Source organism: Oceaniferula flava, from assembly GCF_016811075.1.
Classification (GTDB): Bacteria; Verrucomicrobiota; Verrucomicrobiia; order Verrucomicrobiales; family Akkermansiaceae; genus Oceaniferula; species Oceaniferula flava.
Window position 1 is genome coordinate 1 of record NZ_JAFBGL010000004.1, and the last position, 115,343, is coordinate 115,343.

The 115,343-nt window shown below is 55.9% G+C and carries 96 protein-coding genes (1 of these 96 running past the window's edge); 50 read left to right on the forward strand and 46 right to left on the reverse strand.

The genetic code is table 11. The annotated features are described in order from the left end of the window. Positions 1-277: 277 nt before the first annotated feature. Positions 278-724: a hypothetical protein gene (locus JO972_RS07085; RefSeq protein WP_309489325.1), complete on the reverse strand. Its 447-nt coding sequence runs from the start codon at positions 722-724 to the stop codon at positions 278-280. A 209-nt stretch (positions 725-933) separates the two neighbouring features. After that, on the reverse strand, positions 934-2,268 hold the full coding sequence (locus JO972_RS07090; protein ID WP_309489326.1) for a hypothetical protein: 1,335 nt from the start codon (positions 2,266-2,268) through the stop codon (positions 934-936). Positions 2,269-2,442: 174 nt separating this feature from the next. Here JO972_RS07090 and JO972_RS07095 point away from each other — a divergent pair, with 174 nt between their 5' ends. Together JO972_RS07095 and JO972_RS07100 are read left to right on the forward strand one after the other, a co-directional pair. Beyond that, positions 2,443-4,014, forward strand: coding sequence for a c-type cytochrome domain-containing protein (locus tag JO972_RS07095; protein ID WP_309489327.1), 1,572 nt, complete (start codon positions 2,443-2,445; stop codon positions 4,012-4,014). A 93-nt stretch (positions 4,015-4,107) separates the two neighbouring features. Continuing rightward, positions 4,108-5,163 carry a metal-dependent hydrolase gene (locus tag JO972_RS07100; RefSeq protein WP_309489328.1) on the forward strand — a complete coding sequence of 352 codons (1,056 nt, stop codon included), beginning with the start codon at positions 4,108-4,110 and terminating at the stop codon, positions 5,161-5,163. 95 nt (positions 5,164-5,258) lie between these two features. Here the strand turns inward: JO972_RS07100 and JO972_RS07105 are convergent, their stop codons facing one another. Both JO972_RS07105 and JO972_RS07110 read right to left on the reverse strand, forming a co-directional pair. After that, the gene (locus tag JO972_RS07105; RefSeq protein WP_309489329.1) at positions 5,259-6,122 is read right to left on the reverse strand and encodes a helix-hairpin-helix domain-containing protein; all 864 of its coding nucleotides are present in this window, start codon (positions 6,120-6,122) and stop codon (positions 5,259-5,261) included. A gap of 131 nt (positions 6,123-6,253) precedes the next feature. Then, positions 6,254-8,146, reverse strand: a complete 1,893-nt coding sequence (locus JO972_RS07110; protein WP_309489330.1) for a 3'-5' exonuclease — start codon at positions 8,144-8,146, stop codon at positions 6,254-6,256. Positions 8,147-9,056: 910 nt separating this feature from the next. Between JO972_RS07110 and JO972_RS07115 the strand changes: the two genes are divergently transcribed. Then, positions 9,057-9,848, forward strand: a complete 792-nt coding sequence (locus JO972_RS07115) for an HNH endonuclease (protein WP_309489331.1) — start codon at positions 9,057-9,059, stop codon at positions 9,846-9,848. Positions 9,849-10,001: 153 nt separating this feature from the next. Here the strand turns inward: JO972_RS07115 and JO972_RS07120 are convergent, their stop codons facing one another. From JO972_RS07120 to JO972_RS07130, 3 genes are all read right to left on the reverse strand, one after another. Beyond that, entirely contained in the window at positions 10,002-11,207 is a 1,206-nt protein-coding gene (locus JO972_RS07120) for a hypothetical protein (protein ID WP_309489332.1), read from the reverse strand. Between the two features lie 222 nt (positions 11,208-11,429). Continuing rightward, the gene (locus tag JO972_RS07125; protein WP_309489333.1) at positions 11,430-11,876 is read right to left on the reverse strand and encodes a DUF6036 family nucleotidyltransferase; all 447 of its coding nucleotides are present in this window, start codon (positions 11,874-11,876) and stop codon (positions 11,430-11,432) included. A gap of 530 nt (positions 11,877-12,406) precedes the next feature. Beyond that, complete coding sequence (locus JO972_RS07130) at positions 12,407-13,078, reverse strand: 2OG-Fe(II) oxygenase (RefSeq protein ID WP_309489334.1); 672 nt, start codon at positions 13,076-13,078, stop codon at positions 12,407-12,409. Between the two features lie 280 nt (positions 13,079-13,358). Here JO972_RS07130 and JO972_RS07135 point away from each other — a divergent pair, with 280 nt between their 5' ends. Next, positions 13,359-15,605, forward strand: coding sequence for a sulfatase/phosphatase domain-containing protein (locus JO972_RS07135; RefSeq protein WP_309489335.1), 2,247 nt, complete (start codon positions 13,359-13,361; stop codon positions 15,603-15,605). A 271-nt stretch (positions 15,606-15,876) separates the two neighbouring features. Here JO972_RS07135 and leuB read toward each other — a convergent pair whose 3' ends face one another. The 5 genes from leuB to JO972_RS07160 all read right to left on the reverse strand — a co-directional run bounded on the left by leuB (position 15,877) and on the right by JO972_RS07160 (position 23,533). Beyond that, complete coding sequence (gene leuB, locus JO972_RS07140; RefSeq protein WP_309489336.1) at positions 15,877-16,941, reverse strand: 3-isopropylmalate dehydrogenase; 1,065 nt, start codon at positions 16,939-16,941, stop codon at positions 15,877-15,879. A 72-nt stretch (positions 16,942-17,013) separates the two neighbouring features. Continuing rightward, positions 17,014-18,528, reverse strand: a complete 1,515-nt coding sequence (locus JO972_RS07145) for an alpha-isopropylmalate synthase regulatory domain-containing protein (RefSeq protein WP_309489337.1) — start codon at positions 18,526-18,528, stop codon at positions 17,014-17,016. A 100-nt stretch (positions 18,529-18,628) separates the two neighbouring features. Beyond that, positions 18,629-19,225: a 3-isopropylmalate dehydratase small subunit gene (gene leuD / locus JO972_RS07150; protein ID WP_309489338.1), complete on the reverse strand. Its 597-nt coding sequence runs from the start codon at positions 19,223-19,225 to the stop codon at positions 18,629-18,631. Positions 19,226-19,263: 38 nt separating this feature from the next. Then, positions 19,264-20,685 carry a 3-isopropylmalate dehydratase large subunit gene (gene leuC, locus JO972_RS07155; protein ID WP_309489339.1) on the reverse strand — a complete coding sequence of 474 codons (1,422 nt, stop codon included), beginning with the start codon at positions 20,683-20,685 and terminating at the stop codon, positions 19,264-19,266. Positions 20,686-20,872: 187 nt separating this feature from the next. Beyond that, entirely contained in the window at positions 20,873-23,533 is a 2,661-nt protein-coding gene (locus JO972_RS07160; protein ID WP_309489340.1) for an MGH1-like glycoside hydrolase domain-containing protein, read from the reverse strand. Between the two features lie 240 nt (positions 23,534-23,773). Between JO972_RS07160 and JO972_RS07165 the strand changes: the two genes are divergently transcribed. Both JO972_RS07165 and JO972_RS07170 read left to right on the forward strand, forming a co-directional pair. Beyond that, positions 23,774-23,980 (forward strand): DUF6726 family protein, encoded by a 207-nt coding sequence (locus JO972_RS07165; RefSeq protein ID WP_309489341.1) that lies wholly within the window; start codon positions 23,774-23,776, stop codon positions 23,978-23,980. Positions 23,981-24,135: 155 nt separating this feature from the next. Then, positions 24,136-25,068, forward strand: a complete 933-nt coding sequence (locus tag JO972_RS07170) for a hypothetical protein (RefSeq protein ID WP_309489342.1) — start codon at positions 24,136-24,138, stop codon at positions 25,066-25,068. A gap of 298 nt (positions 25,069-25,366) precedes the next feature. Here the strand turns inward: JO972_RS07170 and JO972_RS07175 are convergent, their stop codons facing one another. Beyond that, positions 25,367-25,885 carry a type III secretion system chaperone family protein gene (locus tag JO972_RS07175; protein WP_309489343.1) on the reverse strand — a complete coding sequence of 173 codons (519 nt, stop codon included), beginning with the start codon at positions 25,883-25,885 and terminating at the stop codon, positions 25,367-25,369. Positions 25,886-26,087: 202 nt separating this feature from the next. Between JO972_RS07175 and JO972_RS07180 the strand changes: the two genes are divergently transcribed. The 3 genes from JO972_RS07180 to JO972_RS07190 all read left to right on the forward strand — a co-directional run bounded on the left by JO972_RS07180 (position 26,088) and on the right by JO972_RS07190 (position 29,175). Then, positions 26,088-26,630 carry a sigma-70 family RNA polymerase sigma factor gene (locus tag JO972_RS07180; RefSeq protein ID WP_309489344.1) on the forward strand — a complete coding sequence of 181 codons (543 nt, stop codon included), beginning with the start codon at positions 26,088-26,090 and terminating at the stop codon, positions 26,628-26,630. Next, positions 26,627-28,201, forward strand: coding sequence for a LamG-like jellyroll fold domain-containing protein (locus JO972_RS07185; protein WP_309489345.1), 1,575 nt, complete (start codon positions 26,627-26,629; stop codon positions 28,199-28,201). Before JO972_RS07180 ends, JO972_RS07185 begins: the two co-directional genes overlap by 4 nt. Positions 28,202-28,344: 143 nt before the next feature. After that, entirely contained in the window at positions 28,345-29,175 is an 831-nt protein-coding gene (locus tag JO972_RS07190; RefSeq protein WP_309489346.1) for a PEP-CTERM sorting domain-containing protein, read from the forward strand. A 56-nt stretch (positions 29,176-29,231) separates the two neighbouring features. Here the strand turns inward: JO972_RS07190 and JO972_RS07195 are convergent, their stop codons facing one another. Both JO972_RS07195 and JO972_RS07200 read right to left on the reverse strand, forming a co-directional pair. Then, positions 29,232-29,777 (reverse strand): hypothetical protein, encoded by a 546-nt coding sequence (locus tag JO972_RS07195; RefSeq protein WP_309489347.1) that lies wholly within the window; start codon positions 29,775-29,777, stop codon positions 29,232-29,234. A 265-nt stretch (positions 29,778-30,042) separates the two neighbouring features. After that, positions 30,043-30,846, reverse strand: coding sequence for a PEP-CTERM sorting domain-containing protein (locus tag JO972_RS07200; RefSeq protein WP_309489348.1), 804 nt, complete (start codon positions 30,844-30,846; stop codon positions 30,043-30,045). 363 nt (positions 30,847-31,209) lie between these two features. Here JO972_RS07200 and JO972_RS07205 point away from each other — a divergent pair, with 363 nt between their 5' ends. Further along, the gene (locus tag JO972_RS07205) at positions 31,210-33,324 is read left to right on the forward strand and encodes an excinuclease ABC subunit UvrB (protein ID WP_309489349.1); all 2,115 of its coding nucleotides are present in this window, start codon (positions 31,210-31,212) and stop codon (positions 33,322-33,324) included. A gap of 32 nt (positions 33,325-33,356) precedes the next feature. Next, complete coding sequence (locus JO972_RS07210) at positions 33,357-34,859, forward strand: hypothetical protein (RefSeq protein WP_309489350.1); 1,503 nt, start codon at positions 33,357-33,359, stop codon at positions 34,857-34,859. Positions 34,860-34,996: 137 nt separating this feature from the next. Here JO972_RS07210 and JO972_RS07215 read toward each other — a convergent pair whose 3' ends face one another. Both JO972_RS07215 and JO972_RS07220 read right to left on the reverse strand, forming a co-directional pair. Then, on the reverse strand, positions 34,997-35,596 hold the full coding sequence (locus JO972_RS07215; protein ID WP_309489351.1) for a PEP-CTERM sorting domain-containing protein: 600 nt from the start codon (positions 35,594-35,596) through the stop codon (positions 34,997-34,999). A 351-nt stretch (positions 35,597-35,947) separates the two neighbouring features. Continuing rightward, a complete protein-coding gene (locus JO972_RS07220; protein WP_309489352.1) occupies positions 35,948-36,472 on the reverse strand; it encodes a hypothetical protein in 525 nt (174 codons plus the stop codon). 233 nt (positions 36,473-36,705) lie between these two features. Here JO972_RS07220 and JO972_RS07225 point away from each other — a divergent pair, with 233 nt between their 5' ends. From JO972_RS07225 to JO972_RS07265, 9 genes are all read left to right on the forward strand, one after another. Beyond that, positions 36,706-37,359 (forward strand): hypothetical protein, encoded by a 654-nt coding sequence (locus JO972_RS07225; RefSeq protein ID WP_309489353.1) that lies wholly within the window; start codon positions 36,706-36,708, stop codon positions 37,357-37,359. Positions 37,360-37,371: 12 nt separating this feature from the next. After that, a complete protein-coding gene (locus tag JO972_RS07230) occupies positions 37,372-38,040 on the forward strand; it encodes a hypothetical protein (RefSeq protein WP_309489354.1) in 669 nt (222 codons plus the stop codon). Positions 38,041-38,145: 105 nt separating this feature from the next. After that, a complete protein-coding gene (locus tag JO972_RS07235; protein WP_309489355.1) occupies positions 38,146-38,916 on the forward strand; it encodes a haloacid dehalogenase type II in 771 nt (256 codons plus the stop codon). 132 nt (positions 38,917-39,048) lie between these two features. Further along, entirely contained in the window at positions 39,049-39,684 is a 636-nt protein-coding gene (locus JO972_RS07240; RefSeq protein WP_309489356.1) for a trimeric intracellular cation channel family protein, read from the forward strand. Then, the gene (locus JO972_RS07245; protein WP_309489357.1) at positions 39,681-40,148 is read left to right on the forward strand and encodes a GNAT family N-acetyltransferase; all 468 of its coding nucleotides are present in this window, start codon (positions 39,681-39,683) and stop codon (positions 40,146-40,148) included. Before JO972_RS07240 ends, JO972_RS07245 begins: the two co-directional genes overlap by 4 nt. Positions 40,149-40,292: 144 nt before the next feature. After that, positions 40,293-41,543: a sialate O-acetylesterase gene (locus JO972_RS07250; RefSeq protein ID WP_309489358.1), complete on the forward strand. Its 1,251-nt coding sequence runs from the start codon at positions 40,293-40,295 to the stop codon at positions 41,541-41,543. Between the two features lie 81 nt (positions 41,544-41,624). After that, positions 41,625-42,365: an SDR family oxidoreductase gene (locus JO972_RS07255; protein WP_309489359.1), complete on the forward strand. Its 741-nt coding sequence runs from the start codon at positions 41,625-41,627 to the stop codon at positions 42,363-42,365. A gap of 160 nt (positions 42,366-42,525) precedes the next feature. Further along, positions 42,526-43,206: a hypothetical protein gene (locus tag JO972_RS07260; protein ID WP_309489360.1), complete on the forward strand. Its 681-nt coding sequence runs from the start codon at positions 42,526-42,528 to the stop codon at positions 43,204-43,206. Between the two features lie 20 nt (positions 43,207-43,226). Then, a complete protein-coding gene (locus JO972_RS07265) occupies positions 43,227-44,114 on the forward strand; it encodes a hypothetical protein (protein WP_309489361.1) in 888 nt (295 codons plus the stop codon). 106 nt (positions 44,115-44,220) lie between these two features. Here JO972_RS07265 and JO972_RS07270 read toward each other — a convergent pair whose 3' ends face one another. The 3 genes from JO972_RS07270 to dprA form a co-directional block, all read right to left on the reverse strand. Beyond that, a complete protein-coding gene (locus tag JO972_RS07270) occupies positions 44,221-44,643 on the reverse strand; it encodes a hypothetical protein (RefSeq protein WP_309489362.1) in 423 nt (140 codons plus the stop codon). 96 nt (positions 44,644-44,739) lie between these two features. Then, positions 44,740-45,087, reverse strand: a complete 348-nt coding sequence (locus JO972_RS07275) for a P-II family nitrogen regulator (protein ID WP_309489363.1) — start codon at positions 45,085-45,087, stop codon at positions 44,740-44,742. Between the two features lie 89 nt (positions 45,088-45,176). Beyond that, the gene (gene dprA, locus JO972_RS07280; RefSeq protein ID WP_309489364.1) at positions 45,177-46,280 is read right to left on the reverse strand and encodes a DNA-processing protein DprA; all 1,104 of its coding nucleotides are present in this window, start codon (positions 46,278-46,280) and stop codon (positions 45,177-45,179) included. A gap of 332 nt (positions 46,281-46,612) precedes the next feature. On the opposite strand from dprA, the gene JO972_RS07285 reads away from it, so the two are divergent. The 7 genes from JO972_RS07285 to JO972_RS07315 all read left to right on the forward strand — a co-directional run bounded on the left by JO972_RS07285 (position 46,613) and on the right by JO972_RS07315 (position 51,563). Next, positions 46,613-47,122 carry a hypothetical protein gene (locus JO972_RS07285; protein ID WP_309489365.1) on the forward strand — a complete coding sequence of 170 codons (510 nt, stop codon included), beginning with the start codon at positions 46,613-46,615 and terminating at the stop codon, positions 47,120-47,122. Between the two features lie 109 nt (positions 47,123-47,231). Further along, on the forward strand, positions 47,232-47,528 hold the full coding sequence (locus tag JO972_RS07290) for a hypothetical protein (RefSeq protein ID WP_309489366.1): 297 nt from the start codon (positions 47,232-47,234) through the stop codon (positions 47,526-47,528). A gap of 218 nt (positions 47,529-47,746) precedes the next feature. Next, positions 47,747-48,853, forward strand: a complete 1,107-nt coding sequence (locus JO972_RS07295) for a GmrSD restriction endonuclease domain-containing protein (RefSeq protein ID WP_309489367.1) — start codon at positions 47,747-47,749, stop codon at positions 48,851-48,853. After that, complete coding sequence (locus JO972_RS07300) at positions 48,853-49,503, forward strand: MAE_28990/MAE_18760 family HEPN-like nuclease (protein WP_309489368.1); 651 nt, start codon at positions 48,853-48,855, stop codon at positions 49,501-49,503. Before JO972_RS07295 ends, JO972_RS07300 begins: the two co-directional genes overlap by 1 nt. A gap of 173 nt (positions 49,504-49,676) precedes the next feature. Next, the gene (locus tag JO972_RS07305) at positions 49,677-50,165 is read left to right on the forward strand and encodes an SMI1/KNR4 family protein (protein WP_309489369.1); all 489 of its coding nucleotides are present in this window, start codon (positions 49,677-49,679) and stop codon (positions 50,163-50,165) included. 30 nt (positions 50,166-50,195) lie between these two features. Next, positions 50,196-50,672 carry a YegJ family protein gene (locus JO972_RS07310; protein ID WP_309489370.1) on the forward strand — a complete coding sequence of 159 codons (477 nt, stop codon included), beginning with the start codon at positions 50,196-50,198 and terminating at the stop codon, positions 50,670-50,672. A gap of 72 nt (positions 50,673-50,744) precedes the next feature. Then, positions 50,745-51,563 (forward strand): hypothetical protein, encoded by an 819-nt coding sequence (locus JO972_RS07315; RefSeq protein WP_309489371.1) that lies wholly within the window; start codon positions 50,745-50,747, stop codon positions 51,561-51,563. A gap of 66 nt (positions 51,564-51,629) precedes the next feature. On the opposite strand, the gene JO972_RS07320 is transcribed toward JO972_RS07315, so the two are convergent. The 10 genes from JO972_RS07320 to JO972_RS07365 all read right to left on the reverse strand — a co-directional run bounded on the left by JO972_RS07320 (position 51,630) and on the right by JO972_RS07365 (position 62,035). Continuing rightward, positions 51,630-51,899 (reverse strand): type B 50S ribosomal protein L31, encoded by a 270-nt coding sequence (locus tag JO972_RS07320; RefSeq protein WP_309489372.1) that lies wholly within the window; start codon positions 51,897-51,899, stop codon positions 51,630-51,632. 118 nt (positions 51,900-52,017) lie between these two features. Further along, a complete protein-coding gene (locus JO972_RS07325; protein ID WP_309489373.1) occupies positions 52,018-54,633 on the reverse strand; it encodes a DUF6288 domain-containing protein in 2,616 nt (871 codons plus the stop codon). 128 nt (positions 54,634-54,761) lie between these two features. After that, positions 54,762-55,910, reverse strand: a complete 1,149-nt coding sequence (locus tag JO972_RS07330) for a methyltransferase domain-containing protein (protein WP_309489374.1) — start codon at positions 55,908-55,910, stop codon at positions 54,762-54,764. 18 nt (positions 55,911-55,928) lie between these two features. Beyond that, positions 55,929-56,870, reverse strand: coding sequence for a hypothetical protein (locus JO972_RS07335; protein ID WP_309489375.1), 942 nt, complete (start codon positions 56,868-56,870; stop codon positions 55,929-55,931). Further along, entirely contained in the window at positions 56,863-57,405 is a 543-nt protein-coding gene (locus JO972_RS07340) for a sigma-70 family RNA polymerase sigma factor (RefSeq protein ID WP_309489376.1), read from the reverse strand. The genes JO972_RS07335 and JO972_RS07340 overlap by 8 nt, the downstream gene beginning before the upstream one ends. 48 nt (positions 57,406-57,453) lie before the next feature. Beyond that, positions 57,454-58,317 carry a S1 family peptidase gene (locus JO972_RS07345; protein WP_309489377.1) on the reverse strand — a complete coding sequence of 288 codons (864 nt, stop codon included), beginning with the start codon at positions 58,315-58,317 and terminating at the stop codon, positions 57,454-57,456. Between the two features lie 36 nt (positions 58,318-58,353). Continuing rightward, complete coding sequence (locus tag JO972_RS07350) at positions 58,354-59,544, reverse strand: M29 family metallopeptidase (RefSeq protein WP_425498300.1); 1,191 nt, start codon at positions 59,542-59,544, stop codon at positions 58,354-58,356. 713 nt (positions 59,545-60,257) lie between these two features. Next, positions 60,258-61,115: a mechanosensitive ion channel family protein gene (locus JO972_RS07355; protein ID WP_309489379.1), complete on the reverse strand. Its 858-nt coding sequence runs from the start codon at positions 61,113-61,115 to the stop codon at positions 60,258-60,260. Positions 61,116-61,145: 30 nt separating this feature from the next. After that, positions 61,146-61,394, reverse strand: coding sequence for a hypothetical protein (locus JO972_RS07360; RefSeq protein WP_309489380.1), 249 nt, complete (start codon positions 61,392-61,394; stop codon positions 61,146-61,148). Next, positions 61,391-62,035 carry a sigma-70 family RNA polymerase sigma factor gene (locus JO972_RS07365; RefSeq protein ID WP_309489381.1) on the reverse strand — a complete coding sequence of 215 codons (645 nt, stop codon included), beginning with the start codon at positions 62,033-62,035 and terminating at the stop codon, positions 61,391-61,393. Before JO972_RS07365 ends, JO972_RS07360 begins: the two co-directional genes overlap by 4 nt. A gap of 168 nt (positions 62,036-62,203) precedes the next feature. On the opposite strand from JO972_RS07365, the gene JO972_RS07370 reads away from it, so the two are divergent. The 5 genes from JO972_RS07370 to JO972_RS07390 all read left to right on the forward strand — a co-directional run bounded on the left by JO972_RS07370 (position 62,204) and on the right by JO972_RS07390 (position 69,350). Continuing rightward, complete coding sequence (locus JO972_RS07370; RefSeq protein WP_309489382.1) at positions 62,204-62,743, forward strand: sigma-70 family RNA polymerase sigma factor; 540 nt, start codon at positions 62,204-62,206, stop codon at positions 62,741-62,743. Between the two features lie 4 nt (positions 62,744-62,747). Further along, positions 62,748-64,427 (forward strand): LamG-like jellyroll fold domain-containing protein, encoded by a 1,680-nt coding sequence (locus JO972_RS07375; RefSeq protein WP_309489383.1) that lies wholly within the window; start codon positions 62,748-62,750, stop codon positions 64,425-64,427. Positions 64,428-64,534: 107 nt separating this feature from the next. After that, complete coding sequence (locus tag JO972_RS07380; protein ID WP_309489384.1) at positions 64,535-65,266, forward strand: PEP-CTERM sorting domain-containing protein; 732 nt, start codon at positions 64,535-64,537, stop codon at positions 65,264-65,266. Positions 65,267-65,354: 88 nt separating this feature from the next. Beyond that, positions 65,355-67,901, forward strand: coding sequence for a sulfatase-like hydrolase/transferase (locus JO972_RS07385; RefSeq protein ID WP_309489385.1), 2,547 nt, complete (start codon positions 65,355-65,357; stop codon positions 67,899-67,901). A 9-nt stretch (positions 67,902-67,910) separates the two neighbouring features. Beyond that, entirely contained in the window at positions 67,911-69,350 is a 1,440-nt protein-coding gene (locus JO972_RS07390) for a sulfatase family protein (RefSeq protein WP_309489386.1), read from the forward strand. Here JO972_RS07390 and JO972_RS07395 read toward each other — a convergent pair. After that, positions 69,347-70,438, reverse strand: coding sequence for a 3'-5' exoribonuclease YhaM family protein (locus JO972_RS07395; RefSeq protein WP_309489387.1), 1,092 nt, complete (start codon positions 70,436-70,438; stop codon positions 69,347-69,349). The two genes, JO972_RS07390 and JO972_RS07395, sit on opposite strands and share 4 nt — an antisense overlap. Before the next feature lie 68 nt (positions 70,439-70,506). Beyond that, complete coding sequence (locus JO972_RS07400; protein WP_309489388.1) at positions 70,507-72,510, reverse strand: c-type cytochrome; 2,004 nt, start codon at positions 72,508-72,510, stop codon at positions 70,507-70,509. 250 nt (positions 72,511-72,760) lie between these two features. Between JO972_RS07400 and JO972_RS07405 the strand changes: the two genes are divergently transcribed. Then, entirely contained in the window at positions 72,761-74,275 is a 1,515-nt protein-coding gene (locus JO972_RS07405) for a metallophosphoesterase family protein (protein ID WP_309489389.1), read from the forward strand. A gap of 114 nt (positions 74,276-74,389) precedes the next feature. Here the strand turns inward: JO972_RS07405 and JO972_RS07410 are convergent, their stop codons facing one another. Next, positions 74,390-76,315 (reverse strand): amidophosphoribosyltransferase, encoded by a 1,926-nt coding sequence (locus JO972_RS07410; protein ID WP_309489390.1) that lies wholly within the window; start codon positions 76,313-76,315, stop codon positions 74,390-74,392. Positions 76,316-76,355: 40 nt separating this feature from the next. After that, positions 76,356-77,348, reverse strand: a complete 993-nt coding sequence (purM, locus tag JO972_RS07415; RefSeq protein ID WP_309489391.1) for a phosphoribosylformylglycinamidine cyclo-ligase — start codon at positions 77,346-77,348, stop codon at positions 76,356-76,358. A 241-nt stretch (positions 77,349-77,589) separates the two neighbouring features. On the opposite strand from purM, the gene JO972_RS07420 reads away from it, so the two are divergent. The 4 genes from JO972_RS07420 (at position 77,590) to JO972_RS07435 (ending at position 82,978) form a co-directional block, all read left to right on the forward strand. Further along, complete coding sequence (locus tag JO972_RS07420) at positions 77,590-80,121, forward strand: protein kinase domain-containing protein (protein ID WP_309489392.1); 2,532 nt, start codon at positions 77,590-77,592, stop codon at positions 80,119-80,121. 198 nt (positions 80,122-80,319) lie between these two features. Further along, a complete protein-coding gene (locus JO972_RS07425; RefSeq protein ID WP_309489393.1) occupies positions 80,320-81,033 on the forward strand; it encodes a ZIP family metal transporter in 714 nt (237 codons plus the stop codon). Positions 81,034-81,059: 26 nt separating this feature from the next. Beyond that, positions 81,060-81,509, forward strand: a complete 450-nt coding sequence (locus JO972_RS07430; RefSeq protein WP_309489394.1) for a GNAT family N-acetyltransferase — start codon at positions 81,060-81,062, stop codon at positions 81,507-81,509. A 74-nt stretch (positions 81,510-81,583) separates the two neighbouring features. Next, positions 81,584-82,978, forward strand: coding sequence for a sulfatase (locus tag JO972_RS07435; protein WP_309489395.1), 1,395 nt, complete (start codon positions 81,584-81,586; stop codon positions 82,976-82,978). Between the two features lie 23 nt (positions 82,979-83,001). Here JO972_RS07435 and JO972_RS07440 read toward each other — a convergent pair whose 3' ends face one another. Then, entirely contained in the window at positions 83,002-84,795 is a 1,794-nt protein-coding gene (locus JO972_RS07440) for a DUF3472 domain-containing protein (protein WP_309489396.1), read from the reverse strand. 109 nt (positions 84,796-84,904) lie between these two features. On the opposite strand from JO972_RS07440, the gene JO972_RS07445 reads away from it, so the two are divergent. Then, positions 84,905-86,449 carry a sulfatase family protein gene (locus tag JO972_RS07445; protein ID WP_309489397.1) on the forward strand — a complete coding sequence of 515 codons (1,545 nt, stop codon included), beginning with the start codon at positions 84,905-84,907 and terminating at the stop codon, positions 86,447-86,449. Between the two features lie 25 nt (positions 86,450-86,474). Here the strand turns inward: JO972_RS07445 and JO972_RS07450 are convergent, their stop codons facing one another. The 5 genes from JO972_RS07450 to JO972_RS07470 all read right to left on the reverse strand — a co-directional run bounded on the left by JO972_RS07450 (position 86,475) and on the right by JO972_RS07470 (position 93,888). Further along, on the reverse strand, positions 86,475-87,758 hold the full coding sequence (locus JO972_RS07450) for a C25 family cysteine peptidase (RefSeq protein ID WP_309489398.1): 1,284 nt from the start codon (positions 87,756-87,758) through the stop codon (positions 86,475-86,477). 102 nt (positions 87,759-87,860) lie between these two features. After that, on the reverse strand, positions 87,861-88,160 hold the full coding sequence (locus JO972_RS07455; protein WP_309489399.1) for a Dabb family protein: 300 nt from the start codon (positions 88,158-88,160) through the stop codon (positions 87,861-87,863). A gap of 48 nt (positions 88,161-88,208) precedes the next feature. Further along, positions 88,209-91,340: an efflux RND transporter permease subunit gene (locus JO972_RS07460; RefSeq protein WP_309489400.1), complete on the reverse strand. Its 3,132-nt coding sequence runs from the start codon at positions 91,338-91,340 to the stop codon at positions 88,209-88,211. Continuing rightward, positions 91,337-92,515, reverse strand: a complete 1,179-nt coding sequence (locus JO972_RS07465; RefSeq protein WP_309489401.1) for an efflux RND transporter periplasmic adaptor subunit — start codon at positions 92,513-92,515, stop codon at positions 91,337-91,339. The genes JO972_RS07460 and JO972_RS07465 overlap by 4 nt, the downstream gene beginning before the upstream one ends. Next, the gene (locus tag JO972_RS07470) at positions 92,512-93,888 is read right to left on the reverse strand and encodes an efflux transporter outer membrane subunit (RefSeq protein WP_309489402.1); all 1,377 of its coding nucleotides are present in this window, start codon (positions 93,886-93,888) and stop codon (positions 92,512-92,514) included. Before JO972_RS07470 ends, JO972_RS07465 begins: the two co-directional genes overlap by 4 nt. Before the next feature lie 159 nt (positions 93,889-94,047). Here JO972_RS07470 and JO972_RS07475 point away from each other — a divergent pair, with 159 nt between their 5' ends. The 5 genes from JO972_RS07475 (at position 94,048) to JO972_RS07495 (ending at position 98,961) form a co-directional block, all read left to right on the forward strand. Next, the gene (locus JO972_RS07475) at positions 94,048-94,269 is read left to right on the forward strand and encodes a LapA family protein (protein ID WP_309489403.1); all 222 of its coding nucleotides are present in this window, start codon (positions 94,048-94,050) and stop codon (positions 94,267-94,269) included. A gap of 40 nt (positions 94,270-94,309) precedes the next feature. After that, positions 94,310-94,930 (forward strand): sigma-70 family RNA polymerase sigma factor, encoded by a 621-nt coding sequence (locus tag JO972_RS07480; RefSeq protein WP_309489404.1) that lies wholly within the window; start codon positions 94,310-94,312, stop codon positions 94,928-94,930. Continuing rightward, a complete protein-coding gene (locus JO972_RS07485) occupies positions 94,927-96,951 on the forward strand; it encodes a protein kinase domain-containing protein (RefSeq protein ID WP_309489405.1) in 2,025 nt (674 codons plus the stop codon). The genes JO972_RS07480 and JO972_RS07485 overlap by 4 nt, the downstream gene beginning before the upstream one ends. A gap of 243 nt (positions 96,952-97,194) precedes the next feature. Next, the gene (locus JO972_RS07490) at positions 97,195-98,010 is read left to right on the forward strand and encodes a PEP-CTERM sorting domain-containing protein (RefSeq protein ID WP_309489406.1); all 816 of its coding nucleotides are present in this window, start codon (positions 97,195-97,197) and stop codon (positions 98,008-98,010) included. A 258-nt stretch (positions 98,011-98,268) separates the two neighbouring features. Next, the gene (locus JO972_RS07495; RefSeq protein WP_309489407.1) at positions 98,269-98,961 is read left to right on the forward strand and encodes a PEP-CTERM sorting domain-containing protein; all 693 of its coding nucleotides are present in this window, start codon (positions 98,269-98,271) and stop codon (positions 98,959-98,961) included. 105 nt (positions 98,962-99,066) lie between these two features. Here the strand turns inward: JO972_RS07495 and JO972_RS07500 are convergent, their stop codons facing one another. Then, positions 99,067-100,137: a succinylglutamate desuccinylase/aspartoacylase family protein gene (locus tag JO972_RS07500; protein WP_309489408.1), complete on the reverse strand. Its 1,071-nt coding sequence runs from the start codon at positions 100,135-100,137 to the stop codon at positions 99,067-99,069. A gap of 65 nt (positions 100,138-100,202) precedes the next feature. Continuing rightward, complete coding sequence (locus tag JO972_RS07505) at positions 100,203-101,147, reverse strand: AEC family transporter (protein ID WP_309489409.1); 945 nt, start codon at positions 101,145-101,147, stop codon at positions 100,203-100,205. 185 nt (positions 101,148-101,332) lie between these two features. Between JO972_RS07505 and JO972_RS07510 the strand changes: the two genes are divergently transcribed. The 3 genes from JO972_RS07510 to JO972_RS07520 all read left to right on the forward strand — a co-directional run bounded on the left by JO972_RS07510 (position 101,333) and on the right by JO972_RS07520 (position 106,033). Further along, on the forward strand, positions 101,333-102,589 hold the full coding sequence (locus tag JO972_RS07510) for a hydroxymethylglutaryl-CoA reductase (RefSeq protein WP_309489410.1): 1,257 nt from the start codon (positions 101,333-101,335) through the stop codon (positions 102,587-102,589). Positions 102,590-102,663: 74 nt separating this feature from the next. Beyond that, positions 102,664-103,542, forward strand: coding sequence for a UbiA family prenyltransferase (locus tag JO972_RS07515; RefSeq protein WP_309489411.1), 879 nt, complete (start codon positions 102,664-102,666; stop codon positions 103,540-103,542). Between the two features lies 1 nt (position 103,543). Continuing rightward, positions 103,544-106,033 carry a PEP/pyruvate-binding domain-containing protein gene (locus JO972_RS07520; protein WP_309489412.1) on the forward strand — a complete coding sequence of 830 codons (2,490 nt, stop codon included), beginning with the start codon at positions 103,544-103,546 and terminating at the stop codon, positions 106,031-106,033. 12 nt (positions 106,034-106,045) lie between these two features. On the opposite strand, the gene JO972_RS07525 is transcribed toward JO972_RS07520, so the two are convergent. After that, entirely contained in the window at positions 106,046-107,158 is a 1,113-nt protein-coding gene (locus tag JO972_RS07525; RefSeq protein ID WP_309489413.1) for a Fic family protein, read from the reverse strand. Positions 107,159-107,297: 139 nt separating this feature from the next. On the opposite strand from JO972_RS07525, the gene JO972_RS07530 reads away from it, so the two are divergent. The 4 genes from JO972_RS07530 to JO972_RS07545 are packed head-to-tail and all read left to right on the forward strand — an operon-like array spanning position 107,298 to position 112,152. Then, entirely contained in the window at positions 107,298-108,386 is a 1,089-nt protein-coding gene (locus JO972_RS07530; protein WP_309489414.1) for a BtaA family protein, read from the forward strand. 3 nt (positions 108,387-108,389) lie between these two features. Beyond that, complete coding sequence (locus tag JO972_RS07535; protein ID WP_309489415.1) at positions 108,390-109,685, forward strand: diacylglycerol/polyprenol kinase family protein; 1,296 nt, start codon at positions 108,390-108,392, stop codon at positions 109,683-109,685. Beyond that, positions 109,682-110,626, forward strand: coding sequence for a GNAT family N-acetyltransferase (locus tag JO972_RS07540; protein WP_309489416.1), 945 nt, complete (start codon positions 109,682-109,684; stop codon positions 110,624-110,626). The genes JO972_RS07535 and JO972_RS07540 overlap by 4 nt, the downstream gene beginning before the upstream one ends. Then, the gene (locus JO972_RS07545) at positions 110,623-112,152 is read left to right on the forward strand and encodes an AMP-binding protein (protein ID WP_309489417.1); all 1,530 of its coding nucleotides are present in this window, start codon (positions 110,623-110,625) and stop codon (positions 112,150-112,152) included. Before JO972_RS07540 ends, JO972_RS07545 begins: the two co-directional genes overlap by 4 nt. Positions 112,153-112,155: 3 nt before the next feature. Here the strand turns inward: JO972_RS07545 and JO972_RS07550 are convergent, their stop codons facing one another. The 3 genes in view from JO972_RS07550 to radC are tightly spaced (at most 54 nt apart) and all read right to left on the reverse strand, a layout consistent with a single transcriptional unit that may run on beyond the window. Next, positions 112,156-113,553 carry a sulfatase family protein gene (locus tag JO972_RS07550; protein ID WP_309489418.1) on the reverse strand — a complete coding sequence of 466 codons (1,398 nt, stop codon included), beginning with the start codon at positions 113,551-113,553 and terminating at the stop codon, positions 112,156-112,158. Between the two features lie 54 nt (positions 113,554-113,607). After that, complete coding sequence (locus JO972_RS07555; RefSeq protein WP_309489419.1) at positions 113,608-114,966, reverse strand: hypothetical protein; 1,359 nt, start codon at positions 114,964-114,966, stop codon at positions 113,608-113,610. 50 nt (positions 114,967-115,016) lie between these two features. Continuing rightward, positions 115,017-115,343 carry the 3' portion of a RadC family protein gene (gene radC, locus JO972_RS07560; RefSeq protein WP_309489420.1) on the reverse strand. Its footprint extends 366 nt past the window's final position, so only the last 327 of its 693 coding nucleotides appear in the window; its start codon lies off the right edge, out of view; the stop codon is at positions 115,017-115,019.

Here is a 115,343-nt window from a genome sequence, read left to right on the forward strand (position 1 = left end):
GAGCTTGCGCCCTCTAAAAAAAGTAACTGTTAGGCTATAGTGAAAATGAATTTTCAACTTTGCTTTTGACATACCTTCTCATGGAAGAGTTTGCAATCTTCGTCGGTGCAAGGGCCATCGAAGCGCCAGCCCCCCTAGGGATGCAAATCCTTCACTACACCACTCAGCGAAACTGCAGGTCAGGCGATCCTCCCCCCACCAAACGGCAAGCGCCCAAGACGCAAAAAACCACACAGGGGAACCCCGTGTGGTTACATGCTAATCAGCGTGAGAAGGCTTAGCCCTCCTTGCCGAATTTCTTGAAGACTTCCTCGTGGGCATTCATTTTTTTGCCGAACTCTTGCAGGGCTTCACCCATGATTTTCATCGCTTCCGGCTTGCCGGCCAGGCCCTTCATGGCATTGCCAATTTTTTCGCCATTGGCTTCCATGGCCTTGTCCATTTTCTCATCGAGTGCTGTTTTCTCATCGGCGCTGGGCTCTTCGAGAGCGTCGAGTCGGGCGACAATGTCATCGATTTCCTCGCTGAGGGAATCGATTTTCTCCGCAGCCGCCTCGGCACTTTCTTTGTCCGTGGCAGATTCAACGGCCGTGATGACCGCGTTAAATTTGTTCAGCAGTTCATCGGTGACGGATTCGGCGGTGTCCTTTTTACCGCAAGAAGCGAATAGCATCGCCAAGGCGACAGAACTGAGGAGGGATAGTTTTGATAGGGTTTTTTTCATCTTATTGGTGGTTGGTGTTTGGGTAGTCGCAGGTCGTCGTGCCTGGAGCAGTTAGACGCCCGACCATCCACCTTATGCAAAAAAACAATCATTCGGAGAGTGAAATCATCTGATTTTTTCGCCTGATTCAGATGATCAAACAATCATGAAACACGAAAATCCAGCCCCCCATCCACGGTCAATGGGTGATACAGGCTCACATTTCCAGACTAATGCGAGGTGGCGCATTGTTGATACGCCGGCAGCGTGTGCCAGAGAATTTGATGAATCCGATCTTTCTCCCGATCACTCAGCACAGGTAGGCCTGCTGGGGTTAGATCCTTGTTCAGGATGGCGTGGAGCTGCTGCAGGGTTTGCATTTTCAGAGGTTCCGGAAGCATCTTGAACGAGGCGCTGCGGATCATGTAGCTGCACCGATATTTGAAGAGCCGCTTTTGCAAACGCAGATCGCGCAGTGACCAGCCGTTATACTCCACGCCACGCTCTTTGAAGTCCCGCACGTAATCTTTTCTGCCCTGCACCGCGTCCCCAGCCAAGGGAAGCTCATTGGCAAACAGCAGGACGCCGAGGATTTTGTCCACATGAGCCTGTATGATTTTCGCGGAGGCGTCATCGGTCGGGTCAAATTGGCCGTCGTGCATCGCCTTGCTCAGATACTCATAGCGCAGAAAATTCATCCTCGCGGCGGTCATGACATTATGCGCCTCGATCTGATGCTCCATGATCATCAGGGCAACGATGTCACTGGTGTCGGTGAGGTAATGCTCGGTATCGAGATACTGCGAAAGGTCACCGACATTCTGCCCGTCTTGCTCGCGGAAAACCGCTTTGCCGTCTGGGTCTGTTTTCAGCCATTGATTTCCCAGATGACGCTTGGCACCATGGCTGCCGGTCACATACCAATCGCCCCAACGTTCGGACAAGGGGCTGGATGGCGTGGTGGTGAACGATCCCCAATCCAGCTGCGGCTGCCCGCCTGCATCCGCAAAGACGGACCGGACGAGCAAGCCGGGCACATCCGACGTGTTGGCATTGGCATGGCAGCTTAGGCAATCGTTCGATCTGAGAAAGCGCCTCTCCTTCGCGGGGCCTGAGGGGTCGAGGCTGTAAAACATCATGCCACTCGGGTCATCACAGGCGATCACTTCGATGATGCCCCCTGGCACGTAACCCACGTAAAAATCTTGATTGAAATACAACACCCGCGGATTTTTGGGGCCGATCAGGTCACGCTGCATGCTGGTTTTTGAAAAGACCAAAGTCTGTGAAGACAGGGGGATGTTGAGCTCGTCCAGAAGGGCTTTGAGAAGCTGTTTAGGATCGCTGCCCGGAAGCGTGCGGCGCTGTTCTTCGATCGCCGCTTGCAGCCGCGAGATGGTATTGTTTTCAACCGCTTGATCGTAGTACAAGGGAGCCAGATTATACGATGGCTGAATTTGAGCTGCCCCCTGACTCATCGTCATCACCAGCAAAGTGCCGATGAACCGAGCCAAACCCATTCCTCCCGGAGATGGGCGCTTGTTTCGTGAGGGGATCAAATGCATTCGCTTGCTACGGTCTTGATCATTCTTACTTGTTCGAGCACGTATCATTTCATCATTAATTTACCACCGCTGCGCCAATTCTCTCCACGGCCAGTGATCGCTTGAAAGTTCTCGATTAAAACCCTAGTAAACTGGTCGAACAGCTCTTGAACAACCGAAGCCCCAAACTCATCCATGGAAAAATCCCTCGCCAAGAAACTTTACGTCCCCAGCCTCATCGGCAGCCTCATCGCGATCTTCGCCGTGGCTGCGATGCCCTACCTCGGTGAGGTCGGCATGGCCAATCCCAAATCCGCCGACGAGTTCGGCCTCTGGGTGAACTTTCTCGGTCGGTTCCACCCGCTGTTCCTGCACCTGCCCATCGGCGCGCTGATGCTGGTCTTTGTGATGGAGGGAGCCAAATTGCTCAGCTTTGGAAAATACCGCCCGAACACGACCATGGCTCTTTTTTTTGCCTCGGCGACAGCGGTCTTTGCGGTGGTCTTCGGCTACTGCCTCTACCTCACCGGCAGCTTCGAAGGCGAGCTGATCGAGGAGCACAAGCGCGATGGCATCATCTTCACCATCGCGGTGATCATCGCCTTCATCATCAGATACACTGCCTATCTGAAACCCGGCGTGGCCTTCTTCAAACCTCTCTACGGCATCACCCTGCTCGCCAGCGGTGCCGTGATGATCAGCGCCGGTCACCACGGCGGAGAGATCACCCACGGCGATCCGATGAATGCTCTGCCGTCGAAAATCTTGGAAAAACGTGAGGCCGTGACCTCTGCCCCGGTGATCGTGGATCCGGTGGTCTACACCGACATCGTGCACTCGATTCTCGCCGAGAAATGCATCAGCTGCCACGGACCGGACAAGCAGAAGAGCGGCCTCCGGGTGGATACCTACGCCTACATGTTGGAAGGTGGCGAGGAGGACGAGTGCCTGGTGCCCGGCAGCGTGGAAGAAAGCGGCCTGATCACCTCCCTCCATCTGCCGATGGATGACGATCTGCACATGCCACCCGAAGGGAAAAAGCAGCTCAGCGCAGAGGAAATTCAAATCCTCGAGTGGTGGGTGAGAAGCGGAGCACCTGAAACCGCCCGCCTCAGTGAGGTAGAGGTCACCCCAGAGGTCGAAGCCGCCCTGAGCACGCTGGTCACTCCCGAGGAACGCGAACGCCGCGCCCAGGCTGCGGAAGCCGCGAAGCAATCCGAGACCGCCGCCGATGCCAAAAAGCGCGCAGCCCTCGCATCCGCACTGAAATCGGTCAACGACAAGTTCCCCGGCTCCTTGACTTACATCGCGCAGGACACCACCGACCTCGCCTTCACCGTGGTCAGCTTCCGCAAATCCTTCGGCGATGCCGATCTCAGCAACCTCGATGGGGTCGCTGAGGCCGTGACTGAAATCGATCTCGGTGCCTCCCAAGTCACCGATCAAGGTATCGCCAAGCTGGCCGCCTTTCCCAATCTCCGCACCATCAAACTCAATGGCACAGCCGTCAGTGACAAGGGACTGCAGGCGCTCGCCGGATTGGAACATCTGGAATCCGTGAACCTCTATAACACCGCCATCACCGATGCCGGACTCAAAGCGCTGCACGGCAAAACCAAGCTGGTCAAAGTCTACCTCTGGCAAACCCAAGTCACCGGTGCCGGGGTCAAGGAGCTCGAGCAATCGTTGCACACCGCCCAATCCGGTGTGACCCAGCCAGACGGAACGCCTCGCAAAGCCGAAATCATCCGCGGCACAACGGGCTGAGCCAACCAAGCTCCCGATCGCAGGCTGACCCCCAGCTTGGTAGCTCCACCGACAAATCCTTGCCGTCTGAAATGCGGCGATTAGATTTCCCCCATGGACTCACTCACCCAGGCCGCCCTCGGAGCCTTATGCGGAGAACTCACCCTGCGGAAACAGCTGGGCTGGAAGGCTCCGGCGTGGGGATTTTTCTTCGGCACCCTGCCGGACCTCGATGTGATCGCCTCGCCATTCCTCGAGCCGCTCGAGCGACTCGGCTGGCACCGGGGATTATCCCACTCGGTGCTGGTGATGATCGTCGCCACCGTGGTCTTTGGCTACCTGCTGGCGAAACTGCACCGGAACAAGGGCGTCACGCCGGTGCAGGCCGGGGGCTTTGTTTTCCTCACCTGGAGCACTCACGTGGCCATCGATTGTTTCACCACCTACGGCACCCAGATTTACGAGCCGTTCAACAATGCCCGGGTGGCCTGGAACAATATGTCGATCATCGACCTCTCCTTCACCGTGCCCATGCTGATCGCTCTTGTGGCCGTGCTTTTTCACGATAAGGAGTCGCGGAAAAGGACGTGGATCGGGCGGAGTGCCGCCATCTGGCTGTGCTTTTACGTTGCCGCCAGCTTCTCCCTGAAACATCTGGCGAACTGTCACTTCGAGCAACAACTCGCCGCCAAAGGCATCGCCGTGGAGAGGATGATGACCGCCCCCACGCTCTCGAACATCTTCCTCTGGCGCATGCTGGCGGAGTCCGATGGCCACTACTACATTTCCTACTGGTCGGTCTTCGACGGCCCCGATCGTGACGACGATCTCGACCACTTTCCCACCGGCCACCAGCACCTCGCTGACTTTGCCGAGAGCGCGGAGGTGCAGAAGCTGATCTGGTTCTCCCAAGGCTGGCATCAGGTCGTCCCCGTCAAAGACGATCCAGATTCCCTGCTGCTCATCGACATGCGCTTCAGCGAATCCCACTCACCGCAGAAAAAGATCCCCGCCTTCGCCTGGCAAGTCACCCGCAACGGAAGCGCCACTGAGTTCCACAACGTCTCCTACCGCAAAGGCATCCAGGTCAAAAAAACCCTCGCCTTCCTAGGCCAGCGCATCCAAGGCCGCGCACCCAACTGGATGCATGGCCAATGGCCCTGGGAGTAAACCACGAAGCAGAACGGAACGGAGCATGGACATTCCTGTCCATGGGCAACCCCAGCACGATGCTCATGGACAGGAATGTCCATGCTCCGCTCCTCTCACTCCACTGGAAATGTCAAAAATGGCTGGATCTTTTCCAGGGTCTTCTTCCCGATCCCCGGAACCTTCAGTAAATCGGTCGACCGCCGATAGGGGCGCCCCGCGATGATCCGGTTAGCCGTGACCTCGCCGATGCCAGGGATCGCCATCAGCTCGTCCTTCGCCGCCTTGTTCACTGCCACCACTTGCGGATCTTTCCCCATCCCAATGCGGTCTTCCCGCTCTTCCTCACGCTGAGCCTGGCGCTCGTCAGGGAGTCTTTGCCAATCGGTGTGCTGCCAGACGCCCGCCCCTCGCTTGGCCGCCTGCAGCTCCAAATCATCAAGATAGGCCGCGTAGTCTTTTGCCGGCTGCCCTTCAGGAGTCATCCGCTCCACGCCAAAGGCACGAGCCAAACCCAGACGCACCAACTCGGCCGCCAAATCCTTGCCGTCAGCAGTGACCACAAAGGCGTAGACACGCTTGAATTTTGGGTCGCCCCGACCATCGGCAAAGGAGGTGTATACGGTGAACGGATTGGCTAACAGCTGCCGTGTTTGCTCGGTGGCTTTTTTGCCGTAGGAAAGTGCCAGCTCGATCGATTCCCTCGACGAGCCCTTTTTACTGATGCCGAAATACCGCCGCTGCGCCCGCACGCGCCGACCATCGGTCGCATTGCGAATCGCCGATTCCACACAATCCGCCCCATAAAGTCGCACCGTGATTTCGCGAGCGTTCCACCCCTTCTTGTCCCCATCCGCTAGCTTCTCAGGGATATGAATCCGGAAACTATCCCCGTCCGCCCACTCGGTAGGCACCAAGGTGCAGTTCTCAATCTTCACCAGTGGCGCCGCCTGAACCACGCCACCAAAGACACACAGCACGCCCAAACACAACGCCCTAACAAGAACCATCCGCACCGAGATCCGCATCATTTGCATAAAAGAACTACTATCCCCCAGCCTACCAGCTTGCAAGAAATCCCCCGCCCGCCTATGACCATGGATTACATTAATCACGATGCAACAGGCTGCTGAGCATTGGCGACAGCTTCTCGCAGGTCTGTTATCTCAACTATCTTCTTCGTGTACATATTATTGTTAGAAGCGGTGATAAGCAGGTTTTCTTTCGCTCGGGTCATGCCAACATAGAGGAGCTTGGTCATTTCCGAACATCTATTCTCCGCCTCTGAAACATGACCCACCCCGATGATAATGACTCTCTTGAATTCGAGCCCTTTGCTACTTTTTGCTGATACGATGCTTACCTGATCTGTATGAGGATCGTATGCCGCTTTGCTCTTTTTCTGATCCATCAACAAGCACTTGATCGCCTCCCTCTGTAAACTATCGGCTACTTTCTTGCCGTGACTTCGGTTGATATAAATCACCGCCATGTCGCTAAGTTTTTCACCCTTTTGATTCCATTGATGAATACAGCGAACGGCGAAGTCGACCTCATCCTCAAGGTTAGTCCTGGGTTTAAAGACAGGCTGCGGCCCAGAAACGCCCGCCGTTTCGGGAGCGATCAAGGGAATGTGATCTTCATCTGCATCGGTAGGCGTGAGGAAGCTCTCGGCAAAACGATAGGCAAAGTCCAGTATCTCACGTGTATTTCGGTAATTTAAACGCAGCACCGTCGTCCGTCCTTGTGCTTTGATACCAACACTAGAAAGGCTAAAATCAAGGCCTCCCTGCTTCTTGTAAATGGATTGGGCATCATCGTAGAGCAGCAACAACGAATCCGTGGCTGGATCGACCATTTGCGTGACAATTTTCAACCACTCAGGCTCAAAATCCTGACCTTCGTCGATCATGATGGCTCCATACTGAGCCCTTGGAATCAAACCTTTTTCTACCCCATGAATCACAGACTCCACTTGTCGTTCATACGCCTGACCTCCGGTTTTGAGCGTCTCCACGTTGTAAGTTTCAAGCTGCAGCTTACACCATTCATGAAAGTGGTGCACATGCACTTTGTCTTCGATGCCGTTTCTGGTGATGAACGATCTCAGATATGACGCGAGCGTGACATTGTAACAGAGCACCAGAATCGGTTTGTGCAGCGAACTTGCGAGCTGCTGACAGCGGAACCCCAAAATCAACGTTTTGCCAGAACCCGCCACTCCGTGTATCACACGGTGGCCACTTCCTAAACTACGCGCGAGTTGTTCCTGCTGAATATCCATCACCCTCACGATGTCAGGGATATCGATTTTGATTTCATCTGCAGGTTCCGAGTTATCTGCAAACAAATCAGTTTGAACCGGATTGATTCGAACCTCAGGAAAAATATGCCACCTCACCCTGTCCAACTGAGGTAAGGACAACGGTGCGCCGAAACTGTAACTGAACATTCCCCATAGCTTTTCTTGGAAACCCAGTGGATCGACGGACTCGGTCATCTCGTCTTTGGTAATCACTAGTTGCTCAGGCAACACTTCGCGCTGCTCATCCTCCGAGAAGGTATCGTTGAGTTGCTTCCTTGTGATGTTGGGCAGCACCGTGCCGTAACCGTAGGGCATGCAGAGTTTACCTTGGTAACTCCCTTCACCTTGGATCAGTGCTGGATCCAGAGCGAGCCGATTCACCAACTGCATCAAACATTGCCGCGCCTGTTCAAGAGGATTTGCCATTACTTTCGGTTTACCTCCGAATTGAATGGTGACCCGCTGTTTGTCGATGTTGACGAACTCGTGAATTTTCCAATCTTTGACCTCCAACAAAAGCAACCCGCGACTGGGATGCAAAATGACAAAGTCAGGATACCTCCTCATGTCACCAACGGGAACATCATACCAACACAGGTAGTCATCCTCCAAATGGCTCTCAACACGTCGACCGAAACGGCGCTCGCCAGGAGTTACAGCTCCTTTCGTGCGCGATATTGTGTTGAGGATTTTGGCCATATTCGTCTAAGAGAGAGTGTATTTAATTCATACTGAATATCAATCTGAAAACTGATAGATAGCCCACCATCAAGACAGGCTGCAGCCAACTTAGCTTCGTAGAAAAAGGCATCTCGAATAGGTGTGAAATTTTTCACGGCGTTTGAAGCTGCGTCAATTCTCACATTTGCTTGGCGGAGAAGTATGATCATTTCCTTGTCGATGTAGCCATTGATTCGAGATTACCTTGAAAAGGAGTTAGTTCTTCAGCGAATCCTAGCGAAGGGAATAATCTAAGGACGAGACTACGCGCCTGCACGTAGGTGCTACGATCTGCCATGTGTTCTAATAAACCGTTAGAGTCGACTCCATATATGCCATAAATCGGTAATAACGGACGTGGGGAGGCGATAATATGATCGGCGGTAATCGGACTATACGATCTCCCGTCCAAACTTAGGTGGACAACCTCAATCCTCACTTTCTCAAACCTTTCTCCAAGTGACGGATTCAAAACTTCGAGGCACAATGGCAGGGGCAAGGCGTCGGAATAGTAAATATGACACCCCAACCTTAAAGCAACCCGAAGGCAATCGTGAGTATCAAAATCCATGAGCCCACCTACAGTGACTATTTCTAGCAAAACAGAACCAAAATTTTCATGCAGGAAATATGGCCAAACCTCGGTGCTACTTTCAAAACACACATGTACACATGCCCAATTTTCAAACTCTGTGGCGATATTCATAGCGTGGCGCATCAGACAGTCCGCACCATGGAAATGGTCAGAGATTGACCATGCCCTAGATCCCTTCTCAAGCGCATGACATGCTTCCCAGATTGACATTGCAGCTCCCAATATACCGGCTGAGTCAGGTTGTTCGTTACAGTTCATTGTTGAATAAATAGCCCTTCATGTTAGATCTTCCTCGTGCGTGCTAAACCTGTGCCATGGACCCGAGAGCATCTGCTCATAGCAATGAACCTGTATTGCAAATTGCCCTTCGGAAGTTTTGATAAAAGTAATGCTTTAATCATCGATGTAGCTCAGAAAATGGGGAGAACGGCTAGTAGTCTCGCAATGAAGCTCTCTAATCTGGCCTCCCTTGATCCAGTGCACACTGCGCGAGGAATTTCGGGACTCGCAGGTGCGTCAAAAAAGGATCGCGCTATATGGGAGGAGTTTCATTCCAATTTAACCGAACTGGCTGCGGACAGCGAAGTTCTGTTTCAAGATCTCTTCAATGCAGGAAATGATACACAGGTAGAAGTTGTATCCCCAAGCAGCTACGAGTTGAAAACATTGCCAACTAGCACTGAAACAACTGCAACCATCCGTGTGAGGCGGGGTCAAAATTTTTTCCGGCAGAGCTTGTTGGCCGCTTACGGTGGCCGCTGCTGTGTAAGTGGACTGAGTATCCGTCCGATGCTCATAGCCAGTCATATCAAACCGTGGGCCAAATTTCCTACTGATAGAATGAACTTGCGAAACGGGCTTTGCCTATCCTCCATCCATGATGCCGCTTTTGATAATGGTTTGATTACTTTTAGTCCTAACTTCGAATTGATCCTTGGTAAGAAACTTAAAAGCGTTGGTTCGGAACCGTCTGTGGTCGCCAATTTCGGCAATTATGAGGGAGCTCCATTGCGGCTTCCCGAAAAGCTGGCAGAACCTGATCCAGAATTCATGAATTACCATCGCGAAGCCATTTATTTGGGTTAGCTTTTGTAGGAATTTAAACATTTCGACATCATACCGATTCGGCAGGATCCGTCTACGGACTATAAGTATCTATTTTAGTCTGAAATAGACATTGAAGAGGGAGTTCCTCGAATTTCAGACTTATCTCTGAGCTCGAGCCCCGGAATATTTTGACTACTCAGCCGGAGTCAGCTCGACTTCAAGGCGGTAGAAGCTGCGGGGGCCGCGGGGTGGGACGGGGATGCGGAACCATTGGAAGCCGCCTTCGGCGTCGACTTGGTGGCTGGTTTCGGAGCGCCAGTCGTCTGGCTCGAGGGAGGCGGTGGATTTAAGGGAGTAGGTGTAGCCGGCTTCGCCGGGGAAGATGATGACGGGGCCGACGTCGAGGTCGCCGATGGGGGTGACGCCGGGGTCGTCGCTGAGCTCGATGTCTATTTCTACGGCACTGCCGATGACCGGGCCGATAGTGGCGATGGAGTAGCGCCAGAAGGCGTAGTTTTCGATGTCGGTGGCGTAGTCGGGAGCGTGGGTGAGCTCGAGCTCGTTCAGCACAGCGTAGAAGTGGAGGATGGACGGCCACATTTCGCCGGGCCATCCCTTGGGCTGGATGGCGATGCGGGCGAAGCCTGGGAAACTGCCGGTGCGCTCGTAAAGGGTGGCGTCCTCCAGCGCTGGCACGTTGTCCTTGGAAAAGGTCATGACCGAGACGCCGGTGAGGGAGGCTCCGATGGCGGCAAACCAGGTGTCGCGGTCGGCGGCATCGGCCCAGGCGACGGAGCCACCGTCGGCGGGCAGCTTGTCCCAGAAGAATGGGATGTCGGCGTAGATGGGGATGCTGGCGTAGCCGTTGTCGTCTAGCAGGGTGCGAATGGCGGTGTAGGTATCGGCGAGGTCGTCTAACAATGCGCGACGGGTGGCGGAGGAGATGTCCCAGTCGGACAGCCCCTGGGGTTCGAGATCGAGGTGGAGGGCATCGAATTGTTTGCCGGGAGTGGCGGCATAGGAGTCGTTGAAATCGATGAAGCGGTCTTGCACTTTATCGAGCAGGTCGGCGACCCAGACAGGGTCGTTGACCTCGTAGCCGGAGAGCAGCAGCTGGGACTGGACACCGGCGTCATTGAGCTTGAGGTTCCAGTCGGCAATGACGGTGGGTTCGGAGACGGGGCGGTTTTGATAACTGCCGTAAACACGTTTGACGGCGTGGCTGGTAAAGAAGCTGATGGTTTCGTCCTCGGCGGCAGCATCACCGACAACCACGCTGGAGCCGTAGGGGCTGGGACCGGCGGGCGTGGTGGTATTGCCCCAGAACCAGACGCCGCGGTCGAGTGCCGCGTGCATGGGGGTGACGAGCAGGAGCAGGGCGATGAGTGGACGCAGCATGGGATTGCACAGGGTGATTACTCTATGTTTACTCAATTGTGTGCGGGGGATCAAATCCTATCTTGGGAGGTGGCCTGCGGCGCTGGACAGAATTGACAGAATTTTTCAGAATTTAGCTGGGGTTGATTCTGACCTTGGCTTGCCGGTGACAGGAATGATCCACCCTCCTTAGTTACGGCTTTGCCATCGAAAGAGATGTAGCTCTGTTTACAACAAATGGGTTCAAGAATCGGCGCGGCTTAGCTCATCGAGATCGGCCAAATCTTGGGGTCTTCCGGCGGTTTTCTTGGCAGTGATGATATCGGCCTTGCACAGGTAATAAATTGGAAAATCGTTTTCTTGGGAGATGACTTTGTTTTCCCAAGAAGGCGCAAATTCTAAGCCGGAGATGGTTGTCAGGAAATCGATCTCACACGGTGGCACTCCGATGCTGAATTGAGTTTTCGGCTGGGCGAAATCGGATTCCGTCACTCCGATCATGGGGATGCCGAAAGCGAGGAATGCCCTCATCAGCTTGCGTGCATTTTTGTCCGAAGGTTCCAGCCAAATATCAATATCCTTGGTGTAGCGCGGCTGCGTGTGATGCATGACCGCATAGCCTCCTGCTACGAGGTAGCGGACTTCACAGTCGTGTAAGCTTTGTAACAGATCTTTGAAGTCGGAGTTCATGTTCTTTTGCGCCTTTCATATCCACCCAATAGCCTACGACGAGTTCCCAAGCCGCCTTACGGCGCGCCGAACCGCTGACAGCCTGCCAGTCCCTAATCTGGGCATTTCGCTGCTCGTCGAATGAAGAATACTTCCTCACTTTCCAATGCGAGCGATCTTTTACCGGAGCAGCCATGGGTGAATTTTAACCCAGCAAGAGATTGGGAGCAAGCTCTCACACTGGCGAAGGAATTTGGCTTTTGCGTGTTTTGCGATTTTATGACTTAAAGTTTTGGCGCTTGGGTTGCCGGTGGACAGGAATGATCCACCCTCCTTAGTTACACGCTTCGCGTTATGAACTCCAGGAGCTGTTAAGAAAGCCGGCCAGCTTTACCGCCCAATGACTTTCCGTGTATTCCGTCCTTTTTGCCATAGGGCTGTCTCCGCTCTGCTCCGGCTGTGGTTCAAAAATAGAAATAACAACCCCAGAAAAAAATTCGCCCAATTAGTAAGATTCGCGGTTAAAAAATGCTTCTTTCCTCAGCCCCATGTTAGACCTTCGTGGGGTCCATTTCTCGGCCTCTTAACCAGCCTGTGAGTGACAGCCTGGGGACTTTGGCGGGGAGGACTTCGTGCCAGAAGTCGGCGCTGCGGAAGGCGACGATGGTGCCGGCGGTGGGGGCGATGTCGATGTGCGGGCCGTGCACGCCTTGCTCCGGAGAGGTGTAGAGCCGCAGCTCGCCGCCATCGCCCGGCTGCCACTGGGTGTTGAGGTAGGCGATGATGGTGATCTGGCGGGTCGGTGTGCCGATGTGCTGATCGAGGTGCGGTTTATAAAAGCCGCCGACCGGATACCGGGCGAGATGGCCCTCGTAGGACTCGATCGGAAGAAAGAGCGAGCGGCGCAAATGTTCGCGGATCTGGCGCATGGCGGAGAGCCAGTGGATGACCGCCAGTGAGGGGTCGACGTCTTCCAACCAGAAGATCGAATCCGAGCGGATTTCCGGTTTGCGATCGAGCGCCGCCCCCTGGCCGACGCCGGCGAGCAGGAGGGCATCGGCAGCTTCCTTGGCCTCGAGGATGGCAATCAGCTCGGAGATCGCGGAGGTGGGCATGATCTTGGGGAAGTGCGCGTAGCCGGGCGATGCGATGTGATCGGCCAGCTCATCCATGGGAAAGTGGGAGGCGCTGATCTCGACGAGGGAGCTGAAAAGATTGATCATGAGGTAGTTTGCTATTGGCTCTTATGAGGCTGGATTCCCGCCAGGGTCAAAACAAAACGGACCTCTGGTGAACAATTTCCCGGTCGCCACAGACCACCCCATTTTTCAACCCAATGGCTTACTGGATCGAGCTGTATTGGGTGATAAAAAACCGCTTGGATTGGCGTAAGGGAGCATTAGGATGCCGTGAGGCGGTGTTGCCACTGCCGACCGAGTCCCCCTGCCTTCAACGGTTATCCGTTTTCGAGTTCGAACCATTACAATCCACTATCTGACACCCATGTTTAAATTCACCGCTTCATCAGTGGTTGCCGCCGGCGCGGTGGCGATTGCTGCCACGGGCGCCGTTGCCGCTGAAAAGCAGCCCGCGGCCAAGCCCAACATCCTGTTCTTCTTCTCTGACGATCACGCCGTCAATGCCATCTCCGCCTACGGAGGCCCGCTCAAGGACGTTGCGCCGACGCCGGGGATCGATCGCCTGGCGAACGAGGGCATGATTTCCCACCGCACCTACTGCGCCAACTCCATCTGTGGCCCGTCACGCGCCTGCATCCTCACCGGGAAGCACTCGCACCTGAACGGCTTCATGGACAACAACAACTCGCACTTCGATGGCAAGCAGCAGACCTTCCCCCAGCTGCTGCAAGGCTCCGGCTACCAGACGGCGATGATTGGAAAATGGCACCTGCACTCTGATCCGGTCGGTTTCGACTACTGGGAGATCCTTCCCGGCCAAGGTAACTACTACAACCCGGACATGCTGCAAATGGACGGCAGCAAGAAAAAATACGAGGGGCACGTTAACGACATCGTCACCGAGCGCGGCCTGACCTGGCTGAAAAAAGCGGAGAAAGAGGACAAGCCATTTGTCGCCATGATCCAGTACAAGGCACCGCACCGTAACTGGTCGGGCGCACTGCGTCACATCACCCTTTTCGACGACATCACCATGCCTGAGCCGGACACCTTGTTCGACGATTACTCGAACCGTTCCAAGGCGCTCGGCGAGCAGGCCATGAGTGTGGCCAATCACATGTATTGGGGTCACGACATGAAATTCAACGGGCCCAACCTGTTTCCCAAGCACTTCGCCAGCGGCCTGCCGAACCGCGAATACATGCGCATGAACGACGAGCAGAAAAAAGCCTGGGACAAGGTCTACGAACCAAAGAACCAGAAATTCATCGCCGACATGAAAGCCGGCAAGCTCGACGACAAAGCCATCACCCGCTGGAAATACCAACGCTACATCAAGGACTACCTGCGCTCGATCCGCAGCATGGACGAAGGCATTGGCAAGATCCTCAAGCACCTTGACGACACCGGACTGGCGGACAACACCATCGTCATCTACTCCTCCGATCAAGGTTTCTACCTCGGCGAGCACGGCTGGTATGACAAGCGCTGGATGTTCGAGGAATCCTTCCGCATGCCCTTCCTCGTTCGCTGGCCCGGCGTGATCAAGCCCGGCTCCGTGAGCAAGAGCCTGATCCAGAATATCGACTTCGCACCGACCTTCCTCGAGCTCTGCGGCATGGACATCCCCAGCGACATCCAAGGCAAGTCGCTGGTGCCTGTTTTCAAAGCCAGCGGCAAAGAAGTCGACGGCTGGCGTGATGCCATTTACTACCGCTACACGGGCGAAAGCACCCACGCTGTGGCGGCGCACGACGGTGTCCGCACCGATCGCTACAAGCTCATGTGGCTGCCCGAGACCAAGGAGTGGCAGCTCTTTGACCTGGAGAAAGATCCTCAGGAAATGAAATCGCTGCACAACGATCCGGAATACGCGCAAGTGCTCGCGGACATGAAGAAAAAGCTCGATGAAATCCGTGAGAAGTATGACGTCCACAATGCCGTGATCCCCGAGTCACGCAACCAGGCCAAGTGGTGGAAACAACGCCAGGAGAAAGTCAACAAGCTGGCTGCCGAAGGACCGAAGGACCTGATCTTCGTGGGCGACTCCATCACCCAAGGATTCGAACGCGCCGGCAAGGCCGCATGGGATGAATACTATGCCGACCGCAACGCGCTGAACCTCGGATTCTCTGGCGACCGCACCGAGCACATCCTCTGGAGACTCAACAATGGCAACCTGCGCAAGCAGCAAAAAGCCAAGGTCGTGGTCCTCATGGCCGGCACTAACAACACCGGTCACCTGAAGCAAGATCCGGCAGAAACCGCTCAAGGGATCAAGATGATCGTCTCCACCATCCGCGCCCGCTGCCCGCAGGCGAAGATTCTGGTGCTCGGCGTCTTCCCACGCGGCGAGAAGCCATCGCACCCGCTGCGCAAGATCAACGAGCAGATCAACGAACGCATCGCCAAGCTGGCCGACGGCGAACGCATCCACTTCCTCGACATCTCCGACAAGTTCCTCGATGAAAATGGCGTGCTGACCAAGGAAATCATGCCGGACTCCCTGCATCCCAAGCAGAAGGGCTACGACATCTGGGTGAAAGCCATGGAGCCTACGCTCAACAAGCTTGGCATCGCCCCGCTGAAAGAAGCCGCCGCTGCGGAGTAAGCATTGAGATCCATTTTATTCGAAGACCGGGTAGAGATGCCCGGTCTTTTTTTGTGCCCCTGTGTAGTGATGACAGCTGACCGGTGAGGGCTCTGCTGGGGGTGGTGTAGCGAAGCTTTTGCAAGCTTCGACGGGGTGCGGTTTCAGTCACCTTGAATCTAACGAATGGTGCAATCCCTTCGTTACGGGGAGAAGGAGGGAGGGGAAGTGCGAACACAAAAAAGGCCGAGTATTGCTACCCGGCCTTTGGTTTTGTGAGTGTTTGTTAGAGCTACTGCTTGCCGATGTAATCGACCAGCCAGTCGCCGACTTCGGAAGTCTTCTTAGCTTCGCCCTCGGCGATGTCTTCGGTGCAGAATTCGGCGACCAGTGAGGCATCGACAGCCTCGCGGATGAGCTTTCCTTCCTCCATCAGGTCGAAGGCGTATTCGAACATCATCGCGGCGGAGAGCACGGTGGCCAGTGGGTTGGCGATGTCTTTACCGGCGGCTTGTGGGTAAGAACCGTGGATCGGCTCGAAGACGCTGGTGTGCACGCCGATGGAGGCGGATGGCAGCATGCCCATGGAGCCGGTGATGACGGAGGCCTCATCGGTGAGGATATCGCCAAACATGTTTTCGGTGACCATGACATCGAAGCTTTTCGGCCACTGGATGATGCGCATGGCGGCATTGTCCACCAGCATGAACTCGGTTTCCACTTCCGGATACTGCGGTGCGATTTCCTGACCGATCTCGCGCCACAGACGTGAGCTTTCCAGCACGTTTGCCTTATCAACGATGGTCAGTTTCTTGTTACGCTTCATCGCATACTCGTAACCGAGTGTGATGATGCGCTCTACTTCTTCACGGGTGTAAATGCAGGTGTCAAAAGCGGTGTTGCCATCGTTTTTGCGACCACGATCACCGAAGTAAATGCCCCCGGTGAGTTCGCGGATGCACATGAAGTCGGCACCATCCACGAGGTCGGTGCGCAGTGGTGATTTGTGGATCAGTGACGGGAAACTAACAACAGGACGAAGGTTGGCGTAGAGGCCGAGCTTCTTGCGCATCCCCAACAGACCTTGCTCAGGGCGCACGGTGGCTTTGGGGTTGTTGTCGTATTTCGGGTCGCCAATGGCACCGTAAAGCACGGCGTCTGACTGCATGCAGAGTTCGTGGGTGGCTTCCGGATAGGGATCGCCGACCTCATCAATGGCGCAGGCGCCGGTGATGCCGTGCTCGTAGTTGAGCTCGTGGCCAAACCTCTCACACACCGCCTTGGTGACTTTGAGTGCTTGATCGATAACTTCCGGGCCAATGCCGTCGCCGGCTAAAACTGCGATGTTTAATTTCATGATATTGCTTACGTAAAAGAGGTGTCTGACCTCTTGGTTCGAGGGGAAGAGCTTAAAAGCTCGATGACGGGGTTAAAATTCTTCGATGATGTTGAGCACCTTGATCGTGGCCTTGATGGCGGCCTCGGTCTGATCAACGTCCAGTCCTCGGGTTTTGAACTGCTTGCCGTTGAACTCCCAGAGGATGGTTGCCTCCACCAGGGCATCGGTGCGACCACCGGGGGGAATGGTGACGGAGTAATCCACCAAATGTGGGTGGGGTTTATCAAGCCGATTGTAAATTTTCCACAGCGCCCGGACAAAGGCATTGTATTGGCCGTCGCCGATGCTGGTGGCCTGATAGAACTCGCCCTGCACGCTCAGGCGGACGGTGGCCACCGGGTTGAGCCCTTGGGTCAACGAGAGTGAATAGTTCACCACCTCAATGCCATGGTTCACAGCGGCATCGCCCAAGACATCCGCAATGATGAATGGCAGGTCTTCCTTGGTGACGCGTTCTTTTTTATCACCGAGCTCGATGATCTTGTTAGTCACGCGCTTGAGATCGGCATCGTCGAGACTGATGCCGAGGTCCTCGAGGTTCTTCTGAATGTTCGCCTTGCCGGAGGTTTTTCCGAGGGCGTATTCGCGCGTGCGACCGAAGCGTTCCGGCAGCAGACCATTGTAGTAAAGGTTGTCCTTGGAATCGCCGTCGGCGTGGATGCCGGCGGTCTGGGTGAAAACAAACTCACCGATGACCGGCTTGTTTGCGGGAATCCTAACACCAGAGTATGTCTCGACGATCCGACTGACCTTATTGATCGCCGTTTCCTCGATATTGGTCGACTCCTTCAGCTGATCGTGAACGACGCCGATGACGCTGGAAAGCGGCACATTACCGGCGCGCTCGCCCATGCCGTTGACGGTGGCGTGGATGCCGTGGATTTTTGCCTTCACCGCACTGAAAACGTTCGCCGCAGCGAGATCGTAATCGTTGTGAGCGTGGAAATCGAACCACAGGTCCGGGTAGCGCTCGACCATCTGGCTGCAGAAATCCAGTGTCTGGTCTGGGTTTAAAATCCCGAGCGTGTCCGGCAGCATGAAGCGCTTGATCGACGTTTCCTTCAGGCCATCAACCATGAAGAACACATAGTCCGGCGAGCTGATCATGCCGTTGCTCCAGTCTTCCAGGTAGATGTTCACATCCACATTCTGGGAGTCGGCGTAGGCGATCAGTTCCTTGATGTCAGCGAGGTGCTGCTCCGGAGTTTTGCGAAGCTGCAGCTCGACGTGGCGCTGCGAACCTTTGGCTAACAGATTGATGACACGTCCGCCGGCGGAGGTAATCCAATCGACCGAAACCTTGCCATCGCAGAAGCCCAACACCTCTACCTTATCGAGATGGCCGTGTTTTTTCGCCCACGCGGTAATCGCCTTCACCCCCTCGAACTCACCATCCGAGACTCTGGCGGAAGCGACCTCGATGCGGTCGACCTTGACGCTCTCGACCAGGATTTTCGCCATGCTCAGCTTCTCATGGGCGGAGAATGAGACTCCTGAGGTTTGTTCACCATCGCGCAGCGTGGTGTCCATGATTTCTATGTGCATGTCTCGGTGGGGGGGATGATTGTGTTCTGAAAGATAAGTGCCAAGTGGGGGCTAAGCTCGATATGGTTGTTGGGAGATTGGAAATCTTCGGCACCTTCTGTTAGTAGAAGCTGGTTTTTTCCCACTCCTCGATCTTGTCCTTATTGCTGAGGAGGTAATCGATGTCGTCGTAGCCGTTGAGCATGCAGTTCTTTTTGTAAGGATTGATTTCAAAATCCTCGGACTCGCCTGTGCTATCAAGCGTGATGCTTTGATCAGGGAGATTCACTGTGATGGTGGTCTTGGGATCGGCCTCGATGGCTTTGAAAAGCTTGGCGAGGAAGTCTTCTGAAACCTGCACAGGAAGCACGCCATTGTTCAGCGCGTTGCCTTTGAAGATGTCTGCGAAGAAGCTGGAAACCACAACGCGAAGGCCGTAACCAGCGATCGCCCAAGCGGCGTGCTCACGGCTGGAGCCGCTGCCGAAATTCTTTCCTGCGACAAAAATCTCACCGCTGTAGGTGGGATCGTTGAGCACGAAATCGGCCTTGGGTTGGTCTTGTTTATCGTAACGCCAGTCGCGGAAAAGGTTGTCGCCAAAGCCTTCTTTGGTGGTCGCCTTGAGGAAACGGGCGGGGATGATCTGATCCGTGTCCACGTTTTCAATCGGCAAAGGAATGCAGGTGGAGGTGACGGTGTTGAATTTTTCAATAGCCATGGGATATAAATTTTCAGTTAGAAGTGTTCGGTATTCAGTTAGACCAATGCTGGCTCTGGGGACTCGGTCATGGTGCGAGGGTCGGTGACTTCGCCGGTGATGGCTGCGGCGGCGGCGGTGAGCACGCTGGCGAGCAGGGTTCTGGCGCCGGGGCCTTGGCGACCTTCAAAGTTCCGGTTCGATGTGGAGACGCTGTATTTTCCGGCAGGGATCTTATCGTCGTTCATCGCGAGACAGGCGGAGCAACCGGGCTGACGCATGACAAATCCGGCGTCAGTCATGATCTTGATCAGGCCTTCTTCGCGTGCTTGCTTCTCCACCTGACGGCTGCCGGGGACGATCCATGCGGTGACGTGGTCGGCCTTTTTCTTACCCTTGATGAAATCGCAGAAGGTTCTGAGATCCTCGATGCGGCCGTTGGTGCAGGAGCCGACGAAGACGTAATCGATTTTCTTACCGATCATCTTGTCGCCAGGCTGGAAGCCCATGTAGTCCATCGACTGCTTGAAGGTCGCCTGACTCGCCTTGTCGATTTCATCGAGCGTTGGGATGGAGCCGCTGATGCCGACGCCCATACCTGGGTTCGTGCCGTAGGTGATCATCGGCTCGATGTCTTTGGCGTTGAAATTGAAGACCTTGTCGAACTTGGCACCGTCGTCGGTTTTCAGAGTTTTCCAGTATGCGATCGCCTTGTCCCAGTCGTCGCCCTTGGGAGCGAACTCGCGGCCTTCGATGTAGTCGAAGGTGGTCTGGTCCGGAGCGATCAAGCCGCCACGTGCGCCCATCTCGATGGACATGTTACACAGTGTCATGCGGGCCTCCATGGAAAGCGCGGTGATGGCAGAGCCGGCGAACTCGACAAAGTGGCCGGTGCCGCCGCCGGTGGACAGCTGGGAGATGACGTAGAGGATGATGTCCTTGGCCGATACCGCCTTGCCCAGCTCGCCATCGATATTGATGAGCATGGTTTTCGGTCGCGGCTGGAGGATGCACTGGCTGGCGAGCACCATTTCCACCTCGCTGGTGCCGATGCCGAAGGCGATGGTGCCGAAGGCGCCGTGAGTGGACGTGTGACTATCGCCACAGACGATGGTCATTCCGGGCAGCGTGTAGCCGTTTTCCGGTCCGACCACGTGCACGATGCCGTTTTTGTTATTACCGAGTCCGTAGAGAGTGATGCCGAACTCGTTACAGTTCTTAGTGAGGGTCTCGACCTGGAACTTGGAAATGGGATCGGCGATCGGCTTGTCCTGGTCCCAAGTCGGGATATTGTGATCCGGCGTGGCGGTGGTTTTGCTCGGGCGGAGCACCTCGAGACCGCGCTCGCGGAGGCCGTTGAATGCCTGGGGAGACGTCACCTCGTGGGCGAACTGGCGATCGATGTAAAGCTGCGTCGGGCCACCCTCAATGTCAGTCACTGCGTGTGCGTCCCAAATTTTATCGAATAGAGTTTTAGCCATGGTATGTGTAAATTATTGACGATCAGCACGGTGTGCTGCGCGCGCGGATCTAATGGGAGATGGACTCTTGGTTCCATCCTTAAATTGCGAAATTCGGGCGTTTCTGCGTCATGGCACAGCGCCTCCGCCAAGGGGCTTTTGCCCCTCTCCCCCGCCCCGGCAACACCGCGGGCCATGGCGGCCGTATCTAATCGATCCGATCTCTCTTGTGGATCAGATGGGTCACCAGCGAGGTCCAACCGGTCTGGTGGGAAGCGCCGAGCCCTTCGCCCGTTTCCGCATGGAAGTATTCGTGATACAGCAGCAGATCCTGCCAGTGCTCCTTCTCCGCATAGCGGCTGGCATCGCCGTAGCAGGGACGCGCTCCGTTTTCATCCGGGGTGAACAGCTTGACCAAACGACCGCAGAGGTCGTGCGCCACCTCGCGCAGGTTGCACTCGTTGCCCGAGCCGATGGGATACTCGATCAGGAAGGAATCGCCGTAGTAGAAGTAGTAGCGTTCAAGTGCCTCGATCAGCAGGTAATTGGTGGGAAACCAGATCGGTCCGCGCCAGTTCGAGTTGCCGCCGAACATATCCGTCTCGGACTCGCCGGGGGTGTAGCGCACCTCATTGGTCTCGCCGCCGTGACTGAACACAAAGGGCTCCTTCTCGTGCACCTTGCTGAGTGAGCGAATGCCGAAGTCCGACAAAAACTCATCGGGATCAAGCATGCGCTCCAGGGTCTTGCGTAGGCGCTCTTCGGAGGCGATCGAGAGCAAAATCATGCCGCCGAGGCCTCGTTTTTTCGCCGTGCGGAAAGAGATGTATTTCAGCAGATCGGTGCGGTTGGTGAGGAACCAATCGACCCGTTTTTTGAACTCGGGAAGCTGGTCGATCACGTCCTGGCGCAAGGTCATGGTGGCAAAAAGCGGCAGAAGCCCGACCAGTGAGCGGGTGCGCAGGTGCATGGGGAACTCCCGATCGATCATCAACTGATCGTAGTAAAATCCATCCTCTTCGTTCCACAGCCCGGTGCCGCCGATCGAGTTGATAGCATCAACAATATTGACGAAGTGCTCGAAGAACTTGGAAGCGATATCGCCGTAGGCCGGTTTCTCCGGTGCCAGTTCCAGCGCCATGGCCAGCATGGTTAGGCAGTAGCTGGCCATCCAGGCGGTGCCGTCCGCCTGGTGCAGGTGCGATCCATCCGGCAGAGCGTGGGAGCGATCGAAAACGCCGATATTATCCAGCCCGAGGAAGCCACCGCCGAAGACGTGTCGGCCTTCGCTATCCTTGCGGTTGACCCACCAGGTGAAGTTGATGAGCAGCTTCTGGAAGGCCTTTTCCAAGAACAGCAGGTCTCTCTCGCCGCGCGGGGCTCCGATTTTATAAACCCGCCAGACCGCCCAGGCGTGGACCGGTGGGTTGACATCGGAAAAGTTCCACTCATAGGCCGGCAGCTGACCGTTCGGGTGCATGTACCACTCGCGCAGCAGCAGCAGCAGCTGGCTCTTGGCGTAATCTGGATCGATAGCGGCAAAGGCAATCATGTGGAAGGCGGAATCCCAGGCGGCAAACCACGGGTATTCCCACTTGTCCGGCATGGAGAAAACGTCCTGCGCGTAAACATGCTGCCAATCGTGGTTGCGCCCGATCAATCGACGCGCCGGCAATGGCGAGCCATCCGGGCTGTGGTGCAGCCAGTCCTTGACCACAAAGTGATAGAACTGCTTGGTCCAGAGCAAACCGGCGTAGGACTGCCGGCAGACCAGCTTTTCCTGCTCGGGGAGATGCTGCGGGATCTTCTCGTCGTAGAATTCATCGCACTCGCGGATACGTGCGGCGAGGGTTTCATCGAACTCCTCGAAGGAGGAAAACCCATTGTTCTCGCGCTCGCGGTGCAGGCGACAGCGGATGGTGACCGTCTCGCCGGCCGGCACCAGGAACTTGAACATCGGCGCAGCCTTGGTGCCTTCTTTGTTCGGGTTCACCACCTCCTTGGCTCCATCGATGACAAAGCGGTGGAAGGCGTCCTTGGTGTATGGGTTCTTGCTCTTGCGGTTGAAAATCGCCTCCTCGTTGGTTTCGTTGTCAGTGAACAGCCAGCGCTTGAAGGGCTTGCTATCGGTCGCGTCGACGTGGAAGACAAATTTCCCCAGCGTCTCGTGATGGATTTTCAGCACCCCGTCCTCAATGAACATGCGCGGTTTCTGATCGGGCTTCTCACTGGCGTTGCCACCCTCCCAGATGTTGCGGAACCAAACCTGGGGCAGGACGTGGATGGGGGCGCGCACGGCGGCGCGATTGGTCACGGAAATCTTCCAGAGGATGTCTTCGGGGGTGCGCTTGGCCACTTCCTGGACCACATCGAAGTAGCGATCGTCATCAAAGACCCCCAGGTCCGCCAGCTCGATCTCGGGGTCGAGACGGGTCAGCTGGCTGTTTTCCTTGAGGAGATTCTGGTAGGGATATTCACACTGCGGATACTTGTAGAGCACCTTGGTGTAGGAATGAGACGGAGTGGAATCGAGGTAGTAGTAGCACTCCTTGCAGTCCTCCCCGTGGTTGCCCTCGTGACCGCCAAAGCCGTAGAGGCGCTCTTTCAGGATCGGGTCCTTGCCATTCCAAAGCGCGGGGGCGAAACATAGACGTCCGCGCCGATCCGACCAACCGTTCAGTCCGTCCTCGCTCCAGCGGTAAACCCGGCTGCGCGCCTGATCGTGGGGAAAGGCCGACCAGCTGTGGCCGTGCTCGGTGTAGTCCTCGCGGACCGTGCCCCACTGGCGTTCGCTCAAGTAAGGCCCCCAGCGCAGCCAATGTTTGCTGCGTTCACGATTCTCTTTGATGCGGTGGTTTTCTGGGTTCATAAGGGCGGTGTGCTACTAGCGACTGAGCTGGAATAACTAAGCCCCAGCAAGCTTCAAGCCATAAACAAGGCATTTGTGTGACGAGTGTTTCAGTTCTGCCAAAAAGATGACAGACCGCAATCCTTCCAAGTGTCAGTTCTCCAGCTAGTCATGAAGCCCACCCCTGCGATCACTGATTCTCATTGCCGATGCCCTCGGTGATCATTGCATATTTCTCAAGATCCATTTATGCCCTCCAACATGATCCGACTCCTGCTGCTTCCCCCGCTCGTATTGACCCTCAACTCCTGCGCCCTCGTTACCGTGCCAGTGAAGGTAGCCGAATCTGTAGTCACCACCACGGCTAAGGTCACCGGCAAGGCCATGGGCGCCGGCATCGATGCCATGCACACCAGCGATGCCGAAGAGGCTGCCGCAGCAGCCGAGGCGGCACGTGAGGCCGAGTAATTAGGCTTGAAATAGCCGGCAGCTCGCATGCCAGCAACGATTCCGCAGTGCACCACAGTTCTGTATTGCACTGGCTCTTTATTTAAGCAATCTTAAGTAACTCCTGCGTCGTATCCGTCCATGCTTCGTAGAATCCATCCAAGGAAAGCCTAGGCATGAGATCCCGAAAACGATCCAAACCGCGGACTTTAAGCCGCCGCCCCAGGAACACCCGCCAGCGCAATAGCCGCAGATCGGGTCGTCCCACCCTGCGCGAAGCCTTCCACAATGCCAACCAACGGGCCAAGCAGCGGGCCAACCGGAGGATGGGAAAACGCGAGGGTCTGACCTCGGTGCGGGCCGCCATCGCGGGGGTCTCCGATGATGGAGCCATCCATCTGAGCATGCCACAGCGGCTGATCCGCTGGCTGTTGGCCATCGCCCTGTTACCGCTCTGCGTGGTGACCACCATGGCCTTGTTCAACGTCAACGAAGCCGGGGCGAGCACCCGCACATTTTGGTCGGACCTCATTCGCACACCGCATTTCCTCTACTTTGCCATCGGCATGGTGCTCATGGGCGGCTGGTTCTTCACGGGGCTACTGGAGCGGCTGTTTCTGTATTTCTACGTGCTGGGTCACGAGCTGACACACGCGATCTTTGTCTACGCCTGCTTTGGAAAAGTGGGCGGCATCAGCGTCAGCGCCGACGGGGGTTACATCATGACCAACAAAAGCAATGTCCTGATTGCGCTCTCGCCCTACTTCGTGCCGTTTTGGACCGTGGTCATCCTGCTGATTTCCACCTTACTCAGCCTCGTCACGAATATCCCCTACCACCGCGAGGTCCTCTATCTGCTGATCGGTGGCAGCTGGGCATTCCACCTGCTGTGGACACTGTGGATGATCCCGCGCGACCAACCGGACCTGAAGGAAAACGGCGTGTTTTTCTCCTTGGTGGTGATCTACCTCACCAATGTCATCGTGCTTTCGGTGATCCTCTGCCTAGCCCCCGGAAACCTCACGTGGCATCACTGGGCGAATCAGTTCCTCGACGCCTGGCATTTCCTCAAAGATCTCGGCCGCGACTCGATCAGGGCTCGCATGTAAATGCCCTCTTTCGCCGTCTCAATAAGGCTCTTTTAAACGGATAGTCTAAAAAATCCCGGCAAAACAGGCCTAAAAAACCTAGGAATTACGTTAATAATAAAAACAACCTTACTTTATACTTGTCTTTTTCTAACTTTTTGGCAAGTTGACTACATCGCTTAGCAATAAGCGGTATTTGGGGGGGAACAGCTCCGTCAGTAAAACCTTCGGGTGGAATTGGCGGGGCTGTCAATTTTTAGGGCGGTGGCTTTTTTCCAAGCCCCATGATCAAGCGTAAATCGCCAGCCGTGCTCGATCACTAAATGTTTTGGCTGTCCTCATCCTCCGGCACAGGTGGGATGAGATCGTCGCGCAGCAAGAGACGCTCAACCGATAAGTCATCGAGCAAGTCTTCGGGTGTCTGCTGAATCACCGCAGCGTAGGGCGTAATGCGGTCGACCTCGGCGATGGCGGCGTGCACCATCGATGAAATAATGTCGGCGTCGAATTTATCGCGTTCGAAGAGGTTGGTGATGCGGAACATCAGCTGGGAGCGATCGAGGTCATACTCCAGGCTGCCCAGCGTAATTTTTTTATTGGCGCGAGCGAGCAGCTCCAGCAGCACCGGTTCGTGTTCGATGTCCACTTCCATCGGGGTTTCTCCCACCACCGAGAGAGCATTCAGCTGGGGAAATGCCTGCGCGTGCAGGTGCACGTGGGTGTGGTAGGCTTCGAAAGCGGTGCGGATGACGTCCTTGCCCTCAAGGTGCTCGAACTGCCAGCTTTGCTTGCCAAAGGCGTCCATGACGGACTGGATCTGAATAGATGTTGGGCGCATGGGCGGAGTTCTAAGCACTAAATACCAATTTCCAAATCCTAAAGATCACCATTTCACGATTTAGATCCGTCAGCAGCGTTGCGACGGCGGATTTCCGGCCACGAAACGCTACTTTAGTCGATCGCCACCAATAAAACCACCCCTGCGTTCAGTCGGCGTGTTAAGATTTTGGTTTTACGGCTGTATATGAGCGAACGTATTTATGTCTACACCGCCACCATCATCAGAATTTGTCAGCCTTCTCACAGAGCATCAGGCGGATCTGTGGGCATTTATCATCACTCAGCTTCCAGGGAGCCCTGATGTCAGTGATGTTTTGCAAAAAACCAATCTCACCCTTTGGAAGAAACAGGCGGACTTTGAGCTGGGCTCCAATTTTCGTGCTTGGGCAATGACGATCGCACGCTTTGAAGTTTTAGCTCACCTCAAAAAACACAATCGTGGCAGCTGGCTGGTTTTCAATGACGAGCTCCTCGCAACGATTGCCGATGAGAGCCCTCAAGCCATCACGCCCAGTGCCTCACGGCTCAGCCAGCTGGAGCAATGTTTACAGAAGCTACGCCCGAATCATCGCGAGCTGCTCAATCATCGTTATCAGTCTAAGGACGGGCTTGAAACTTACGCTCGGAAGTGTGGTCGCAGTGTCTCCTCGCTCTCCGTCACCCTCCACCGTGTCAGAGCCACTCTACGCAAATGCATCAACGAGGGGCTGGCCATGATCAAGATAGAGGGAGATGCACAATGACCCAGCCACTAGAATCACGTATCCAGTCACTTTTGGATGGCTCCATAGACGAAAGCAATTTCCACCACCTTGAAGACGAGCTGCTCGCCAGCCCCGAGGCGCGTGCGATCTACTATCAATACGCCGCGTTACATCAAGGTCTGGAATTCCGACTTTCAAGGTCCACAGCCGGCACCAGCATGACTGGACTTGCCGATGCCCGCAGCCATCTGGAACGCTTGCGTAGCCGCCGCATTGCTGTTTTCGCTGCTGCCGCCTTAGTCATTATCAGTCTTGTTTGTATGCGCCTGTATTTTGTCGCTCCATCACAAAAACCAGAAGCTCAATTCGCCACTGCTCCAGGCACCGTCTTCACGCTAACACACAGTGGGGAAAACAAGTCAGGAAATGAGCACCACCTCGCCCCGGAATCTCGACTCCAGGTCAGCCAAGGCACAGTGGAACTGAACTTCTCCAATGGAGTGCAAGCCATCGTGCAAGGACCTGCCGACATGACACTGCATGACGAAAATAAACTCTACATCGACACAGGCACCGGCTGGTTCCATGTGCCGGAACAGGCCAAGGGGTTCACCGTCGTCACACGTGAACTCAAAGTCATCGACCTCGGAACAGAATTTGGTGTCCTCTCTCATCCCGAAAAAGATGACGAGGTGCATGTTTTCAAAGGTAAAGTCCAGGTGGAGGCTCTGCATGGAGTCAAAAAATCGACCAGCCTGACTGCTGGGGAAGCTGTGCTCGTGCGTCCGTATGGGAGGTTTCAGGTCGTCGCCAACACTCCGGAAGGTTTCCAACACGAGCTTCCGAAAACGTTGCCTCACATCCACTGGTCGTTCGACGACAAAGACAAGCTGCTCACATCGAACACCATCCATACGGCCTCTCAGCTCAACTCCCAACTCCATAACACCCCATCTTCTTCTCCTTTATTGAGTCAGGGAAAATTTGGCACTGCTCTGTCGCTCGACGGCTCCAGTCAGTATCTCTCAAGCGATTGGCCGGGTATCCTTGGCAATGCGCCCCGCAGCGTTGCGTTTTGGATGAAGTTACCAACACGCCGCTCCGCTCCGCCAGTTGTTACCAAGACCATTATCGGCTGGGGCACTCAGCAGGAAGGCGACCTCAAAAACTATAACACCAAGTGGACCATCCACCTTGATTTCGCTGAAAACCGCCACCCCATGCTCAACATCAGTTTTGGTGGGTTCTGGTTCTACGCTCCCGAGACCTCACTCGATGACAACAGCTGGCATCACATCACCGTGACCTACGATGGACAATCCGATGAAAACGGACACCCACACACCCGGCTCTACATCGATGGCAAAGCTCACCATATCGCCCCGGCATTCTCCTCCCCTCCCCGAACTGACCAAGAAGGGCAGGTCATGATCGACACCTTGGAAAACACGCCTCTTGTCATCGGAGCAACACTTTCCAGAGACCCCGCCTTACTCATCCGCCCAGAGTATTTTCTCGAAGCGCAGATTGATGAACTCTTCATCATCGAAGGCTCCATCAGTGAAAAGTCTGTTCTACAGCTCATGGAAACCAACCAGCTGACTCACTGATTAAGCAAAGAATTAAACTATCCCCCATTTCACTCCTCCCCTCTTTGATGCCCCACTGAAAAACCCACGTTTTCACAGATAAACATTCAATCAGTTCAACCAAACACCACTCGGAAAACACAAACCAATACATTAAAAAACAAATGAAACATACAATACTAACCAGCACCGCAGCGGCAAGCATCCTCATCGGCACAGCGCAAGCGGCTACCGTGACGTGGAACAACACCAGCACCGACGGATTGTGGTATACAGATGCAAACTGGGACACGGGGAGCACCCCTGTCGTCGATGGAACAGACAACGTCATGATCAACAATGGCGATACAATAACTCACAATCCGTCAGCGGATCTCGACATCACCACTGGCTCCACGGTTACCGTCTCAGGTGGCAGCACCGTCAATCAAACGGTAACTAACTGGCAGCGCCTCCAAGGAGGAACCCTGACCATCGATAATGCCACGTGGAATACCACAAGCTACTTTCGAGTTGGCTTTGACAACGGCGATGCAGGCGGTACATTCAACCTAATAAACGGTGCATCTGCCACATTCGACAATGAATTCCACGTTGGCCCTGATGTGACACGCGCCTGGACTAACCCCGGTTTCACCTTTGACATGAATATCGGAGGAGGCAGCACGCTTGACCTAAACGGAGCCGTAGGGATGTGGCTCTACGATTCAGACCTCTCTGATTACAATATCAACTTTACCGGTGCCGGCACAATTGAAGGCCGCATCGGAATCGAAACCGAAGGAGTCGCCAACAACGTCGCTACCTGGGAAAACCTGTGGGACAACGGCATCCTTCAGTGGAACGGTGCTAACGTCGGACAATTCGACGATTATTTCAGCACCTCTGGAACCGCAGGAACGACCGAATACACACTCACCGCAGTTCCCGAACCATCCTCCGCAGCCCTGGTCGGACTCAGCGGACTAGCTCTGATTCTGCGCCGTCGCAAATAGGGAATCATCAAGCTATCAACTATCCCACTCAGCCATTTTGCTCTGAGTGGGATTTTTTATGCCTCGGAATCACGCTTTTCCAGCACCCCGAGCACGGCCTCCTCCAACAGGTGACGGCGACTGGAGGGAATCGGTTTCAGCGAAGCGATGACGCCGCTTTTTTTCTCCTCGGAGAAATGCAGCACTAGGTTCTTGGCATCCGGGCTGAATTCAGCATCGGCCACCTGGCTCCAGTAGATCACCTGCAGGTTTTTCGCCGCGTTGAAAAAGGGAAATATCTCGATGCCGAGCGGACTGAGGATGATGTAGGCGTGTCGGGTGCAGCGCAGGCCTAGGCGAATCATTCCATAAACGGCGAACAGCCCCGGCAAACAGAGCCACCACCAGCCTTTAAGCGGAGGATCCTCCATACCCCAGTCTTGGGTCGAAAGAATAAAGACGGCGACACAGGCAGCAAAAAGGATAGCCCCCAAGAAAAAGAACAACGGCGCCTGGCCGGCCCGGGTGAAACGCAGTTCCTTCTCCGGCTCGGCGATTGCCTTGGGCCCGCGCGGCAGCACGCTGGCTTTGATTTTTTCCGTGAGATGTTCGTCGTCCACCATGATTGTTTCCTCTTTGTGCCCCGATCTCAGAATTTGTTCAATCTCCGATCCCACGATCTATAACCCGGGGTAATCAGCAGCCACTACTCCTTAACTAGCTGCTCCTATGAAGATGCCCCCACCACCTTACGTGCCACAGGTTTTCAGCTCCCGCAGCAGAGTGGTTGGTGAAAAACCTCATCATGCAAAAACGAAACAAGCCACCGCCCACAAGAAGTGAGACGGTGGCTTGATCTCTAATTAGTTAGAAGTTGAGCTCGTGCCACTAGCGGCGGCGACGAAGGATCAGGGCCAATCCACCCAGACCAAGAAGTGCTGCAGAGCTAGGCTCAGGAACGGTTTCTAGTGTGACGTCACTGATAATGCTGCCCCCATTGGTGCCTTGGGAGAAGATCGCGAACTTGTATTCATCGGAGAGGTCAAGAGTAGTCGTGCCTGTGCTAGCAACGGCACCGTTCAGGCTGTAGCTGAAGTTGCCGTTGGCATCAACGGTCAGCTCGAAAGTTTGCTGAGCGCCGTCAACAACCACCTGACCGTTACTAAGATTGGACGCTGTGGTGCCGTCACCGAAGTTCAGACCCGTGGTTGAATTCTCACGGGTGTTGGTGTTGTAGCCAATCCCATCAAGCGTGGTCGAGCTACCGTCCTCAACGTGAAAGCCAAGGAAATCATCGATGTCTGTCGTTGCATCCACCAAGCCGAACGAGAAACTATTCGAGGGGTAAGGAGGTGCTGAAGCAGACGAAGAAGGACTGCTGGAATCCAGCACCGAGAAGGTCACTGAAAGCGTAAATCCACCACTCAAATCAAACGCATTCGTCGAGAGACCAATACCTTGGGCTCCTCCGGATGTTGTCGAACCCTGTCCAATGGATCCAAAGAACTCCAGCAAAGGAGAGGATGTTACGGAGCCTGTGGTCGTATCCAGACCGCCACCGATATCAGGGTTAGTCGAGGCAACCCCGTCATTGAACGTGTCTTGGTAGACGATCGTAGCCGAAGCAGCGCCCACAAAAGCGGATGCGAGCACAGCAGTCAGCGCTGTTTTGCTGATTAATGTATATTTCATAATTTATTGTCGTGTGAGACGGCGTCACCTACGTCTGGTCTTACAACATTCTCTACCGCAAATTTCAGCCCCACAGGGTTATCGATTTACCCCATTTAAAACTCCTGTTTAGCCTGTCAAATCAAGCCCTACAAGGCTTCCAGCACCCAGCTCTCCATCATAGCCCTTGCCTTTGCGCCCCAGAGCTGAAAATAAAAAAACCACCACTCAGAACGACCCGAGGTGGTGGCCTGAGTAAGATTAACTTACTGCATTGAAAGACATCAACAAACACGACTGAAAAGCGCCTTGAGAAGATGACTCCCGTGCGTTGTCATCCAACGTATTCTGCGCTAGCTTGCCGTCACTTCAGCCTAGCTTAACATGCCCTTTTCCCTCAACAGCGATTACTCACCGTCCGGCGACCAAGGCCCGGCGATCGAAAAACTGGTCAAGTCGATCGAGGCGGGGAACCGTCACCAGACGCTGTTAGGGGTCACTGGATCTGGGAAAACCTTCACGGCGGCCAACATCATCGAGCGCACCGGCAAGCCGACCCTGGTGATGAGCCACAACAAAACCCTGGCCGCACAGCTTTACTCCGAGCTGAAGAACTTCTTCCCGAACAATGCGGTGGAGTATTTCGTTTCTTACTTCGATTACTACCAGCCGGAAGCCTACATCCCCCGCTCTGACACCTACATTGAAAAAGACAGCTCAATCAACGATGAGATCGAACGCCTGCGCCTCAGCACGATGGGATCGCTGATCACTCGCGAGGATGTCATTGTGGTGGCGTCGGTTTCCTGCATCTACGGTCTGGGATCGCCCGAGGACTATCAGAACATGATGCTGCCGGTGAAAACTGGCGACGAGATGGATCGCGAGGAGTTTCTCGCCGGACTGGTCAACCTGATGTTCGAGCGCAACGACATCGCTTTCTCACGCGGCCAGTTTCGCGTCCGCGGCGATGTGGTGGAAGTGCATCCGGCCTATCTCGAGGAGACCGCCATCCGAGTGGAATTTTTCGGCGATGAGATCGAACGTATTTCACAAATCGACGCCCTCACAGGCAGCAGGATGGACACCCTCGACAGCCATACCTTTTTCCCGGCCAAGCAGTTCGTCACCGATAAAGACAAACTCAACACCGCGATCCGGGCGATCAAGAAGGAGGCGACCGAGCGGGTGGAATGGTTTGAGAAACACGACAAACTGATCGAGGCCCAACGCATCCGGATGCGCACCGATTACGATATCGAGATGATGCAAGAAATGGGGTTCTGCCAGGGAATCGAGAACTACTCGCGGCACCTGACAGGGCGTGAACCCGGCGCCCGACCCTACACCTTGTTAGACTTCTTCCCCGATGACTATCTGCTGCTAATGGACGAGAGCCACGTCTCCGTGCCACAGGTCGGCGGCATGTATGAAGGCGACAAAAACCGCAAGACGACCCTGGTGGAACACGGCTTCCGCCTGCCCAGCGCCCTCGATAACCGCCCACTCAAGTTCGATGAGTTCATGCAGATGACCAACCAGCGAGTCTACATCTCCGCCACTCCCGGCCCCTTTGAGTTCATCAACTCCCGCCCCGATAACAAACGCTTCATCCCGTGGAAACGTGGCGAGCTTTCCGCCGCCCAGGCACTGAAACAAATCCGCAAGACCATCACTCCGAGCGGTGCTGATCAGGATGTGGACGACTTCGATGTCCGCTCCGCGCGCACCAACTTGGTAGTGGAACAAATCATCCGCCCGACCGGATTGTTAGACCCCATCCTGACGCTGAAACCACTCAAGGGGCAGATCGATACCACCATCGATATGTGTCGCGATCGGGTGGAAAAAGGCGAGCGTGTGCTGGTCACTACTCTTACCAAAAAGACCGCCGAAGATCTCTCCGAATACATTCAAGAAACCGGCCTCAAGGTGCGCTACATCCACGCCGATGTGGGAGCCGTCGAGCGGGTGGAAATCCTGCGCTCGCTGCGCAATGCTGAGATCGATGTGTTAGTGGGCATCAACCTGCTCCGAGAAGGTCTTGACTTACCGGAAGTGTCCCTCGTTTGTATCCTCGATGCCGATAAGGAAGGTTTCCTACGCAACGAAACCTCCCTCATCCAGACCGCCGGCCGCGCCGCCCGCCACGTCTCCGGCGAGTGTGTGCTGTTCTGCGATGAGGTCACCGATTCCATCCAGGCCCTGATCAACATCACCGAATACCGTCGCGCCAAACAGATCGAGTACAACGAACAACACGGCATCACGCCACAGAGTGTCATCCGTGGTGTTCAGAAAAGCCTGAGCCAGGCCACCGTCTACGCAGAAAGCGCCGATGAGGTGAACCGCGCCGTGCTCAATGAGGACGAGGCCAGCTACAACGTCACCCAAGTGATTGCCGAACTCGAGGAGGAAATGCGCGAGGCCGCTGCCAAGTTGGAGTTCGAGCGCGCTGCCCACCTCAGGGATCAGATCAAACAGCTGCAGAAAGGTTGACCTCATCCAGGAGATGGCCATAGTCCATTTTCATGAGCTCTAACTATGCCCCCGGCTTATGTTCTTACGGTTTTTTAATCCCCTACGAAAACGAAGCGATTGGAGGGCTTTTGCAATCGGCATGGGACCGCGCAGAGGACTTCGACGGCGCTACCGGTGAGACCCGACGACTGAAATCCGATTATGTCTCGCTGTGGATGAACTTTAACGATGGTTCAGTCAGCACCATTCTCGAAGTGGGAAATATTCCGGGCATGGTGGCCACGGTCGATCAGTTGCTGGAGAAAAAAGAAGCGCTGATCACCGTCGTTGACATCCACGACACCAGCCCCGAGGTCAGAGCCTGCCCATTTCGTATTCAATGCCCGCAGACATGGCTAGGCAGCCTGCCACCGACCGATGAGCAGCTCCCTGTCAGCCTAACACTCACCGCCCAAGACGCTCAATTTTTCATCAACGAAGAGGCTCTCGCTGCGGACGCCCAACTCGCTGATTACGGCAGCCACTTTTTCTGCCCGTCACAGCTCGAAGACGACCTCCCCACCCAAGCCAACGCTTTTGTCATCGGCAAGATCCTGCTCGCCATCCACACGGAAAACGATCTGACCGAAGGGAAATTCTGGGCACTCAGAGTGCGAACCTTCGCAGGTGAAATCTGGGTCGCTCTACCTGACGACGCCGTCCATGGCGATCCCCACGGCCAATTCATCGTCGCTCAAGGCGTGCTCTCCGGCACCTTTCCAGACTGCCTACCGGAACCCAACACCGCCACGGAAGAGGAAGGTGGACTCGATACCGCCCTCCTGGAAGAGCGGGTGCGCGAACTTACTGGCGCATATTTTCAAAGCCCCGAGGCAAACAGCTACTTTTATGAAATCCATCCGGATCCCATCGCCTTGAAAGTTTCCAAAGGGATCGGACTGGTGAACAAAAGCTTCCGTGAAGCAGCCAAGAGCATGCCCGTGAAACGGGTGCTCGACAGCCCTGAAATCCGCAATCGTTACCAACAGGCAGCCACCGCAGCTGAGCTGGTAATGGCTCCAGTTGTCATCGCCAATAATCAGATTCTGGAAGGCAGCAGCGGCGGCCCAGCACTCGTGGTCATTGGCTTCGGCGAGGACTCTGCACTCTTCACCACCCTGAAGGATGCACAAGAGATCCTCACGAAAGCGCATCTCGAAGGGCCTGAAAACGCCCAAGAGCAAGAGCTCGCCACCCTGATCGAGGACGAGGAATACCACTTCGGCCGCAGACGTCCACTGCCGGCGTGGTTGGTCGGTAATATAGAAGCCTATGCCGTGGACCTCTGGATTCCCAAGCAGTCGATCGAGCTGGAAACCCTGATGATGGAAATTGTGTTCTGTCTCGCCGAGCGCGGCCCGAACGGACTGACATTCGCCGTCCCGGCGGTAGCCATCAATCAAGCGATGGATGAACAAAATAATGCCCGAGAGGCCAGCAGCACACCGCCGCCATTGCCACCCGGCACAGGGTCCACACCCCCGCCTCTTCCGCCACCGCTCCCACCTCAATAGCAACGCCTGTTTCCTCGGCAAAGCTACGAAGGAATTCACTCATTCCGGCTCGGGTAGAACCAAAAAAATAAGCCGAATGCTCAAGCATCCGGCCCATTGGAAAGGAGTGACAGAAGCCACTCAGCGGCGATCTTCGCCTAGCGTTTGCGTCGCAGTAGCGCGAGGCCTCCGAGGGCCAACATCGCCATGCTGCTTGGCTCAGGAATGGTTTCCGTCTTCAGATTGTAAACCAGAGTAACTATACCCGAGGCATTCACAGGGGTAATCGCATACTCGGTGCCACCATCGGAGGTGACGTTCAAATACTGCTCGGTGACGATGCCGATGTCGAAAGTCCGGTTCGCGCTACCTCCAGGTCCGCTGACATACTGGCTATACACACCACTGAACACAGTGTCGCCTCCGCTCGAAGAAACGGATTCTCCGCTCACCGCCATACCATCTGCGCCCTCGGAGCTATAATCTCCAATGCCGTCACTGTCATTACCATCCAGACTGAATGTGCCTGAGTTGACGACCTCAGTGGAAGTAAACACGGGAGCAAAACTTGAATTCACGGTAGTCACATCCGTGTTGTCGCTATCCAAAGAGATTTTCGCACCAAATTCATAGCTCCCAGTGGCAGGATCCACAGCATCGTTATCAATCACCAGCTGGCCGCCATAAATATCCATCTCCCAAGAAATAACAATGGATTCGATGTCACTGACATCTCCAGCGTAGCTCTCAAATGTCATGATCGTGGAGAACTGAGGGATGCTAGGCCCAAAGGTCTTCGTCTGGATAACTTGTTGAGCCTGAGTAGAAGAAACCAAAAAAGGTGCTAAAACCAAGGCTAAATTAAATTTTTTCATGGTAAGGGAACGGCAATATTCGTTGCCGCCCACAATTTATAAATAAAAAATTAGGACCTGCAAGGCAATAATTACAGTTTTGTTAAAAATGAGAGATTAATAAGGAAATTTATCGCGATTTCTCTTACAATTTTAAAACTAACAACCCCTTTTCCAAGGGCCCAATGAGCCTAGGACATCACATTTCAAATAGGTCGATAAGCGATCTGTCCCCCAATGGAGCCATACTCAACGCTAGTCCACAACGGACAAGCGCTCGCCACCCACCGCACTGCTGAGCTGCTGCAGCAGATCTGCCGCCTGCTTCTGACCGGTATTAGTCAGGAAAAACTGCTTGTGCGCGTGTAATCCGTCGCTTCGGATTTCCATCAGCTCCTTCTTCGCCAGGGTATCCACAATCTTGGTAGTATTCGCCGGCTTGCGATGGTGGCTGTGTAGCAGCACGTTGAGTTTTTTGGTGTCCGTCTCCTCACTTCCCTCGAGCAGCTTGTAATAGCTCGCGAGCAAGACCGTCTCTGTGCCGGAAAGTCGATACGAGGCATCGTTGAAAATCGCACGGATGGCGCGCAGGCTCTCCGAGACACTTTCGTCCTCATCCGCCTGTTGACCTACCTCAGCAAAAAATGCTTCCTCCGCCAGCTTCAGCTCCAGCTTCTTGGACATCATTTCATTGAACAAACGCATCTGGTCAGCACTCATCTGATCGCTCATCTCAGAGGTCAGACTCGCTAATTTTTGCAAGATATCGGTATTGGACACGCCGCAAATTACTCATATTGGCTCATTTGGGCAAGAAGATTTGTGAATAACCGCCTCCGGATCACGCTATTTTTGTGAATAACTTAAGTGAGTCAAATGATTAAGTTTCCTTAAATTAGCAGTTTTTTACCCTTACAAATGAAGCGTTTACAGGGTATTAGAGATTTATCCGTTTGCTAAATTAGCTATTATTAGCGAATTTTTCAGCGGACCCACTCACTCCCGCTCCTGCAATGAAACGCCGCTTTGATCTCAACTCCCCCATCGGTGATCGGTCGACCCCACCAGAGCGTCACCGTTTTACATTTTCCGCCCGACGCCCAACGCTGTCGGAGCAGCCCACACCGAAGCCTACTGCCCCACAAGCCCCCCAACCTACGGACGCCTTCTTTGCTTCCGGTGTGGCGCTGCGTTTAACCGATGAGATTCCGCAGGATGAGTTGAAGAACTTTGCCGCCCACTTGTTAGGTGGTCTCTGTGCCAGCGCCCAACCGGCGACGCTCGACGACAACGGACTGACCCCCATCCATCTGATTAGTCATGAACTGCCGAGCTTCGTCCGCCTCAAGGCCGAGCACCAGGATGCCAAGCAGCAGAAGTCCGAGCACACCGCCTTCACCAAGAAGCTGATCAAAGCCAGCGAACCCCTGCTCAACCACCAGCAGATCCCCGAGTCCGATAAAGCCGATCTGCTGGAGGCGAACTCCCTGACGGTGGAGAAAATGATGCAGCTGAAAATGCGTGAGATGAACTTGGCGGAACGCGTGCGCTTTCTCGAACAGGCGCTGCCGGAGTACATGCACGCCTTCGGCAAAGAAATGGGTTACTCGGATGATTTCTGCTCGCAGCTCTCGCGACTGACCACCGCCGTGCTCGCCGGCTGTTAGAGCATCACCCCGATGACGCCCCCCACAGAGCCCCCAGCCAAGCGATTGAGCTTCGGGCTGCTGTTGCTGATTTCTTTTGTGCTCTTCAATGGTGCTTATGTGATCGACCAGATGTTCCGCTGGAGCGATCCACTGCAGGGGCTGACCAACGGGCTGATCCACATCTTTTTCAACGGCATCACCTGGCTACTGATCATTCTCCCCTGGAGCCTAGTGATCAGGGCACTGTATCGTCGCAGGAAATGGCGGCGTTTCCGCAGTCAGTGGGTGCTTGCCCCCTCGCTGTTAGTGATGGCGCTGACTTTCGCCAACCTAGTTTTCAGTCCTCCAACTCCGAAAAACCGTTTCCGGAGTTTCGCCCATACCGAGCTGCCGGAGAATGTGGGCCAGCTCCACTACCGCTTCACCGGCGGAGGCATCGCGGACTTTGGCGATACTTATTATTTCCAAACCACCCCCGCCGAGGTGGATCGACTCATCACCGAGATGGCGCTCGAGGAGGATATCTTTTTCACCGAAGGAAAAGAGGACTACAGCTCGGTGCCGACGCTGCCTGACTGCCCAAACCACCAACTCTGGCCGGATGCTAAGTTGTATCAGCGTTCAGAGAATGGATGGTTTTACTACCTGCTGCACAATGCGGAAAAAACCGAGGTCTACGTGTTCATCGCCTGCATCTGACTGGGGCACTCCCCGTTCTCGGACGGCGTTCATGCAAACTTCCACTGGCTGGCGGAAATTTCTGGGGAATATTGTGAAGGTCTGTGTGTCATACCGAGATACGTTATGAATATCAAACAAAGCATCGCCCTCCTCGTCACCTCCACCGTCACCATGTTTTCCACCGTCTCAGCCGATCAACCTGCCGCCGCTGAAATCTCACGCCCGAAGGTGATTTTCTTCGATGTCAATGAGACCCTGCTCGACCTGACGCAAATGCGCAAGTCGGTGGGCGAGGCGCTCGGCGGCAAGGAGGAGCTGCTGCCGCTGTGGTTCTCCACCATGCTGCACTACTCGCTGGTGGACACCGCCACCGAACGCTACCACGGCTTCGCAGACATCGGTGTGGCCGCACTGATGATGGTGGCGCAGAACAACAACATCGAAATCACCGAGGCCGAGGCGCGCAAGGCGATCGTCACCCCACTGCGCAGCATCCCGGCGCACGACGATGTAAAAAAAGGTCTGCAGTCGTTAAAGGACCAAGGATATCGACTCATCAGCTTTACCAACTCCTCGAACAAGGGCGTGCAGACCCAGTTTGAAAATGCCGGCCTGGTCGAGTTCTTCGAGAAGCGCCTGAGCGTGGAAGATATCAAAACTTACAAGCCGAACCTCGCCTCCTACCAGTGGGCGATGAAACAAGCCGGCGTGAAACCTGAAGAAGCGATGATGGTAGCTGCCCACGGCTGGGACATCGCCGGGGTGAAGGCCGCAGGCATGACCGGTGTCTTTGTCACCCGTCCCGGAAAAACCACCTACCCGCTCGCCATTCCCGCCGATAAGGAAGTGGCCACCATCACCGAGCTCGCCGAGTGGATGAAGACGCTGAAGTAAGCAATCAGCTCGTTTAGAATTTCCCTCAGCCGCACCGACTGCGAGTGAAAATGACTTCACTCCAGTCGCTGCGGCGTGCTAGATCATCGCCATGGAAAGAGCTGCCCGCACCCATGGCAGCCACAAGTCGCGATGATCCTCTATTCCCTCAGTTTAATCGGCGTTGCCGTCTTTGCCATCAGTGGCGCCATTGCCGCTGGCCGCAAGCAGCTGGATTGGGTCGGTGTGGTGGCCCTTGGCGTGGTGACCTCCCTCGGCGGCGGCACCATTCGCGATGTGCTGCTCAAGGAAAGGACCGTGTTCTGGATCGAGGAACCGGCCTACCTGGTAGTCGCCATCGTTTCCTCCCTGCTGTTCATTCTCTACACACGATTTAGCGCCCCACCGGGCAACAGCCTGCGCATTGCCGATGCCTTGGGGCTGGCATTGTTCAGCATTGCCGGCGCACAGATCAGTGAAGCGCAAGGCTGCGCGGCCATCGTTGTGATTCTCATGGGGATCACGACGGGAGTGGCCGGTGGCATCATCCGCGAAGCGCTATCGAACGAAACGCCCATGCTGTTTCGTTCCTCGGAGCCGCTTTACTCGGTCGCCGCCCTCGCCGGCATCCTCGGCTACTTGCTGATGCAGAAGCTCGGCATGGAGCGGGGCCTCGCCGCTATGCTCGGTGCCGCGGTGGTGGCCACGGTGCGCCTAGCCGCGATGTATTGGAACATCCGTCTGCCCGCCTTCAGCCTGGCGCATCACTCAAGCAGCAACCGCGGATGATCCGCATTTACCAACACGGCGATCATACCGCCATTGCCGAGATTTTCACCCGGGCAATCCACGAAATTGCCTGTGAGGATTATACCGAAGAGCAGTGCCTGGCGTGGTCGGGTCGGGCTCCCGATCCAGCCCACTGGAAAAATCGCTGCGAGCTCAAACGACCCTTCGTGGCAGTAGTGGGATCTAAGATCGCCGGGTTTCTCGAGCTGGACCCCGACGGCCACATCGACTGCGCCTACGTGCATCCCGATTTTCAACGCCGTGGCATCATGCGCGGACTGCTGCGGCATGCGGTCGATACCGCCTTTGCCATGGATCTCCCCCGGGTCTATGTCGAAGCCTCGATCTGTGCCCGCCCCTTGTTCGAGCAGGAAGGTTTTCAACTGGTGGCGGACCATGAGGTCGACCTGCAAGGCGTCCGACTGAAAAACTATCGCATGCAGCGACTCCACCCCGGGCGGTGAAACTGGCAACCGTGTGGTCGACATCCGCGGGCTGGTTCATTTTCCGACCCATCACGCCGATGCATTGCCGCAGGCAACATGACAGATTGATGCCCCCCCGGCAGTAGCAGCTGTCAGACTCATTCAAAAACCAATCACCGATCCATGTTCCGCCACCGACTCCTCGCCCTCCTCCTGCTCGCCTGCGTCACGCCCGCCATGGCGGACAAACCGTTGAAAATCTACATCATGGCCGGGCAGTCGAACATGGTCGGCACCGGCGGCATCAAGACATTTCCCCACATCGGCGACGATCCGAAAACGGCGCCGCTGCTGAAGAAAATGCTCGGCCCCGACGGCAAACCGAAGGTGCTCGATCGCGTGTGGATTTCCTCGCTCAATGGCAAGATGAACCAACCGGGCGCCGAGGGGTTTGGCAAACTCAGCGCCGGCTACGGATTCCGTCGCCAGGACCCGACCCAGCCTGACGAATTCATCGGGCCGGAGTATCTCTTCGGCATCACCATGGAAGAAGCCTACGACGGCCCTATTTTAATCATCAAAACCGCCTGGGGTGGACAGAACCTCAGCAACGACTACCGCTCGCCTGGCTCCGGTCCCTACACCATGAACGACGAACAAATCGAGGTGCTGAAAAAGAAAAACGCACTCGAGCGCGTGAAGAAACAAAAAGAGGAAGCCACCGGCCGCAACTACCGCTACATGATGGATCATGTGAACAAGGTGCTCGCCGACATCAAACGCGTCTACCCGGACTACGATGCCGACGCCGGCTACGAGCTCTCAGGCTTTGTCTGGTTCCAAGGCTGGAATGATTTCAGCGACATGCTGACCTATCCGGAAAGCAAGGGCGACAAGCAGTATGATGATTACAGCAAGCTCCTCGCACAGTTCATCCGCGACGTCCGCAAGGATCTGAAAACTCCCGAGCTGCCTTTTGTGGTCGGCGTCATGGGAACCTACGGCGACTACACCCCGAAGACCTTCACCGGCCCGAAGGGAGCGGAGAAACGCATGAAACTCTTCCGCAAAGCCATGGCGGCACCGGCGGACATGAAGGAGTTCAAGGGGACTGTCACCGCTGTTCAGACCGCTCCATTTTTCGAAAACAAACTCGGCGCCATCGACATCAAATTGCGCAAGGTCAAAGCGATGGGCAAAAAGCTCGCGCAAAAGCACCCGGACGCGGCCAATGCTGACGGCAAAATGACCTTGGATGACCGCAGAGCCTATCTCGACAAGTACCGCGCCCAAGTCTGCACACCCGAGGAGATCAAGCTCTGGGACCGCGCGACCTCCATCGGTGGTTTCATCCACTACTACGGCTCGGCCAAATTCCACGCACAAGCAGGCAATGCCTTTGCCAAGGCGATGCTTGAAATCGAAAAGAACTAGGCACCAATCAGCCCGCTGGATGGCCAGCGGGCGGCCGCGAAATCAATTTGACATCGGCTCAAACTGACTGAAAGAGGGAGTATGCCCACAGAGCCAGAAAAAGTCGCCATCGTCACCGGTGGCTCGCGCGGAATCGGAGCCGCCATCGCCCGTCGATTGGCCGCCGATGGCTGCGCCGTCATCGTCAACTACAGCCACAGCCAGGAACAAGCGGACGAAGTCGTCCAGGCCATCCGCGATGCCGGAGGCCGCGCTCAAGCCGCCAAGGCGGACGTCTCGAACGCAGAGGAAGTCGCCGAGCTGTTTGACATCGCGGAGCAGGCATTCGGCGGCGTCGATATCTTGGTGAACAATGCCGGCGTGCTCAGCATGGTCACCCTCGCAGAGGCGAAGGATGAAGATTTCGATCGGCTCGTGGCAGTTAATCTCAAAGGCAGCTTCAACACCATGCGTGAGGCCGCCAAGCGACTTCGCGACCAAGGCCGCATCATCAACCTGACTTCCAGTGTGATCGGTCTCGCCTTGCCCAAATATGCGATCTACGTCGCTACCAAAGCCGCCGTCGAAGCCATGGGCCAGGTGCTGGCGAACGAAATGCGCGGTCGCCAAATCTGCGTCAACGCCCTCGCCCCCGGCCCAACCGCCACCGACCTCTTTTTCAAAGGTAAGCCGGAGGCCCTGGTTGAAAAGCTCACTCACATGAGTCCACTGGAACGGCTCGGCACTCCGGAAGACATCGCCAACGCCGTATCCTTCCTGGCCAGCCCCGACGGCGCCTGGATCAACGGCCAAGTCATCCGCGCCAACGGTGGCATTGTTTAGCTTGGAAATCGTGAGGTTGTCATGCGCTCTGCCGTAGATCAATAGCTCAAGTCCTGCTTGTGCCTGTCAGTTTTCACCTCCTGAAACCGTTGACTTGATTGACGGGGGCCAATCAGGCATAGTGCTCTATCAGATAGAGCCACGCTCTCAGCGCAGACCAATGATCGACCGCAGCAAAAGAAATGAAGCGATTTCGGCTCTCGAGGCCTACCTCGGTGACGAGATCACAGCCTTTGAGTTTGACGACCGGATTCACGATATCGAAAGCGACGATCTAACCGTGATCGAAGTCGTTCACGCCCTCTGGTTTCACTACGATGACTGCACCGACCACAAAATGCACCTCTCGAAACAAGAGTGGGATTACTTCCAGCGTCTCCTCCTCATCTTGCGCTCGGATGCCGAACTTGAATTTTCCAGACAATCTCGCTGGTCGTGGGATCACGCTCTGGCGTGGTTGGCGGCCTTGGGTTTTGGCCTCATTGCCATAGGGCTCGGCTGGGGTTGGCACCTACTTATTTGGTCGGTGCCTTTCGGAATCATTTCCATCTGCATCAGTCTTTATCGGAAAAGCAGAGAGCCAGAGCCAACTTCCTTTGAAATAGCCTGCATGCCTTTTCAGTCAGTCTCTCAAATACGTGCACTTCGAGATCGCGTGCCGGAATTCAAGAAAAGACCTTATCGCAACGAAATCGGCAAAAGAAGAGTACGCCATCCCGCACAGGACTCATTCCATTGGGCATTCTGCCATGCCTACTGGATCTTATTAGGGCCAGCCGCGCTATTTTTCCAAGGCTTTCCATCGCAGCACGATGACCAGTGGAATCTGCAGATGCCATAAGACATAATCACCCCCCGATCATGAAAACCGCTCTCACCCTGCTACTGACTTTCGCAATCCCTCTTCTCGCCTGTGAAGAGGCTTACGAGGATCTGCCTGGGCGGAAGTTGGCCGAGGCGATGGAGGCGATGCTGAAATCGATGAGGTCCTCGGTCTATCAGCACAGGACCGAGATCGATGAGAGCACGGGAACAATCAACTGTGATTGCTCGAGCCTTGTTGGCTATCTGTTGGGGCGGGATTTTCCTGAACACCTGCTCGCGGTCAATGGCGATCTGGCACCGTGGCGGTCGCGTCCCTTGGCTGCGACTTTTTATCAAACGATCGAACGCGCCGCAAACCACGCCCATGGCCCGTGGCGACAGGTCCCTCGCCTGCTCGATGCACGCCCGGGCGACCTCATCATCTGGCGCAAACCGCTGGCAAAGCTGAAAAAGGGTTCGTCCACAGGCCACATCTGCGTGGTGGCCGGGAAACCTGAGGTCGATGCCGAAGGAAGGATCCGCGTGCGGGTGATCGACTCCACCAATCGGCCCCACACAAACGATACCCGCAAGGCTGACGAGTCGGGCCTGGGTGCAGGTGAGATCTGGTTTCAGGTGGATCAATACGGTCGGCCGATCGCTTACTGGCGCCGGCCCGACGGCAAAGCAGTCCGCTCAAACCCGATTCTCGTTGGCCGACTCCAACACGCCACCCAAGCCAGCGCCAAACTCAGCGAAGCGGATCAGGCACTCATCGGTCTGAGCGAAAAGGCTGCGGCGGAACAGGCGAACAAACGGGGTCTAACCTGGCGCGTCATTCACCGCGATGGCACAAGCATTTCCATCCCGCTCAAACGCGCTAACAAAAAACGCCTCAATGCCGTGATCGAGCAGGGCAAGGTGCTGCGCCTTTACCGCGGCTGAGTGTGACCCTAGATCATTTTTCAACACAACATGCACAGAATTTTCGGTGCATTTTTAATAGAGAAACATCGAAACCCATTCTGAAAAATGCTGGGCAGCCTGCTCTCTAACTGTCCTTCATGGCCTTCAGCCGTTTGTCGTGTTCATCGAGGATGAACATGGAGCGCTGGAAGTCGATGAGGTCGGTGAGCTTTTTGGCTTCCTCGCGGGAGCGATCGTCGATGTGGAGATTCATCCGGCCCATATCGACGCCTGGGATGTCTTTCACCAGCTCGGGGGTCTCAATCCGGAGAACGATGCGGCGGATTTTGAACCACTTCTTGACCAGCTCGACGTGTTCGATTTCGCCGTAGGGCAGATCGATGGTGGTCAGCTCCCCCTTGCCTCCTTTAAACACGCTGCCCTTCATCCGCCAGCTCAGTTTGACGTGGTCGGGCAGGAAGCGAAGTTTACCTAACACCTCCTCACGACCCAAGGGATCGGTGGCGGGGATGTGGAAGTTGATATTGACGGGATCGATGGAAATCATCGCACCGGCAGGATAGGAAAAAACGACAAACGGGCAAGCCGCACTTTTTGAAAGCGCGATTTGCCCGTTATGAAAGAGAGTAGGTAAGTTGGTGAATTAGTTCACAGCAACGGCATCGTTGCCGGTCTCGCCGGTTCTGATGCGGATTGCTTCCTCAACTGGTGAGATGAACACTTTTCCGTCACCGATCTTGCCGGTGTTAGCACTCTTGACGATGGCTCCAGCCACGGTCTGGGCGTCTTCGTCGTCGACGATGATTTCCAGTTTAACCTTGGGGAGAAAGTCAACGGTGTATTCGCTGCCGCGGTAGATCTCGGTATGGCCTTTTTGACGGCCAAAACCTTTAACTTCCGTGACGGTCATTCCCTGAACGCCTACTTCGGCGAGGGCTTCTTTAACTTCTTCAAGTTTGAAGGGTTTGATGATTGCTTCGATTTTTTTCATGGCTCGGTGAACTAGTTTATGTCCTACAAAGAACAAATCAAGCAAGCATCGTGCCAATTTTTTTGTTCCTTGTGAATTAATCGGTGAATTTATTTCCGAGCGAAGCGGCTGCCCCCCATTTGCTTGACCAAACCCATGATCTCCAGTTTTAACAAAGTCGCATTAATTTCCGGAAGTGGGAGGCCAGTGGCCGTTAGAATGTCATCCATCAATAGCGACTCATTTTCCAAGGCGGCGAAGATTTTCTGTTCGGCGCCAGTGAGCGAAGGCAGGGAAACGGTCGGCGTCTCCTGCGGGTGGGATGCCTCCCGCAGCGGCAAGGTGGAGATGTCATCGAGGATGTCATGGCCACCCGTGACCAAGGTGGCACCCTCGCGGATCAGGGCGTTGCAGCCGGCCGAGGTGGGTCGGTCGATCTGCCCCGGCACCGCGTAGATGGTTTTACCCATCTCCCCGGCGAGGTTCGCAGTGATGCGGGCGCCGGACCACTCCGGGCACTCGACCACCACCACCGCCTGAGACCAAGCGGCGACGATGCGGTTGCGCATGGGAAAGGTCTTCTTGCTCGGTGAGGTATTAAGAGGAAATTCAGAGACCACAGCGCCCCGTCCATCGGCAATGCGCTCTGCCAGTGCCATGTTTTCCGGCGGATAGATCTGACCCAGCCCCGATCCGATCACCGCAATCGTCCGACCATTTTTGGCCGCGATCGCCCCCTCGTGCGCATGGCTATCAATGCCACGCGCGAGACCGGAGACGATAGTCATGCCGCTTGAGGCCAGCTGAAAAGCGAACTGCCTGGCTGTCTGAGTGCCGTAGTGGGAGGTCTTGCGCGAACCGACGATCGCCAAGGCGTGGCGGTCGATTTCCAGAATCGATCCCCACACGTAGAGCACCAGTGGCGGATCATAGCTCAGCTTCAGGGCCTCCGGGTATTCCGCATCTTCCTGGGTGACGATGCTCAAGCCGCGTCGCTCGACCTCGGCAAGCTCCTGGCTGAGGTCGATCCGGTTTTCCCAATCGCGGATGATCTCGGCCGTCTCGCTGCCAATGCCGTCCACCCTCATCAGACTGTTCGTATCGGCCGTTAGGATCTTCTCGGCGGAACCGAACTGATCCAACATCCGCCGCACCCTGACGGGACCAATTTTCGGCAGCATGTTCAGAGCAATGATCGCCTCGCGAGTGTTCATATGGGCAGTATAAGTAATAAGTTTTAAAATCCAAATACCAAATTACGCATGTTAGGAAATGTGACGAGGTGTGGAATAGCCCCAAGCCCCTAACCTAAGACCGTCATCAAGCATCTGTGACTAAACACAACTCCGTAATAAAGCCTCCAGCTACTTTACCATTCTACAACATCAAGCAACATTAGCCATAATTCTCCTTGCCGCCTCGCAAACTAACAGACTAGTTTGTAATCAATAAAACGGGTATCAACTCAGCACTTAACAAATCCACATCGTTAAGCATCTGAAAGTTCCTAGTGCCCGAGTTCACTAATAACACTGTTCGCTTCAAAATGAAAATCTCTGTAGCTTGCATCGCTCTCACGGCATTTTTGCTCGGATGCGAGAAACGTGAGGAGACCGTGGTGTCTGCCGCAGCTTCTGAACCCCGAACTGATGGCAATTCACGAGACGGTTACATTAGAGTGATTCGCACATATGGAACCGATGACAACTTCGGCATCGAGTTGAATGGCGATGAGGCATTCCTTAGACAGGATGCTCATGAACCCAAGCGAAGAGAGATATCCTTCTCGGTTGGAGAGAAATTAGTTGAAGAGTTTTATTCGATCAAAGATTTGGAGAGATTCAGTGGTAGCAAGATTTCAAATCAACGCACAGATACTCACCTTTGGATCAATGTCTTCGATGAGAGACCGGATAAGTATTCGGAGGATTGGGTTGCTTATGCTATACCCAACGAACTTCTCGATAGTGACGTTCCGATAGCTAAGTGGGTTAAGTCGTTGGATTCTATGCGCTCAGATCGAAAAAGCGAACAAGACGCGGTATCCAATCCCTGACAAGCTTCTTGAGTTCTCAAAGCGCATTTGTAGTTTGTGGATGTTGCGTTTCTGTGACACTGCCCGGCGGTTCGGTCAGGGATGGATACGCTTGAACGTTAGCCTAAAAATGACCTACCTTTTCACAGTAGAAGACACTTTTCAAATCGATGATCGTGGACTCATTCTTGGTCGTGGCTTACCCCGTCAATCCACCATTGAAATAGCCAAATCTTCTCCCCTAATATTAAGAAGACCAGATTTATCAACAATCGAAGCTACAGTATTAGAGATTGCCATGATCAGATATCAACCAGATGTTAAGCCTGAAGACAAGACAACACCCATTATGATCAACAAAGGATTCACCAAGACTGATGTGCCTATAGGAACTGAGGTCTTCTTAGCGAACCAAACCACCGACTAACATTTCTTCCTTTCCTTACATTATTTTCCAGTCACAATAGCCTTCACAATGAAGCCAATAAAAATGGCTAACAAGTCGCAGTAGCCAACCCCACACGGCGCCGGTTTGTTAAAGTTTAACTCCAATTATAACCTCAATCTCTTCGTTCAAGTTCGCTCTCCCGTGAGGGTTGGCTATGCTAGGACGTTCGGGAAGAAAAACGCGCCACACCTCAGCTCATGTTATCAAACGAAATTAACGACGCGCAACGCCTTGTTCGGACTGACGCTTACCAAATGTCCATCGGAGAGTTGGTAAGCATGTACGAGGCTCAAGAGATAAAGATCGATCCAGAATTTCAACGACTATTCCGCTGGGAAATTAGTCAGAAATCAAAACTGATCGAATCCATACTCCTCGGAATTCCGCTTCCGCCAATCTTTGTATATGAGAAAGACGACGGGAACTGGGAGCTTGTTGATGGCCTGCAACGCCTTTCAACGATTTTGGAATTCATGGGGCACCTTCATGATTCCGACGGAAATCGGCAAGCTCCACTCATCCTAGATGCAACAAAATATCTTCCGTCACTTCACAACGTGGTTTGGGAGAAGACGGACCAAATTGCTGACGTTCCGGAAAACGACCAGAGACCTCTGGAGAAGACAGAACAGCTTGCCATTCGGCGGGCTCGCATCGGCGTAGAGATCTTGAAACGTCCGAGCGACAACCAGACCAAGTTTGATCTATTTCAGAGGCTGAACGCAGGGGGTACCTTAGCGAATGCTCAAGAGCTCCGAAATTGCATTATGCTCATGGTCAATCGGGGATATTTTCAGGCTCTGAAAGCCGTTGCAGAGTCCGCCCCCTTTTTGGAAGTGGCGAAAGTATCTTCTGGACAGCGAGAGAAGCAACGGCACATGGAGCTAGCTGTTCGATTCTTGGTTCACACTCTTGTCCCATATGACGGAACACTGGACGTTGAGGAATTCGTTGACGATGGAATCGTCAAGATCCTGCAAGAACAGGATCAACAAACTGCGCTCACGATTCTGAGAGATACATTCGAACTTCTGTCCAATGCAGCCGGGGAAAACGCGCTGCGGCGGTACGATGGCGAAAACTACGTTGGGAAAGTTGGTCTCGTTGCTCTTGAGGGAATCGCGGTTGGAATTGGGAGAAATATTGCCACCATTAGGAACCTGCCCGATCCTACCGCTTTCGTCCTCGAGAAGTCCCAAGCGTTTTGGCAGGACGCTGGAACGAATGAGTTCACCTCCCCCGGAATGCGAGGCACAACTAGGATTCTCCGAACCGTTCCGTTCGGTGAACAATGGTTTAAGTAATGAGCAAGCCGTATTCAGAGGCAGACCTTTCGCAGCTTCTTACAGATGACCGAACGTGGAGGATTCGTGAGATTTCTGATCTAAAAGGAGCAATTTGCCGGGCAGATGCTGTATCACAGCGGGTCCTACTTCGTGGACTAGTTGCTATTTGCTATGCTCATTGGGAAGGTTACGTCCGAAACGCATCCACAAAGTTTCTTGAACACATTGCATTGCGCAAGTTCAAGTACGACCAGTTGGAGAGACAGTTCACCCGCAATAGGTTCCTGCCAAGACTGGCGAACCTCGTTGCCACGAAGGGCGGCTTCGCTGAGCGGTGCGAATTGGTTGATGCTATTCTTGATTGCGGGGCGAAACGATTCTCTCGGGTCAACGCCGACCTCATCAACACAAAGTCCAATCTGAATTACGAAGTGTTTTCCGACATATGCAACGTCTGCGGAGTTTCGATGGACGGCTTCTCAGTGCACGAAACATTCATCGATATTCTCCTTCTCAAGCGCCGGAATTCCATCGCACATGGTGAAGACACATTTATTGCAATTGACGATCTTGACGAGGTTGCAGCTACGACCATCGAACTGATGCGTCAGTTTAGCCACGCGCTCGAAAACCAAGCCTGTGCACGGACCTTCCTTTCCACGCCCTAAGATCTTGACGCGATGCCACCGAAGAACTGGAACGAAGATCCCGAACAAGTCATGGATGATCAATCCCCGACCCGTCGTGGAGTTGACGCGTGAGGACAATTCGACCACCATCATTTCAATCTATCCGCGCCCTCGGTCGGGGATGACATCACTCAAACGTTCTCTCAAGAAATATGGACGACGCAATATCGGCAGCTCTCGACTCATTCATTGCACGTGCCGCCGACGCTGGAATCGCTGGCTCACTTTCGTCGGAACCAGATATTGTCGCATTCGAGCAGCGATTTCCCAGTCTGCTTCCTAGTTGGTATCGTGAGGTTCTGGCGACCAAGAGCATCGGAGACATTTGTTTCGAGACTGAGATTGAGGGGCTCTCATGGGGTGGCGAAGGCCACATCCGTGATGCCGCGACACTACTCTCGGAGATCGAGGGAGCGTTCCCTGACCTCCAGTTGGTAGACCATGGATACCTGGTCATCGGTGCTGCCGGAGATGGGGATTGTTGGGTCGTGCGATGCGATTCATCACCATCTGATCCGGTGCAGTTGCTTCAGATGTCGGCTTACGGGCCGGGCGATCCGAAGGAGTCACCAGATTGCCTCCTCTCCCATGGAGCATCGTTTACAGACTTCCTTGGCAAACTCGATCCGATACCACAATAGGGAGAGAACAAGACGTTCGATAAAAATATTATGAAACTCATCTCAGCAATCATTCTGTCACTATTTCTTCTCCCTTCTTGTGATAAACCCGAGCAAGCAACCGGAACTGAACCGGAGACTTTAGTTCGCGAATATGATGAGAGTGGCATGGAAGAGGCCATTTCTATTGCAAGGTCTCGAATCGATGAATTTTTAAAGGTTCTTCGAGATAACGATGCCGACTCCTTTTCAGTCAAGGCTCCAATTAAGGATGAGAACGGCACAGAGCATTTCTGGCTTACTGAAGTATCATACAAGGATGGAGTATTTCATGGCGTGATTGGCAATGACCCCGGTATCGTTAAAAATGTCAATTTTGGGCAATCTTGGAGCATTAAGAGAGACTCTATTTCCGATTGGATGTATGTAAGATCTGGGATGATTCATGGAGGGTTTACCATTGACCCTCTCCTCGATTCATACCCTAAGGAAGATGCCGATGCTCTCCGTGCGAAGCTGGTAAGATAAAAACCCGCACAAGCAATGGAGCCCCCCTTATGATTGCAGGCGGCTTCACACGCTGCGCTGGTCCTCTACATCATGCAAATTGAATCACCGCCAGCGGATCGTCAGGTAGTTACGCGCAAGCAGGAAGAGGAGTGGGCGGCGAAGCATAGCCGGATCACGCGCATTCTCGGCTGGTGCCTGATTGTGGGATTTGTGTTCACCCTGGTATCAGCCTTTTTCACCGATCACCTGCAAATCGATATCTTAATGTTGGCCGGCGGTTGTGCCATCCTGAACGGCTCGCAAGCCTGGCTGAGATTCTTCACCTTTATGTCGAGCACCTCGGTGATAGGCCAAATCAATGAAGTCCTCTCCCCACTCATCCGCAATGAACCTCTGGAAATTTCACGCCAATGGGTAGATTATCATGATCTGGAATTTTGGCAGTGGGCGGTATTACCGATTGGTCTCTATCTCGCGTTAGCCACTTTATGCATTACCACCCTGCGCTCCCGTCAGTTGGTCTTCTGGACCAAGATTTGCAAGCGCTGGGTGGCTGGCTTTGTGGTGGTGGTCGCCGTAATCTGGAGCATCGTCGTGATCTCCTCGCTCTCCACAGATCAGGAAAAAGCCATGATCCAGCAGGCGGCACCGTCACTGGAGGTTGTGGAAGACTACGCACGCGCTCATGGCGCAGTATCAGTGGGTGGAGCCTTACTAACCTTCTCAGAAAAAATGGAAGCGGATCCTTTGATCAGGCACGTCTCATTGTCCAGCAGCCCTAACGGTTCCATGACACTTTTCAAGCGCCATAAGCTGAATTACTACAGCTCCGAGGCGGATTACCAAAAATTTATCAAAAGCCCAACAGGCGAATGGATCCTGATCAAGGTGGACTTTGAGCAACCCTAGCTGCACAAAAAAATCCCTCCGTGCACGAGGCAGGGAGGGACTTGGAAAGTTGGGTTCTGCGAAAGCTTACTTGAGCTTTGGCTTGCCGGCACGGCGGACAGCTCCGAAACGCTTCTGGAACTTGTCGATGCGGCCTGCGGTATCCACAAACTGCTTCTGTCCGGTGAAGAACGGGTGGGTGTCTGCGGTGACACCCGCAGAGATGATGTAGTGATCGACGCCGTCGATTTGCTCAATCTTGTCAGACTTGGCAGTGGAACGGGTGATGTAACGCGTGCCAGTGGTCATGTCCTGGAATGCGACGGGATGATACTCGGGATGAAAGTCTTTTTTCATGGTTAGTTATGGTTGTTTCGCCACGTTTCCAGCGCAGCGGGACGGGGAAATTGCAGGATTTCACGCAGGTGTCAAGCGAGAACCGATCGATCGACAAGGACTTGGCTCACTTTTTTCCTTACTCGACATCGATTTCGCGCAGCGCCAGCGACACACTCCCCTCCTTGAACGGCTCGCTGAACTCGAGGCGGATGTAGCGGACTTGGGTCGACTTGCTGAGGTCCACGCGGCGCTCCGCCTGATAGCCTTGCCAGGTCGATTCGCCAATCGTCACAGGCCGCTCTTTCATAGTCAGTGCGCCCTTGACGATGCATTTTCCGGCCGCGCCCTTGTCACGTGTGAAGGTGACCTTAACGGCGTTGAGGGGCATTGCCGCACCGAGATCGATGACGATGTAATGCGGGTATCCCTGGGCATCCTGGCCGATATCGGTGAGCCAGCTGTGGCCCGGTGAGTGATCGATTGCGTAGCCGGCGCGGCGGACGGCCTCGGCGGGATCCTTGTGCCCCGAGGCGGCGAGCACTTTCCAGCCTGCTTTGGCGGGGCCGAAGTTGACGGTGGTGATCTCACCCATCTTGATGCCCTTGCTCATGGCCCTTGCCTTGATCGTGCCCCCCGCTGGAAAATCGATGGATTTCTCGTAGATCGGAGAGTTCTTGCTCGGTTGGCTGCCATCGGTGGTGTAGCGGATTTTCGGTCCGGGCAACCGGCATTCGAGATCGACCTGCCCCTGCTTGTTCCTGCGCACGATCACGGGAGACAGCGGCGTTTCCAGCTCGGAAACATCCAGCCAGTCGCGTTTCTGGCCACCGGTGATCCACAGGGATTTTTTCGGTGCGGCGAAAACGAGAGCATAGCTGGCATTGATCAAATCCTCGGTGCCCATGTAGGGAGCCCCCATGTGCGGCATGGTGAACCTCAGGCCAAAGTTGGGATCCCACGCGAGGGCAAACCACCAGCTGTAATGATTCATGACCTCAGTGAAGGCATCGGGTCGACACAGATTCAGCGCCAACAGCCCAAGCGATCCGCCCGGCTCGCCGTAGGCGTGAGAGTTCCGGAACCAGGGATGGTGGCCGTGCATGAAGGAAATCATGGCATCCTCCATGTCCTGGCGTTCTCCCCGCAGGTGGGCAGCCATGGAGAACAGGCCGGAGCGCGACCAAAATTCGCGTTTGTCTTTGTAAGAGGCATTGTAACCCAACGCCCCGTGGCCGCCCTTGGCCGGATCCGACCATGAATACTCCATATAAGGTAGCAGGGCATCCCAAAGGCCCGATTCAATCCCGCACTTCTCGGCCAGGGAATCCAAGACCAGAGCATGGGTCGCCGGGGCGACGAGGGCTTTGTTTCCGTAGGGCAGACCACCAGTGCCGTGGCCCAGGCAGAGCATGCCCCACTTACTGGTGTAAAGTCCGCTGCGCACCCAGCGGAGAATTCCCTCGATGCGTGGCAGCACCCGGGAATCGCCAGTAGCGAGGTAGTATTCAGCGTAAAGAATGCCGGCATAGGAGGCGTGCCAGTAGCCAAGGTTGCCAAAATTTTCAGGCTCCGGGTATTTGTGAAGCATCCAATCGACCGCTTTCTTCACCCGCTCTGCATGCGCCGGATCCTCGGTGGCCAACAAGGCGAGGGCGGAGAAGGTTGTCTGGATCACGCCCTTCCAGTATCCGTCTTGGTTCTGGCTGTTCACCAGATACTCGATCATCTGCTGATGCATCTTGTCCTTGTTCTGGCTGCTGAGGAGAGGTTGGAAATCCATCGTCTGACTGAGCTGGCAGCGGATACGGGTCGGTTTCCCATTGCGCAGTAGATGCAGAGAAACGACGCCTTTTCCCTCGGGGGGCTTAGCGGACCAAGCTGCCAGCACGGCACGCCCGATCACTGCCTCATGGCTGCGCCGATACCAGTTCCAGCCAGGATCCACATCGTTCACAGGAAGCACACGTCCGGCAACGCCGATGATTTTATCACCATCTTTCAACCCCGCCTTCTCTGCCGGGCTCTTCTCGCGCACCTTGAGCACGGTGAGGATGTTTTGCTGATGCTCGGTGATGGCATCAAATCCCAGAGAGCCGACACCGAGTAAATCCGGCCCCTTTCCTCCGTTGGGTTTGCCAAACAAGCGGGAGGTCGGCTGACTGTGCAAGCGACTGAAGGAAACGCCAGAAACCAGAAGCGGCACGGAGCCCTCGACGCTGAGCTTCAGGGTGAGTTTTTGATCGACCAGCTCTGCCATTTGCTGCGCGTTCAACTCGCTCCACACCCGCACGGTTTGCAGCTTTCCCTCCACTACTTCGGCCTTCGCCCGGTTGCTGAGTGCGTGTAACTTCTTACCACTTGCGGCATCGTGCAGGCTGAGTTCGCAACGGCTGCTGCCTTTTCCAATCGTCCCCAGCAAATCCAAGCTCAGCACACCGGTCCAGTCCCTCTTCACCTTAGTTTCCTTCTCGGTGAGCGCACCGACACTGAACTCGCAGCTGAGCGTGCTACCGGGAGCTAGAATAACGTGAGAAAGCTCAACGCCGAGTGGGCTCTGACCCACCCACTTGCGACAGGATTCCTTGGGCCCGGAGAGTAGTTTCCATTCGCGCGGGACCCCGGCGGCTCCAGCAGCTACCTTTTTATCAAGGCTCAGACTGGGGTTCGGGATACTCAATTCCATGCCCGACACAGCTGAAACTGATAGAGCGGAGATGACATAAAGGCGGCAGAGGGTGACGAGTCTCATCATAACGATACTGCTTTTTACGCGAGGAAAGTAAACCCGTATTACAGAGCTACCTTTTTCAACCCCCGGAACCAAAAAAAAGCCCCCCGACGGATGACGGAGAGCTTGAAGGTCTTTGAGAGAGCTACTGACTAACAGCAACTATCACCGCCACAGCATTGTGAGGCATCGGAGGTGATGCGGTAGTTGGCGCCCTTGGTTTCCTGCGGATCGCGCTCGCGCAGCCCGGCTGAGTGATCGAAATCTTCGGCCTGCTCTTGTGGCACGGCCACCCGGGGATCGATGCTCTCGAACATGCTGGCGTAGGGTTCACGCTGATACATGGCGTAGTGCTTGGAGCACACGGCGTAGCGTTTGCCGCGCTCCATGGCGTGGCCTTGATCATCGAGCACCTTCTTGAAAGGCCCCTTGTAAATCACGGCTTGGTGACGCTCTTGGCCCACCGAGGGGTCAGGTTTCCACGCACGCACGGTGACCGAACGGAACTCAATCCCTTCGACCGTCTGCCATGGTTCCGACTCAAATTTCACATATTCGACTCCGTGGAATCCGGCGTCTTCAAAAGCACGGAGAAATGCCTGCTCGGTCATCGCTCCCGAAATGCAACCGCTCCAGAGGCGATCGTCTTGTTGCAAATGCTCCGGCACGTCTTCATCGGCGACGATGTCGGAAATCACCGCACGACCGCCGGCTTTTAACACCCGGAAAATTTCTTCAAACATCTGCGTTTTGAGCTGGGGCTCGACCAGATTCAGCACGCAGTTAGAGACGACGACATCGACGCTGTTATCGGCGATCATCGTTTGCTCCCGACGAAGTTTCTCTGCGATACCCTCCATGGCGAGCCAGCTGTTAGCATCCTGCACCGGTGCCGACTTGAGTTCATTTTCCAACAAATTCAGATCAAGCGCCAGGTCCTGGATACGCCCCTTACGGAACTCGACATTGGAATGGCCGATGTTCTCCGCGACGATGGGTTTATTACGCTCCGCCACTTCCAACATCGCATCGGTCATGTCCACACCAATCACCTGGCCCTCGGGACCGACGACTTGGCTAGCGATGAAACAGATCTTACCGGTGCCGCTGCCCAGATCGAGCACGGTATCGCCTGGCTCCACCCAGTTCGATGGATCGCCGCAGCCGTAGTCTTTTTCGATGACTTCGGCGGGGATTTTTTCGAGGTATTGCGGATCGTAGTCAACCGGGCAGCATAGGGCAGCTTCCTGTTGTTCTGCGGCGGCTGCGTAACGGTCTTTGACGGCGAATTCTGTTTTCATGAGGGATGAGGTAATTGCTTAGAAATAGCTCACCAACTCGGACTGACTGGCGGCCTTTTGCTTGGCCATGAGGATAAAGGTATGCTTCGAATCCTTCCAGCGAATATAGTTCCAAAGGCTGACTGGGCAGGTGTAGCAGTCTTTTTTGGCAACATTATCCATGGTCGGTAAATCGAGATCGCTGACGTCCTCGTTTCGCACGATGACTAGGTGAGCGGTCTTCTGCTCGCCGGCCACAAAGCACACCAGTGAGGCGACCTTGCCATTACCTAGCTGCATCTTGGTGCAGCCGCGAGACTTCATCTCACGCAGACCGGCAGGGAGCTCCGACAAGCTCGCCGGAGCGGGCAGATCGTGATCGGCCAACCAGGATGTCAGATGGGTGCTATCGCTGTCTGCCACATCGAAGGAAACTCCCTCGCTGAGCAGCTCGACGGCAGCTTGCTGGATCTGATTGGTCGCCAGAGCTTTCTTTTCCGCTCCGATATCCACTTGGAAAGCGAGGAAGGCACCCAGCACCAGGGCGGCTGCCACGGCGGCCACGCTCATCCATTTTCTGGCGTTAAAGGGCATGGGCACGATCTTGTCTTCGCTATCGTCCTGACGCGCGTTTTGCTCCACTTCCATGGCCGCGAGAATCTGATCGCGCAAGCCGGCTGGCGGCGTGACATCGGCTAATGCCTGCTGCAGGAGATGATCCATTTCCTCGTATTCCGCTGGGTCGTCGAGCGACTCACCGCGCATCACGGAGAGCAGGCTGAGACGCAGCGTTTCAGGGATTTCGATGTCCGCGAGGGCGGCGGCAAACTCGGAATCGGCAGCCCGCTCGTCGGCGAGCCACTCACCTAGCTCACGGTCTTCCACCGCGAGTTGCAAGGCCTCCTTGAAATCAGTATCACCAGCGTCGGCACCGTCTGGGCGGAAGCTGTGGAGGAGAAATTTGGCTTGTTTCTTATCCATGGTTTTCAAGATATTCGGGGTTCATTTGAATCACCTTTTTAGGGGCGCTGGCGGGTTCTTGGCTCATGTGCGAGCGAAGCTGTTTTTTGCCTCGGGAAATACGCGACATGATAGTGCCGATCGGCACTTCTAAAATCTTGGCAATTTCTTTGTAACTGTGTTGCTGCAGGTAAAAGAGCGTGAGTGGCACGCGGAACACCTCGTCGAGTTTGTTCAACATCGACACCGCACGTTTGCCATCGAGCTTGCGATCGCTCTGGTCGTCGTGCGAGGGCATCTGGTATTCGATCTCATCAATCTCGCTATCGGAAAAGCGCGATTGTTTCCGTGCCTGAGCCAGATGCTCGCGGAACAGGGTGGTAAACAGCCAAGTCTTGGCCTTGCTGCGATCCTTCAACTGATGCCCTTTCTGGGCCCAGATGCAGAAGGTTTGCTGCACCAGATCAGACGCTCCATCGGGGTTCTTTGCCAACGAATAGGCAAAGCGATAGAGCGGCTGGTAGTGCGCATCTACTAGTTCTTCAAACTCAGTCATTTCGCTATGTAGGATGACTGAAGCCGATGCTTATTCCCAGAAAAAGAACTATTTAGCCACAGGCTCCACCAAAGCGCGGATGGCGCTGACTGGAACGCAGTTTCTGATGACCATTTGGAACGGCCCTTTGGCTTCAGATTTTTTCTGCGATGGGTAGTAGATACTCTGGGTGCTGGAGACCATGCCCACCACGTTGCCTTTACTGTCCAGTGCCGGTCCGCCGCTGGAACCACGGGCGAATTCAGCGGTGACGGCCATGGCAGTGGCACCGTTGCGTTTTCTGGAACGCTTTTTGTAATAACGGGAAACCTTGCCGGAAGTGTAGGTGTAGAAGCGGGTGTCCGGGTGCGCGATGATGTGCAGATCGTCCCCCACACGGGCATCAGGTCCCAGAGCCAGCGGCTTAAACCCTTCGCCGGCGACGCGGAAGATTGCGACGTCGTCTTTCTGACTGGCGGCAAGAATTTCCACCACCTGCGCGATCCGACCATCACGGGTGCGGATGCCAAAACCGGAAACGTCCTTGCCGTCGAAAACGTGGTAGTTGGTCACCATCACACCGTCCTCCGTAAGAATCCAGCCGGTAGCCGCGCCATTGTGATGCCAGTGGGGGCATTTGGTGCATTTATAGACAGAAGCAATCGCCACCACGCTATCGGCACAGGAATCGTAAAGGTTCTCTGGTTTTTGGGTAGATGGGCTCGGCACTGTAATCTTGCACGTCTTTTTCTTAAGCTGCGGCGCCAGTGTTTTGGCTGTCGGCACTTTACCGGCGTCGACTAATTTCCCCAGCCCGTCGGCGAGCGATGAAATGATTTTGTTATCATCCACCACAGGCAGCATAGGACGGGCGGTGAGTGAGGTGGCCAGCCCGAGCAGGACTGCGGCAGAAGCGAGATACGTGGATTTCATAAAAATGTGATTAGGTGGATGTTAGAAGGGGGCTTCTTAGCGGGACAGTGACTGCAATACGTAGTCGGATGGACGGAAGTTTTCGATGATTTGCTCCACCTGCTCACCACGCTTCATGCGCACTTCGCGGATGTTAAAGTTCGGAGTCTTGTGCGGAGCAAAGAGGATGTCGTCGTGGGTGCTGTTCTCGTGTTTCTTGAACATGTCCGGCACGATGTCGCCGCCGAGGTGATCGTCGCGGCCGGTGGCGAGGTGGCAGGTGCCCAGCACCTTTTCGTCCTGAATATCAGAGTAGGAAACCGGCAGCACCTGCGTGCCGAAGCCGAGTTCGCCAAGGGTCCCCGTCATCGGATCGTCAGCAAGGCGTTGGTTGTGCTCGTCAATGGTGGACTGATTACCCTCGATCAAGGTGGAGCTGATGATGTTGCGATCCACCACTTCCAGCACACCGAGTGTGCCGTCATCGTATTTCATCGGGAACTGACCTCGGGCATCGACCGGCACGAAATACACTTCCCCGGCAGGAAGGTTCGCCACGTCGGGCTCCTTACCTTTGCAGAGACCGTGGCTTTTTTGTGCCTCCTGACCGTCCAGCCCAAGCCAAGCGGTGAGGATGCGACCATCTTCGAGCTCGAAATCGATTTCCACTTCGTCCGCCTTGGTCATCGCTTGGCGAACGCATTCGGCGTCCTCGGACACCTCGTCGTAATTCACCGCCAATCCGGAGTTCAGGATGATATCGTTCACTCCGTGCAAGGTGGCACCGCGGAAGCCATACTCTTTGCACTTCGCAGTCAGCGGTGCGGTGGCACTCCAGTCGGTGATGCAGAGAATGATATCGTAGTTGGTGTAAATGTCGTTATCCAAGGAAAGCTCATTTCCCTCGGCGTCCCAGCAGGGGTCTTTCATGTCGAGGTTGGAACCATTGGTGCAGTAGTAGGCGAACATTTCGCCACCATCCATTCCCAGCTCTTCCATCACCCCGTTGTGCAGTGCTTGATAGAAATGTTTGTAGGCATTTTTTTGCACCGGGAAACCATCGGCTTCGAGGTAAGCGTGGTTTTTCATCATCGCTGCCGGATCATCAAAATCGGTCAGGATGCAAATGCGACACCCGTCCGTGGGCTCAAACACAGTTCCCAGTAAGCGGCTCAGACTAAATTCTCCGAACTCACGCTTGGTGGGATCGGCCAGTATTTCCTTGGTGATGTAAGCAGGCATCGACATGCAGCCAACCTACGCAGTCCGGCAGGGTCGGCAAGTGGAAGTTGTAATGAAATCCTAGCCGCAGAGCTTACTCTTTCTTTTTCAAATCGAGACACCTAAGCTCAGCGCGATGATTTTCAGACCATTCTTGCTACTCTCCCTCTGCCTGCTTCTCCCCAGTTGCGGAGGAGTCACCTATTATCAGCACAAGAAACTGCAGAGCAGGCAGAGCGTTGAGCTGTCCCCCATCGAGCTAGCGCCAGGGCAGCGCATCAAGGTGCTACGGCACCGGCGCGGCCTTATTTGGGGAGGTTATATCGAAGGCTTATTCGTCGAAGACCCAAGCATCGCCCAAGTGAGCTATGGAAATCCTCCCAACGGTGACCGTTTTGATTCGAAGATTTATCTTCTGGGGCTGAAACCAGGACAAACTCGGGCAGCCTATGGGAATCGTTTGTCAGAATCGCCATTTTCAGCAGCTCGCGAACCGCGGCAGGTGTTCTCAGTCCACGTTCGCTGAGGAAGGCTGGAAGTGATTTGGCAAAAAAGCCTCCCCCTGTACGCACCTACGGGAGCCGGATCTCTCCGACTCCCGCATATGCCCTCCGCGAGGAGGAACAACAACGCACGTTCCCGAAGGAACACTTACATAGATTGATCGAAGTCAGGATTGGTCACTAAAATTTCCACAAATTTCACAAAAAATCCAAACCCCTCGGAAATTCACCGAAAAATCACTCCGCAGCACGTCCACGAACCGGCTCGGTGATGAGTTTTTCGTTGGGCACGATGACAAAGCCACCGTCGGGGCGAGTAAGTTTGGTGGTGACCGGTCCGACGCCGGCCACCTTCATCAGCTCACCCTCGTACTCAATCTGCGTCCCCACCTGATAGATGTCGCGTGAATAGACTCCCGAGACGATACTGCGGGCCATATCCTTGAGGCCAAGCCCCATGCACAGGGCAAGTGCAAGACCAAGAGCGCCCAGAACAATCATCACCGTGGCATTCAGCAGCTCCGTCTGGATATTCAGCTGAGCCAAGGCCACGGTGAGGACCAGAATGAAAATGAAACCAAAAATCACCTTGGCCAGGGTGCCAGCGTAACTCAGTCCGGCGGCGCTGAGGCTACCGAAGACGGCGGTCTTAATCATGTCCGCCACCACAAAACCAACCAGCATGATCAGCGCGGCGGTGATCGCATTCGGCATGAAGGCGATAATGCTCAGCACAATGTCCGAGATGTCTTTGATCGATGCCTCCTGGGCGGCCATTTTGACCACGAAGAGCATCGCAATCCAGAACAGCAGCTTGCCGACGAAGGCGCCAGGGGCCGACTTGATACCGGCCCGATTCAAGACGCCGGTGACGCCGGATTTTTCCAGCAGAGAATCGATCCCCAAACGGGCAAACAAAGTGCAAACCACCTTGGACAGCATCTTCGCCACCATGAAGCCGAGGAACAGCAGCACCACAGCCAGCAGAAGCTGGGGAATGAACTCCGCAAAGTTCTCTGACATCTTAATCAGAGCCTCACGGATCTTGCTGAAAAAGCCTGAAAAGGAAAGACTGTCCTGTGCGAGTAAGTGCATGGATGTTGTTAAAAACATCCGCTGCTAAAATCAAGCTTTGTAATCGCTGTCGCCGTGGTTGACCTTCCCAGTAGAGACAGAGAGCACACCATCGACCACGGAAGGCACGCTCTTGAACATAAAGGTCGAGAGATCAGCGATGACATTCTCGTGCATCGCCCGCTCCATGACTTTCTCCACCCGCTGCGGATTCATCACTGGCTCCTCAAGCATGCCGGCTTCCTCAAACAGGAGACGGATTTGGCTTTCATCTAAGCTGATGGCATCGGATGGGTTCATGACTCGGTTGGGACTGGGTTGGGCACAGGTGTGAGGGGTTTCCCGGTGCGTTCGAACGCCTCTTTGAATGACTCAAGAGCGCGGTAGTAACGCATCTTGGCCGCGGAGACTCCGATATCGGTGACATCGGAAATTTCCTGCAGCGTCATTCCAGAGATAAATTTGTAGACAAGAATTTCTTTTTCCTTCGGTTTGAGTTTGTTCAGCGCTTCGTGGATACGGGCCGTTTTATCAGTCGTCTGGGCATTTTCAAAATTCCCAGACGGCAGGTCTTCTTTGGCATGTTCCTCGTAGGCTTCCTGAACTTCGCGCTTCCGGATAATCTTAGAGATGCGGTTGCGGCAGTAATTGTGCACAATTTTATACAGCCACGTCTTAAATGCCGATCTCCCTTCGAACTGGTGAATCTTGTGGAACACTTGTAAAAGCGAGTCCTGCGCGACTTCTTCGGCATCTTCAGGCGACCCCAAAAATTTCATGCAAAGGTTGTAAACCATCGCCTCATGGCGCTGCACCAGCACTCGATAGGCCTCCAACTCGTGAGGCAACTGCTGCTGACAAACCTTCACCAGCTCTTCATCCGACAAATCACTGAGCGGATCATCGGTTGGGCTCGGAACAATCTGGAGCGGCTCGGTCATGCTACTTTTTTGTTACTAGACGCTTAGGTGCCAACGATCAATAAGTTTCCCAATTTATTCGCTGTGGATTTCGATTTCAGCGAAATGTTGCCGTATTTCGAAAAATAATCGATCACATCGCCACGATCCGCTATTTATCCTTACTCGAAATTTATTTAACCTAAACCCATGGATCATCCACAGACATCAATGCTGGATCAGCAGCATATTCGGCTGATTACCGAGCACCAAACGGAACTATCCGCCTACATTCGCTCGATCATGCCCAATGTGGCCGGGAAGGAGGATGTCTTGCAGGAGACGAACTTAGTGCTCTGGGAAAAGCGCGCCGATCTCCGTGACCTCGAGGGGTTCAAAGCATGGGCCTACCGAGTGGCCTATTTCCAAACCTTAGCTTACCTGAAAAGCCACAAACGCCAGAAAATGGTCTACCTCGAGCCTGATGTGTTAGATCAAATTGCCACGGAGCATACTTTCATCGGCAGCATCGAAAGCTTATCGAATATGGATGACGCCTTGCAAACCTGCATGAGCAAACTCAACAACGATGACCAACAGCTGGTGGCTTTCCACTATCAGAAACACGGAGGCCTCAAAGATTATGCCAAGAAGATCAATATGTCGCTCGGCCGCGTCAAACACGCTCTCATCAGGATTCGCAGCAATCTGAAAACCTGCATCAATCATCAGCTCCAGCACAACGTATAGCGCCATGGAAGATTTTGCCCATATCCCAGCCGCCCACCGCGAGCTTATCCAATCGCTAATCGACGGAACGCTGAGTCCGGTCGAGACGGCCCGTGTCAATGCTCTACTGCGGGAGTGCCCAGTCCTGAGGGAGTTCTACATTCAGCAAACACGCACCGATGAACTCCTTTCTGCGCACTTTGCCCACACGGGTAGCTCGGTGCTCCTCCGCCGCCCTGAACCTGTGGTTTCCAGACGAAAACACACCACAGCCATCGTCCTCTCGCTAAGTTTCGGAATCGCCGCCACGGTGGCGCTGATGCTGACTCTTGGAAAAGTTTTTTTCACCCCTGAAGCAGCGCCTGCAGAAGTCGCGAATTATTCCGAATTCATCCCCGCTCCCGACCGAACACCCATCGCACGAGTGTCAGGTAGCAAGGAAGTCACCTGGACTCAGTCGACCGGTAATTTGCGACCAGGCCACTGGCTGTCGGCTGGAAAAATAGAACTCAAAAGCGGTATGCTTGAACTCTCCTATGACTCAGGGTCCACCGTCTTGATCAAAGCTCCCGCCACTTACTACATCGAGGCAGAGAATCATGGTTTTCTGGAAAAGGGATCCATCCGGGCATACAGTCCGCCGACCGTTTCCGCCTTCTACGTGGATACCCCCAACAGTGAACTCGTCGATCTCGGCACCACCTTCGGAGTCACGGTTTTGAACGCCTTATCCACACAGGTTCATGTGATCGACGGACTGGTGAAGGCCCGCGCCATTGGTGCGCATGAAGAGGCATGGAAACACTTGCTCGCCGGTAAGGCTCTGCAAATCGACAACAATAATGACACCACCCAATATAAACCACTTGTTGCCGATACCAGCTTCTACGACTGGGCACGACCAGCACGAGCCAGACGCTCTGAAACCATTGCCCACACCCACTGGAGTTTCGACCAGCGCAACGGCAAGCAATTTCCTGAAACAGGCAACCATGGAAACGACAGCACATTCCCGGCGACTTTTGTTCATTTTTCCAATTCTGATCCATCGCCCCAACTGACTCCAGGCCGTTACGGCAGCGCGCTAAGGCTAGATGGCAATGAATCATTCCTGCGCACCGATTACCCCGGCATCGGCGGTGACAAGGCACGCACTGTGGCATTCTGGCTGCGGCTCGACCCGAATCAACCCAGCGACGAAGCTCTTCCGGGGATTGTTTGTTGGGGAAAAAATGCCAGTCGCGGAGCCAAATGGCAAATCCGCCCAATCACCCCGCTCCAAGAAGATACCAAAAAGGTGATTCGCACCGAATGTGCATGGGGAGGCAACACTGGGATGACGGATATTAACGATGGCAAATGGCACCACATCGTCAGTGTCTTCATGGGCGGAAACGGCGCGGATATCGCCACCCACGTAAAACATTATGTGGATGGCAGACTGGAAACCCGAGGCAGCATTACCTCTCGCCGCGTGGACACGGCGACAACCACAGACCCCAATACTAATTTCCCCCTCTGCATAGGACTGAAGATGGAAGAGTCCATGGCCAACAGCTTGGAGACGCTGATTCAGATGCGCAAGGAGGGGAAACATCGATTACCCACTCTCAAAGGCGATATCGATGAACTCTACGTATTCGATGACGCCCTGACCCCTCAGGAAATCATCAATCTCATGGCTCGAAATCAACCGCCCAAATAATATACCATTTTTTCGATCATTTGATTCATGGCGGCTATTTACCACGAGCAGTTGCCATTTTTATTCTTCATGGTGACGGCTCTTCGCCTTTGCAAACTATCACAACCATGAAAAATACCATTCCATCTATCGCCATCTCAGGCCTTCTCACCATCACTTCTCAAGCAGCGGTTCTCGTTGATTGGGATTTCACTGGCCTAACCAATCCAACCACCGAAGGGAACGAAGTGACCTACGACACCAGCAATGATGCTGATGCCGCAACTTACGCCACGACGGTGTCCAACGTAACCGCCGGAAACATCGATACCGGATCATCAGCCATTTATACCCGCACCCTTGGATGGAGTCCGGGAAACCCAGTCACAGGAGAGCTCAATCTTCAAAACTGGGATTTAACTGGCACAGCAGGGAGCTCTGGAACAACAGGAAGCGCGGGCGATGGCACGGCGGACAACTGGATTCAGTTCAGCCTCACCGCTGGCGCGGGCTATGAAATGACCGTTACAGAGATTGACCTCAGCGCATGGCGCAACGGAAGCGGTGCCGCAGAAGATTTCACATGGGGATATTCGACCGACGGAGGAACCAGCTGGACTCAATTCGGATCGACCTACACTGAAACCAATGGAGGTGACTCGGTCTTCAGGGATACCAATTACACCGATAATGTCACGGCTTCGGACCTACTGATCCGTTTTGCTCCAACCGGTGGCTCTGGCAATATCCACATCGATGGTATCTCGGTGACTGGTGAAGTGAATGCCATTCCTGAACCAAGCTCCGCGGCACTCCTCGGACTTAGTGGACTGGCTCTGATTCTGCGTCGCAGAAAATAATCGAGGTCTCTATCTCTTGCTTTCATGAACGCTGAGGGTCTCGTGCTCTCAGCGTTTTTTAAACCATCACTCCCACTCTTGCCGTCTTATGCTGCCTCGACTTCGTGCTTCCCTGTATCGTCAGGCGCAGAGCTTGATGCTCACATTTGCGTTAGTGGCAGTGACATTCCCGGCTTCGGCCACCTGCGCTCCAGTGGCCTACTGGAGTTTGGATGGCAGCACGGTGTCAGAGAGGCTTACTGAGTCGCTGGGACATAGCGCCATCAATGCCACCGAACATGGAGGCAGCTCGACATGGAACACGCGCAGTGGCTTTGGCGAACTGCTGGCCAATGGCAGCGGCATCGAATACCTCAGCATTCCTCACCAAAGCATCCTTGATCCAGGCACCGGTGATTTTTCCATCTCGCTATGGGCATATCGCACCAGTAACGCGAACTCCGCAAAAGGACTTGTCGATTTCCTCAGCGCGTCTGCCGGCTCCGGATACCAGCTGTTTTATCAAGCGGATAACAGCATTCGCATCCGACTGGACGACACCGGAGGCAATACCATCAATGTCGATACAAGCGGCACACACTATGATCAGAATACTTGGCAAAACATCATCGTCACCGTTGACCGAACCAATAAGCTGACTCGTATTTACGTCAATGGCGCAGAGGCCACTCCCAGTGGAGGGATTGATATTTCCGTGCTCACCGAGAGCATCATTCCAGATCAGGACTTATGGCTCGGCTCCCTCAATGGATACACCGCAGCTCGTGGTCGGTTAGATGATTTCGGGATTTTCAATCACGTGCTCTCACCTTCGGAAATTGCGACCATCCAAGCCGGAGGAGGAACACCTCTGTCCGAGGTCTTTCCTGTGGAAACTGTCGCGGCCGTCACTTTATCGCCAGCATCCGGAGTAATCAGACCGGGAGACACCATCGCCATCACCCCGGATGAAGCAGTGGATAACATTTATTACACCTTGGACGGCAGTGATCCTGATACCGGCTCAACGCTATACAGCGGCCCCATCACCCTGCCCTCCGGAGGTGAGCTCAGGGCGGTTGCCTATAAAAACAATGCGGCTGGAGCCATCGCCTCCGGACACTACTCAGTGGTCCCGGCTTCCCCACCGAACATCGTGCTCATCGTGGCTGACGATCTTGGCTTCGGCGATCTCTCCTGCTACGGCGCGCCCACGGTGCATACTCCGAATCTTGACCAACTGGCAGTTTCAGGCACCCGCTTTACCCAATTCACTACCTGTGGCCCGGGAGATCTTGCTAATCAATACGCGCTACTGACTGGTCGCGTGGCACGACGAGCCGACCTGCCAGCATCTCTGGATTCAGGAAATACCGATGGTCTAGACTCCAGAGAGTGGACTCTAGCAGAATCACTGCGAAGAGCCAATTACCAGACGGCTATTATCGGTGAATGGCACCTTGGAGATACAGCTGGCAGCACTCCCTCTGATCAGGGCTTTCAGATTTTTTATGGCCTCCCCTACCACGCCACTGCCATTCCTACCCCACCACTTCAGGAGAATGAAACAGAGATCGACTCCCCCTACCATACGAACACCTTGCTCAATCAGCTCACCCAACGGGCGATAACATTCATCGCGACACAGGGCCCTGATCCGTTTTTCCTAGTGTTTCAACCACCATCGATACCGGCAACTGGCACATCTCTGTTAGGCAGCCATGGCGATCAAGTGGAGGCCATGGATGCATCCGTCGGAGAGATTCGCAGCGCCTTGGCGTCTGCTGGTAAGACTGCGAATACGTTAGTGATTTTCATCTCCGCTGGCACCCCTGATCTCTCTGCAAGCAGCGCTCCTCTGGGTTCTACCGGGCTCTTCACTGACGGCGGATCCACGACCTGGGAAGGGGGCGTAAGAACACCGGCGATTGCTAGCTGGCCGGGAGTCATTCCTGCCGCCACGGATAATTACGCCGTCCTATGGCTGCCGGACCTGTTTTCCTCCATCACCCAAATTGCCGATTCTTACACTCCCGATGACCGACCTTACGATGGCACAGCGCGAGCAGAGGTATTGCTCGCTGGCAGGCAACAACCGGACGGAGCAACAAGCCTCTTTCTCCATCGTCACAACGGCACAGATTATCAGCTGCAAGCGGTGCGCAAGGGACCTTGGAAATACCATCTCGCCTATAACAACTCGGACCCACAGAACACCACCTCGCTAACAGCTCCGCTACTTTATCATCTGGAATATGATCCCACCGAGCATATCGACCGCAGCTCCAGTCACACCTCTGAAATGACAGAGCTTCAAGAAATCGCCGCAAGCTACCAAACGAGCTTTGCTTCTCCCAACCTCCAATTACCACCCGCCAAACCTCCCTTTCTCGACGAACCTGAAACAGCCGTCGATGCCAGCACAGGAACATTCAGCGGCAAGCTAACAAGACCTATGGAGTCGCTGAATGACCACTACCAAATTGAGTATTCCTATGACCTGGTCAGTTGGACGCAACTTGCCATCGATGACTACATCACATCCGTCACACCTCTGGAGGGCAATGCTGAGACAGTGAATTTTTCTGTCGATTTAAACAACGAAGTCTTCACGCCCAGTCCGGTCTTTTTCCGACTTCGTGCATCACGTCCGTAAAAACGAACCATGAAAACCTTACTCGCCACCCTCCTCATTGTGAGCAGCACATTCGTCGCAGCTCCCCTCCATGCCCGTCCAGCATTGGATCACCCCAATATCATTATCATCTTTGTGGATGATTCCGGATACGCCGACTACTCGCACACAGGCAGCCCGACCATCCACACTCCTAACATCACTAAAATGACGCATGAGGGGCTCAATTTTCCGCAATTCTACTGCGCCTCCCCAGCATGCACAGCCTCACGCTACGGCCTCCTAACAGGAAGGAACCCAGCACGTTCCGGTCTTGGCAAATGGGTCATCGGGCCGACCGATGCCAAATACATCCACCCCAATGAAGTGACCATTGCCGAAGGTCTTAAAAACCAAGGTTACGTCACAGGGATGTTTGGCAAGTGGCACCTCGGGAGCCCAAATAGCAACAATAGCTTCACCGCAGACAGCCTACCGTTGGCTCATGGCTTCGATGTTTTCGAAGGCACGACCGTTTCCCATGATTACGATAACAGCATGCTGATCAAGGGACCATCCACCGTGAATGATCCCACCACAGGTTACGAATCCATCGAGTCTGATGTGGATAGCAATGTTACCATCATGCGCGGACTGACAAAACGTTACACCGAGCGTGCTGTGGATTTTATCAACACTCACAAGGCGTCACCTTTTTTCCTCTACGTCGCCCCTAACATGCCACACCTCCCCGTCTATGCTTCCGAAAATTTTCAAGGGAAATCACTCCGCGGGCCACTCGGCGACTGCTTGGAAGAGATCGATGCCTCAGTGGGTCAAATTCGAGACGCCATCGACGCTGCCGGCATCACTGACAACACGCTGATCATTTACAGCTCTGACAACGGGCCGTGGATCAAATATGCCCATACTGCCAACCATGCCGAGTATGGTGAAGCCCGCCTCCACGTTGGAAGTGCACTACCATTCCGCGATGGTAAAGGCTCTACTTGGGAAGGAGGCGTCCGTGTTCCAGGCATCTTTTGCTGGCCGGGAACGATACCGCCTATGAGTCGGGAAAAAACTCCCGCTAGCACGATGGACATTCTGCCCACGGTCTTTGCTTTAGCTGGTGAAAGCTTGCCCACGGGGCGCACGCTTGATGGTCGTGACATTCGTCCTTTTTTCAATCCCTCTCAGTTCACAGCCACGGTTCCTGATTTCACCTACATCTACACGGGCAATTCTAACAATAGTCGATATGGTGTTAGAAAAGGCGCGTGGAAAATACACACCAAACTCTACTCGCAGACAGGCAATAACTACGGATTCACAGCGTCCGAAGCCAGCCCTCTACTCTTCAACGTGGAACAAGATCTGGGGGAACGCTTCGATGTGTCAGACGCCAATCCGTCAGAGGTAAGCAACCTCAAAGCCATCCTTGATGCCTTTAACGCCAGCCTCGCCAGCGAAGGCTCTTTTTGGGATTAAAACAGCTCGTCGAGCGGTAACTCGATGCTCTCCTGTTTAGGTGCGCTTGGCGCCACACCCGGACTCGCCGAAAAGTGTGTTAGAGGTGTCACCAGGCTGGCTGGCAGTGGGAACTTCCTCTCCTGAATCCCGGGCGCCAGCTCCGGTGAGCTTTCGTAACCCTCGCTCATCATTTCATATTTGGCATCGAGGTTATCGATGTAGTGCAGCGCCATCGCTTCGGGAGTGCGCGGCAAGGTGGGCGATCCCCATTCGTGGGTGCCGTGGTGGCTGGCAATGAGGTGCAGCAGGTGCAGCTGCACATCCTCGCTCTCGGGTGTCAGCTCCTGCCAGGCTTTCGACTGCGGCTGATCCTTGAGGTCACGCCAAATTTTATTCGCCGTTTCGATGCCCAGCGGAATGTGGCCCAGCATCTCTCCGTGGATGTTATGTGGCTGGGTGAAGCCGGCTTCCGGGTAGTTGTTTTCCCACATCTTGCCACAGTCGTGAAACAGGACACCGGCAGTGAGCAGGTCGCGGTTGAGCTTGGGATAGACGCCACAGATCGCCCAGGCGGAGCGCATCATCTGGGCCACGTGCTCGACCAGTCCGCCGCGGCGCGCGTGGTGGTTTTTGCGGGCTGCGGCCGAGCGCCGAAAGCGATCGCCGTAATGCAGAATAAACTCAGCACAGAGAGCATGCAGCCGAGGGTCCGCGATGTCACCGGTCATCTGCAGAATATCCGCCCAATCGGCGTCTTGCTTCTGCCGCGTTTCCGGATCGCCCGCGAGGAAATCGCGCCCTTCGGATTCGTTCAGCAGGCGCATGTCCCACTTGGCAGAGTCCATGCCATACTGGTTCTGGGTCCACTCACCGCTGACACGCAGCAGGCTGCCCTCGGGGAGGTCGTCGAGAGCACGAAACTGGGGACGATTTTCCCAGACCTTGAGCTTCATGTCCCCGGTGCCATCCACCAGGGTGATCTCATAGAAGGGCTTGCCGGTTTTGGTTTCCCGCTCGGCCTTGCGCTCCAACTGAGCATCAAAGCTGGCGCTCAGTGGAGAGTCGGCGGTGGATTTTCGAAGCGAGGAAATGGACAAATGCTGCACGTTGCCAGCATAAGCTCGCCGCGATTTAGATCACAAGCCAGAAGATCAAAGCAGCCATTCACGGCGCCTTATTTCAGCGTCTTGATCCACTTGATCACCGCCTTCTGCTCTTCCTTCGAGAGGTTGGGGTTAGGCATTGCTGGAGGGAACCCCACGGGGTGCTCGAGCATGGGGTTGGCAATCGCGCGGCGCAAATAGGCATCGTTCACCGTGATGGTGGAGGTCTCACCGTCGCGGATGACCTGCTGTTTTTTTCCGAACAAACCCTTGAAGCTGGGGCCCACGAGGCGGGAGCCATCGGTCGAGTGACAGGCTGCGCAAACCGCCTTGTGCTGGGACTTGGCGTAGGCGATCGGCTCGGTCTTGGGGTCGAGCTGCTTTTTGATCGGCGCCTTGGCTCCACCACCTTGATGCTTCACCATCGTGTACCACGCGGCATTTTTATAGAGGTCCAGTTGATCCACGGTCAGATGCACCACCCAGCCGACGTTCTCGCTGGTGTAGCCGCCTTTGCTAACAAACGGTGCTGAGTTATCGCGGATGCCAGGCAGGGTGAGCATGATGCGTTTGCCATCCTCGCTGAGGGTTTTCTTCACCAGGGTCAGTTTTTCCGTGCCCATGTTGCGACCGCCGTAGCCATTGGTCGGCACATAGGTCCACTGCTTGGCCTCGATCTGAGCGGCATCCAGTTGCGCTTGGGTGATCGGTTTGAACAGCTCGATTTCCAAGCCGCCGACACGATCGCGCACGGCGACCATTTCGTTGAAATCAGCGGGGATTTCTTGGGGTGCTAGGTGGCTCAGCCGCTGCAGTCCGTAGGGTGGCTTGGGGTCTTCGCCTGGTGCCGGAAGGAACTGCCAGAGACCACCTTCGCCGATGTGGCCGAGATAGATATTGCCATCGGGGCCATGTTTCAGTCGGTTCGGCCCGGCGGTCAGGCCGGTTTTTCCTTCGGGGTCATGCCCGCCGCTGTGAAGGAAAGCTGCGCCCTGCCATGTGCCATCCACCTCCTCGAGGAAGATACGGTTCAGTCGACCCAGGGTCACATCGCCCACCAGCCACTGGCCGTTGTAGACAGACATCGGTCCTTTGAGGTCCTTGAGCACCACTGGCTGCGATGGCGACCGGCTAACCTCGCCCTGCGGCAGGTGCACGGTAGGCGGCGATTGATACTTCGACCCTCCTTTGACGTCGTCCACGTCCTCCGGTTGGAAGGCGGCAATGTTGGTGTTATCCTTTTTCAGCAAGAAGTGACCGTAAAAGCCACCGGGGGTGAGACGGATGAATTCGTTAGACGGGTTGAACACCCCTTGGTTATCGGTGACGATGATCTCATCGTTGGGGCCCACAGCGATCCCATTCGGGGTGCGGTAGCCGCCGGCGTAGTAGGAGATATCGACCTCGGACGGCTTTTCCTCACCGGTCACGGGGCCAAACATAAAGGTCGAACCTCGGTGTGTCTTAGGGTTAACGGTGACGTTGAAGTCGCGCGCTCCGCCAGGGCGGATGGAGGTGGTGAGGTTCCCCACCAAGTAGGTTTTGCCATCCTTGGCCAGCTTCTCAAAGCCCACGGTGTAGGTGTGAAAATTGACATGTGACAGGCCGTCCATCAGCACCACTTTTTCATCTGCACTGTAAACGCCGTCGCCATTTTTGTCCTCCAAACGGGAAATCTTATCCTTCTCGCCAATGTAAATTTTGCCCTTGTGCACGGCGATGCCCGTGGGTTCGTAGAGATCCCCCATCAGACGATGCGCCTTGATTTTGGAGCGATCCGAGTTGCCTATCACTCCAGTCACCTTGTAAACCTCACCTTTTTTGAAGGGCGCCTTGTTGAGGCGGTCGGGGGTGAACACGGTGACGTAAATATCATCGCCACCAAACGCCAGGCCGGAGACCTTCAACTGCACGTCCTGGTCCGGGTAAACATTTTCCATGCGCCACAAGGGGTGCAGTTTGTCCGCGGCCGCTCCTTCAGAAAGTTTTGGACCTGATTTTTTCTTCTTAGGTGCGGCTTCGGCCAGGGGGACGAGGCCGAGAGAGACGATGAGGAGACGGGGCAGGAAATGCATATTAGGTGATGGGGTGATGACAGGAGGCAAGCCGCATTCTCTTTTGCCATGGCGACATTGCAATGGGAAATGAGGACGGACGTGTCAGCATTACGCAGGCGGCATCCACGATCTGCCAAAAAAATTTTCCTCTGGCGACATCCTCCCTTTCGAGAGATGATATGACGCAGGTGAAGATTTTGTTAGCCTTTAATCTACGCATGATAGCTCTCCCTCTCTAACTGCCACTAACCGATACCTCACTGTCCGCATGCGCTACGCCCTCGTCTCTGACATCCACGCCAACCTGCAAGCATGGTCGGCGGTGCTGGAGGACATGCAGGCCTTGGAGATCGATCAAATCATCAACCTCGGTGACGTCGTCGGCTATGGCCCGAACCCTGCGGAAGTCCTGGCCTCGGTGCGTGAGCTCAGCCGCATTTCCGTCATCGGCAACCACGACGCCGTCTGCGCCCAACGCATGTCCGCCGATGCCTTCAACGAGCAGGCACGGGCAGCGATCGAGTGGACCCAAAGTCAGCTCGATGCCGATGCCTGCCAATTTCTCGAGGCTCTACCCGACATGGCTCACCCCGAGGACGAGAGCTTCCTGATCACCCACGCGGAAGTCGTTTCCCCGCTCGACTTCGGCTACATCCTCACGGAGGAAGAGGCGGCGAGCAACTTTGCCGCCTGTGACGATCGTATCATTTTCATCGGTCACACCCACCGCCCCGGACTCTTCCTCCAAGAAGAATCCGGCGACATCACCCTCCATGAGCCCGGTGAGTTCGTCTGCGATCCCAACTGCCGCTACATCATCAACCCCGGCTCCGTCGGTGATCCGCGCAGTGAAGACATTGTGGCAAGCTACTGCATTTTTGACAGCGAGACGCGCAAGGTGGAGTTCCGTCGTGTGGAGTTCGATACCGACGCTTACCGCAGCGCCATCGATGCCAGTGGTTTGGAAACTCGACCTTTTTTCCTACGCTATCTCGATAGCCTGCAGGAGCCCGGCAAACGCCTCATCCCACCTCTGGCAGAAACCAGCGCCATGCCTCGCATCGACCTTTCCGTGAAAGCCCCGGTGCTCGTTCCCAAGAAAAAAATGAGCCCGCTAGTGCCCATCGGACTCATCACCTTGGTCATCGGCTGCGCAGGGATCGCCTGGATCGTGGCATCCGGAAGAAACCAGCCCGCGGAGGAAACATCGAACAAGCCCAGCGACCTCACGGCCGAGCTAACTACCACCGACGACGCGTCTGTGGACCAGACACCGGAGGATGACAGCACGCAACTCACCAGCCAAGCCGAAGCCCCAGTCACGACACCTGCCGAACCCGAGGTGAACAGTCAGTTTCCTGTGAAAGCCCGTTATGTGCGCATCCGCCAACCCAATGGACCCTCTCTGGCCTTGGCCGAAGTGGAAGTGATGCGGGGGAAAAAGAACATCGCCCTCCGCCGCATCGCCCGACAATCGTCCACCCTCTTTGCCACCACCCCCGCAGCCCAGGCGGTGGATGGAAACCGCAGTGGTAAAAAGAACAATTCCATCAGCCACACAGCCAAAGGGCCGAATGAATGGTGGGAGGTCGATCTCGGAGAAGAACAGCCGATCACTGCCGTCGTGGTCTGGAACCGCAACCGCAGCGCGCCGCTGATGAAACGGCTCGACCAATTCACCCTGGAAATCTTCGATGCCGAACGCAAGCTCGTCCTCCGCCGAAGCAATATCCCAGGCAAGGGCTACAAGATTGTGCTGAAATCCCCGCCTGTGGAAAAATAGCACGCGTCTTCGGCCATGAGCGCCTAACTCAGACGAGACACTAAGCCCCCATGACTCAGCATGAGGGCTGACTGACTACCACCCAACAAGAGCTGCTCGATGGCAGCTGGAATGTTACAACGGCAGGTCGTAGCTCCGGCCTTCGGCTCCTTCGAACCATTTGACGTAGGCGAGGTTGACGGTGGCGAAACCTCCGGGAGTGGGGTAATCGCCAGTGAAATACCAGTCGCCAGTCGGGCCCTTGATACAGGCGTGGAGGTTTTCGATGGTTTGGAAAATGACTTCCACTTCGCCATGCCAATCGAGATCCTCGGGATACACCATGCGGCTGACCTCGGCAGAGATTTCCTCATCGCTGAAGCCCTCGTAGATGCCCTTGACCTGGTTCACACGCTCATCCTCCGGCTTTTTCAGCTCGGCTTTACAAGCGAGGTAAACTTTCTCAATCACGCAGCTTTTCCCTGCCTTTTTCAGCAGATTCACAGCCGCTTGGAAGGCGATGAACTTGCCCATCTCCGACATATCGATGCCGTAGCAGTCCGGGTAGCGAATCTGCGGAGCCGTGGAACAGACCACAATCTTGCGCGGATTGGTGCGGGCGAGAATTTTCAGAATCGACTCCTTGAGCGTGGTGCCGCGGACAATCGAGTCGTCCAATGCCACCAGAGCATCTCCCTCTTTCACCAGATCATAGGTGATGTCGTAAACGTGGGAGACCAGCTGGGCGCGACCTTTTTCCTGGGAAATGAAGGTCCGCATCTTGATGTCCTTGTGCACCGCTTTCTCGCCACGTGGCCAGTTGCGCATGATCAGGTTATCGAGGTTTTCCTCCGTCAGTTCCCCCTTAGCGCAGGCGTCCATGATCTCGGCGCGCACTTGCTGGCGACGAAGAAGGCGGAGGCCATCGAGGAATCCGTAGTAAGCGGTCTCGGCAGTGTTCGGGATGAAGGCGAAGACGGCCTTGTCGAAATTGCTGCCGATGGATTCATACACCTGGTCGACCAGAGCGGCGCCCATGGCCTTGCGCTCACGGTAGATATCCGGATCGTTTCCGCGGGAGAAGTAGATCCGCTCAAACGAGCATGGGCTCTTCGGTAATTCCGGGTGGAAGCGATGGTTGCTGATGCTGCCATCACGGCGGACGATGGTGCAGGTGCCGGGCTCCAGCTCGTGCACGTCCTCCTTGTTGGCTTCGAAAACAGTCATCAGTGGCACTCGCTCGGAGGCGAAGGCGACGACTTCATCGTTGATGTAAAAGTGACATGGGCGGATGCCGCGCGGATCGCGCATGACAAACATATCGCCATTTCCGACCACCCCGCTGATGCAGTAACCACCGTCCCAAGGCTCGGCGGATTCATTGATGATCTCAGGTAGATCAATCTGCTCGGAAATCATTTCCGGGATCTCGCGACCATCGATGCCTTCGTCGCGCAGCTTGTGGTAGAGATCGGTGTGGTGCTCGTCGAGATGGAAGCCCACTTCTTCCAGGACCGTTTGGGTATCGGTGCCGAAAATCGGGTGCTGTCCACGATCGATCAGCTTCTTATTCAACGCACCGGCGTTGGTCATGTTGAAGTTCCCCATCACCATCAGGGTGCGGGTGGGCCAGTTGCTGCGGCGCAGGTAGGGGTGGCATGACCCGGAGTCGAACTGGCCGGAGGTGCCGTAGCGCAGGTGCCCCATGAGGATCTCGCCGCCGAAGTCGAACTTGTCTTTGACGGTCTCCGGTTTCTCCGGATCGAAGACGCCCTTGCGGACCATCTTGTTGTATTTCTTCAGCTCACCGCGAAAAACCGAGGCCATGGAGTCCTTGGCCGCGTCACGCCGACGGAAGATGTAGGGCTGCCCGAGGGGCATGTCCAGTTTGCAGCAACCGATCCCGATGCCGTCCTGGCCCCGGTTGTGCTGCTTTTCCATCAGCAGGAACAATTTGTTCACCCCCCAGAGTGGGGTTTCGTATTTGTCCTTATAATATGAGAGTGGTTTGCGAAGGCGAACAACGGCGATGCCGCATTCGTGTTTGAGAGAGTCGCTCATGAAAGAAGTTGGGTCGTTTGCAGTGTTTCAGTGTGCAGACTTAGGACTCCATGCTCACTCGCACCCCTTGGGTATCAGTGATGGTGCCAATCTTGACTCCGCCAGGTCCGGCGGCGAGGGCCTTGTCCACGTCCTCGGGAGCGACGATGGTCACCCAGCCGAAGCCCATGTTGAAGGTGTGGAACTTATCGTCTGAGTCCACAAATTGGAACACCTTCTGCATCGCAGCATTTTCCCAGTTCGGGATCACGATGTCGGCACCGTGGTTGGGCAGCAGACGCTCCAAGTTCTCCGGCAATCCACCACCCGTGATGTGGGCGTAGGCGCGGGGTTTGATGCCCGCCGCTTTGATATCGTTCACCACATCGTGGTAAAGACGCGTGGGAGCCAGCAGGCTGACGATTTCTTCCTTGGAAAAAGCATCACCATGCTCGGCAAAGACGCGGCGAATCAGGCTCCAACCGTTGGCGTGCGGGCCGTCCGATTGATAACCGATCAGCACGTCACCGGTGGCGATGGTGGTGGGATCGATGAGATTGGGTTTTTCACAGCAGCCGATGCAGAATCCGGAGAGTTCCACCACATCTTCCGGCACGATGCCGGGCATTTCCGCGGTTTCACCGCCGGCCAGAATGCAGCCACAGTCTTCCAGGTAGTCACACATCCCTGCGATCAGGCGGGTGATGAGGTCTTTGTCCAGAGCTGCGATACCGATGTAATCGAGGAACATCAGCGGGTCTCCACCAGTGGTAATGATGTCATTCACGCTCATGGCGATGAGATCCTTACCAGCGGCTTCCAGCTGATCGTGCTCCAGCAGGAGCTCCAGCTTGGTGCCTACACCGTCACAACCAGTGACAATGACAGGTTCTTTATAAGCGCTCAGATCATAACAAGCAGCAAAAAGCCCAAAGGCTCCGTGTAGTTGGCGCTGCTTCTGCGTTCTGCGCACATGGGTTCCGATGTCCCCAACGAGGGCGGCGGCTTCCCTGGTATCAACGCCCGATTCTTTGTAGGTAAGTTTGCCCGACATAGCTCATTTGCACGATAACTCGTGGAGCGCTTTGTAACACCCCACGGGACGGTGGCAATGGTTTATTTTGTACCGATGCCCGAAGCTTTCACCCTCATGGCTTGATTTTTGCTCCGCATTTTCCCAGCAATCTTAATAAATTATAACAACTAAGTGCCGCGACGGCGGTTTAATTGAAGGATTATTGTCTTCTGATTAAGGCAAGCCTGAGTTTACAACCTACCCGTCTCCTCGATCTACCATGGAAAACACCGAGCCCACCACCCCTTTTCAAGCCCCATCTCTGGAGGAACTCGCACCTCTGTTTCCCGCCTACGACATCGAGGCCTTCATTGCCCAAGGAGGTATGGGGGCGGTTTATCAGGCGAAGCAAATCTCGCTCGACCGCGCTGTCGCGATTAAAATCCTGCCTCGCGAGTTCGGGGCCGACCCGGAATTCCGCGAGTCTTTCGAGGCCGAAGCCAAGGCGATGGCCCGCCTGAACCACCCGAACCTTATCGGCATTTATGACTTTGGCGATATCGACGGCATGCTCTTCCTGATCATGGAGCTGGTTCATGGCAAATCGCTCTACCACTCGTGCTACGGCAAAGCCATCGATCCGGTCCAGGCCTCAGAAATCATCATTGCGGTGTGCGAAGGGATCGACCACGCGCACGATGCCGACATCCTGCACCGCGATATCAAACCGGCCAACATCCTCCTTTCCATGGATGCCACTCCCAAGATTGGCGATTTCGGACTGGCCGCCCCCATGAATGCCGCCGCCAACCCTGAGGACGTGATTTATGGCACCCCGGGCTACACCGCCCCCGAGGTCATCGCCCGTCAACCCGTGGACCGCCGCGCCGATATTTTCTCTATCGGAGTGATGCTGCACGAGATGCTCACCGGGCAGATGCCGGATGAACATAGAACCCGTCCCTCTTCCATCAGCGGCTGCCCGATGGGATACGACACCATCGTCGCCCGCAGCACCCATCCAGACCCCAACCAACGCTACAACACCGCCGCAGAGCTGGCCGAAGCTCTTAAAAAGGTCTCCAGCCAACCGGCCTCCGTGCTCAACGTTCCTGCCGCCCCGGTGCGCTCCGCGGTCACTATGGCAGCACCGCAGAAAAAATCACCCGCACTGGCACTCACATTGATCGCTCTGGTCGCCATCGCAGGAATCGCCGTGCTGGCCAACCGCAAGGACAAGGACCCAGCGCCTGCCACCACCGACATCGACAAGCCCGCTACACCGGTATTGCCCAGCACTCCAACTCCAGGTTCCGACACATCCGAACCGGTCGAGGCAACCTCCACAGTCAACACCGCCCCCACCCCAAGCAAGAAGACCCTTCCACCGATCAAGCAGCTTGCTCTTCTCAAAGCCCGACTGGCAAGCGGTGCACGCGACCAATTTCCAGACACCACCGTCGAGCGAAACGGTAGCCATTTTCTGCTACTAAAAACTAACTTCACACGTCCCAATGCGGAGAAACTTGCCGAAGAACACGGAGCTCATCTTGCCATACTCGCTGATACGGATGATCGGAAATGGCTGATGCAACAATTCTCAATCACCCGCCCGACTTGGATCGGTGCCGGACTCGCTGCAAACGACAGCTGGCAGTGGACCGATAGCAGCCCTTGGAACAGCGCCGACACACCAGGCCAAGCTACGGTCGGTGAAGGCTTCCTCGCACTGAATTCACACGGCGAACTGATCCCACAACCAGAGAGCGGCAGGCGTCCGATCATCCTGCAATGGCGCAATGACGGCAGCAACCCGTGCACCATGGAAGAGCAGCTGAAGCGCACCACCGCATCCATCGAAGAGAACGGCCTGCAAGAAGCTCGTTACCCCGTAGGCACACGCACACTCGGAGAATCACATTTCCTGCGGATCAACCAAAAAGTATCATGGGACAGTGCCCGCGAGCTGACCACGAAATACAAAGGTCACCTCCCCGTGCCAAGCTCACCGGAAGAGAACCAATGGCTCGCTAAAACCTTTGCAAGCGAGAGCAAGACGCACCGGTTTTGGCTCGGCGGATTCCTACTCACCCCAACTTCGCCTTGGCAATGGATCACCCAAGAAGCTTGGCACTCCACCGGCTGGGCGAGCGGTCAACCTAGCGATGACAGCGCCAAGAACCGCATGATCATGACACTCCGCCCCGGCGGCAGCGCTGAAGCGTGGTCGTCCAGCGATGGCAAAAGCGGCGAGGCCAACTGCCTGATGATCGAGTGGAGCGAGCCGAAGAAAGCCGCCACCGCCAAGATTGGCGATTTTGATCTCGATCAATGGCTCGCCAGCGTGAACAGCAAGATTCAAAAACGTGTCAAACCTGACGTCGAAGAGTATCAACAAGAACGCGGTCAGATTATCAACGGCTACATTCGCGCCATGAAACGTGCCGCACGCCGAGTGGAAGTCCCTGGTGGGCGACGCGGAGGCCGTGGCAATGACCGCCTCACAGAGATGGTAGAAAACTCGATGGAAGAAGTGGAGGAAAGCGGAGAGCTGCTCACCACCCTGCCCCGCCTTGCTCCGGACTCTTTCCAAGAAATTCAAACCGAGTCGACTGCCGAGCTGAAAAAACTCGACGACATCTACCAGGCGAAACTGAAAGCCCATCTCGATTTCTACACCAAAGGCCTGTTAGGAAAAGCCACCTCACTCACAGAGGAGGGGTTCACCCAGCAGGCACGCGAGCTGCAGGAAAAAGTGGCAGCGATCGGTGAAGACACCTCGTTGATGCTGAAAGCTCTCGATCTCGATTAAAACCGTCAAAAAAAGACACGCAAACGGTGAGATGGCAAGGACTCAGGAGAGCCGTGTTTTGATCATACAGCAAGCCTAACACCACAGCTCGATGATGAGCTATGGACATCCCTCCTGCCGGTGAGGAAAGCATCCGCTTGACCCAACAGCGAGCGGGTCTAGCGTTTTGTTCTATCTCGCAGATTCCCTTGCATCGGTATGAACGAATTCCTCCAAGCCAGCCTGCTGGCCCTGCTCGCCGGCATCACCATTCCTCTGGGTGGGGTGCTGGCACGCTTCGAGCGCATTCGTCCGAACTGGCTGGAAACCGAGTTTCGGCACTCGGTGATCGCCTTCGGTGGAGGTGCCTTGATCGCTGCCGTAGCCCTGGTCTTGGCTCCTCACGGGATGGAGCAGTTTTCCGCCGGTCCAGCAGGGCTCTTGTTCATGACCGGTGGGGTGGTGATGATGCTGGTGGATCGCCAATTAAGCCAAAGCGGCACGCCGGTCTCGAACCTGATCGCGATGCTCGCCGACTACTTACCGGAAGCTCTCGCGCTGGGCTCGGTGATCAGCGGAGATAGCCAAGGCGCGATTCTGCTCGCCGCACTCATTGCCATGCAGAACCTGCCGGAAGGATTCAATGCCTACCGCGAAATGATCAGCGCACCGCGGCTCTCGTCCACGCGCATCCTGCTGATCTTTGCGGCAGCCGCCTTGTTGGGACCTATGGCAGCACTGGTCGGGCTCGAATTTCTCACCCAGGCGCCCGCCGTGCTTGGCGGTATTTCACTCTTCTCATCCGGGGCAATTCTCTACCTCGTATTTCAAGATGTGGCTCCTCAGGCGCAGTTGAAACGCCACTGGGGCCCCGCATTGGGCGCCGTCCTGGGATTTACCTTGGGGCTGGTCGGCGAGATGTTGACTTCCTAAGCAGGTTCTCTATTTCCAATCCATCCATGCAGCCACCATCTTTCAGCCGTATTGATTTTGACTCCGATGCCTACCGGGAAGAATGCCAGCTGCGCGATCGCGTGCTACGCCAGCCTCTGGGCCTCAGCCTATTTGACGAAGACCTCAGCGTCGAGGCCTCGCAGCTGCACTTTGGAGGTTTTGATGACTCGTCATCCTTGATCGCCTGCGTCATTGCCATGCCACTGTCCGAGACCGATGCCAAGATCCGCCAGATGGCCGTTGCGCCGGAGCACAGTCGCCAAGGTCACGGCTCAGCCTTACTGCGTGCCGTGGAGTATTTCCTGCATCATCGAGGATACAGGAACATCCACCTGCACGCCCGGGTCAGCGCACTGCCATTCTATCAGAAAGCCGGCTACCGCGAACATGGCAGCCCGTTCACCGAGGTCGGCCTGCCGCACCTCGCGATGAAGAAACGCCTGAGCCGCGCCTAGTTTGGGGCGGTGCAGAAATTTGACCTCCGGCTGAAAATTGACAGCCCTAGGCCTGCTGATAGGGTCGACGGGTGATGAATCGTCTCCTTCTCAGCCTCGCGGCCCTACTCGCCAACCTGGGCGCCACAAGCGCGGCCCCAGCGCCTAACGTCATCGTCTTTTTCATCGACGACCTCGGATGGTCCGACCTCGGCTGTTATGGATCGACCTTCTACGAAACTCCGAACCTCGACCGGCTGGCCAGCTCCGGTGTCCGTTTCACCCATTCCTACTCGGCAAACCCCGTCTGCTCGCCAACCCGTGCGGCCGCGATGACGGGTAAAGCACCACAGCGCGTGGGCATCACTCAGTGGATTCCCCAGCCATCGGATGTCACCTTACCCAAGGAAGAAACCACCTTGGGAGAGGCCTTTCGTGAGGCAGGCTACGCGACGGGTTACACCGGCAAGTGGCACCTCGGTGAGAAAGACGACCAGCTTCCGAACTCCCACGGTTTCACATGGATGAAAGCAACCAACCGCGCCGGACAACCAGCCAGCTACTTCTACCCCTACGCCAAGAAAAACAAACGCGGCAGCTACTGGAACGTGCCGGATCTCTCCAGCGGAGAACCAAGCGACTACCTCAGCGATGCGCTCACCGATCAGGCGATCCATTTCATCGATCGCCACCAAGCCCAGCCCTTCTTCCTGTACCTCGCCCACTACGCCGTGCACACCCCCATCCAAGCGCCCAAGTCCCTGGTGGCAAAGTATCAGAAAAAACGACATCAACGGTATGGCGACAGCCCCACACCCACCGTGCCGGGACCTCATGAAACGGTCTCCCGCGGTCGTCAAGACCACCCCGCTTACGCCGCCATGATCGAAAACTTGGACCGCAATATCGGCAGGGTGTTAGATCGGGTGAAGCAACTCGGACTGGAAGAAAACACCATCATCGTCTTCACCTCGGACAACGGCGGCCACTGCCATCTGAAGAACAGCCCGGGGGTCACCAGCAATCTCCCCTTACGCTCCGGCAAGGGCTGGACCTACGAAGGCGGAATCCGCATCCCCACCATCATTGCCTGGCCGGGGAAAATCGCACCCGCCACCTCGCAGGTCCCCAGCATCACCATGGACCTTTTCCCTACCTTGTTAGAACTCAGCGGTCAGCCGCTTTTGCCGGAACAGCACCTCGACGGTCGATCTCTGGTGTCCGCCCTCGACGGTCAGCCGAAGGCAGCGCTGAAAAGTCGAGCCCTTTACTGGACCTATCCTCACGCGCACGGATCGGGCCACCAGCCGTCCCACGCCATCCAAAAAGACGGTTGGAAACTGATCCACTTCGACGCCGACCAGAGCGATGCCCTCTATCACCTTGAGCGTGATATCAGAGAACAGCACGACCTCGCTGGCAAGCATCCGGAAAAAGTCCAAGCGCTACGCGAGGAGCTGATGGACTGGATCAAAAAGACCACACCCTGAGGTTCCGGAAGGTTCCCAAGCTGTCACTCGGTGGTGAAGTGGCTCGAGTGCTCGTCCCAACTTTTCCCATCGTCGTGGCTGACAAAGACGCGGTAAAAATACTGTGTTTTCGGCTTCAAGCCACTGAGCTGAAAATCCACCACCGCCTCAGCCACCGCCAGCTCGGCCGTGTGCGATTGCCAAGTCCGCTCCTCGCTGAAGATTTCCTTTTGCGCCGCAGACCCGCTCTGAGCCACGTTCGCTAGGAAGGTGATGCAGTCCTTGGTGCCGTAGTAGAGCACCGCTTTGGCATTGGGACCACTCTTCACGATGGGGTAGTGCACGGTCGCTGATGTTTCCCCCAGCGCCGTGACCTTCGGCGTGCCGAATTCCACAGGCAGGTGAAACAACTCCGCGGTCTTCTCCGGGCTCATGTAGGCGGGGCGTTCTGAATCTGCATCCTCTTTGCCGTAGGCCGCCTGATGCTGCTGCAGCGGCAGGAAATTTTCCATCCCTCCAGTGGCGGTGGCGACCCAACCCTTGGACGCGTAATCATCGGCGTAGTAGTTTTGTTCCGAATCCAGGCCGGGGTCTTCTCCTGCGGCAATCGCGGCCTTCGCCATTTCCAGCCCCCGCAGGGCCTTCGCCGATGGTTTCGCAATTTCTGCGCGGTGCCATTTCTGATCACTGCCGTAAAACCAGCCCCGACGCTTAATGACCCGCTTGATATCGCCGCTGCGCTCACGCTGCGGTGGCCCGGGGACTTCGCAAAAAGATCCGGTGCTGCGGAGTTCGCCGCTGCCCTTTTTGTTAGCCACTTTTTGACCCGACCCGTAGAGCCGCCAGAGCTGCTGGCTTTCATCGTAAAAATACGCATAGTAGGTGGTCACTCCGTTGCGCGTCTCCGTGCGCATCGCTTGGATCAAACGACCGGCGCCATCCGGATACGCCACCGCATTGCGGAATTTCAATCCGGTCCCCTCATGGCCAAAACTGCTGTAGACGGCATCGCTGATCCCCGTGCCGATCAAGCGTGGCATTTGCTCCACCGGCGGTGTCTTGGCATTGCCCCGCATACTCACCGCCCACATAGAAAAGTTGAACCCCGCGCCCTCGTTCACCTTGCCCTCGGCATTGAACACCGTGCCGTAGTAACCAAAGGGGGTGGTGATCGGGGAGTAGCTGGAGGACTGGCTGACGCTCACGCTTTCAAAAAGCCACATCTTCGGTTCAGGGCACTGGTCCGGAGCTTGGAAGCGCAAATGAGCTGCCGCGGGTCGCCAGCGGGCGCGCAGTAGCTTGGCCTGCTGCACCGCGGCTCCCTTCAACTGGATTCTGTGAATTTTGCTCAGCTTCGCCGGCGCCTGCTCCGAGCAATCGATCGCCACCGTCACCTTACCAGCCTCAGCCACATCAAACCGCAGCCCTTGATCTTGCGCTTTCCTGCCGTCACTGCTGTTGGTTTTCAACCTTTGCACCTGATCGCCCACACGGATGGTCCACTCGGTCCCCCGCTCCGCCTCAGGAACCGTCATCAGGAAACGCAGCTGCACTGTGCCGGGTTTCGGCAACCAGAGGTGCCAGCGCGCGGAGCCATGATCGGCCGAGCCTTTCCGTAAATGATCAAAGGTCGCCCTGATCATCCCCTGATCCTCCGGGTCCGCCGGGCCCATGCCACCCGCTTGAAAACAGCGATCGAAAAAGCCATTGGTCGCATTGAGCTCAATCACCCCGTCTTCAGCCTCCTGTCCATAGTAGTAGGCGCGATCCTCCTGCGGCAGAACGTTGAGGAATTTGATCGGCGCACCGAGCAGGCTACCGACCGCACAACCTCCCATGATTATGGCAACAACAGAGCTTTTCATCGCTCCACTTAGGACGATATCCTGTCATCCGACCACGCCAAAGTAAGATCCCAGCCCCCCAGCCGTAATTACACCCACGTTTATGAAAAAAGCCACCCGCCTCTCTCTCTTAGCCACTCTGCTCGCGTCCACCAGCCTGCTGGCGGACAAGCCTAACATCATCTTCATCCTCGCCGATGACATGGGCGTGGGTGATGTCTCGCACAACGGAGGCAAAGCGGCCACGCCCGGTCTCGATCGCATGGCCGAGGAGGGCATGCGTTTCACCGATGCCCACAGCACCTCCGCCGTCTGTTCCCCCACCCGCTACGGCATCCTCACCGGTCGTTACAACTGGAGATCCTTCCTGAAAAAGGCGGTCATCATGGAGCCTTCGAAACGCGGTGCGATGATCAAACCGCACACCGAAACCGTCGCCGGATTTCTCAAAGACAACGGTTACCACACCGCCCTGATCGGAAAATGGCACCTCGGCCTCGATTGGAAGTATCTCGACAAGGCGCGCAAACCCAAGGTCATGGGGAAACACAAAAAGGCAGGCAAAGGCTGGGACATCGACTTCAGCCAAAAAGTCGGCGGCGGCCCGAACTCCGTCGGGTTTGATTACTCGTTCTACATTGCCGGCTCACTCGATATGGCCCCCTACGTGTATCTGAAAAACGATCTCGCCACCAGCATCCCCACCCATGTCAAAGCCTTCAACCGCCCCGGCCCGGGCGCCGCTGACTTCGAGGCCGTGACCTGCCTTGAAGACTTTGCCCGCGAGTCTGTGAACTACATCAAAGAGCGCGCCAAGACTAAGCAGCCGTTCTTCCTCTACCTGCCACTGACCAGCCCCCACACCCCCATCGTTCCTTCCAAAAAGTGGAAAGGCAAATCCTCCCTCGGCCAATACGGCGACTTCCTGATGGAGACCGATTGGGTCGTGGGCGAAGTCCTGAAAGCGCTCGATGCTAACAAGATCGCCGACAACACTATGGTCATCTTCACCACCGACAATGGCTGTTCACCTCGAGCTGAAATCCCCAAGCTGCACGCTAAGGGTCACAAACCTAACGGCGATTACCGAGGCCACAAAGCAGACATCTACGAGGGTGGCCACCGCGTGCCATTCATCGTCCGCTGGCCGGGCAAAGCCGCCGCCGGCAGCATCACCGATCGCACCATCACCTCGGCCGATTTCTTCGCGACCGTGGCCGATGCCATCGATACGAAAGTCTCCGAGAGCAGTGCCGTGGATTCCTTTTCCTTCCTCCCCACTCTCACCGGCAAGGAGCAGGAAGCGCGCCCGTTCACCATCCATCACTCGATCAGCGGTGACTTTGCCATCCGCCAAGGGAAATGGAAACTCGCCCTCTGCCCCGGATCTGGTGGCTGGTCCGCGCCGCGTGGCAAACAAATCCCGGCCGATGCCCCACCGGTGCAGCTCTATGACCTCGACGCCGATCCCTCGGAACAAAACAACGTCGCCACCAAACACCCGGAAAAAGTGACCACCCTCATCAAGCTGGTCAATCAGGCCATCACCAACGGTCGCACCACCCCCGGACCGAAGCAGGAAAACGATGGCCCGGTGCCGCCGTTTAAGAAAAAGCTCATCGAGCAATACCCTGCCGCTAAGCGTTAGATGACATCAAACAACCCTGAGCCAGCTACTTGGACTCAGGGTGCACCGCGATGGTTGGATCGCCTAACAAATTCAACTCAGCCAGGCACATGTGAAAGTTAGCCGACTTCACCGCGCGCTCTGACAGCGCCGCCTTGGTCCGCATCAGCGCCTCGCCGGTGCTGAGCTTCTGCTTGATTCCTTTTTCCCAGAAAAGGGTCATTGTCTCCGTGGTTCCGTCCATTTTCCCTTGGCGCACCATCAAGGGGAAATCTTCTTTCGGGTTGAGAAAGTGCGGTTTGCCTTCGCGACACGGAGCCACGATGGCGATCGCTCCCGCCTTGGGCATGCGCAGCATGGATTCACTGATGCAGGGGTCTTTGGCCGCATCATAATGACCGGTGAAACACGATACCGTGGTGATCACCGGATAGGCGTCTTGGTTGGTCAGGCGGTCCACGTGCTGCTTGCTGAATTTCTGATGTCCTTCTAACACCCAGCAGTCGATCAAGCCGTGCCCATGGAAATGGAACTTGCCGGTTTTCTTGGCGTTGATCATCGCGATCCAATTGCTCGGATCGATTTCAAAGTCGCCCGGACGTTCCTTGTCCCAAGGCGTCTTGTTGGCGAAATAGCGCGACATGTTACCGTTAGGAAGCGCGCTGGAAACGTGGTCGTCCCAACTGCGGCGCACCTTGGCGTAGGCTCCTTGAACCGTGCAGGTGTAGACCATGGTCTCGGCGAACTTCCCGGCAGGATACTTGGATTCATAGCTGATCACCTTGTCGGTGTATGCCGCCACATCCGCGGCGGTCCGCACCGGAATACGCCCCAGCCCCACGCTGCCGTCAGGGTAGCTGATCGCCTCGCGGTCGTCTTGAAACTCACCGTAAACCCCATCGCCATCGGCATCCCAATTCGTGGTTGATAGATAGTAAATGTCCGTGGGGATGTCGGTGGATTTGCCCCACATCGTCCGATGCACGGTGTCCCTATCCGGCACCACGCCCTTACCGCCCGGCAAACTATCGCCCCCGAGAATCACCCAGCGGGTGCCCTGATGATCGATGTGATCACGCACACACAGTCGGATTTTTTCCTGTAAATCGACACCCTGATACGTAGTCGCTATCTCAGCGGTGGTCACTACCTTGGTCGGCTTTTCCCGCTTCGCTTTCCAAGCCGAAAACGGCCCCCATGCTGGAGCCAGCTCCTCGGAGGTAATCAAGAGCACCGTAGATTCCGGCGGAGCCTCCTTCGCCTCTTCAGCCAGGCAGGAAAGAGGCCAGGCCACTGCCAACAGGGCGGAGTATAAAATGGTAGCGTTCACCAACTAAAAGCGATCCGGCACCACGCTTTTGTGCGGCAAAAAAATACCTGAAGCAAAGTCGCAGCGCGCTTCACTTCAGGTAGGAGTTTGTTGAATGCGAAACTATGCCACATCCATCACCTTGGCACTCGCCCAGAGGTCTTTGAACTTGTCGACGAAGACATGATGCTCGGCGTGGTCTTGGTAGATGTTGTGCTGCTCTATGCTGTCGAATTTCAGCGACAGCGCGTAGTCGAAGCTCTTGTCGGTCACCGGGCGCTCGGGGGTCGCCGCCGACTTGCCCCAGATTCCGGAGGCAATGTTCTCAATTTTCAACAGCTCGGTCATTCCCTGCTCAAAGGCAGCGCGATCGGCGTCGTTTTGGTTCTCTTCTTTCAGCCAGAAATATACGTGATGTTCCATGGCGGCAGCTTTGCGCCTCACCCACATTTTGCCAAGCGCGAAAACGACTCAGCTGCGGTCGTCCTCGTCCACGGTGGCATCGGCATCGAAGGACTCGATGGTTTCCGTCATGGTGAAGGTCGCCGGGATGACCAGGAGGATGACGATGGCTGAAGCGAGGGTGCCGACACCGAGGCTGATCGCCATCGGCACTAGGAACAGCGCCTGCTGGCTGGTTTCCAGGATCATCGGCACCAGCCCCACAAAGGTGGTGATGCCGGTCAGTAGGATGGGACGGCAGCGGCGTGCCGCTGCCTCGCGGGTGACTTGTTCGATCGGCATGCCATCCTCGATGAATCGCTGCCGCGTCACCGCCAGCACAAAGCCACCATTCACCACCATGCCGCAGAGCGCGATCATGCCGAAGATGCTGAAGATGGAAATATTGAAGCCTAACACCACGTGCCCAATCACCGCGCCGGCGAGGCTGAAGGGAATGGCTAACAGGATGATAAATGCCTGCAGATAACTGCGCAGCAGCGCGGCCATAATCCCGAAGACGGCAAACATCGAAACCACCAATCCCCAGCCGAGATTTTGCATTGCTTCGCTCTGTTCGCGTTGGTCCCCCTCGAAGCTGTAGCTCAGGCCCGGATAGGCTTCGATGATGCCGGGCAGCTCATTTTTTTCCAATGCCGAGAGCACCTTGTTGCCAGTCGTTTCACCGGCGACAACATTGCCGCGAACTTTCAGCACCCTTCCGCCATCGACCCGTTCAATTTTCAAAGGCGCGGTGGTGGTTTTGATCACAGCGGCTTCGCCAAGGGTGATCTCACCGCCACCGGGGGTGCGGATGAGGAAGTCTTTCAAGCCCTCGAGCGACTTGCGCTCGGACTCCGGCAGGCGAACCATCACACGCACCTCTTCGCGTCCGCGCGGTTGGCGCAGCGCTTCGGCTCCCAAATAAGCATCGCGCACGCGGGCGCCGAGGTCCTCGCTGGTTAGGCCGAGCGCGCGACCTTCCGGTGAAAGCTCGAACTGCAGCTCGGGAGTCTCCCGGCCCGACCCCTTGCGCACATCCGCCGTGCCTGGGTAGGCGGCCACCGCTTTGGCAACGTCGTCGGCCGCCTGTCGCAGCACTGTGAGATCCGGATGCGCCAGCTGAATGTCAATTTCCGCCTCGCCGCCGGGGCCCACGAGGTAATCGAAGAAGATCGATTCCATGTCCGGAATCACCGGCAACTGATCACGCCAAAGATCGGCAAACTCACCGCCGGTGATCTTGCGCTGGCTCTGCGGCACCAGGGTCACGGCCACTTCGCCGAGGTTGGCACCATCGTTGCCGACATCCACTTCAATGCTGGTGGTGAGCTCGCGCACGCTACCTTCGTTCGCCAGCTCCAGCGCCTTCTTCGCAGCCTCCTCGACCTGCAGAATGACCTCGCGGGTGCGCGCCACCGGGGTGCCTGCGGGCATCGCCACTTCCGCCTGGATGAAGTCGGCTTCGATCTGGGGGCGGAATTTAAAATCAATCCGACCACTGGCCAGATACGCCCCCGTGATCGCCAAGGTCGCCAGAAACATACAGACGGTGAGCAGGCGGTGACGGATGGAAAAATCCAGCACCGGCTGGTAGGCGCGGTCCATCAGGTTCTCCATTCTGTGACGCAGCTTCGTCTGCGCACCATTAATTTTGATAAACAGGCGATTCCTCTCCAGCCAGCCACCGTCCGAGGCTAGGTGGGAGGGCAAGATGAACAGACACTCCACCAGCGACACCGTGAACACCGCGATCACCACCGCCGGCAGCACTTCGAAAAATTGGCCATTTTCCCCCGGCACAAACAGCAGCGGCATGAAGGCAATGATGTTGGTCACCACGGCAAAGATCACCGGCATGGTCATCGCTCTGGCACCCGCGATGGCGGCATTCACTCGCGACTCCCCCTCGGAGATGCGGTGGAAAATTTCCTCACCCACCACCACGGCATCATCCACCACAATCCCCAGAGTGATGATGAAACCAAACAGTGAGATCATGTTAATGGTCGCCCCTCCAATCGGCAGCAAGGCGATCGAGCCGAGGATGGAAATAGGGATCCCGATGGCCGTCCAAAAGGCGACTCGGAGATCGAGAAAGAGACCAAGAACTAACAGCACAAGCATCAGCCCCATCGCACCATTGTCCATGAGCAGGCCAAATCGCTCGCTGAATGCCTGGGAGCGATCGCGAGAGAGATCGAGGTGCACCGACTCGGGGAGGTTTTTCTTTTCTCGCTCGATGAATTTTCTCACCGCCGCAGCGACCTCCAGCGGTGCCTGACTTTCGGAGCTGTAGACGGAGATCACCACCGAGTGCTTGCCGTAGAAAAAGTTCTCCGCTTCGGTTTCTTCGAAGCCGTCCGTGATGGTAGCGATCTCACCCAGCCTGACCTTGGTGCCATCGGTGCTGCTGATCACCGGGATATCGCGAAAATCGATCGCCCGATCGCGCCGTTCCTTGGTCCGCAGTTGGATGTCGCCGCCGGGAGTTTTCAGCGTGCCGCCCGGCACATCCATCGCCGTTTCCCCCACCCGCTCGGCGACATCACCGAGGGTGAGCCCCAGCGATCGCAGGGTGGCGCTGGGGATTTCAATTTCGATTTCCGGGTCGCGCACGCCCTTGAGTTCGACGATGGAGATGTCCGGTTGCGACAAGAGCCCGGTCTCGATCTGTTGGGCAAAATCGACCAGTTCCCGCTCGTTGAGATCGCCCGACACAGCAATCTTCATCACCTCGCGGCGACGGCCGGTGCCGAGCTTCACCACCGGAGCCTCGATGTCATCGGGGAAGACGGCGATGCGCTGCACGGCGGCAGTGATTTCCTGCAGGGCACGGTTTTTATCGAAATTAGGATACAGCTCGGCGACGACTTTCGCCCGTCCCTCCGAGGCCGTGGCCTCCACGCGGCGAATCATTTCCATGCCGCGCAGCTCGGCTTCGATCGGCACAATCACCGATTGCTCCACCTCCGCCGGTCCGGCACCGCGGTATTGCACATCCACCTCCACGGTATCCAGAGCAAACACCGGGAACACCTCCTGCTTGATCTTGAAAATGGAAATGATGCCCACGGCGAGCACCGCAATCATGAGCAAGTTCGCTGCGTGGTGATTACGCGCGAACCAAGCTAACAGACCTTTGTCTTGATGATCGATCATTTGGACTGAGGTTCGGTCGCGATAGCTTCGGGAGCGAGGGCCATGCCGGGTGCCGGAGCACTGAGCGAGGAAACGATGAGCGCCTGATCGGCGGCGATGTCATTCTTGATCACCACGGTATTCTCCCGCCGCCAGAGCACTTCGGCATCGTGGATGATCAGCTTTTTCTCGGGACCGACGAGCCAGACACGGTCGCCTTCGCGGAGGGCCGAGCGTGGGATGGACAGTGAGTTTTTCAACACTCCAGCATCAATATCCACTTTGACATAGGATCCTAACAATAAGGGCTGAGTGGGGTTGGCATCGAGGGGATTGGGCACTTCCACCAACACCCGCGCCTGACGACCCGCTTCTTCCAGATCGCCTAACAGGCGAACCACCTTGCCCGACCATTTCAAGGGAGCACCCGCTGAAGAAGATTGCTCAATCTCGACATCGGCACCCGCTTGCCGGCCTTGCGGGAGCTTCACCCAGGAGAGCTTTGAGAGCGGCACGCTGGCTTGGATCCAGTAGGCGTCCGAGCCAACAATCGTCGCCATGTCCTCGCTGCTGCTGGCGAGCTGACCAGCTTCAACACTTTCCTCAATCACCACGGCATTGAACGGCGCGCGGAATCGCACACGTTTCAGATCCAACTCCGCCTTCGCCACCGCAGCCGCAGCGCGATCGAGCAGTGCCTGGGTGCGGTTCTTAAACGGCTGACGCAGCACGAGGCTTTTGTTGATCACCGAGTCGGGGAGATCTTTCTGCAGCTGCTCCAGCTCGCGCTGGGCGACGGCTTGTCGGCCGGCTTCGATATCCACCTCCGACTGCGCCTCGGCGAGTGCCGTTTTCGCCTCACTCAAGGCAATGCGGTAATCGGCATCGTCGATGGTGAACAGCACCTCACCTTGGGCGATGCGACCGCCGGGCACCAGCTTGGGATGCAGCTCGACGAGTCGGCCCGTGATCTCAGGCCGCACCACCAGCTGTCGGGCCGGCACCACACTGCCGTAAGCGGTCACCGACACCGGGTAATCACCCGGCTTGAGCTGCACCGTCTGGACGATCTTGGCTGAGCGCGTTTTCGCCTCGGGCTTCTGCACGGGCGCTGTGCGCAGCAGCCACCAGCAGACGATGCCTGCCAGCAGCAGGATCACAACGCCGAGGATGATTCCGGAAACATTCTTCTTCATGATGGATTCAAGGGTGGTTGCACGCGTGGCATCGGTCCGCCGAGGGCGCGATGCAGGCCCACACGCAGGGTGAGCGCCTGACGCTGCAGCGACACCATGGAAAGCTCTAACGACTGCACCGCACCAAGAGCCTCGATCACCGGCAGGTAATCGGTGAGTCCCTGGCTGTAGCGGATGCGAGTTTCCTTGAGGGTCTTGCGGGCGGTCGCCAGCTGGCGTTCGGTGAGTTGGATTTGCTGCGCTTGCTTGCGCTCGCGCACGAGCGAGGTTTCGACATCGCGCACGGCTTCGAGGTAGCTGTTGGAATACCCTAACAATGCGGCACGCAATTCGGCCTGACTCCTGGAAACTTCAGCCCGTCTTCTGCCACCGTCGGTGATCGGCGCGGTGAGCTCACCGAGGAGGCTGGAAATCAAGGAGCTCACACTGTCGGTATTTTCCACACCGAGGGAGGCACCGATGACGAAGCGCGGCATGCGGTCGGCCAGTGCCTCGCCCACCTTGGCATCGAGCGTGAGAATCCGGTTCCACTGCGCCAGCAGGTCGGGGCGGTTTTGCAAAAGGTCGGAGGGCACGCCGGCAACGGGTCGCGTGGGCAGTGACGGCAGGATATTTCTAACGTTCCGTGACCGCTGACCGGGAGCGCGACCTGTTAGCACATCGAGCGCATACTCGGCGGCGGCCAGCTCCGCCTCGGCAGGTGGCACCAAGGCCCGGGTGGCATCGAGCTGCCGCTCTTGCTGCAATAAATCCACCCGCGATGATATCCCCTGCCCGACCCGCAACTGCACCAGATCCAGCAGTGTCTGGTTGGTTTCAATCTGCTCGCGCAGCACCTTCAGTCGGGCGCGTTGTTCCAGTGCAATGAAGTGCGTTTCGGCCACCGCGGCGGACAGTATCAATCGGCCGCCCAGCCAGTCCTGAACCGTTGCGTCCAGCTCACTCTGGCTGGCACGCACGCCGGAGCGGAGTCGACCAAAGACATCCAGCTCCCAGGAAAACAATCCGCCGAAAGACGACTCACGGTAGCCGCTCGATTCCGCCTCTCCGGTCGCCGCCAGATCCACCTGCGGAAACAAAGCCGCTCCCTGCACCCGCAGCGAGGCCGACGCCTGGTTGATGCGCTCCCCGAGCTGTCGCTGGGCCAAGTTCGCCGACAGCGCGGTGTTAACCTGTTTGTTTAACGTGGCATCAGAAAAGCTGCGCCACCAAGATCCCTGACCAAAGGCTCCAGACCGAGATGATTCCTGATAGCGCACCCCGCCAGACACCATCGGTCCGCGGCTATCCAGCGATGACGGCGGGACACAGCCTACCACCCATCCTGCAAGCAAGACGGGGACGATACGGCTGTAGACGGATTTCAGGTTCATGTTCAATGTTAGAGCCAAAACTACGTAGACTACTTGCCATTGCAACCAGAACTTACGGAGAACCGTCACACGATTTCGCCACAGAAGAACAACCGGCTCGCGACACCCGCCGCGTCTGCTCACTTGACTCGCCCTGTGACTTCCTAGACGATGTAATCCATGGATATGAAAAAGGTGAAATACATCGGAGCGGGCATTGTCATCCTGCTCATGGGCATCGTCATTTTTCAGAATTTTGAAAAGCAGGAAGTCTACATCCTCTTTGCCAAGATTGAGATGCCGCTCGCGTTTATGTTTCTGATCACCTTCGCCATCGGCATGATCGCCGGGTGGATTCTGAACATGCTCGCTGTCAGAAAACCGGCGACGCCGAAAAAGTAGACCGACAGCCAGTCCGCTCTAGTTGGAACCACGGCCCGTTATGCACAGTACACAGGATGCACTCCGCACTCACCCCTCGATGCTTCAACGCGCTGGGCTGAGCACGGACCACCCTGTCTGGGATGAACTGCTAGAATACTACGATCCCTTTTTCACCGCCGTCCTGCGCAACATGCAGTTCAAGAGCCCGGCGATCGAGGACGTCAAGCAGCTCGCCTTCGTGCAGCTGTGGAAAAACCTCCCCGCCTACCGCAAGCTCTCCGATAATATCAAATTCCGCAGCTGGCTGGCCAAGCTGATCCGCAACGTCGCGCTGAACTGGATTCGCGACCACCAGAAACAACAATCCGAGAGCACTCTGCACGACGACAGCCCACCGAACGAAGAGCTGGTGCACAGCCCAGAGATCGAAGCCAAGATCGAGCGCGAATGGCAGGCTTATGTGGTCGAACTCGCCATGGAGCGACTGCAAACCGTCTTCACAGGCAAGGCCTTCGAGGTGCTTCAGCTCTCGCTGGAAGGTTGCAGTGGCGATGAAATTAGTTCCCGTCTTGGCATCCGGACCGACAGCGTCTACGTGCTCAGAAACCGGGTGAAAAAACGTGTGCAGCAGGAAATCGCCCAAATCCGTCACGAACTGGAAGGAGGCTCTCAGCCATGACATTTCCTGACTCAGATCCGTCTGCCGACGAGAAGGATGACGCCGCCTCGCCATCGCGTGCCCCCAGCCATAGGCTCTCGCCCTTCGCCGATCTGCTCTACGAAGAAGGCGATCCGGCACGTGCCAAACAGGATGAGGGCGAAGCCACCCAGACACCACTTTACGACAGCCTCTGCGGCCTCGAACAGCGATACACCGACCACATCCTCATCGCCCAAGGAGGGATGAAGGAAATTTACCGTGCGTTGGATTTGAAAACATCGCGCCACGTCGCCTTTGCCAGACCGTTGCCACATTTGGGAAAAGATCACTACGATGCTTTTTTAAGAGAAGCTCACCTCACCGCCAAACTCGACCACCCGGGCATCATCAAGCTGTTCGGCATGGACGTCGACCCCAATGGCCGACCGTTCTTCACCATGGAGTTCAAGACAGGCAAGTCACTGCGCACGCTACTGAAAGATTACACCCAGGGTCGTGCTAGCTCTGCCTGGCCAATTGCCCAGCGACTGAGTATCATCCTCCGTGTTTGCGAAAGCCTTTCCTACGCCCACTCCCAGCGCGTCCTCCACCTCGATATCAAACCTGACAATATTCAGGTTGGCTCGTTCGGTGAGGTTCAGCTGTGCGATTGGGGTATGGGGGTGGTGATGCAAGGTGATGACCGGCAGCAGTCGGACACATTGTTAGACCCCGATCTCTACGGCTCACTACAGCGCAATATCAAGGGAACCCCCGCCTACATGGCACCGGAGCTCTTCGACTCGATGAACCCGAAAACCGTGCAGATGGACATCTACGCACTCGGCTGCCTGATCGAAGAGCTGCTCAATGCCCAGGCCCCGGAACCAGGGCTCGACGAGCCGCTTTCCAAAGACTCCCCACTGCACGCCGTGGTCGCCAAGGCGAAGGCAAAAAATCCAAACGACCGCTACCGCACTGTAGCCAACATCCACGATGACATTTCCAGATACCTGGAAGACATGAGTATGTCGGTCGAGGATAGCACGTTGCTCCGCGAGCTCACCTTATTCTATCGGCGCCATCGCACTGCAAGCAACCTCACCGCATCCTTCCTCGTCATCTTGGTGACCGCAGCCAGCCTCTTCCTGCACAGCCTGAACACCAGCAAGAATGCGGCCAGCGATGCGAGAGACCAAGCACTGGATTCGCTCAAGCAACTCGAAGCAGAACAACGGATCACCGAGGCCCGTTTGATCCAACAGGCCAAGGACGCGCAGATCACCTCCATGCATCTGAACCACCTCGGATTCACCGACCGGCTGCGATTACCCGTCCTGGTGGACAAGTTGCACCAGCAACTGGATGCCGTCATCGCCAACCAGCCAGCCGATGAGGATCCGATTTGGGAGGAGAAGTTCTGGCTCAATTTCCTAACACAACAATTTGATCAAGCCATGGAGTTGCACGAGGAAGGGAAGCTCATTGCTGAAGACCTCCTTCCAGCCGCCAAGAAATACGCTTCACGGAACACCAACACTGAGTACTTGAGCACCGGTGATTTCCAAGAGCTTCTCAGCGATCTATTTACCCTGACAGAAATCGATCGCACTCCATTGATGGAAAAAATGATCCGTTACGACCTGGCGCACCCACGCTCTAGCAGCGACCGATTAGCACTCGCCAAGACCATGCTGGCATTGCTCAACCCCGAGTGGAAAAACCCAGTGTTCAATTACTCAGAAACAGAGCACAGCCTGCAACTCAGCGGGAATGGGCTACAGCGCCTGAGCAGCCGAAACAACTTCCCGTCCATCCTCATCAGCTTCCAGCCGAGGAAACTCGATCTGAAACACTCTTCGGTGGAAAACTTACAGACCCTCAAATCGCTGAATCTCGTGGAAATCGACCTCAGGCACACCCAGGTCAAATCGCTGAAGCCCCTGGCCGACATGCGAACGCTCAGTCGGGTCATCGTCAGTCCGGGACAGTTCACCCCGGCCCAGCTGGCGCCACTGCCAAGCTACATCGAGGTGCTCACAATTGAAGAAGGCAGCTAAGGCGAATCATCGATGGCTCTCCGCCAGAGCCTTCTCTGTGGCTGACTGTGCAAACGCCGAATTCCAACGTCTCCGGCCCGTTTATACCCACTGTCCCAGTGTCTTCTATTTCTCTATGACAGACAAAATGCCCCTCTCCTGTTTAGGTCGACCTCCTGCTTCGGTTTCTATGACTGATGGCCATGAGCGCATCATCACCTGTCGTACTATCTCAACACTGTCACAACGATCATTAATCACACTATGAAAATTAACACGCATACAATACTCACAGCGATGGCAAGCATCGGAATGATCGGCTCTTCGGGAGCTGCTGTCATCTATGAAGCCAATGATTCCAACGTCTCTCTCTGGAATAATAGCGCCGCCATCTCTGGCTCCTCATCCTCCGTCAGTGGCGACAGCGCGTCCGGCGACATGGCATTGACCGTCACAGGCAATAGCTTCTCATACGCCGGCTTTGCCAGCACTCAATCCATTAACACCCTACTGGGAAGATCTCTCCTGGACTCAGAAACGGTCACTCTCACCTTCACGACAGGGGTTTTGAGTCAAAATGGCGACGGAGGTGAATTACGTTCCCAGGGCTTCCAGATGGGTTTGTCAGCGTCGACGGCCGCGGACGGTGGTGCTAGTGAGGACCAGCTGATTATTTCTTTAGGGGGGGGCGGTAACAGCTCCGATGTAGGTCTTAAAGCTTCAGCTAATGCAGGACCCGCATCTGGCGGAGGCTTTGAAATTTCTAAAGCAAGTGCTAACGATGGCCTGACAATAACGATCGTTGCCGACTCGAGCGGATGGACTGCCTCGTTCTCAGATGTCTCAGCAGAAGCTGCTGCTGACTCAGTAGCCGACCTCACTGGATCCTTTGATCCCGGTGAATTCACCTCCTTCTTTGGCAACGGATATCTTTATGCAGGATTCCAGCAGCGTAATGGAGGTGTGAATGGTGTGACAGTCCCCTTCGAAGTTGCAAGTATCGACGTTGTCCCAGAGCCATCTTCCTCCGCCTTACTCGGCCTTGGTGGACTGGCCCTGATCTTGCGTCGTCGCAAGTAGTGCTACCCTCACTCTTCCAGCCCTCGGCGCAGCAGTGCCGGGGGCTTTTGTCTATTGAGGGATAGCAGTTTCGCTCTTTCTGCCAGAAGTCCCCACCATCCAGGCCAAGCTCACAGCGTCATTTTTTGAGAAAAACAAGATCCCGTGTTAAGGTCATGGACTTATCCTGTTTTCTAATCGTAAGGGGAATGAACTGATTTCATTTACATCATGTATTGGTGCCCCAGTCAGTATTCCTTCATCAACCACATATCCATCATGACTCGACATAAAAAAACATTATCCTTCTTGGCCGGAACCGCCATTCTCACGGCCTGCGCCATCCCATCCGTCAGTGCTGCCACGACCATTATCAACGCGACCCTCGAAGGGCGGGCGATTGACAATACAAACGTGACAGGTGGCGTGAAAGGCAACGGATCCGGCAACGCATTCAACTCCGGTGCCGCTCAAGCTGGAGCCTATAACAGCGGTGTCGACCTAGTAGGCGTCATCTCTTTTCAAATGACCGGAGTGGATCCCACCGATATCGTAAGCGCTGATTTCAGCTCATTACAAAATACTGTTAATCTCAGCGATACGTCACTGTTCAGCATTTCCGCTAATGTCATTCGTATCGACGCTTCCTCAGCAGGCCAAAACAGCGACTTCGAAGCTGCACCTCTTACAACCCTGATGACCGGCTTCGATGGCAACGCCACAACGGATACAACAGCATCCTTGGACGCCGCTGGCCAAATTATTTTGGGGGACTGGCTGAAAAGCAACTGGGTAGAAGGTGAATATGTCTTCATTCAGCTCAAGGCAGATAACACCGATATGCAAACAGGTTCGAACAACCTTTATAACTACTCGAACTCTACGTTGACGATCACCACCGTCCCTGAGCCATCCTCCGCGGCCTTACTCGGCCTCGGTGGCCTGGCGCTGATCATGCGCCGTCGCAAGTAATTGCGGCACGGCATTTGCCAAAGCTCACTTCCCAAGACCCGGCACCGTGGTGTCGGGTCTTTTTGTTGTCCGTTATCGTTCGGGGTGAGCCCATCCCAACCAGCGCTACATTACGTCCGTGTAGGGATCGTAGTGCACCGGGTGGTCGTCATCTTTGGCCGCGATGTCTGGCAGGCCTTCACCGGACCTGACGATTTTCTGCTCGGCGCGGTTCGGGTATTTCACTTGGGCAATGTGAAACAGGGCATCGCCCTCGTCAGCCTGGCCTTCGTTGGTGCGGCCAATCAGAATGCCGCCGTAGCTGGCTTTGATCTCTTCTTCGTAGTCACCCAGCGGATCGGCCACAAATCCCAGCACATCACCTTCTTTCACCGCTTTCCCCAAGGCAATCAAGGGGGTAAAAAGCCCGCCAATCTGCGCACGCTCCCAGTAGCTCTTTTCACAGACCACGGCATTGGCGGCACGTTTTTTGGCCGCAGCCGCGCGCTTGGGCAACATGCCGATATGGCGCATGACGGTGAGGACGCCCCGCTTTCCAAAACGAATCGAGGCGGTATCGAGTCGCAACGCCTCGCCACTTTCATACAAAATCACCGGCACCTTGGCTTCATTGCAGGCCGAGCGGAAGGTGCCGCCACGCACTGGCGACAACAGCGTCACCGGAGACCCGAAGGCCGTGGCCAGCTCCAGCGCCGGCTCGTCTTCCGCCGTGACACGGATCTGCGGCAGGTTCGGTCGGTTGATCGCGCCGGTGTGCAAATCGACCACCGCGTCGCAGTGCGGCAGCAGCTCCGTGGTCAGCACATGGGCGAGTCGTCCGCCCAGCGAGCCCTTTGGCGAACCGGGGAAAAGTCGGTTCAAATCCCGCCGATCCGGCAGGTAGCGCGAGCGGTTCGAGTAGGCGGGCACGTTCACGATCGGCACCGCAATCAAGGTCCCCTTCAAGCCGCGCCTGAGCGTTGGCGAGTTCACCAATCGACGAATAACCTCCGCGCCGTTGATTTCATCGCCGTGCAAACAGCCGGAAACCATCAGGGTGGGGCCATCTTTTTTCCCGCGGATCACCCAGACGCGCATGGTGACGGGTTCATGGGTGGTGAGCACGCCGACTTTTAAGCGCAGCAGCTTCCGCTCGCCTTTTTTGACCACTTGGCCCTGAATCTCGATATCTTTCATGGGTATTTGCTGGCTCCCATCGTGACAGGAATTGGCAGCGGTGACAAAATTCTAAATCAGAAAAATCAAACCAGCACCCACTTCATCCCCAAGGCAATGATCAGCGGCATGGAGATCAGGCTGACCACCGTGGTGACCACCACCACCTGGATCGCGATGTCTGCTCGTCCTCCGTAGTGGCGTGAGATTACAATGGGAAAGACCCCCGCCGGCATCGCCGCCTGAATGATCATCACCTGCTTCAGCTCGGGGGCCAAGGGCAGAAACTTCGCCAGACAAAGGATCACCAGAGGCACCATCGCCAGACGCACCAGGACACCGCTGGTGGAAACTTTCCAATCCAAGCGCACATGCCGCGCCAGGTCATACATTGTCGTGCCCACCAGCAGCAGGGAGACCGGCACCGCACAGAATCCCAGCATGGAAAACGCCCGGGTCACCACCTCGGGGATCAGGTGATCGGTCCGGGTCTGCAGCATCAAAATACCCACCACCACGGCGATGATCGGGCCTTTGATAAAGGATCGCCACGATGGCCGACTATTTCCAGAGATCAGCATAATGCCCACCGTCCACAGCGCCACATCCACGCCAAGGTTGTGGGTGAACATCACGGCGAGTGCGGTGTCGTTGTTTGGAAAAACATACACCATCAGCGGAATGGCGATGAAACCGTAGTTCTGCACCCCGCAGGAGGCGGCAAAGGTGCGTAGTCCGCCACCACGTTCGTAGCCCAACAGGCGAGCGACCACATAGGCGAGCCCCATCGCCAGCACAATCATGCTGAAACCAATCCCCGCCGAGGAAAACACCACCGAGGCATTACGCAGCAGCTCGACACCCAGCATTTTGTCGAGCACCAGGCAGGGAAGAAAGAGATGCACCGACATCGTCATCAGCCCCTTGTCCATCTCCGGCGTCAGCGTTTTTGTCCTACGTAAAACGGCTCCCAATACAATAATCAGATAAACCGGCATCGCCGCCGTAAGAACCAAGATGGTGTGCTCCATGCGCGCACTATGCACATCGAGCCCACATACTCAAACCTAAGCAGCAACAGCCTTGCTTAGCCAAAATTATCTGAACGCGCAGAATCAGAAAAAATTAGCGACTATTCGCATCCATTCGCGGTTAAAAAAACACCCCAAAAAACCTCATTTCTTGACCCACTCTGCCCAGCGACTAGCCTCACCCTATGGCTGGTAAAAGATCGCTAACAACCCTGCAACTCGACTCCTTGCTCGAACAACAGGATATCGACTCCCTCGTGCAACAGCTCGAATCCAAGCACGATCCCCCGGTCAAACCCTTCCTGCCCAATTCCAAGGTCAACGCCCACCGCACGAACCGACTCTGGAAAGCGATCGGCGCCGAACCTCATGCCGACTTGTTAGACAGCTGGACCGAGGAAAACCTGGAAATCTTCGATGGCAATATCGAGAACTTCATCGGCACCACCAAGATTCCCACCGGCATTGCCGGCCCGCTGCGCGTGAATGGACTTTTTGCCCAGGGCGACTACCCAGTTCCCCTCGCCACCTCCGAGGCCGCGCTGGTGGCGAGCTACCACCGTGGTGCCTGCCTGATCTCGGCCGCCGGCGGCTGCACCTCGATGATGCTCTACCAGGCACTCAACAGGTCGCCCGCCTTCGCCTTCGAGACCATGCGCGAGGCTGGGCAGTTTGTTGCTTGGTCAATGGAGGTCTTCGATGATTTTCAGCAGCAGGCGAACGCCACCACCCAGCACGGCAAGCTGATCGACGTCGGCACCACCATCGAGGGCAACCACGTCTATCTCAATTTCGAATTCACCACCGGCGACGCATCGGGCCAGAACATGGTGACCATCGCCACCCAGGCGATCTGCGATTTCATTCAAGAAAATTGCCCCGTGCCGATCAAACGGCTCTACGTGGAGGGCAATCTTTCAGGCGATAAAAAAGCCAGCTCGCAGGCCTACACCTCGTGCCGCGGCAGGAAAGTCACCGCCGAGGTCATCCTCACTCCAGAGGTGTTAGAAAAATACGTGCACGCCACGCCGCGACAAATGATCGATTACTGGCGCATGTCCGCCATCGGTGGCGTGCTCAGTGGCACCATGGGGGTGCAGGGGCATTTCGCCAATGGCCTGGCCGCACTCTACATCGCCACGGGGCAGGACGCCGCCTGTGTCGCGGAGTCCGCCATGGGAGTCACCCGCTTTGAAGAAACCTCCGAAGGAAACCTCTACGCTTCGGTCACCCTGCCGGGGGTGATGGTGGGAACCGTGGGAGGCGGCACCGGACTGCCGAGCCAAAAAGCCTGCCTCGAACTCATGGGCCTGCACGGCTCAGGCAACAGCGCCGCCCTCGCCGAAGTCTGCGCCGCCCTGCTACTCGGCGGTGAGCTGTCGATCATCGCCGCACTGGCGACCGGCGACTTCACCAAGGCCCACCACAAATTGGCGCGCTGAAACATCGATTCAGTCGATACTTTTGCAATCATAATCACTTTCACAAACTCCACCATTTCAGCTAAAACTCCCTCATGCGTTGGTGGACTTACCAGAAAGAACGATTCCCAATTTTCCAGCACGGCCCATTGGTCGCGGCCTTCAGCTCCTGTGCGATTGCTTACTCAGCGATGCTCACCGGAGAAGCTCCGGAGTGGCCGTCGTTTGTCGTCGCCGGTGTCACCTGCCTGTTGTTTTTCCTCCAGCTGCGCATTGCCGATGAGTTCAAGGACGCCGAGGAGGATGCTCGATACCGCCCCTACCGCGCGGTGCCACGTGGCTTGGTGAGCTTGCGGGAACTCGGCTGGGTCTTTGTCGTTTCCTGCATCATCCAGCTGGTCATGGCGCTGCTTTACGCGCCGATGTTAGTGATCGTGCTCGCCATCGCCTGGCTCTACCTCGCACTAATGAGCGTGGAGTTTTTCGCCCGCGATTGGCTCAAGGCCCGACCCATCACCTACCTCTGGACGCACATGCTGATCATGCCAATTGTCGATTTCTACGCCACCGCCTGTCACTGGCTGCCGCAGGGTGAAAAACCGGGGATCGGTCTCGGCTATTTCCTCGCCGCCAGCTTTTGCAACGGTCTGGTGATCGAGCTCGGCCGCAAGCTCCGCCAGCCATCCGCCGAGGAAGAGGGCGTGCCGACGTATAGCAAACTCTGGGGACTGAAAAAGGCCTCGCTGGTCTGGCTGGGCTGTCTGATCGCCACCTGTGTCTTCGCCACCCTCGCCGCCGCCATCATTCAGTTTACCCTGCCGGTGCTGATCAGCCTCGGCCTGCTCATTCTCTGGGCCATGGTGCATGTGCTGCGCTGGCAGAAAACCGAATCCAAAACCTTCGAACTCGTCGCCGGTGTCTGGACACTTGCGCTCTATCTCACCCTCGGCATCGTGCCACTCATCCTTCGCTAACATGATCATTCCATCGTCAGAAAACAACCCTCTGTTAGGAGGCAAAGCGCAAGCGCTGGGCAAGCTCGCCGAGACCGGACTGCGCATCCCCGCCTGGTTCGCCGTGACCGCCGACGGCGAACACTCGGAGGAGGAAATTCTCGCGTGCGCCAAGAAGCTCGACGGCAACAACTTCGCCGTGCGCTCGTCCGCCCGTGGCGAGGACGGCGTGGAGCACTCCTTCGCCGGGCAGTATGATACCTTTCTCAATGTCGAGCTGGATGACCTGCTTGAGAAAATCCAATGCGTGCACCGCAGCCATCAGAGCGCTCACTTGCAGACGTATCAATCGAGCAAAGCCATCGAGCTAGCCCACGCCCCCACCGCGCTGGTGCAGGCGATGTTGGCACCCGATGTCAGCGGCGTGGCATTCACCGCCCACCCCGTGACCGGAAACCGTCGGCAAGCCATGGTCTCCGGCCTCTGGGGCATCGGCAGCGCCCTGGTCTCCGGTGAGGCCGATGCCGATGTCTGGACAGTGGACGACAACAATGAAATCCTCGAGCGCACACTCGCCGATAAAACGCAGCAACACATCCCCTGCCCTGATACCGATGAAGGCGTCCGACTGGTCGAGACACCAATCAATCAACGCCAAGCCCCTTGCCTAACAGACCAACAAATCATCGCAGTCGCCGCCATGGCGCGTCGCTGCGAAGCCCACTTCGGCTGCCCTCAGGATATCGAGTGGGCGATCGAAAACGGTCAGCTATTTCTCCTGCAAAGCCGCCCGATCACCACCCTCGGCCACCTGCCCGACCCTGACGCCCCACTCACCGTTTGGGACAATAGCAACATCGCGGAAAGCTACTCCGGTATCACCTCGCCGATGACCTTCTCCTTCGCAGAGCGAGCCTACGAGCATGTTTACCGCGAGTTCTGCAAACTGCTCTCGGTGCCAGAACACCGCATTGAGGAAAACGATCACGTCTTCCCAAAGATGTTAGGTCACATTCACGGCCACGTTTACTACAATCTGAACAGCTGGTATCACGTGCTCGCCATGCTGCCAGGCTTCTCGGTCAACCGCTCGTTCATGGAGCAAATGATGGGGGTGAAGGAACCCATGCCAGAGGAAGTGGTGCAGGATATTCTCCAGCAAACCCAGACGACCAAGGTCAAGGACAGCATCGCTCTGGTGAAAACCGTTGGCGGCCTGATCAAAAACCATCGCAGCCTACAGCGGCAGATGGACGCCTTCTACCGGAGGCTCAACACCGCCCTCCAATTAACCGGAACGCCCCTAACCGAAATGAGCGGCGAGGCACTCACCAGCCACTACCGCGACCTCGAAGCCCAGCTTCTCAAGCGCTGGGACGCACCGCTGATCAACGACTTCTTTGCCATGATCTACTACGGTGTGCTGAAGTCCCTGTGTGAAAAATGGTTGGGCGATGCGTCTTTGCAAAACACCCTCCTGGTGGACACCGGCGACATCATCAGCGCCGAGCCACCGCGCCGGATCAAAGCCATGGCCGAGCTGGCCGCCACCGACCCCTCCCTCACTGTGCTGTTAGCTGACGCAAGTGCTCCTGTGGAAGACAAGCTCCACGCTATTTCCCAGCACACCGAGTTGCACGATGCCTATCAGAACTACCTCGAGGACTTTGGCGATCGCTGTCTGGAAGAGCTGAAACTGGAATCGCCCACCGTCGGCGACAACCCACAGTCGCTACTCTCAGGCATCGGCGTGATGGCGGCCCGACCCGACAAGGCGCCGCTGCCAGTGCAGGAAACACCCGACCCCACCATCTCACTCAGTCCGACCAAACGCCGGATTTTCAACTGGGTACTGAAACACGCCAAAGACCGGGTGCGCGACCGAGAGAACCTGCGCTTCGAGCGCACCCGCCTGTTCGGTCGCGTCCGCCAGATCATCGTGGAACTTGGCAAACGCCTGCACCACGACCAACGACTCGCAGCACCTGAAGATGTCTTTTTCCTGACCATCAGCGAAGTCATGAGTGCCTATGATGAGACACCGACAGTCAACCTAACGGATCTTGCCGAAAAACGAAAAACCGAACAAGCCAGCTTCACCACCCCACCGCCAGACCGCTTTGAAACCCGCGGCGACATCAGCCTCTACCCATCCTTCACCGAGACCAGCACCCAAGAAGCACACGATGGCGAACAGCTCAGCGGCACGGGCGCCTGTCCGGGCATCGTCCGAGGCCCAGTGCGCGTGGTCACCGATCCCCGCGACGCGGTGCTGAAAGAAGGCGAAATTCTCGTCGCCCAACAAACCGACCCAGGCTGGGTGGTCCTCTTCCCCGCCGCATCCGGCTTGTTAGTCGAGCGCGGCTCGCTACTCTCGCACTCTGCCATCGTCGCCCGCGAACTTCAGCTGCCCTGCATCGTCTCCATCCGCAGCGTCACCACCCTGCTGAAAACCGGCGACATGGTGGAAATGAACGGCGCCACCGGCGAAGTCAAATTACTCAATGAATAGAATGTCCATCCATCACAACTCCTCAGCGGTCACGAGTCGATAGCTAGTGCTCCTACCCCCGCCAGCATTTTGAACAAACACCCCACGTGCTACCAAATCCTTGATGTCCCTCAATGCCGAATCAGGCGATGTTTTCGCCAGCTTGACGTATTTCGAGGTGCTCATGAATCCTTTAAAATCATCTAACATCCGATTCAATACCAACCTCTGCCGGTCATTCACCGCTGCGGTGTTCACCTTCTCCCACAGCTTGGATTTATAGAGAACAAACTCAAGCGAAGCACCTGCATTCATGATTGCACGCCCCAAACAGGCCAGAAACCAATCCAGCCACTCCGTCGCATCAACCCCACCCTTTTGCTGCATTTCGAGATGATGATAATATTCCTTTCTCTCAAGTTCTATCTGAGACGACATACTGTAAAACCGATCAGGTATGCCATCAGATCGTGCCAGCGCCATGTCTGCGATGGCTCTGGCAATTCTTCCATTGCCATCGGCAAAAGGATGAATCGTGACAAACCAAAGATGGGCCAGACCCGATTTAATCAACGAATCAATGTCATCACTCGATGCAAACCAATGCAAAAATTCACGCATCTCACCGGCCAATCGCTGAGCGGCAGGAGCCTCGAAATGCACAAGCTCTCTTCCAATCGGCCCCGATACCACCTGCATCGCTCCAGCCGACTCCAATCTCCACTTCCCTACCGTGATTTTGTGCATGCCGCTGTAACCTGTTGGGAAAAGCGAGGCATGCCATGCAAAGAGACGTTCTACGGTCAACTCCGCAGAGTAATTTCTGGTAGCATCCACCATCATCTCCACCACCCCATCGACATCACGACCCGCCGGGACTAGTCCACCAACATCCAATCCAAGTTTTCTAACAATGGAAGACCGAACCTCTAACTCGTCCAATTTCTCACCCTCAATTGCCGAGGATTTAACAACATCCTTGGTGAGCACGGCAAGGCTTGCTTCACTGCGTAAATCGAAACCCACACCTGCCATCCGGCCCAACAACAAACCTTGCTGGTGCCGAATTTCTGACAATTTGGGCGCCAATAACGCCATGTCCCAAGTAAACTCAGGCCAATCATCCAGTTCGTGTATCCAAGTCATTACCTTCTCCTAATCCACCCCATTTACTCACTAATCACCGCAAAGTCAATTTATTCACTGCAAAATTTGCGGTGATTAATGCCTCTATTCCCCGCAAATCAGATCAAACCTACGAGATTCCCACATTCCACCCATAATCATGCAGTCCGAAATCCAACAACATGCCGACTTCAGCAAGGTGCGTTATGCCAATTGCTGGGAAGATGCTGACATCTTGATCGAGGCGCTTGCTCCCCAGGGCCGGCACTGCGTGAGCATTGGATCGGCGGGAGACAATTCCTTTTCCCTGCTCGCCGCGGGGGCTGAAAGTGTGACCATTGCCGAGATGAACCCGGCGCAGATCGCTTGCATCAAGTTGCGCATCGCAGCTTATCAATCGCTGAACCACCGAGAGTTTCTGACACTGCTCGGTGAGCTCGAGGGCGACCGCATTGCGCTCTATCAAAAATGTCTGCCGTTGCTGGATGATGCCACCCGCGACTACTGGGGGCACTTTCAAGAGCACATCGTGGAGGGCTTTGGGCGGGTGGGAAAATTCGAAAGTTACTTCACCTTGTTCCGCGACAAGCTGCTGCCGCTGGTGCATTCGAAAACGACCATCGCCGCCCTGCTGCAAAGCCGCTCCCGTGATGAACGCGAGACCTTCTATCAATCGACCTGGAACACCTGGCGCTGGCGACTGCTTTTCAAGTTCTTCTTTTCCCGCTTTGTGATGGGCCGACTCGGGCGCGACCCTGCCTTTTTCAAATACGTCGAGGGCTCGGTGGCGGATCGGATTTTATCGCGAACAAAACACGCCTTGGTGAAACTGGATCCCTCGAAAAACCCCTATCTTCACTGGATCCTAACAGGCCGCTATGGTAGCACCCTGCCGCACGCCTTGCGGGAGGAAAATTTCCAGACCATCAGAGATCGGATTCACCGCATCCACATCGCCCCCCGCCCGCTCGAGTCCCTGCTCGACGATGCCCAGCAGCCATTCGATGCCTATAACCTCAGTGACATCTTCGAATACATGTCGGAGGAGAACACCGCTGAGGTATTGCAAACCATCCACCGCCACAGCTCCAAGGGCGCGCGACTGGCCTACTGGAACATGCTCGCGCCACGGTCACGACCGGCATCGATGTCAGCCGATCTCAACCCCTTAGACGACCTCGCGGCTCAACTTTTCATCCAGGACAAAGCCTTTTTCTACTCCGCCTTTGTGGTGGAAGAAACCACCTAAGCCATGCACCCGCTGATCTCCATCGTCATCACCCTGACCTGCCTCAGCGCCATCTTGGCGGGCTCGGCCTGGGCGGTGTCGCGGGAAATCATCTCCGGCGAGCTGGCTCGGAAGTCGGTGCATGTGGGCATGGGGCTGCTGTGTTTGAGCTTTCCTTGGTTGTTTGATTCGGTGCTGGCGGTTCAGGCACTGGCCGCGGTCGCGGTGCTTTCGCTGCTGGTGGTGAGGATTTCCAAACTTCGCCAATCCGTCGGCTCGGCTCTGTTCTCGGTGGAGCGTTTATCCGTCGGCGAGTTGCTGTTTCCCATCGCGGTGGCGTGGTTGTTCACCCTCGGGTGGGATCGACCGGTGCTGTATGCCATTTCTTTGCTGCTGCTCACTCTCGCCGACACCGCAGGGGCTCTGGCTGGCAGCAAGTATGGCAAGAAATTCTATCGAACCATCGCCGCGACCAAGAGCCTTGAGGGATCGCTGGCCTTTTTCGTCACCGCCTTCATCTGCACGGCGCTGCCGCTGTTCTGCTTCACTGATCTAACATGGGGGCTGATTGTCTTTCTATCACTCACCGTCGCGCTCTTCACCATGGCGGTGGAAGGGGCGTCGGGGCACGGACTGGATAACCTGCTCATCCCCATTGGAGCGTTTCTCTTGCTGGACTACTACGGCGAGCTGGGTGGTCACGAATTGTTCCTCCGCGCGGCGGCTCTGGTCATTTTGTTAGCCTTGTTATTGTTCACACACAGGCAGCACACCTTCGACGGCGGTGCGCTGCTGACGGCGCTGTTGTTTGGCTTTGCCGCCTTCACGCTCGGTGGCCTCCCCTGTTTACTGGCAGCCTTCCTCGTCTTTGTTAGACACCTCGTCGCCCAACGCTGCATGCCGGAGCACGGCAGGGTGATCCACTCGCAGGTCACCATCATCGCAGTGGCGATTCCTTCCTTATTCTGGCTGACCCTAGCGCGTGGTGATGTCATCCCCCAAGCGAGCGGCCAGGCCGGCTTTATCATCACCCAGGCCCTCACCATCGCGATGCTGCATAGTGTGACACAGAAACATCTGGGAAAACCATCCGCCTCACTCTTCGTCTGCCTCCTGCTCTCCCTCGTGGTGCTCAGCTCGGCACTGTGGCTCGCCATCCCACCGCTCCATTTCGCTGTCGCCCTAGCGCTCAGTCCGCTGTTGGCCTGGGTGCATTTTCAGTGGAAAAACGAACATGTCACCACCGCGACACACGCCTGCAAGCTGGGCATTCTGGCCTCGGTTTTCTCCCCCATCGCGATGCTCCCAATTTTGTTATGAAACTCATCACGCCCACTGACCATCAGCTCAACGACCACCACCGCGACCTCTTCCAGCAAGGCGCGGGGGTCATTGCCACGGACGGCGACCTCAGCGCCGGACTGTGGTTCGATCATACCCCGGAATACCAGGGGAGAAAAATCGGCACGATCGGTGGCTGCGAGATCAACGAGGCGGCGGCTGGTTTCCTGAGCGACTGCGCCGACTACTTACATCGCGAACATCAGTGCCAGACGGTGGTCGGTCCGATGAATGGCAATACCTGGCAGCAGCATCGGCTGGTGCTCGATAGTAACGGTCGCGATCCCTTTTTCATGGAACCGATCGAGCCTGCTCACTTTCTGGAAACCTTCCGCGCCGCCGGCTTTGAGGAGCTTTCCAGCTATTCCTCGTCCTCGGTCGACCTCACTGCCACAGCACGCGACTTTGCCTCGTTGGAAAAGCGGCTGCAAGCTGCCTCCGTGACGATTCGTCCGATCGATCCGGCGAAATTCGAGAGCGATCTCGGTGCGATCTTTGACCTCAGCCTGATCAGCTTTGCTAACAACTTTCTTTACACTCCTCTGAAGAAATCCAGCTTCGTGGGCAAATACATGTCGGCGCAGGATCACATCGATCCGGATCTGGTGCTCCTCGTCGAGCGCGATGATGACTTGGTCGGTTTTGTATTCTGCATGCCGGATCTGTTCGCGGTTAAACAAGGAAAGCCGCCGGCGATCATCGTGAAAACTCTGGCGGTGCTGCCGGAGAGAAACCTTTCGGGGCTGGGAAGCTTGTTAGTTTTTAAAGCTCAGGCCATCGCGAAAAGCAAAGGCTACACCGAAGCCATCCATGCGCTGCAATACCAGAGCAACAGCTCGCGGCGTATCAGCGATCGCTTCGATGCCAAGATCTTCAGACAATACGCCCTGATGGCAAAAACCTTCACGCAGATATCATGAACCTTGTGAACCATCTCGCCGAGCGGGCGCAGCGACATCCCGACCGACTGGCACTGATCGATGCCGATCGGTCGATGAGCTACGCCGACCTTTACCGTCACGTCTGCGGAGCGTCGCAGCAGCTGCGGGGTGATGGTCTGGGCGAGGGCGATACCGTGCTCATCCTGCAGCCCGTCGGCATCCCACTTTACATCAGCCTGCTCGGAGCCTTCCACGCCGGGCTGACGGTGATGTTTATCGATCCTTCGGCGGGGAAAGCCATTATGCGTAATAGTCTCTCGCTACATCAGCCGTCTGCCTTCATCGGGGTGGGAAAAGCACACCTGCTGCGACTGACGACACCTGAACTCCGGCGTATTTCCCACCCGTATCATAGCAGTGGATGGGTGCCGTTCAGCCGCAAGTGGTCGCCACAGGCTGTTGATGTCTTTGACCCAGTCGAGAGCGCTGCCGACGCACCGGCCTTGATTACCTTCACCAGCGGTAGCACGGGCATGCCGAAGGCGGCGTGTCGGAGTCATGGGTTCTTGTTAGCCCAGCATCAGGCGCTGGCGGAGTCGTTGCACTATCAAGAAGGGCAAGTGGATCTGGTCACCCTGCCGGTGTTCACCCTGGCGAACCTTGCCTCGGGTTTGACCTCGGTGCTGGCGGACACCGATTTGCGCTTTCCGGCGCTCGCCAATTCGACAGCCGTTGCCGCCCAGTGCAAACGTCACCAGGTGACTCGCTGCGCGGCCTCGCCGGCATTTTTTGCCAAGCTATTTCGCGACCAGCAGCTCCCGGAATTCACCTCGATTTACACCGGAGGCGCTCCCGTGTTTCCCGACTTACTCGATCGAATTCAAGCCGCCCGACCCGAGATGGATGTCGTCACGGTATTTGGATCGACCGAAGCGGAACCGATCGCCCACATCGCGTGGAAAGAGGTTTCGGAAAGCGATCACCAGAAGATGTTAGCCGGACAAGGTTTGTTAGTGGGAAAACCGGTTCAAGCGACCCAACTGCGAATCGTCACCGACCAATCGGGGCAAAGCAACACAGTGGATTTCGATGCTCAGGAACTGCCCGTGGGCGCGATCGGCGAGATCCTTGTCACGGGTGATCATGTGCTGAAGGGTTACCTCCATGGCAAGGGAAACGAAGAGAGCAAGGTGTCCATTGACGGTGAAATTTGGCACCGCACTGGCGACGCCGCCTGGCAAGATGAGACCGGTAGAGTCTGGCTAGTAGGACGCTGTGGCGCAGCCATTGCCAGGGATGGCCAACCGCCGCTCTACCCCTTTGGCATCGAGTGCGCAGCGATGAGTCACCCTTCGGTGCAGCGCTGTGCTTTGTTAAAACATCGCGACCAGATCACCCTGTTTTACGAGGGTCAGCTTAGCGAGGATGACAGGTCTGAGCTATTCGACACACTGAGTCTGCTCGGCGTGGAAGCGATCGAAAACATGGATCACATCCCCGTGGATAAGCGACACAATGCCAAGATCGATTACCCGGCACTCAGAGCCACGATCAAAGATCGATGATGCTCACCTGTTGCCGTATTGCTTGTAGCCGTAGGATTCGTAAATGTGGCCCTTGCCTTGCATGCGGAGGTCGCCTGATGCGGTGAGCTCTTGCATCAGCTGCGTTTTCAATCGCACGAGTGTCTCAGCATATTCAGGGTTCTCGGCGAGGTTGTGCATCTGATGCGGATCAGTGCTAAGCTGATAGAGCTCGTCCTGCGGGCGCTTGCCGAAGCTGAGCTGATAGAACTGTTTCCCTTGGGGATCGTTTCGATGTTTCAAAATCTCATTCTTGGTCGGACCGTCATCACAGTCGCCCCAGTTCGATCGATGTTCGGCTTTCGGCGCTCCGGCTGGCCAGCGGTCTGGGAAAAAATTATGGATGTAGAGGAAGTCCACGGTGCGGATCGCCCGGCAGGCTGCCGCGAGTTGACCCGTCTCCTGACAGGGCGTGTGTCTTTCTTTCCCGAAGATCACCGAGCCACGGGAGCTATCTAACCAGCCTTGTTGCTCGGACTTGAGAAGCGGCAGCAGGCTGTGCCCGCTCATGCTGTCCGGTCGTTTCAGCCCAGCAAGGTCCAGGAAAGTTGGCGCGAGATCGACGAAGCTGACGAAGTCCTTGATGGTCCGACCGTGCTTCAATTGATCGCCCCACATCATCGCCAGTGGCACACGGGTGCCGGCATCGTAGAGGTTGCTTTTTCCACGAGGAAATGGCCAACCGTGATCGCCAGTCATCACCACCAGGGTATTGCTCAGCTCACCCATTGCTTCGAGCTTTTCTAACAATTCACCAACTTCGCGATCGAATCGCTGCACTTCGAAATAGTAGTCGCAGATGTCACTGCGGACTGTTTCGGTATCAGGATAATACGGTGGCACTTGCACCTCCTCCAGCTTCATGCCGCTGGCCACACCCGAACCTTTTTTGTAGCTGCGGTGAGGATCGGAGCTGCCAAACCAAAAACAGAACGCTTGGCCGGCTGGCCGCTTTTTGAAAAATTCATCCACGCTCCTCACCTTGTCGCCAGCCACTGGCGATGGCAGGTCGCGACCCGGGCCGAATGCTTTGCGATACGATCCCACGTAGTAGCCTGCTTGCTCCAACATCCGTGGATAGGTGTCGATCCCCTCGGGAAACTGGCTCCACAAGTTCGCCCCCGGGCCGAGTCGCCAGTGGTATTGCCCGGTGAGTGCCGCATTTCTCGACGGCGTGCAGGAGGGTGAGGCCACAAAGGCGTGCTCGAACAGCACGCCCTGCTCCGCGATGCGGTTGAACGTGGGTGTCTTGACCACCTTGTCGCCGTAGACCGAGGCGTGAGGCCAGCCCCAGTCGTCAGCGATGCAGAATACGATATTCGGTGGCTTAGTCTCCGCAGCAAGACTGGCGGCAGAGAACATCAGAACGAGCCAACAAGACATCCATTGGGTGAGGGAATGCATCTAGATCCATACCGCCGAAGATGGCCGATTATTTCACGGCCCAACCACCACCTGGGCAGGAAATGCGTAATTGGGGTCGCCGCGCTGCGCCAAATTCTTGAGCATGGTGTTGCGGCTTCGTGGAAGCTTTCCTTTGAAAACTTGCTTACCGTTGAGCATGATGGTGACCACTTGATCGAGGTCTACCAGTTGATCGTTCAAGTTGACGATGATCTTGGAAGACTGCAGGGCTTTGCGTATCGATACGCCCCCTTTTTCCTTCGGCGGAATCACCTCCTCGGCGGTGATGGTGATGAGGTTCTTGGTCTTGTCCGCGCTGGCGGTGATGGCGAACTCACCTAACTCGGGAGTCTGGGTGAGGCCGAGCCAGTAGAAGCTATCGCGATAGACCTTGGCTTTCTCGTGACAGCGCCAGACGATTTTTTTCGGGTAGGGCTGACGGGTATGTTGGGCGAGCCAGGCGGGGGAATGTTGGTAATCGATCCCATGGCCACGCCCCTTTTGAATCGCCAGCTGATTGACGTAGCCTTGCGAGTCGGCGGCCTTGTGGGCATCGATCGCAGCGTGCAATTTCTTTGCCAGCTTGATCCGCTTATACATGGTGTCGTTCTCACCAATGTCCGAGCGGAATGGCAGGTTACGCAGGTTTTCGGTCACCGTCATCATGCCTCCGGCCATCGATCCGGCGGCGGCAAATTGGTCCGCCATGAAAGGTGCCAAGTGGCAGGTGCCGTAACCACCTTGGGAGATGCCCATGATGTATATTTTGTTAGGGTCGACATCATTGAACAACACCGCATCGCGGATCACGCGGGTGAAGATGTCGATATTATGTTTGTGCCACCAGCGGCCTAAACGGTCGTCGGCCATGCGCGGGATGAAGTAGAGTCCTGCAGGCTGATAGACCCCACGCGTCAGACGCATCTGGGCCTGCCATTCGCGACTGTTCACGCTCCAGCCGTGAGCTGTGTCCACCTTGTGCTGGCCGCCCCCGTGCAAACAAATGAACATCGGCCAACCGGTGGCCGGCTTTTCGCCCTTGGCCATGAAAACGTAGGGCATGACATGGCCATCCGCCTTCAGCTGGCCTCCTTTCAGCTCGAGTTTTTCCCCCTTGGCGGCCAATTGCTCCAAGGTTTTCGGAACCGGCAGCAGGTGCTTGTCCCAGCCGGCCCGTTTCGCCGAGGCGCTGTAAGCTTGCCACAGATCCGCTTGCACGGCCTCGACCTCCGCGGCGCTGAGCGCTGGGGCGTCCGCTGGGAGGGTGGTGGTCTTACCCGCGAGGGAAGCATCCAGCCACGCTGGCACGCTCGCTTGGGGGGCTGGTTCGGCTTGAACGACGGCCATGCACAGAAGGCTGCAGGCGCTGATGAGTGAGAAAGATTGGATCATAACTGCTGTGGATGCCATCCGTAGCGACACCGGCGGAGAGACTTGTCTCGCTACATCATGCCCTCGGTGGCAAAGGAATGATAACCGACCGCCCGATCGTCACTCGGCCGACCAACAATCAGGTGATCGACAAAGCGGATCCGCATCAACTGCGCAGCTTCGGTAACCCGACGCGTCAGCGCGATGTCGGCCCGACTCGGTGAGGGGTCGCCCGACGGGTGATTGTGCACCAGCACAAAGGCGGGCGACTGATTGAGCAGCACATGGTGCATGATATCACGCGGCTCACAGAGTGCTGTATCGGTGTTGCCCTTGCTCAGTTCAATGGTGCGCACGCCGCGCAGCTTGGTGTCTAACAACACAATCAAAACATGCTC

What these genes read in the sequence shown, in the direction of transcription:
- JO972_RS07485 (WP_309489405.1), top strand. Translation starts at nt 94,927, where the DNA reads ATGACATTTCCTGACTCAGATCCGTCTGCCGACGAGAAGGATGACGCC.
- JO972_RS07465 (WP_309489401.1), bottom strand. Translation starts at nt 92,515, where the DNA reads ATGAAGAAGAATGTTTCCGGAATCATCCTCGGCGTTGTGATCCTGCTG.
- JO972_RS07390 (WP_309489386.1), top strand. Translation starts at nt 67,911, where the DNA reads ATGAAAACCTTACTCGCCACCCTCCTCATTGTGAGCAGCACATTCGTC.
- JO972_RS07290 (WP_309489366.1), top strand. Translation starts at nt 47,232, where the DNA reads ATGACCTACCTTTTCACAGTAGAAGACACTTTTCAAATCGATGATCGT.
- JO972_RS07370 (WP_309489382.1), top strand. Translation starts at nt 62,204, where the DNA reads ATGGATCATCCACAGACATCAATGCTGGATCAGCAGCATATTCGGCTG.
- JO972_RS07545 (WP_309489417.1), top strand. Translation starts at nt 110,623, where the DNA reads ATGAACCTTGTGAACCATCTCGCCGAGCGGGCGCAGCGACATCCCGAC.
- JO972_RS07310 (WP_309489370.1), top strand. Translation starts at nt 50,196, where the DNA reads ATGAAACTCATCTCAGCAATCATTCTGTCACTATTTCTTCTCCCTTCT.
- JO972_RS07460 (WP_309489400.1), bottom strand. Translation starts at nt 91,340, where the DNA reads ATGATCGATCATCAAGACAAAGGTCTGTTAGCTTGGTTCGCGCGTAAT.
- JO972_RS07250 (WP_309489358.1), top strand. Translation starts at nt 40,293, where the DNA reads ATGTTCCGCCACCGACTCCTCGCCCTCCTCCTGCTCGCCTGCGTCACG.
- JO972_RS07255 (WP_309489359.1), top strand. Translation starts at nt 41,625, where the DNA reads ATGCCCACAGAGCCAGAAAAAGTCGCCATCGTCACCGGTGGCTCGCGC.
- JO972_RS07315 (WP_309489371.1), top strand. Translation starts at nt 50,745, where the DNA reads ATGCAAATTGAATCACCGCCAGCGGATCGTCAGGTAGTTACGCGCAAG.
- JO972_RS07420 (WP_309489392.1), top strand. Translation starts at nt 77,590, where the DNA reads ATGGAAAACACCGAGCCCACCACCCCTTTTCAAGCCCCATCTCTGGAG.
- JO972_RS07285 (WP_309489365.1), top strand. Translation starts at nt 46,613, where the DNA reads ATGAAAATCTCTGTAGCTTGCATCGCTCTCACGGCATTTTTGCTCGGA.
- leuC (WP_309489339.1), bottom strand. Translation starts at nt 20,685, where the DNA reads ATGGCTAAAACTCTATTCGATAAAATTTGGGACGCACACGCAGTGACT.
- JO972_RS07225 (WP_309489353.1), top strand. Translation starts at nt 36,706, where the DNA reads ATGAAACGCCGCTTTGATCTCAACTCCCCCATCGGTGATCGGTCGACC.
- JO972_RS07240 (WP_309489356.1), top strand. Translation starts at nt 39,049, where the DNA reads ATGATCCTCTATTCCCTCAGTTTAATCGGCGTTGCCGTCTTTGCCATC.
- dprA (WP_309489364.1), bottom strand. Translation starts at nt 46,280, where the DNA reads ATGAACACTCGCGAGGCGATCATTGCTCTGAACATGCTGCCGAAAATT.
- JO972_RS07355 (WP_309489379.1), bottom strand. Translation starts at nt 61,115, where the DNA reads ATGCACTTACTCGCACAGGACAGTCTTTCCTTTTCAGGCTTTTTCAGC.
- JO972_RS07405 (WP_309489389.1), top strand. Translation starts at nt 72,761, where the DNA reads ATGCGCTACGCCCTCGTCTCTGACATCCACGCCAACCTGCAAGCATGG.
- JO972_RS07330 (WP_309489374.1), bottom strand. Translation starts at nt 55,910, where the DNA reads ATGAAAACAGAATTCGCCGTCAAAGACCGTTACGCAGCCGCCGCAGAA.
- JO972_RS07365 (WP_309489381.1), bottom strand. Translation starts at nt 62,035, where the DNA reads ATGACCGAGCCGCTCCAGATTGTTCCGAGCCCAACCGATGATCCGCTC.
- JO972_RS07190 (WP_309489346.1), top strand. Translation starts at nt 28,345, where the DNA reads ATGAAACATACAATACTAACCAGCACCGCAGCGGCAAGCATCCTCATC.
- JO972_RS07335 (WP_309489375.1), bottom strand. Translation starts at nt 56,870, where the DNA reads ATGGATAAGAAACAAGCCAAATTTCTCCTCCACAGCTTCCGCCCAGAC.
- JO972_RS07505 (WP_309489409.1), bottom strand. Translation starts at nt 101,147, where the DNA reads ATGGAGCACACCATCTTGGTTCTTACGGCGGCGATGCCGGTTTATCTG.
- JO972_RS07135 (WP_309489335.1), top strand. Translation starts at nt 13,359, where the DNA reads ATGTTTAAATTCACCGCTTCATCAGTGGTTGCCGCCGGCGCGGTGGCG.
- JO972_RS07375 (WP_309489383.1), top strand. Translation starts at nt 62,748, where the DNA reads ATGGAAGATTTTGCCCATATCCCAGCCGCCCACCGCGAGCTTATCCAA.
- JO972_RS07185 (WP_309489345.1), top strand. Translation starts at nt 26,627, where the DNA reads ATGACCCAGCCACTAGAATCACGTATCCAGTCACTTTTGGATGGCTCC.
- JO972_RS07100 (WP_309489328.1), top strand. Translation starts at nt 4,108, where the DNA reads ATGGACTCACTCACCCAGGCCGCCCTCGGAGCCTTATGCGGAGAACTC.
- JO972_RS07145 (WP_309489337.1), bottom strand. Translation starts at nt 18,528, where the DNA reads ATGCACATAGAAATCATGGACACCACGCTGCGCGATGGTGAACAAACC.
- JO972_RS07305 (WP_309489369.1), top strand. Translation starts at nt 49,677, where the DNA reads ATGGACGACGCAATATCGGCAGCTCTCGACTCATTCATTGCACGTGCC.
- leuB (WP_309489336.1), bottom strand. Translation starts at nt 16,941, where the DNA reads ATGAAATTAAACATCGCAGTTTTAGCCGGCGACGGCATTGGCCCGGAA.
- JO972_RS07325 (WP_309489373.1), bottom strand. Translation starts at nt 54,633, where the DNA reads ATGATGAGACTCGTCACCCTCTGCCGCCTTTATGTCATCTCCGCTCTA.
- JO972_RS07555 (WP_309489419.1), bottom strand. Translation starts at nt 114,966, where the DNA reads ATGATCCAATCTTTCTCACTCATCAGCGCCTGCAGCCTTCTGTGCATG.
- JO972_RS07340 (WP_309489376.1), bottom strand. Translation starts at nt 57,405, where the DNA reads ATGACTGAGTTTGAAGAACTAGTAGATGCGCACTACCAGCCGCTCTAT.
- JO972_RS07170 (WP_309489342.1), top strand. Translation starts at nt 24,136, where the DNA reads ATGAGATCCCGAAAACGATCCAAACCGCGGACTTTAAGCCGCCGCCCC.
- JO972_RS07495 (WP_309489407.1), top strand. Translation starts at nt 98,269, where the DNA reads ATGACTCGACATAAAAAAACATTATCCTTCTTGGCCGGAACCGCCATT.
- JO972_RS07270 (WP_309489362.1), bottom strand. Translation starts at nt 44,643, where the DNA reads ATGATTTCCATCGATCCCGTCAATATCAACTTCCACATCCCCGCCACC.
- JO972_RS07260 (WP_309489360.1), top strand. Translation starts at nt 42,526, where the DNA reads ATGATCGACCGCAGCAAAAGAAATGAAGCGATTTCGGCTCTCGAGGCC.
- JO972_RS07520 (WP_309489412.1), top strand. Translation starts at nt 103,544, where the DNA reads ATGATCATTCCATCGTCAGAAAACAACCCTCTGTTAGGAGGCAAAGCG.
- JO972_RS07090 (WP_309489326.1), bottom strand. Translation starts at nt 2,268, where the DNA reads ATGCATTTGATCCCCTCACGAAACAAGCGCCCATCTCCGGGAGGAATG.
- JO972_RS07300 (WP_309489368.1), top strand. Translation starts at nt 48,853, where the DNA reads ATGAGCAAGCCGTATTCAGAGGCAGACCTTTCGCAGCTTCTTACAGAT.
- JO972_RS07130 (WP_309489334.1), bottom strand. Translation starts at nt 13,078, where the DNA reads ATGATCAATCTTTTCAGCTCCCTCGTCGAGATCAGCGCCTCCCACTTT.
- JO972_RS07410 (WP_309489390.1), bottom strand. Translation starts at nt 76,315, where the DNA reads ATGAGCGACTCTCTCAAACACGAATGCGGCATCGCCGTTGTTCGCCTT.
- JO972_RS07490 (WP_309489406.1), top strand. Translation starts at nt 97,195, where the DNA reads ATGAAAATTAACACGCATACAATACTCACAGCGATGGCAAGCATCGGA.
- JO972_RS07425 (WP_309489393.1), top strand. Translation starts at nt 80,320, where the DNA reads ATGAACGAATTCCTCCAAGCCAGCCTGCTGGCCCTGCTCGCCGGCATC.
- JO972_RS07215 (WP_309489351.1), bottom strand. Translation starts at nt 35,596, where the DNA reads ATGACATTTGAGAGCTACGCTGGAGATGTCAGTGACATCGAATCCATT.
- JO972_RS07205 (WP_309489349.1), top strand. Translation starts at nt 31,210, where the DNA reads ATGCCCTTTTCCCTCAACAGCGATTACTCACCGTCCGGCGACCAAGGC.
- JO972_RS07525 (WP_309489413.1), bottom strand. Translation starts at nt 107,158, where the DNA reads ATGACTTGGATACACGAACTGGATGATTGGCCTGAGTTTACTTGGGAC.
- JO972_RS07380 (WP_309489384.1), top strand. Translation starts at nt 64,535, where the DNA reads ATGAAAAATACCATTCCATCTATCGCCATCTCAGGCCTTCTCACCATC.
- JO972_RS07445 (WP_309489397.1), top strand. Translation starts at nt 84,905, where the DNA reads ATGAAAAAAGCCACCCGCCTCTCTCTCTTAGCCACTCTGCTCGCGTCC.
- JO972_RS07440 (WP_309489396.1), bottom strand. Translation starts at nt 84,795, where the DNA reads ATGGGAGGTTGTGCGGTCGGTAGCCTGCTCGGTGCGCCGATCAAATTC.
- JO972_RS07095 (WP_309489327.1), top strand. Translation starts at nt 2,443, where the DNA reads ATGGAAAAATCCCTCGCCAAGAAACTTTACGTCCCCAGCCTCATCGGC.
- JO972_RS07200 (WP_309489348.1), bottom strand. Translation starts at nt 30,846, where the DNA reads ATGAAATATACATTAATCAGCAAAACAGCGCTGACTGCTGTGCTCGCA.
- JO972_RS07120 (WP_309489332.1), bottom strand. Translation starts at nt 11,207, where the DNA reads ATGCTGCGTCCACTCATCGCCCTGCTCCTGCTCGTCACCCCCATGCAC.
- JO972_RS07535 (WP_309489415.1), top strand. Translation starts at nt 108,390, where the DNA reads ATGCACCCGCTGATCTCCATCGTCATCACCCTGACCTGCCTCAGCGCC.
- JO972_RS07295 (WP_309489367.1), top strand. Translation starts at nt 47,747, where the DNA reads ATGTTATCAAACGAAATTAACGACGCGCAACGCCTTGTTCGGACTGAC.
- JO972_RS07500 (WP_309489408.1), bottom strand. Translation starts at nt 100,137, where the DNA reads ATGAAAGATATCGAGATTCAGGGCCAAGTGGTCAAAAAAGGCGAGCGG.
- JO972_RS07210 (WP_309489350.1), top strand. Translation starts at nt 33,357, where the DNA reads ATGAGCTCTAACTATGCCCCCGGCTTATGTTCTTACGGTTTTTTAATC.
- JO972_RS07180 (WP_309489344.1), top strand. Translation starts at nt 26,088, where the DNA reads ATGTCTACACCGCCACCATCATCAGAATTTGTCAGCCTTCTCACAGAG.
- JO972_RS07085 (WP_309489325.1), bottom strand. Translation starts at nt 724, where the DNA reads ATGAAAAAAACCCTATCAAAACTATCCCTCCTCAGTTCTGTCGCCTTG.
- JO972_RS07540 (WP_309489416.1), top strand. Translation starts at nt 109,682, where the DNA reads ATGAAACTCATCACGCCCACTGACCATCAGCTCAACGACCACCACCGC.
- JO972_RS07125 (WP_309489333.1), bottom strand. Translation starts at nt 11,876, where the DNA reads ATGAACTCCGACTTCAAAGATCTGTTACAAAGCTTACACGACTGTGAA.
- JO972_RS07175 (WP_309489343.1), bottom strand. Translation starts at nt 25,885, where the DNA reads ATGCGCCCAACATCTATTCAGATCCAGTCCGTCATGGACGCCTTTGGC.
- JO972_RS07165 (WP_309489341.1), top strand. Translation starts at nt 23,774, where the DNA reads ATGATCCGACTCCTGCTGCTTCCCCCGCTCGTATTGACCCTCAACTCC.
- JO972_RS07530 (WP_309489414.1), top strand. Translation starts at nt 107,298, where the DNA reads ATGCAGTCCGAAATCCAACAACATGCCGACTTCAGCAAGGTGCGTTAT.
- JO972_RS07195 (WP_309489347.1), bottom strand. Translation starts at nt 29,777, where the DNA reads ATGGTGGACGACGAACATCTCACGGAAAAAATCAAAGCCAGCGTGCTG.
- JO972_RS07475 (WP_309489403.1), top strand. Translation starts at nt 94,048, where the DNA reads ATGGATATGAAAAAGGTGAAATACATCGGAGCGGGCATTGTCATCCTG.
- JO972_RS07510 (WP_309489410.1), top strand. Translation starts at nt 101,333, where the DNA reads ATGGCTGGTAAAAGATCGCTAACAACCCTGCAACTCGACTCCTTGCTC.
- JO972_RS07435 (WP_309489395.1), top strand. Translation starts at nt 81,584, where the DNA reads ATGAATCGTCTCCTTCTCAGCCTCGCGGCCCTACTCGCCAACCTGGGC.
- JO972_RS07515 (WP_309489411.1), top strand. Translation starts at nt 102,664, where the DNA reads ATGCGTTGGTGGACTTACCAGAAAGAACGATTCCCAATTTTCCAGCAC.
- JO972_RS07245 (WP_309489357.1), top strand. Translation starts at nt 39,681, where the DNA reads ATGATCCGCATTTACCAACACGGCGATCATACCGCCATTGCCGAGATT.
- JO972_RS07430 (WP_309489394.1), top strand. Translation starts at nt 81,060, where the DNA reads ATGCAGCCACCATCTTTCAGCCGTATTGATTTTGACTCCGATGCCTAC.
- JO972_RS07360 (WP_309489380.1), bottom strand. Translation starts at nt 61,394, where the DNA reads ATGAACCCATCCGATGCCATCAGCTTAGATGAAAGCCAAATCCGTCTC.
- JO972_RS07265 (WP_309489361.1), top strand. Translation starts at nt 43,227, where the DNA reads ATGAAAACCGCTCTCACCCTGCTACTGACTTTCGCAATCCCTCTTCTC.
- leuD (WP_309489338.1), bottom strand. Translation starts at nt 19,225, where the DNA reads ATGGCTATTGAAAAATTCAACACCGTCACCTCCACCTGCATTCCTTTG.
- JO972_RS07320 (WP_309489372.1), bottom strand. Translation starts at nt 51,899, where the DNA reads ATGAAAAAAGACTTTCATCCCGAGTATCATCCCGTCGCATTCCAGGAC.
- JO972_RS07480 (WP_309489404.1), top strand. Translation starts at nt 94,310, where the DNA reads ATGCACAGTACACAGGATGCACTCCGCACTCACCCCTCGATGCTTCAA.
- JO972_RS07235 (WP_309489355.1), top strand. Translation starts at nt 38,146, where the DNA reads ATGAATATCAAACAAAGCATCGCCCTCCTCGTCACCTCCACCGTCACC.
- JO972_RS07400 (WP_309489388.1), bottom strand. Translation starts at nt 72,510, where the DNA reads ATGCATTTCCTGCCCCGTCTCCTCATCGTCTCTCTCGGCCTCGTCCCC.
- JO972_RS07345 (WP_309489377.1), bottom strand. Translation starts at nt 58,317, where the DNA reads ATGAAATCCACGTATCTCGCTTCTGCCGCAGTCCTGCTCGGGCTGGCC.
- JO972_RS07550 (WP_309489418.1), bottom strand. Translation starts at nt 113,553, where the DNA reads ATGTCTTGTTGGCTCGTTCTGATGTTCTCTGCCGCCAGTCTTGCTGCG.
- JO972_RS07110 (WP_309489330.1), bottom strand. Translation starts at nt 8,146, where the DNA reads ATGGCCAAAATCCTCAACACAATATCGCGCACGAAAGGAGCTGTAACT.
- JO972_RS07470 (WP_309489402.1), bottom strand. Translation starts at nt 93,888, where the DNA reads ATGAACCTGAAATCCGTCTACAGCCGTATCGTCCCCGTCTTGCTTGCA.
- purM (WP_309489391.1), bottom strand. Translation starts at nt 77,348, where the DNA reads ATGTCGGGCAAACTTACCTACAAAGAATCGGGCGTTGATACCAGGGAA.
- JO972_RS07385 (WP_309489385.1), top strand. Translation starts at nt 65,355, where the DNA reads ATGCTGCCTCGACTTCGTGCTTCCCTGTATCGTCAGGCGCAGAGCTTG.
- JO972_RS07350 (WP_425498300.1), bottom strand. Translation starts at nt 59,544, where the DNA reads ATGTCGATGCCTGCTTACATCACCAAGGAAATACTGGCCGATCCCACC.
- JO972_RS07275 (WP_309489363.1), bottom strand. Translation starts at nt 45,087, where the DNA reads ATGAAAAAAATCGAAGCAATCATCAAACCCTTCAAACTTGAAGAAGTT.
- JO972_RS07160 (WP_309489340.1), bottom strand. Translation starts at nt 23,533, where the DNA reads ATGAACCCAGAAAACCACCGCATCAAAGAGAATCGTGAACGCAGCAAA.
- JO972_RS07455 (WP_309489399.1), bottom strand. Translation starts at nt 88,160, where the DNA reads ATGGAACATCACGTATATTTCTGGCTGAAAGAAGAGAACCAAAACGAC.
- JO972_RS07230 (WP_309489354.1), top strand. Translation starts at nt 37,372, where the DNA reads ATGACGCCCCCCACAGAGCCCCCAGCCAAGCGATTGAGCTTCGGGCTG.